The organism is Burkholderia sp. Bp9015 (genome assembly GCF_003853505.1).
Lineage (GTDB): Bacteria > Pseudomonadota > Gammaproteobacteria > Burkholderiales > Burkholderiaceae > Burkholderia.
Genome location: NZ_QTPZ01000029.1, coordinates 1 through 107,537, shown reverse-complemented (window position 1 = coordinate 107,537; position 107,537 = coordinate 1). Strand labels below are relative to the sequence as shown.

The 107,537-nt window shown below is 69.0% G+C and carries 95 protein-coding genes and 2 pseudogenes; 65 read left to right on the top strand and 32 right to left on the bottom strand.

Annotated features, from left to right (window positions below; all coding sequences use genetic code 11):
- Nucleotides 1–202: MarC family protein (locus DIE12_RS27100; protein WP_311768015.1), on the top strand; the 202-nt coding region annotated here is incomplete at its 5' end.
- 323 nt (nt 203–525) lie between these two features.
- Entirely contained in the window at nt 526–1,506 is a 981-nt protein-coding gene (locus tag DIE12_RS27095) for an aldo/keto reductase (RefSeq protein WP_044843310.1), read from the top strand.
- A gap of 43 nt (nt 1,507–1,549) precedes the next feature.
- On the opposite strand, the gene DIE12_RS27090 is transcribed toward DIE12_RS27095, so the two are convergent.
- From DIE12_RS27090 to DIE12_RS27080, 3 genes are all read right to left on the bottom strand, one after another.
- Nucleotides 1,550–2,416, bottom strand: a complete 867-nt coding sequence (locus DIE12_RS27090; protein WP_124522069.1) for a CPBP family intramembrane glutamic endopeptidase — start codon at nt 2,414–2,416, stop codon at nt 1,550–1,552.
- An 82-nt stretch (nt 2,417–2,498) separates the two neighbouring features.
- Nucleotides 2,499–3,155, bottom strand: coding sequence for a VC0807 family protein (locus tag DIE12_RS27085; RefSeq protein WP_124484625.1), 657 nt, complete (start codon nt 3,153–3,155; stop codon nt 2,499–2,501).
- A gap of 213 nt (nt 3,156–3,368) precedes the next feature.
- Nucleotides 3,369–4,433 carry a 2,3-butanediol dehydrogenase gene (locus DIE12_RS27080; protein WP_044843313.1) on the bottom strand — a complete coding sequence of 355 codons (1,065 nt, stop codon included), beginning with the start codon at nt 4,431–4,433 and terminating at the stop codon, nt 3,369–3,371.
- Nucleotides 4,434–4,995: 562 nt separating this feature from the next.
- On the opposite strand from DIE12_RS27080, the gene DIE12_RS27075 reads away from it, so the two are divergent.
- Nucleotides 4,996–5,478, top strand: coding sequence for a DUF3331 domain-containing protein (locus DIE12_RS27075; protein WP_124522067.1), 483 nt, complete (start codon nt 4,996–4,998; stop codon nt 5,476–5,478).
- A 21-nt stretch (nt 5,479–5,499) separates the two neighbouring features.
- On the opposite strand, the gene DIE12_RS27070 is transcribed toward DIE12_RS27075, so the two are convergent.
- Nucleotides 5,500–6,699 (bottom strand): GNAT family N-acetyltransferase, encoded by a 1,200-nt coding sequence (locus DIE12_RS27070; RefSeq protein WP_124522066.1) that lies wholly within the window; start codon nt 6,697–6,699, stop codon nt 5,500–5,502.
- Nucleotides 6,700–6,896: 197 nt separating this feature from the next.
- Here DIE12_RS27070 and DIE12_RS27065 point away from each other — a divergent pair, with 197 nt between their 5' ends.
- Nucleotides 6,897–8,369, top strand: coding sequence for a PLP-dependent aminotransferase family protein (locus tag DIE12_RS27065; protein ID WP_124522064.1), 1,473 nt, complete (start codon nt 6,897–6,899; stop codon nt 8,367–8,369).
- A gap of 75 nt (nt 8,370–8,444) precedes the next feature.
- Here the strand turns inward: DIE12_RS27065 and DIE12_RS27060 are convergent, their stop codons facing one another.
- Complete coding sequence (locus DIE12_RS27060) at nt 8,445–9,698, bottom strand: MFS transporter (RefSeq protein ID WP_124522062.1); 1,254 nt, start codon at nt 9,696–9,698, stop codon at nt 8,445–8,447.
- A gap of 141 nt (nt 9,699–9,839) precedes the next feature.
- Between DIE12_RS27060 and DIE12_RS27055 the strand changes: the two genes are divergently transcribed.
- Together DIE12_RS27055 and DIE12_RS27050 are read left to right on the top strand one after the other, a co-directional pair.
- Nucleotides 9,840–10,715: a LysR family transcriptional regulator gene (locus DIE12_RS27055; RefSeq protein WP_124522060.1), complete on the top strand. Its 876-nt coding sequence runs from the start codon at nt 9,840–9,842 to the stop codon at nt 10,713–10,715.
- 244 nt (nt 10,716–10,959) lie between these two features.
- Nucleotides 10,960–12,552, top strand: a complete 1,593-nt coding sequence (locus DIE12_RS27050; RefSeq protein ID WP_185500364.1) for a trypsin-like peptidase domain-containing protein — start codon at nt 10,960–10,962, stop codon at nt 12,550–12,552.
- 134 nt (nt 12,553–12,686) lie between these two features.
- Here the strand turns inward: DIE12_RS27050 and DIE12_RS27045 are convergent, their stop codons facing one another.
- Nucleotides 12,687–13,655 (bottom strand): helix-turn-helix domain-containing protein, encoded by a 969-nt coding sequence (locus tag DIE12_RS27045; RefSeq protein WP_124522056.1) that lies wholly within the window; start codon nt 13,653–13,655, stop codon nt 12,687–12,689.
- 490 nt (nt 13,656–14,145) lie between these two features.
- On the opposite strand from DIE12_RS27045, the gene DIE12_RS27040 reads away from it, so the two are divergent.
- Together DIE12_RS27040 and DIE12_RS27035 are read left to right on the top strand one after the other, a co-directional pair.
- On the top strand, nt 14,146–15,231 hold the full coding sequence (locus tag DIE12_RS27040; RefSeq protein ID WP_260426907.1) for a helix-turn-helix domain-containing protein: 1,086 nt from the start codon (nt 14,146–14,148) through the stop codon (nt 15,229–15,231).
- Nucleotides 15,232–15,411: 180 nt separating this feature from the next.
- Nucleotides 15,412–16,014, top strand: coding sequence for a J domain-containing protein (locus DIE12_RS27035; protein WP_124522052.1), 603 nt, complete (start codon nt 15,412–15,414; stop codon nt 16,012–16,014).
- Between the two features lie 183 nt (nt 16,015–16,197).
- Here the strand turns inward: DIE12_RS27035 and DIE12_RS27030 are convergent, their stop codons facing one another.
- Nucleotides 16,198–16,431, bottom strand: coding sequence for a hypothetical protein (locus DIE12_RS27030; protein ID WP_011549124.1), 234 nt, complete (start codon nt 16,429–16,431; stop codon nt 16,198–16,200).
- Nucleotides 16,432–16,755: 324 nt separating this feature from the next.
- On the opposite strand from DIE12_RS27030, the pseudogene DIE12_RS27025 reads away from it, so the two are divergent.
- Nucleotides 16,756–17,064: pseudogene (locus tag DIE12_RS27025) on the top strand (MFS transporter); the annotation flags it as partial.
- Nucleotides 17,065–17,252: 188 nt separating this feature from the next.
- On the opposite strand, the gene DIE12_RS27020 reads toward DIE12_RS27025, so the two are convergent.
- The 6 genes from DIE12_RS27020 to cobA all read right to left on the bottom strand — a co-directional run bounded on the left by DIE12_RS27020 (nt 17,253) and on the right by cobA (nt 22,523).
- Nucleotides 17,253–17,951, bottom strand: a complete 699-nt coding sequence (locus tag DIE12_RS27020; protein WP_124522050.1) for a fumarylacetoacetate hydrolase family protein — start codon at nt 17,949–17,951, stop codon at nt 17,253–17,255.
- Between the two features lie 129 nt (nt 17,952–18,080).
- Nucleotides 18,081–19,022 carry a helix-turn-helix transcriptional regulator gene (locus DIE12_RS27015; protein WP_044843331.1) on the bottom strand — a complete coding sequence of 314 codons (942 nt, stop codon included), beginning with the start codon at nt 19,020–19,022 and terminating at the stop codon, nt 18,081–18,083.
- 203 nt (nt 19,023–19,225) lie between these two features.
- Nucleotides 19,226–19,825, bottom strand: coding sequence for a uracil-DNA glycosylase family protein (locus DIE12_RS27010; protein ID WP_124484636.1), 600 nt, complete (start codon nt 19,823–19,825; stop codon nt 19,226–19,228).
- A gap of 119 nt (nt 19,826–19,944) precedes the next feature.
- Nucleotides 19,945–20,988 (bottom strand): CmpA/NrtA family ABC transporter substrate-binding protein, encoded by a 1,044-nt coding sequence (locus DIE12_RS27005; protein WP_124522048.1) that lies wholly within the window; start codon nt 20,986–20,988, stop codon nt 19,945–19,947.
- 5 nt (nt 20,989–20,993) lie between these two features.
- Nucleotides 20,994–21,590 carry an ANTAR domain-containing response regulator gene (locus DIE12_RS27000; RefSeq protein ID WP_124522046.1) on the bottom strand — a complete coding sequence of 199 codons (597 nt, stop codon included), beginning with the start codon at nt 21,588–21,590 and terminating at the stop codon, nt 20,994–20,996.
- Between the two features lie 171 nt (nt 21,591–21,761).
- Nucleotides 21,762–22,523, bottom strand: coding sequence for a uroporphyrinogen-III C-methyltransferase (gene cobA / locus DIE12_RS26995; RefSeq protein ID WP_124522044.1), 762 nt, complete (start codon nt 22,521–22,523; stop codon nt 21,762–21,764).
- Nucleotides 22,524–23,226: 703 nt separating this feature from the next.
- Here cobA and DIE12_RS26985 point away from each other — a divergent pair.
- Genes DIE12_RS26985 through DIE12_RS26970 form a run of 4 tightly spaced genes read left to right on the top strand, consistent with a single transcriptional unit; the run spans nt 23,227 to nt 31,737 of the window.
- Complete coding sequence (locus DIE12_RS26985) at nt 23,227–24,552, top strand: MFS transporter (RefSeq protein WP_124522042.1); 1,326 nt, start codon at nt 23,227–23,229, stop codon at nt 24,550–24,552.
- 21 nt (nt 24,553–24,573) lie between these two features.
- A complete protein-coding gene (nirB, locus tag DIE12_RS26980; protein WP_124522040.1) occupies nt 24,574–27,147 on the top strand; it encodes a nitrite reductase large subunit NirB in 2,574 nt (857 codons plus the stop codon).
- Nucleotides 27,148–27,185: 38 nt separating this feature from the next.
- Nucleotides 27,186–27,533, top strand: a complete 348-nt coding sequence (gene nirD, locus DIE12_RS26975) for a nitrite reductase small subunit NirD (protein ID WP_124484642.1) — start codon at nt 27,186–27,188, stop codon at nt 27,531–27,533.
- 16 nt (nt 27,534–27,549) lie between these two features.
- Complete coding sequence (locus DIE12_RS26970) at nt 27,550–31,737, top strand: bifunctional nitrate reductase/sulfite reductase flavoprotein subunit alpha (RefSeq protein ID WP_124522038.1); 4,188 nt, start codon at nt 27,550–27,552, stop codon at nt 31,735–31,737.
- Between the two features lie 175 nt (nt 31,738–31,912).
- On the opposite strand, the gene DIE12_RS26965 is transcribed toward DIE12_RS26970, so the two are convergent.
- On the bottom strand, nt 31,913–32,689 hold the full coding sequence (locus DIE12_RS26965) for an SDR family oxidoreductase (RefSeq protein ID WP_124484644.1): 777 nt from the start codon (nt 32,687–32,689) through the stop codon (nt 31,913–31,915).
- A gap of 4 nt (nt 32,690–32,693) precedes the next feature.
- Nucleotides 32,694–33,134, bottom strand: coding sequence for a heme-binding protein (locus tag DIE12_RS26960; protein ID WP_124522036.1), 441 nt, complete (start codon nt 33,132–33,134; stop codon nt 32,694–32,696).
- A 97-nt stretch (nt 33,135–33,231) separates the two neighbouring features.
- On the opposite strand from DIE12_RS26960, the gene DIE12_RS26955 reads away from it, so the two are divergent.
- From DIE12_RS26955 to DIE12_RS26945, 3 genes are all read left to right on the top strand, one after another.
- Entirely contained in the window at nt 33,232–34,170 is a 939-nt protein-coding gene (locus DIE12_RS26955) for a LysR family transcriptional regulator (protein ID WP_124522105.1), read from the top strand.
- A 374-nt stretch (nt 34,171–34,544) separates the two neighbouring features.
- On the top strand, nt 34,545–37,139 hold the full coding sequence (gene mprF, locus DIE12_RS26950) for a bifunctional lysylphosphatidylglycerol flippase/synthetase MprF (RefSeq protein WP_124522035.1): 2,595 nt from the start codon (nt 34,545–34,547) through the stop codon (nt 37,137–37,139).
- A complete protein-coding gene (locus DIE12_RS26945) occupies nt 37,136–38,413 on the top strand; it encodes a virulence factor family protein (protein WP_124522033.1) in 1,278 nt (425 codons plus the stop codon). The genes mprF and DIE12_RS26945 overlap by 4 nt, the downstream gene beginning before the upstream one ends.
- 73 nt (nt 38,414–38,486) lie before the next feature.
- Here the strand turns inward: DIE12_RS26945 and DIE12_RS26940 are convergent, their stop codons facing one another.
- The 4 genes from DIE12_RS26940 to DIE12_RS26925 all read right to left on the bottom strand — a co-directional run bounded on the left by DIE12_RS26940 (nt 38,487) and on the right by DIE12_RS26925 (nt 42,925).
- The gene (locus tag DIE12_RS26940; protein ID WP_124522031.1) at nt 38,487–38,951 is read right to left on the bottom strand and encodes a DUF934 domain-containing protein; all 465 of its coding nucleotides are present in this window, start codon (nt 38,949–38,951) and stop codon (nt 38,487–38,489) included.
- Nucleotides 38,948–40,741, bottom strand: a complete 1,794-nt coding sequence (locus tag DIE12_RS26935) for a nitrite/sulfite reductase (RefSeq protein WP_124522029.1) — start codon at nt 40,739–40,741, stop codon at nt 38,948–38,950. The genes DIE12_RS26940 and DIE12_RS26935 overlap by 4 nt, the downstream gene beginning before the upstream one ends.
- A gap of 247 nt (nt 40,742–40,988) precedes the next feature.
- Nucleotides 40,989–41,390, bottom strand: a complete 402-nt coding sequence (locus DIE12_RS26930; RefSeq protein WP_124522027.1) for a hypothetical protein — start codon at nt 41,388–41,390, stop codon at nt 40,989–40,991.
- 101 nt (nt 41,391–41,491) lie between these two features.
- Entirely contained in the window at nt 41,492–42,925 is a 1,434-nt protein-coding gene (locus DIE12_RS26925) for a PLP-dependent aminotransferase family protein (RefSeq protein WP_044845719.1), read from the bottom strand.
- A gap of 536 nt (nt 42,926–43,461) precedes the next feature.
- Here DIE12_RS26925 and DIE12_RS26920 point away from each other — a divergent pair.
- Nucleotides 43,462–44,583, top strand: a complete 1,122-nt coding sequence (locus tag DIE12_RS26920) for an extracellular solute-binding protein (protein WP_044845699.1) — start codon at nt 43,462–43,464, stop codon at nt 44,581–44,583.
- Complete coding sequence (locus DIE12_RS26915; RefSeq protein ID WP_124551381.1) at nt 44,580–46,355, top strand: sensor domain-containing diguanylate cyclase; 1,776 nt, start codon at nt 44,580–44,582, stop codon at nt 46,353–46,355. Before DIE12_RS26920 ends, DIE12_RS26915 begins: the two co-directional genes overlap by 4 nt.
- A gap of 100 nt (nt 46,356–46,455) precedes the next feature.
- Here the strand turns inward: DIE12_RS26915 and DIE12_RS26910 are convergent, their stop codons facing one another.
- Nucleotides 46,456–46,755 (bottom strand): DUF4148 domain-containing protein, encoded by a 300-nt coding sequence (locus tag DIE12_RS26910; RefSeq protein ID WP_124522025.1) that lies wholly within the window; start codon nt 46,753–46,755, stop codon nt 46,456–46,458.
- Between the two features lie 273 nt (nt 46,756–47,028).
- Complete coding sequence (locus DIE12_RS26905; RefSeq protein WP_006760082.1) at nt 47,029–47,289, bottom strand: hypothetical protein; 261 nt, start codon at nt 47,287–47,289, stop codon at nt 47,029–47,031.
- Nucleotides 47,290–47,554: 265 nt separating this feature from the next.
- Here DIE12_RS26905 and DIE12_RS26900 point away from each other — a divergent pair, with 265 nt between their 5' ends.
- Together DIE12_RS26900 and DIE12_RS26895 are read left to right on the top strand one after the other, a co-directional pair.
- Entirely contained in the window at nt 47,555–48,451 is an 897-nt protein-coding gene (locus DIE12_RS26900) for a LysR family transcriptional regulator (RefSeq protein WP_124522023.1), read from the top strand.
- Between the two features lie 136 nt (nt 48,452–48,587).
- Nucleotides 48,588–49,220 (top strand): LysE family translocator, encoded by a 633-nt coding sequence (locus DIE12_RS26895; protein ID WP_124522021.1) that lies wholly within the window; start codon nt 48,588–48,590, stop codon nt 49,218–49,220.
- A gap of 204 nt (nt 49,221–49,424) precedes the next feature.
- On the opposite strand, the gene DIE12_RS26890 is transcribed toward DIE12_RS26895, so the two are convergent.
- A complete protein-coding gene (locus DIE12_RS26890) occupies nt 49,425–51,110 on the bottom strand; it encodes a metallophosphoesterase family protein (RefSeq protein WP_124522019.1) in 1,686 nt (561 codons plus the stop codon).
- Nucleotides 51,111–51,415: 305 nt separating this feature from the next.
- Between DIE12_RS26890 and DIE12_RS26885 the strand changes: the two genes are divergently transcribed.
- The 8 genes from DIE12_RS26885 (at nt 51,416) to DIE12_RS26850 (ending at nt 57,641) form a co-directional block, all read left to right on the top strand.
- Complete coding sequence (locus DIE12_RS26885; protein WP_124522017.1) at nt 51,416–51,715, top strand: YXWGXW repeat-containing protein; 300 nt, start codon at nt 51,416–51,418, stop codon at nt 51,713–51,715.
- Nucleotides 51,716–51,932: 217 nt separating this feature from the next.
- Complete coding sequence (locus tag DIE12_RS26880; RefSeq protein ID WP_082088561.1) at nt 51,933–52,697, top strand: RNA polymerase sigma factor; 765 nt, start codon at nt 51,933–51,935, stop codon at nt 52,695–52,697.
- Nucleotides 52,694–53,113 carry a hypothetical protein gene (locus DIE12_RS26875; RefSeq protein ID WP_124522015.1) on the top strand — a complete coding sequence of 140 codons (420 nt, stop codon included), beginning with the start codon at nt 52,694–52,696 and terminating at the stop codon, nt 53,111–53,113. The genes DIE12_RS26880 and DIE12_RS26875 overlap by 4 nt, the downstream gene beginning before the upstream one ends.
- The gene (locus DIE12_RS26870; RefSeq protein WP_124522013.1) at nt 53,110–53,613 is read left to right on the top strand and encodes a periplasmic heavy metal sensor; all 504 of its coding nucleotides are present in this window, start codon (nt 53,110–53,112) and stop codon (nt 53,611–53,613) included. The genes DIE12_RS26875 and DIE12_RS26870 overlap by 4 nt, the downstream gene beginning before the upstream one ends.
- A 75-nt stretch (nt 53,614–53,688) precedes the next feature.
- Nucleotides 53,689–54,534, top strand: coding sequence for a GNAT family N-acetyltransferase (locus tag DIE12_RS26865; RefSeq protein ID WP_124522011.1), 846 nt, complete (start codon nt 53,689–53,691; stop codon nt 54,532–54,534).
- A gap of 229 nt (nt 54,535–54,763) precedes the next feature.
- Nucleotides 54,764–56,158: a DUF1800 family protein gene (locus DIE12_RS26860; RefSeq protein ID WP_124522009.1), complete on the top strand. Its 1,395-nt coding sequence runs from the start codon at nt 54,764–54,766 to the stop codon at nt 56,156–56,158.
- Nucleotides 56,159–56,160: 2 nt separating this feature from the next.
- Complete coding sequence (locus DIE12_RS26855; protein ID WP_124522007.1) at nt 56,161–57,324, top strand: DUF1501 domain-containing protein; 1,164 nt, start codon at nt 56,161–56,163, stop codon at nt 57,322–57,324.
- Between the two features lie 98 nt (nt 57,325–57,422).
- The gene (locus DIE12_RS26850) at nt 57,423–57,641 is read left to right on the top strand and encodes a YXWGXW repeat-containing protein (protein WP_124522006.1); all 219 of its coding nucleotides are present in this window, start codon (nt 57,423–57,425) and stop codon (nt 57,639–57,641) included.
- A 21-nt stretch (nt 57,642–57,662) separates the two neighbouring features.
- On the opposite strand, the gene DIE12_RS26845 is transcribed toward DIE12_RS26850, so the two are convergent.
- Nucleotides 57,663–58,856: a tyrosine-type recombinase/integrase gene (locus DIE12_RS26845; RefSeq protein WP_124522004.1), complete on the bottom strand. Its 1,194-nt coding sequence runs from the start codon at nt 58,854–58,856 to the stop codon at nt 57,663–57,665.
- A 227-nt stretch (nt 58,857–59,083) separates the two neighbouring features.
- The gene (locus tag DIE12_RS26840) at nt 59,084–60,259 is read right to left on the bottom strand and encodes a helix-turn-helix transcriptional regulator (protein WP_044845685.1); all 1,176 of its coding nucleotides are present in this window, start codon (nt 60,257–60,259) and stop codon (nt 59,084–59,086) included.
- Nucleotides 60,260–60,499: 240 nt separating this feature from the next.
- Here DIE12_RS26840 and DIE12_RS26835 point away from each other — a divergent pair, with 240 nt between their 5' ends.
- Nucleotides 60,500–60,880, top strand: coding sequence for a DUF4377 domain-containing protein (locus DIE12_RS26835; protein WP_124522002.1), 381 nt, complete (start codon nt 60,500–60,502; stop codon nt 60,878–60,880).
- Nucleotides 60,881–60,905: 25 nt separating this feature from the next.
- Here DIE12_RS26835 and DIE12_RS26830 read toward each other — a convergent pair whose 3' ends face one another.
- The gene (locus DIE12_RS26830; RefSeq protein ID WP_124484669.1) at nt 60,906–62,294 is read right to left on the bottom strand and encodes a DHA2 family efflux MFS transporter permease subunit; all 1,389 of its coding nucleotides are present in this window, start codon (nt 62,292–62,294) and stop codon (nt 60,906–60,908) included.
- Between the two features lie 399 nt (nt 62,295–62,693).
- A complete protein-coding gene (locus DIE12_RS26820) occupies nt 62,694–63,044 on the bottom strand; it encodes a VOC family protein (RefSeq protein WP_124484670.1) in 351 nt (116 codons plus the stop codon).
- Between the two features lie 260 nt (nt 63,045–63,304).
- On the opposite strand from DIE12_RS26820, the gene DIE12_RS26815 reads away from it, so the two are divergent.
- From DIE12_RS26815 to DIE12_RS26650, 33 genes are all read left to right on the top strand, one after another.
- Nucleotides 63,305–64,444, top strand: coding sequence for an LLM class flavin-dependent oxidoreductase (locus DIE12_RS26815; RefSeq protein ID WP_044845714.1), 1,140 nt, complete (start codon nt 63,305–63,307; stop codon nt 64,442–64,444).
- A gap of 176 nt (nt 64,445–64,620) precedes the next feature.
- On the top strand, nt 64,621–65,814 hold the full coding sequence (locus DIE12_RS26805; RefSeq protein WP_124522000.1) for an acyl-CoA dehydrogenase family protein: 1,194 nt from the start codon (nt 64,621–64,623) through the stop codon (nt 65,812–65,814).
- A 10-nt stretch (nt 65,815–65,824) separates the two neighbouring features.
- The gene (locus DIE12_RS26800) at nt 65,825–67,585 is read left to right on the top strand and encodes an FAD-dependent oxidoreductase (protein ID WP_124521998.1); all 1,761 of its coding nucleotides are present in this window, start codon (nt 65,825–65,827) and stop codon (nt 67,583–67,585) included.
- Nucleotides 67,582–68,100 carry a flavin reductase family protein gene (locus DIE12_RS26795; RefSeq protein ID WP_044845681.1) on the top strand — a complete coding sequence of 173 codons (519 nt, stop codon included), beginning with the start codon at nt 67,582–67,584 and terminating at the stop codon, nt 68,098–68,100. The genes DIE12_RS26800 and DIE12_RS26795 overlap by 4 nt, the downstream gene beginning before the upstream one ends.
- A 51-nt stretch (nt 68,101–68,151) precedes the next feature.
- Nucleotides 68,152–68,367 (top strand): hypothetical protein, encoded by a 216-nt coding sequence (locus DIE12_RS26790; RefSeq protein ID WP_124492192.1) that lies wholly within the window; start codon nt 68,152–68,154, stop codon nt 68,365–68,367.
- 10 nt (nt 68,368–68,377) lie between these two features.
- A complete protein-coding gene (locus tag DIE12_RS26785; RefSeq protein WP_124484674.1) occupies nt 68,378–69,445 on the top strand; it encodes a ferredoxin--NADP reductase in 1,068 nt (355 codons plus the stop codon).
- Nucleotides 69,446–69,491: 46 nt separating this feature from the next.
- A complete protein-coding gene (locus DIE12_RS26780; protein WP_124521996.1) occupies nt 69,492–71,078 on the top strand; it encodes a FadD3 family acyl-CoA ligase in 1,587 nt (528 codons plus the stop codon).
- Nucleotides 71,079–71,115: 37 nt separating this feature from the next.
- Complete coding sequence (locus DIE12_RS26775; RefSeq protein ID WP_124521994.1) at nt 71,116–71,889, top strand: SDR family NAD(P)-dependent oxidoreductase; 774 nt, start codon at nt 71,116–71,118, stop codon at nt 71,887–71,889.
- 809 nt (nt 71,890–72,698) lie between these two features.
- Nucleotides 72,699–73,352, top strand: coding sequence for a hypothetical protein (locus DIE12_RS26770; RefSeq protein WP_124521992.1), 654 nt, complete (start codon nt 72,699–72,701; stop codon nt 73,350–73,352).
- Between the two features lie 86 nt (nt 73,353–73,438).
- On the top strand, nt 73,439–73,630 hold the full coding sequence (locus DIE12_RS26765; protein WP_260426906.1) for a hypothetical protein: 192 nt from the start codon (nt 73,439–73,441) through the stop codon (nt 73,628–73,630).
- 253 nt (nt 73,631–73,883) lie between these two features.
- A complete protein-coding gene (locus DIE12_RS26760; protein WP_014899176.1) occupies nt 73,884–74,120 on the top strand; it encodes a FitA-like ribbon-helix-helix domain-containing protein in 237 nt (78 codons plus the stop codon).
- Entirely contained in the window at nt 74,107–74,523 is a 417-nt protein-coding gene (locus DIE12_RS26755) for a type II toxin-antitoxin system VapC family toxin (RefSeq protein WP_185500362.1), read from the top strand. The genes DIE12_RS26760 and DIE12_RS26755 overlap by 14 nt, the downstream gene beginning before the upstream one ends.
- 249 nt (nt 74,524–74,772) lie before the next feature.
- Nucleotides 74,773–75,669, top strand: a complete 897-nt coding sequence (locus DIE12_RS26750) for a VOC family protein (RefSeq protein ID WP_124521990.1) — start codon at nt 74,773–74,775, stop codon at nt 75,667–75,669.
- Between the two features lie 9 nt (nt 75,670–75,678).
- Nucleotides 75,679–76,572, top strand: coding sequence for a CoA transferase subunit A (locus DIE12_RS26745; protein ID WP_124521988.1), 894 nt, complete (start codon nt 75,679–75,681; stop codon nt 76,570–76,572).
- A gap of 10 nt (nt 76,573–76,582) precedes the next feature.
- On the top strand, nt 76,583–77,380 hold the full coding sequence (locus DIE12_RS26740) for a CoA-transferase subunit beta (protein WP_124521986.1): 798 nt from the start codon (nt 76,583–76,585) through the stop codon (nt 77,378–77,380).
- Nucleotides 77,381–77,388: 8 nt separating this feature from the next.
- Complete coding sequence (locus DIE12_RS26735) at nt 77,389–78,315, top strand: enoyl-CoA hydratase (RefSeq protein WP_044845673.1); 927 nt, start codon at nt 77,389–77,391, stop codon at nt 78,313–78,315.
- Entirely contained in the window at nt 78,312–79,400 is a 1,089-nt protein-coding gene (locus DIE12_RS26730) for a nitronate monooxygenase family protein (protein WP_124521984.1), read from the top strand. The genes DIE12_RS26735 and DIE12_RS26730 overlap by 4 nt, the downstream gene beginning before the upstream one ends.
- A gap of 25 nt (nt 79,401–79,425) precedes the next feature.
- Nucleotides 79,426–80,235, top strand: a complete 810-nt coding sequence (locus DIE12_RS26725) for an enoyl-CoA hydratase family protein (RefSeq protein WP_124521982.1) — start codon at nt 79,426–79,428, stop codon at nt 80,233–80,235.
- Nucleotides 80,232–81,401 carry an acyl-CoA dehydrogenase family protein gene (locus tag DIE12_RS26720; RefSeq protein ID WP_124521980.1) on the top strand — a complete coding sequence of 390 codons (1,170 nt, stop codon included), beginning with the start codon at nt 80,232–80,234 and terminating at the stop codon, nt 81,399–81,401. Before DIE12_RS26725 ends, DIE12_RS26720 begins: the two co-directional genes overlap by 4 nt.
- A 35-nt stretch (nt 81,402–81,436) precedes the next feature.
- The gene (locus DIE12_RS26715; RefSeq protein WP_124521978.1) at nt 81,437–82,507 is read left to right on the top strand and encodes an acyl-CoA dehydrogenase family protein; all 1,071 of its coding nucleotides are present in this window, start codon (nt 81,437–81,439) and stop codon (nt 82,505–82,507) included.
- Nucleotides 82,504–83,655, top strand: coding sequence for an acetyl-CoA C-acetyltransferase (locus DIE12_RS26710; RefSeq protein ID WP_124521976.1), 1,152 nt, complete (start codon nt 82,504–82,506; stop codon nt 83,653–83,655). Before DIE12_RS26715 ends, DIE12_RS26710 begins: the two co-directional genes overlap by 4 nt.
- 41 nt (nt 83,656–83,696) lie before the next feature.
- Nucleotides 83,697–84,575: an SDR family oxidoreductase gene (locus tag DIE12_RS26705; protein ID WP_044845667.1), complete on the top strand. Its 879-nt coding sequence runs from the start codon at nt 83,697–83,699 to the stop codon at nt 84,573–84,575.
- Between the two features lie 2 nt (nt 84,576–84,577).
- Entirely contained in the window at nt 84,578–85,819 is a 1,242-nt protein-coding gene (locus DIE12_RS26700; protein WP_124521974.1) for an acyl-CoA dehydrogenase family protein, read from the top strand.
- The gene (locus DIE12_RS26695; protein ID WP_124521972.1) at nt 85,816–87,015 is read left to right on the top strand and encodes an acyl-CoA dehydrogenase family protein; all 1,200 of its coding nucleotides are present in this window, start codon (nt 85,816–85,818) and stop codon (nt 87,013–87,015) included. Before DIE12_RS26700 ends, DIE12_RS26695 begins: the two co-directional genes overlap by 4 nt.
- A complete protein-coding gene (locus DIE12_RS26690; protein ID WP_044845664.1) occupies nt 87,012–87,812 on the top strand; it encodes an SDR family oxidoreductase in 801 nt (266 codons plus the stop codon). The genes DIE12_RS26695 and DIE12_RS26690 overlap by 4 nt, the downstream gene beginning before the upstream one ends.
- A complete protein-coding gene (locus DIE12_RS26685) occupies nt 87,812–88,297 on the top strand; it encodes a MaoC family dehydratase (RefSeq protein WP_124522103.1) in 486 nt (161 codons plus the stop codon). Before DIE12_RS26690 ends, DIE12_RS26685 begins: the two co-directional genes overlap by 1 nt.
- Nucleotides 88,298–88,319: 22 nt before the next feature.
- On the top strand, nt 88,320–89,525 hold the full coding sequence (locus DIE12_RS26680) for an acetyl-CoA C-acyltransferase (protein ID WP_124521970.1): 1,206 nt from the start codon (nt 88,320–88,322) through the stop codon (nt 89,523–89,525).
- 168 nt (nt 89,526–89,693) lie between these two features.
- A complete protein-coding gene (locus DIE12_RS26675) occupies nt 89,694–90,653 on the top strand; it encodes a sialidase (RefSeq protein ID WP_124521968.1) in 960 nt (319 codons plus the stop codon).
- Between the two features lie 78 nt (nt 90,654–90,731).
- On the top strand, nt 90,732–93,209 hold the full coding sequence (locus tag DIE12_RS26670; protein ID WP_124521966.1) for an RND family transporter: 2,478 nt from the start codon (nt 90,732–90,734) through the stop codon (nt 93,207–93,209).
- 77 nt (nt 93,210–93,286) lie between these two features.
- Nucleotides 93,287–94,366 (top strand): Rieske 2Fe-2S domain-containing protein, encoded by a 1,080-nt coding sequence (locus DIE12_RS26665; protein WP_124521964.1) that lies wholly within the window; start codon nt 93,287–93,289, stop codon nt 94,364–94,366.
- Nucleotides 94,367–94,672: 306 nt separating this feature from the next.
- A complete protein-coding gene (locus DIE12_RS26660; protein ID WP_006751843.1) occupies nt 94,673–94,876 on the top strand; it encodes a cold-shock protein in 204 nt (67 codons plus the stop codon).
- A gap of 463 nt (nt 94,877–95,339) precedes the next feature.
- Complete coding sequence (gene infA / locus DIE12_RS26655; RefSeq protein ID WP_011355053.1) at nt 95,340–95,603, top strand: translation initiation factor IF-1; 264 nt, start codon at nt 95,340–95,342, stop codon at nt 95,601–95,603.
- 692 nt (nt 95,604–96,295) lie between these two features.
- A complete protein-coding gene (locus tag DIE12_RS26650) occupies nt 96,296–98,368 on the top strand; it encodes a Na/Pi cotransporter family protein (RefSeq protein WP_124521962.1) in 2,073 nt (690 codons plus the stop codon).
- Nucleotides 98,369–98,536: 168 nt separating this feature from the next.
- On the opposite strand, the gene dmpG is transcribed toward DIE12_RS26650, so the two are convergent.
- From dmpG to DIE12_RS26620, 6 genes are all read right to left on the bottom strand, one after another.
- Complete coding sequence (dmpG, locus tag DIE12_RS26645; protein WP_059539660.1) at nt 98,537–99,568, bottom strand: 4-hydroxy-2-oxovalerate aldolase; 1,032 nt, start codon at nt 99,566–99,568, stop codon at nt 98,537–98,539.
- A gap of 16 nt (nt 99,569–99,584) precedes the next feature.
- Nucleotides 99,585–100,484, bottom strand: coding sequence for an acetaldehyde dehydrogenase (acetylating) (locus DIE12_RS26640; RefSeq protein WP_124521960.1), 900 nt, complete (start codon nt 100,482–100,484; stop codon nt 99,585–99,587).
- 19 nt (nt 100,485–100,503) lie between these two features.
- Nucleotides 100,504–101,286 carry a 2-oxopent-4-enoate hydratase gene (gene dmpE, locus DIE12_RS26635; protein WP_124521959.1) on the bottom strand — a complete coding sequence of 261 codons (783 nt, stop codon included), beginning with the start codon at nt 101,284–101,286 and terminating at the stop codon, nt 100,504–100,506.
- Between the two features lie 83 nt (nt 101,287–101,369).
- Complete coding sequence (locus DIE12_RS26630; RefSeq protein ID WP_124484696.1) at nt 101,370–102,752, bottom strand: DUF1329 domain-containing protein; 1,383 nt, start codon at nt 102,750–102,752, stop codon at nt 101,370–101,372.
- Between the two features lie 41 nt (nt 102,753–102,793).
- Complete coding sequence (locus DIE12_RS26625) at nt 102,794–104,359, bottom strand: DUF1302 domain-containing protein (RefSeq protein WP_124484697.1); 1,566 nt, start codon at nt 104,357–104,359, stop codon at nt 102,794–102,796.
- 151 nt (nt 104,360–104,510) lie between these two features.
- Nucleotides 104,511–105,290 carry an SDR family oxidoreductase gene (locus DIE12_RS26620; RefSeq protein ID WP_124521958.1) on the bottom strand — a complete coding sequence of 260 codons (780 nt, stop codon included), beginning with the start codon at nt 105,288–105,290 and terminating at the stop codon, nt 104,511–104,513.
- Nucleotides 105,291–105,429: 139 nt separating this feature from the next.
- Between DIE12_RS26620 and DIE12_RS26615 the strand changes: the two genes are divergently transcribed.
- The 3 genes and pseudogenes from DIE12_RS26615 to DIE12_RS26605 form a co-directional block, all read left to right on the top strand.
- Complete coding sequence (locus tag DIE12_RS26615) at nt 105,430–106,266, top strand: alpha/beta fold hydrolase (protein WP_124484699.1); 837 nt, start codon at nt 105,430–105,432, stop codon at nt 106,264–106,266.
- Nucleotides 106,267–106,328: 62 nt separating this feature from the next.
- Nucleotides 106,329–107,117 carry an SDR family NAD(P)-dependent oxidoreductase gene (locus tag DIE12_RS26610; protein WP_044844631.1) on the top strand — a complete coding sequence of 263 codons (789 nt, stop codon included), beginning with the start codon at nt 106,329–106,331 and terminating at the stop codon, nt 107,115–107,117.
- 38 nt (nt 107,118–107,155) lie between these two features.
- A pseudogene (locus tag DIE12_RS26605) lies at nt 107,156–107,537 on the top strand (electron transfer flavoprotein subunit beta/FixA family protein); the annotation flags it as partial.

The window sequence follows — 107,537 nt, the reverse complement described above, 5'->3', positions numbered from 1 at the left end:
GTCGATCTCGGTGTCGGCGCTCGTCGCGGTCGTGATCTGGCTGACCTACAGCCGTGCCGCGCTGCTCTCCCGCTATCTCGGCACCGAAGGCACCAAGGTCGCGAAGCGCGTGTCGGCATTCCTGCTGCTGTGCATCGGCGTGCAGATCATGCTGACCGGCTTCTCCGAATTCCTGCAGCCGCTCGCCGACCAGATCAAGTAAGCCGTTCGTCGTTCGCGAGTAATCCGTTCGTTCGTCGACGCGGCAACCGGCGCGGCGCCACGCCGCGCATTCTGATCATGGATGCGGCGTGGCGCGTTGGTGTGCGCCGTCGAAGCCTTGCTCGAGTGGGATTGGGCTGCGGTTCCGGCGCGTCGGCGTTCCTGGGCGACCCGGCCGCAGCAGGCCGTCGCGTCGACTACGCGTTCGCGCGCTGCGCGATACCATGCGACGTCTGGCCGATGCTGCGCACGGCGTTCGTGCCCGGTGCACCGAGCCGGTGCCGCGCATCCGGCCGCAACCCCACTTCAATGACGAGGCGAGCGATGGAATACGTGAAATTCGGGTCGACCGGGATGGACGTGTCGAAGCTGGTGCTGGGCTGCATGACGTTCGGCGAGCCGTCGCGCGGCACCCACCCTTGGACGCTGCCGGAAGCGGAAAGCCGCCCGATCATCCAGCGGGCGATCGAGGCCGGCATCAACTTCTTCGATACCGCGAACATGTATTCGGACGGCACGTCCGAGGAGATCGTCGGCCGTGCGTTGCGCGACTTCGCGAAGCGCGACGACGTCGTGATCGCGACCAAGGTGTTCTACCGGATGCGCCCGGGGCCGAACGGCGCGGGCTTGTCGCGCAAGGCGATCATGACCGACATCGACCAGAGCCTGAAGCGGCTCGGCACCGACTACGTCGACCTGTACCAGATCCACCGCTGGGACTACGGCACGCCGATCGAGGAGACGCTCGAGGCGCTGCACGACGTCGTGAAGGCCGGCAAGGCGCGCTACATCGGCGCATCGTCGATGTTCGCGTGGCAGTTCGCGAAGGCGCTGTATACGTCGAAGCAGAACGGCTGGACCCGCTTCGTCAGCATGCAGAACCACCTGAACCTGCTGTATCGCGAGGAAGAACGGGAAATGCTGCCGCTGTGCGAGGCCGAAGGCATCGCGGTGATTCCGTGGAGCCCGCTCGCGCGCGGCCGGCTGACGCGCAATTGGGACGAGTCGTCCGGCCGGCAGCAGAGCGACGAGGTCGGTCAGCGGATGTACGACGCGACGGCCGGTGCCGATCGCGCGGTCGTCGAGGCCGTCGCGGCGATCGCCGCCGCGCGCAACGTGCCGCGTGCGCAGGTCGCGCTCGCGTGGGTCGCACACAAGCGCGGCGTCACCGCGCCGATCGTCGGCATCTCGAAGCCGCATCATCTGGACGATGCGCTCGGCGCGCTGCAGCTGAAGCTGACGGACGATGAAATCGCGACGCTCGAAGGCCCTTACGTGCCGCACGCGGTAGCCGGCTTCAACTGAGTTCGACCGCGCGAAACCGGCGGGATGCCGCCGCGTGCGGCGTTCAGCGTGCGGCGGCGAACATCGGATAGGTGAACAGCGCGAAGTGGATCACGTTCAGCCCCGCATGCGCGAGCGCGGATGCGAGCAGTCCGCCGCGCCGCCATGCGAGGCCGTAGCCGATGCCGGCCACCGTGCCGAGCGCGATCCAGGGCCAGCCGCCGGCCGCGTGCGCGGCGCCGAACAGCCCAGCGCCGATCGCGAGCGCGGCCCACGGCCCCCAGCCGAACCGGCCGAGCACGCGCGTGAGCCCGCCTTGCACGTAGCCGCGGAACAGCGCTTCCTCGGCGAGCGTGACGAGCAGCACATTGTTGACGAGCCACATCCAGCCCGACGCCGGCCATTTCGGCGCCCAGCCGACCATGCCGAACGCGAGCGCGCCGGCCAGGCAGGCCGCCGCCGTCGCGACGGCCGCCACGGCGCCGGTGCGCAGCGCGCGTGCCGGCGGGACGTCCGGCGCCACCCACGGCAGCGCCCACAGCAGCCACAGGCCGACGAGCGGCTTGTCGAAATTCAGGTACATCGTGAACGGCACGGCATCCGGCGTGAAACGCGTCGGCTCGATCACGCGCGGATTGTGGAAGCCGGGAAGCAGGTGCAGGCTCAGCGCGATCGCGAGCGCGGCAAACACGACGTGCGCGACGATCCGCAGCGCGAGCGGGCGGCCCGGCGCGACGCCCCAGGCGGCGGCCGCGAGCAGCGCGAGCGGCGCGAGCACGATCGGTTCGAGCTTGCCGAACGCCAGCGCGCCGGCATAGCCGAGCGCGGCAACGGCGATGCTCAGGCCATGCAGCGGGCGCTGCCACGCGAACGCGGCGGCCGCGAACAGTGCGAGCCAGATCGTGGCACACGGGAGAAGCGAGAGAGACATGGGGCGATGCAGGCGGCGAACGAGAGCCGCGCATCATACCCCAGCGGCCGTGACGGCCGCGCCGGGCGGACGGGGCGGGCGCTCAGCGGCCGGCGATCTCGGTGACGCCGTCGCGGGTCGGGATGTCGACGCTGTTGCGCTCGCGCATCCGCCGCCGGTACCAGAAGGTCCACAGCAGCAGCGTGCCGAACACCGTGTAGCCCATGATCGGCGACACGACGAGCACGCGCTCGACGGGCCAGGTGACGACCATCCACAGGCGCAGCAGCATCTCCAGCGTCATGCAGGCGCCCCACACGAAGGTCATCAGGCGCAGCATCTGGCGCAGCCCCGGCTGCTCGGCCCAGACCGTCTCGAAACGCGCGGCGCCGCCGGCCATCTCGCGGGCCACCGTCGCGCGCGCGAGATAGAAGATCAGCGGACGATCGCGGAACAACGACAGCAGGAACACGACGCCGATCGTGCCGGACGCGAGCGATTCGCGCATCAGCAGCGTGCGCGCGCTGCCGCCGAGCGCCATGCCGGCGATCGACAGCGCGATGCCGAGCAGCACGACGGCGGCCACCGCATCGATGCGGCGCGAGCGGATGAATTCGACGACGGACCAGACGATGGGCGGAATCGCCGACGCGTACAGCGCGCCGGTTTCGCCGAAATACGGATGCGCGACCCGGTACGCGACCCAGGGCAGCATCAGGTTGACGAAGAGTTCGAGGATCAGGCCGGCTCGTGGTTTCACGGAAGCGGGCGCGCGGGTGGCGCGCGGGGCGGTGATGTCGCTTCGAGTATATCGAAGTCCGACCCCGCGCGCCGCACCGGCGCGGTTGTGCACGCACCGAAAACGGGCGGAAACATGCGGTGGCCCGGGGCGGGGCCGCGCCCGGGATGCCCCGGGACCGTTCGGTGCCGCGTCCGGCCGCCGCGCGGCCGTCATCGTCCGGTCAACGGTTCGTCAGGCGGCCGCGGGCTGGACGATGATCTTCACGTTCCGGTCCTTGTGGTTGACCAGCTCCTCGAAGCCGTGCGTGACGATGTCGCCGAGCGTGATCCGGCCGGTGATCAGCGGCTGCACGTCGATGCGGCCGTCCGCGATGAAGCGGATCACGTCCGCGAATTCGCCGTTGTACGCGAGCGAGCCGATCACTTCCTTCTCGGTCGACACGATGTCGAAGAAGTTGAACGACGTCGGCTCCTCGAAGATGCCGACCATCACCGACTTGCCGGCCTTGCGGATCACGTCGATCGCGAGCTGCGCGGTGGCCGTGTGCCCGATGCACTCGAACGACACGTCGGCGCCGTAGCCGCCCGTCAGCGCCTTGACTTCCGCGACCGCGTCGGACGCCTTCGGATCGATCACGACCGTCGCGCCGACCTCCAGCGCCTTCTGCTTGCGCGCGGCCGACATTTCCAGCGCGATCACGCGTCCGGCGCCCGCGGCCTTCGCGCACATGATCGTGCACAGGCCGATCGTGCCGGCACCGACCACGACGACGGTCTGGCCGACGATGTTGCCGGCCTTCTTCACCGCATGCAGCCCGACCGCGAGCGGCTCGATCAGCGCGCCGGCCTCCGTCGGGAAGTTGTCGGGCAGCTTGTACAGCAGCTCGGCCGGCACGTTCACGAATTCGGCGAACGCGCCGTTGTTCATCAGCCCGGTGAACGCGAGGTTCTCGCAGATGTTGTACAGCCCGTGCCGGCAATACCAGCAGGTGCCGCAATGCTGGCAGGCGTCGGCCGTCACGCGCTCGCCGACCGCGAAGCCCGTCACGCCCGCGCCGAGCGCCGCGATCTCGCCGCTGAACTCGTGGCCGAGGATGCACTGGCCCTTCAGGCCCGTCAGCGGATGCGGTGCGTCGACGGGAATGAACACGGGCCCGGCGACGTACTCGTGCAGGTCGGAGCCGCAGATCCCGCACCAGTGCACGCGGATCTGGACCCAGCCGGCCGGCGGATGCGCCGGAACGGGAACCTCTTCGACGCGGATGTCGTGGCGGCCATGCCAGACGGCGGCCTTCATGCTGGGAGCGGTGTTCGATGCCGGTGTACTCACGTTGCTGTCTCCGTCAGGTTGTCGTCGGACGCGCGACCCAGGGGGCCGGTTCGTCCGTCGCGCGATTGCGCGAGCGACCGACATGCAGGAACGGGGCCAGCTCGAATCGGCGCTCGGGTGGCGAAGGCGCCGGGCGGGCCGTGTGCGATGCAGCAGGCCGCGCTGCATCGACGTCAGCCGGGGCCGGGCGAGTCAAACGCGAAATTTGCTGCGATTGCGACGGGACGCGGCGGGTGAGACGCCGGGACATTCGTCTCAGCCGTTTGAGACGAAACGCGAGACGCGCGGTTCGGTCGTGGGCGTCGTAGCCGCGGTCGTTGCGGTCCATTGGCGATCAGCGAAACGCATCGTTGCGCATGTTTCCCCTTTACTTGAAGTTAACTTCAATTTGTATCATCTGCGGCAATGTCCGATCGCCATGCGTGCATGGCGGTTGCACCGGAGGCGGGGTGCATGACCGAATCGGTCGTTGCTGCCGTGCGAAGGGCCGAGCGCGGCTCGTCTCAATCTTCACGGAATGTCGTCAAGCATGCCAAACGTTATCGAATGCCTGATCTGCGAGTATGTGTCGTACCACATGCTGGTAGCCGAAGAGCGGGACGCGATGCCGTTACCGGCAGACGTCGGGATGGCGCGGCCACAGGAGCGTGCCGATCGCGCGCCGACTCCGGAGCCTGTCGCACCTGGCGTTTCACCGTTGCGGCCGCAACTGTTCGTGTCGGTTCTGGAAGCGGGCGACGACGGCTTGCTGGTGCGCTGGAGCGAAAGCGGGCGCTGCCATTACGGCGAGCAACGCTGGCGCTTGCGCGTCGCGTTGCAGGCGGGCCGCTGCGCGATCTCCGGGCAGGCGATCGAGCCGGGCGAACCGGTGTACCGGCCGGTGCGGCGGCCGGTGCCGGTCAACGGCGACGAGATGATCCACCCCGCGTCGGTGCCGCCTGCGGCTGGCGCCGCGTGTCGCGCGGCACCAGGCCGCGGCGAGGCGACGGATCCGGTCGATACCCCGGGCTGAGCGACCGGTTGCACTCTCGCGTTACTTGAGATCCTTCCGGTACTGGATGAACCCCGCGTTGTTCGCGAGCTTGTCGTACAGCGCGCGGGCGGTCGTGTTGGTTTCGTGCGTGAGCCAGTACACGCGGCTTGCGCCGGCTTCGCGGGCCCGCTCGTACACGGCTTCGATCAGTGCGCCGCCCGCGCCTTGCCCGCGGGCGTCCGCCGCCGTGAACAGGTCCTGCAGATAGCAGTACGGCCCTTCGGTCCAGCACGAGCGGTGATAGATCGCGTGCACGATGCCGACCAGCGTACCCGACGCGTCGAAGGCGCCGAGCGCGAACATCGGTTCGGCGGGATCCATCAGGCGCGCCCATGTCGTCGCGAACACGGCGTCGCTCAGCGCGGTCTCGTAGAAAGTCTGGTAGCCCTGCCACAGCGGGCGCCACGCGGCTTCGTCGGAGGCCACGAGCGGCCGGACCGTGACGCGCGTCGCGTCGTTCGCGCGGCCGGCCGCGTCGCGCGCACGCGCCCGCGCGTGGCGGATCGCGACGAGCGTCTCGCGCTGCGTACCGCTGGCGTCGAAGTTCTCCGGCGCGAGCCAGGCTTCGAACGCGGCGCGCACGTCCGGCCATTCGCCGTCAACGATCGAGAACCATGCCGTGTCGCGGTTGCGGCCCTTGTAGATGATCGCCTGCCGGAACGTGCCTTCGTAACGGAAGCCGAGCCGCGCGGCCGCCTTGCGCGACGGTTCGTTGAGGTCGTCGCACTTCCATTCGTAGCGCCGGTAGCCGAGCGTGTCGAACGCGTACTTCATCAGCAGGTACTGCGCTTCGGTCGAAATCGGCGTGCGCTTCAGTAGCGGCGAGAAGGTGACGGAACCGACCTCGATCACGCCGTTGGCCGGGTCGATGCGCATCAGCGCGAGCGTGCCGACGGCGCGGTTCGTCGCGCGGTCGATCACCGTGTAGTGCAGCGGATCGGCGCTGGCCGCCGCGCCGCGCGCGTAGTCGCGGTAGCTCGACTCGTCGGCGTACGGCCCGTGCGCGAGATAGGTCCAGTCGCTGCCGTCCGGCGCCTGCGCGTACGCGGCGTACAGGTCGGCGGCATGGCGGTCGGCGTCGAGCGGTTCGAGGCGGCAGTAGCGGCCCTCGAGCACGATGCGTTCCGGGCGAGGGCGCGCGGACCAGTCGGGAACGGGGTGGCCGATGGGCTGCTGGAAGTCGTTGGTGAGCGTGGACAAGGTCGATCTCGCTTCGGTTGGCGGCCGGCGACATGCCGGCATGCAGACGATCGTAGTCCCGGCGAGGTACCATGAGAAGCGCCAGACGACAGCAAATTTATGGTGCCACGAAGGTGCCACGAACGCGCCGCGCCGGTGCCATGCCGGCGCCGCGATCGGCGCGCCATGCACCGAGACTTCCACGCCGCGATATCCCGATGACGACTGCCTTTCCTTCCGGCGACGCACCGCTGTTGCCGCTCGACGCGCCGCTCGCGCGCACGGCCGGCGCGCCTTCGTTGCAGCGGCAACTGCTGCGCCGCGTGCGCGACGCGATTCTCGGCGGTGCGATGCCGGCCGGAACGCGGCTGCCCGGCACGCGCGCGCTGGCCGAGACGCTCGGCGTGTCGCGCAACACGACGGCGGCCGTCTACGAGCAACTCGTCGCCGAAGGCTTCCTGCAATCCGATCGCCGCGGAACGCGCGTGGTCGGCCTGTCGCGGCCGGCCACGCCGCGCCGGCGGGTCGCACCGCCGGCCGTCGCGCAGCGGCTCGGCCGGATCCGCCCGAGCCTGATCGGCGCCGGCGAGTCGGAAGGCTTCCGGCCGGGCGTGCCCGCGCTGTCGCATTTCCCGGTGGATGCATGGCGGCATGCGATCGACCGCGCGCTGCGCCGCGCCGGCCGCGACCTGCTCGCGTATGGCGACCCGCTCGGCGAACGCGCGCTGCGCGAGTCGATCGCGCGCCACCTGGCCGTGACGCGCGGCGTGCGCTGCGATCCGGAGCAGATCGTGATCACCGAAGGCGCGCAGGGCGCGATCGCGCTGTGCGCGCAGTTGCTGACGAACCCCGGCGACACGGTCTGGGTCGAGGAGCCCGGCTATCGCGGTGCGCGCACCGCGATGCAGGCGGCCGATCTCGACGTCGTGCCGATGCCGGTCGACGCGGAGGGGCTGCGCGCGGCCGACACGGACTGGCGCGAACGGACGCCCCGGCTCGTCTACACCACGCCGTCGAACCAGTTCCCGACCGGCGCGGTGCTGTCGATCTCGCGCCGGCTCGCGCTCATCGACGCCGCACGCCGGCATCGCGCGTGGATCATCGAGGACGATTACGACAGCGAGTTTCGGCATACCGGCGAGCCGATCGGCGCGTTGCACGGGCTCGCGGCCGATTCGCCGGTCGTCTATCTCGGCTCGTTCAGCAAGACGATGTTTCCGGCCTTGCGGATCGGCTTTCTCGTGTTGCCCGACGCGCTGCTCGCCGCAGTGCGGCCAGCGTTGCCGGAGATGCTGCGCGGCGGCACGCGCCACGTGCAGCTCGCGCTCGCCGATTTCATCGAGACGGGGGAGTACGGGCGCCATCTCGGGCGGATGCGACGGCTGTATCGCGACCGGCGGCGCTCGCTGCTCGCCGCGCTGGACGACGCGTTCACCGTGCCGCATCAGGTCGAGGGCGGGCCGTGCGGGCTGCATCTGGCGTTGCGGCTGCCGGCCCGTTATCGCGACCGCGCGATCGTCGAAGCGGCGCGCGCGCACGGGATCGGGCCGTTCCCGCTGTCGGGGTTCTCGATCCACGCGACGTCGCTGGCAAACGGGCTCGTGCTCGGGTTCGGCAATACGTCGGCCGATGCGTTCGCGCCGATGCTGCGGACGCTGTCGACGATCGCGCATCGGGTCGCGGGCGAGTGAGGCGCAGTCGCATCGCCGCGAATTCACCGCAAATCCGCCGCCAATCACCGGGAGGCGCAGCGGGCGAGCCGGTGCTTACCGCACGCGTTCCGCGCGCATGATCCGGTGCGCCGCCGCCAGGCCGAGCACGAGCAGCACCGCGACATACGCGACGACGGCGCTCCACGCCCCGTGTTGCCAGAACGAGCCGCCGACCGAGCCCAGCACGCTCGACCCGAGATAATAGGCCAGCAGGTAGAGCGACGCGGCGTGCCCCTTCGCGGAACCGCCGAGATGCCCGACCCAGCCGCTCGCGACCGCATGGGCGACGAAGAAGCCGATCGTGATCAGCACGATCCCGACGATGATCGCGACGAGCGAATGCGACAGCGTCAGCGCGAGGCCGGCCGCGAACACGAGCATGCCGCTGACGAGGACGGGCGCGCGCCCGAGACGATCGGCGAGCGCACCGGCGCTCGACGAAGACACCATCCCGAACAGATAGGCGCCGAAGATCAGCCCGCAGGCGGTCGCGCTCAGGTTGAACGGTGCGGCCGTCAGCCGGAATCCGGCGTAGTTGTAGACGGTCACGAACGCGCCCATCACGAGGAAGCCGATCGCGAACACGAACGGCAGCCGCGCGTGATGCAGCTGCGCGTTCCACAGCCGCAGATGGTGACGCAGCGTCAGGTCGGTGCGCTTCACGAAGCGTCGCGACTGCGGCAGCAGCATCACGAACGCGACCGCCGCGACGAGGTCGACCACGCCGATCGTCAGCATCGCGGTGCGCCACGAGAAATACTCTTCGAGCGCGCTCATCCCGATCCGCCCGATCATGCCGCCGAACGCGGTGCCGCCGACGTAAAGTCCCATCGCCAGGCCCAGCCCGTCGGCGGCGATTTCCTCGGCGAGATAGGCCATCGCCACCGCCGGAACGCCGCCGAGCGCGAACCCTTCGAGCGCGCGCCAGAGCAGCAGCAGGTTCCAGTTCGGCGAAATCGCGGCGAGCAGGTTGAACAGCGCGGCCAGCGTCATCGACGCGAACATCAGCCCGCGTCGTCCGACGCGTTCGGACAGCGCGCCGGCGCACAGGATGGAGACCGCCAGCAGCCCGGTCGACAGCGACAGGGACAGCGAGCTCGACGCCGCGCCGATGTTGAACTCGCGTGCGAACGCGGGCAGCAGCGGCTGCACGCAGTACAGCAGCGAGAAGGTGGAAAAGCCGGCGAGGAACAGCGCCAGCGCGATGCGCTTGTAGGCTGCCGAGCGCGGCGACACGCCGATAGGCAGCGCATCCGGCGCGGCGTTCGCGGCGCGATTCGTGGCGGGTGACATTGCGGGAGTGGACATGACAGGTGCCCGATGGGTCAGGGAATGCCCGAATTCTTGCGCACGCTCATGTATATGTCCAATATATGAAATGAACCGTAGCGATACGTTTTTCGACTGGCTCGAACGCCGCCTCCATCTACCCCGGGATCACGTCAACGCATGGAACTTCGGCATCTCCGATACTTTCTGGCCGTGGCGGCCACATCCAACTTCACGAAGGCCGCGGAAACGCTCGGCATGGGTCAGCCGCCGCTCAGCCAGCAGATCAAGGCGCTCGAGAACGAACTCGGCGTGGCGTTGTTCAAGCGGACCGCACGCGGCGCCGAACTGACCGTGGCCGGAGAGGTGTTCGCGGAAGAGGCACGGCGCGTGCTCGCCGACGCGGAGCGCGCGGCGCGGGCGGCAAGACGGGCGGCGCGCGGGGAGATCGGGCAGTTGCGGGTCGGGTTCACCGGGACGGCGGCCTTCAATTCGAAAGTAGCGGACCTGATTCGCCGCTTTCGCGAAGCGTTTCCCGATACGGATCTGACGTTGCAGGAGGCGACCTCCGGCGTGCTGCTCGACGCGCTGGCGGCCGGGCGGCTCGACGTCGCGATCGTTCGTCCGGAACGCCGCATCGCGGACACGCTGCAGGCAGCGGACTGGGACGAGGAGCCGATGTTCGTCGCGATGCCGGTCGCGCATCGGCTCGCGCAGCGGCGTCGGATCGATCTGGCGGAGCTGGCCGACGAGGCGTTCGTGCAGGTGCCGCGCGAAGCGGGCAGCGCGCTGTTCGACGACATCGTCGCCGCGTGCAATGCCGCCGGCTTCCAGCCGCGCATGGCGCAGCCCGCGCCGCAAATCGCTTCGGCGGTGACGCTCGTCGCGGCCGGGCTCGGCGTGTCGATCGTGCCGAAGGCGATCACGCAGGTGCAGGTCGCGGGCGTCGTGTATCGGCAGGTCGCGGGCAACGGGCTGCGCGCGAGGCTCGCGATTGCGTCGCGGCGCGACGATCCGTCGGCGGTGGTGCGCAATTTTCTGGCGCTGGCCTGGTAGCGCGGGACGCATTGCGTCGCGCCTCGCCGCCGCGTCGGGGGAATGTTCCGATTGACGAACCGCGAACTTTGTCCGGAACGAACGCTGTCGCGGTTCCGCCGCTGCCCGACCACCCGGCATGCGGGTTTCGATTCGTATGTTCCGGAGGTGGCGTGGACTATAAATGGAGGGGTGTACCGGTGCTTGTCGGGCGTCCGCGCGTCTCGCGCGGGTCGGCGTCGCGACTGCCCGGGGGAGGTGCACCGTGGTTCGCCAGACGCTTGCTCGCGCCGTGCTTCGCACCGCGTTGATCGGGGGCGTGTTCGCCCTGGTTTTGGCGGCGCCGCCGGCCGCTGCCGGGACCATCGCGCCGCTCGCCACGCCACCGGTGATGAAGAACAGGCCCGCCGCACGGTCTTACTCGATGCCGGTCGACTTCTCGGCGATCGTCGATCGCTACGGCCCGACGATCGTGACCGTCATGACCGCGGCGACCGACCAGCAGGCCGGCGGACCGTCCTTCGTGTACCTCGATCCCGACGATCCGCTTGCCGCGTTCTTCCGCCGCGGCGCGCCGCTGCCGCCCGCGCAAGGCGCGCAGGCGCCTGCGCCTGATACGTCGCCGCGCGCGATCGCGGGCATCGGTTCGGGCTTCATCGTCGGCGCCGACGGGGTGATCCTGACTTCCGCGCATGTCGTCGCCGACGCGACCGATGTGACGGTGCGACTGGCCGATCGTCGAGAGTTGAAGGCGACGGTGGTGACCGTCGATCCGCAGAGCGACGTCGCCGTGCTGCACATCGACGCGACAAAGCTGCCGGTCGTGCATATCGGCGATTCGTCGCGGGTGCGTGCCGGCGAACCGGTGATGACGATCGGCGCGCCGGACGGCTCGGGCAACACGGTCACGGCCGGCATCGTCAGCGCGACGTCGCATGCGCTGCCGGACGGCAGCGCGTTTCCGTTCTTCCAGACCGATATCGCGGTGAACCCCGACAACTCGGGCGGCCCCGTGTTCAATCGCGCGGGCGACGTGATCGGCATCGCGGTGCAGGTCTATACGGATGCCGACCGTTATGCGAGCACGACGTTCGCGATTCCGATCGCACTCGCCATCAAGGTGCGTGCGCAGGTGCAGGCGCAGATGCGGGCCAATGCTCAGGCGCAGCGTGCGTCGTCCGGCAATGCGCTGGGTGTCGACGTGCAGGATGTCGGCGTCGGGCTGGCCGCGGCGTTCGGCCTGCCGCGTCCGGCGGGCGCGCTCGTCAACGGCGTCGATGCCGGCTCGCCCGCCGCCGCGGCCGGCGTGAAGCCCGGTGACGTGATCGTGAAGTTCGGCGGCAAGCCGATCGGACGGTCGGCCGAGCTGAACGACCTGGCCGCCGCGTTGCCGCCCGGCGGAAAGGCGCCGCTGCGGCTGATCCGCAACCGCACGCCGATGATGCTGACGGTCACGGGAGCGGGAGCGGGAGCTGGGGCCGGCGACGCGATCGACACCGCGGCCGCGACGGGCAGCAGTGCGGGCAGTGCGGGCACGGTCGGCACGGCCGGTGCCGCCGGCGTGGCGATGGCCGCCGCGCGGCCGGCAGACTCCGGCGATCGGCTCGGGCTGACGATGCATCCGCTGAGCGACGCCGAACGGCGTTCGACCGGGCTCGCGGTCGGGATGATGGTGGATGCGGTGCACGGGCCGGCCGCGAACGCGGGCATCCGGCCCGGCGACGTCGTGCTCGAACTCAACGACACGCTGCTCGAAACGCCGGACGACGTGCAGGCGCTCGAAGCGAAAGGCGGCGTGATCGCCGTGCTGATTCAGCGCGAGAACGCACGCAAGTTCGTGTCGGTGCGGGCGCGGTAGGGTGTCGACGGGGGCGCGGGGAAGAGCGGCGGCGCTCCGTCGATTCGTCATGTGGACGACGCAGCGCATCCGACGGCTTGACCGAAAACGGCGAACAGGTTGCGACGCGCTTCATCGGCCGATGTACGTTGCACTCACGCCATGCCGGTGGTCGCATCGTTACGCATGCGATATTCAGTCGGCGTTGTCGACAGGTATTTCCGGAACAGCCGCGCCAGTTGGGCGCCACTGTTGATGCCACAGCGACGCGCGACCTTGTCGACCGGCAAGCTCGATTCCACCAGCATCCTGCAGCTCATGTTCAAGCGCGCGCGCTGCAGGTAGTCGGATGGCGTCATGCCGATCTCGCTCTTGAACCTTCTCAGGAAGTTGCGCGCGCTCATGGCCGCGACTTGCGCCGCAGCATCGATCGAGACGGGCCGGTCGACGTTCGCCTCCAGCCAGCGCGCGGATGCCGTGATCTGCTCGCTCACACGTGGCGCGTTGCTCGCCGCAACGAACGCATCCGACGGTGCAGGCGCCGGCATCGCCAGAGACCCGGACACTTGCCGCGCGAGCTCGCCGCCCAAATCGTCTTCGACCACGCGCAACGCAATGCGAATGGCATCAGGCTCGCCGCCCGGCGATCTGGCGGCCTGCATGTCGGGCGTGTCGTTGGCGGCACGAAATCCGCTCGGAAGACCTGCCGCATCCAGGAGAAGCTTTCCGTCTGCGATCGGATGAACGGTTTCGCATAGCGGATGCTGGCGGCGCAGCCAATCGATCAGCCGCTTGTCGCGACAGGCCGGATCAGCAGCCGCTCCGCCTGCGACGAACATGATCTGCTTGCCTTCCACGCGCCGCCGCGAATCGATGCTTTCCGTCCAGACGAAGACCGATGAAGAGGCGGCAATTCTGCCGCCAGCAGCGGACACCAGCGATACGTCATAGCGCGCCTCGCCGGACGGACGAGCTGTGGTCAGCGCACTTGCTTTATGAAAAATCTCGATGATCGCCGCGACGTCGTGCAGTGCAAATCCGTTGGACAGCACAATGTCGACTCGCGTCGGCGCCCCTGCGGTGGGCATCCGCGAGCGAGATAGGGTGGAGTGCTCCGATTCCATCGGTGATTCCCCAAGGATGTTGTTGACCGGCAGCGGCCCGCTTCGGGCTCTGCAACTCGAAGCCGTTGACGCATGCCTTACAGGCGGCCTTCGACAACTATCGCGTGGCCGGATTCGACAGCCTGTGGCCGCCTGAAACAGGCAAGCACCCGCGGACATGCGGCCCCGAGAATTCTAGAAAGGGCGGTCGGGTCGGCTTGACACTCCGTCTCAAAAAAACGGAACTTCTATCGGATGCGCTGGGCCCGGTCGAATTGCCGGAAGCACGAGCGATCAGGCTCGCCTTCGCGCAGGTGGTGAAATCGCGATTCGCAAACGATTGCGTGATGCTGAATAAGCGGGAGGGGACGCGCCGTGTGCTACGGCAAAGCACGTACTGGTATGCTTCCCATGCTGCACTAGCGCGTTCCGGGCGAGCGATTGGATCGATATGGCGTTCAGGAGTGCTGGGCAGATCAAAGCCGGACGAAAATCAGCGAAGAGCGCCGCATTGAACGACGACCCACTACACACTGCGATACCGCCAGGCCGCCTGTTGTTGCCGCCGGAGCGGCCGGTGCTCGCGCCCGGCATCGTGCACAGCAGTTTCAGCGTTCAAGGCGACGCCCGTCGAAGCTTGCTGGCCTGGCAAGAGCGCATGAGTCCCGTCTACGACATATTGCCTTCGTCGAAGCAAGCCGAGGATACGTTCGATGCATCGATGTCCCGTTACACGATCGACAATCTGAGCATCTTCGACTTTCGCACGGGGCCGAACCTGGCCGTGCGATCGTTGGGTCGGGTTTCGACCGAGAGCGTGCGGGATGTGTCGTTCAGCATATACCTTGAAGGATCGCCGGGGCAGTTCCTGGGCGGCAAACCACGGTCCGACGCGCCGCACGTGCCGCACGTGCCAAGTATCCTCGCCCTGGACATGGATCAGCCGTGCACGGTCCGGAGTTTTCATAGCCGGATACTTCTCCTGTTTGTGCCACGCGCACTGGTGGAAAAGTCATTCCCTGATGCGGCGTCGCTGCATGGCCGCTGGATTCACGCTACCGATCCTCTGACGCGCATGCTGATCGAGCATCTGGTGGCGCTCAATAAAACCATCGTCGGACTGAGCAAGGACGAAGCGCATCGGTCCTTGCTCACGGCGGTAGAGTTGATCGTTGCGGCCTTCTGCCGCCAGGCGGGTCTTGCCGGCAATGCCCGCGCGGCGGTCCGCGCTGCTGTATACGGGCAAGTGCGGCGGCACGTCGAGGCAAATCTGCATGATCCGAATTTGTCGCCCGACAGCGTGTTGGCGTCGCTTAATCTCTCACGCGCCAGCGTGTACCGAATATTCGAGCATGAAGGGGGCTTGGCCGCTTATATCCGCAACCGCAGGCTGCGAATGGCGGCCGATGAACTGGTGCGCTTTCCCCATGTGGAGGTACAGGACGTTGCCTCGGGGTTGGGCTTCAATGATGCATCAAGCTTTACTCGTGCATTCCGTCGAGCCTTCGACATCTCGCCGCGAGATTTGCACGAGTACGCACCGTTGTTCCAGCATGGAGATACAAAACGGGAGCGCTTCACGAAGAGGCAGGGTTGAACGGATTGGCTCGTCGACTACGACGAACCTGGGTGGCAGCCGTGTTTCGATAGCCGCTCGAAAGCGGCGCCCCTGACCTGCACTCAGGGTGTCCAGAACCTGGTGAATTCTCGACCCGACGGATGGGCGCCGCGGCGACATGCTACGATCAACGCGATCCGACTTTCATCCGGACGCACCATGACGACAATGTATGAATTGCTCGGTGTGTGCGAGAACGCCACCGACGAGGAAATCAAGCGCGGCTACCGAAAAGCAGCGATGAAAGCGCATCCTGACCGCAATGTCGGGTGCGAAGCGGACGCGCATGCGCGATTTCAGGAGATCAAGGAGGCATACGCGATTCTCTCGGACCCGAAGCTGCGCCGCGTCTATGACACCGTTTACGCAGAGGAAATGCGCCGTCACGCACGGCTTCGCGAAGAAGAGGAACGCCTGAAGGCAGAGCGCGAAGCGGAATATGCGCGGTTCGTGGCATTGGCGATGCGCTTCGCCGAGCAAGGGCACAACCGCGACGTCGTGTTCGGTGTTCTGCTCGGCCGTGATTGCGATGTTCAACTCGCCGAGCGCATTGCCGGCAGTGTGGTCGAGCTGCATGCGTCGCGCCAGCCGGGCGCATCGCGGGACGGGCAGCGTGATGAGCAGATGCCGCAAGGCGACGAGAGGGCGACACAGGAGGCATCGGAGCAGGCACCAAAGAGCGACGCACGAAGGAGTGACGAACACGCGCATACGGATTTTTTCAGCGCTCTGTGGCACGGCGTGTTCGGGCTGCGCCCGTGAGTCCTGGTGGGGGACCGGTTTTGCGAACGCGGAACTTGGCCGCGGTCGGTGGCATCTTCGGGGGAGGTTCTTCGATCGACTGCTTTATGAATTGACGGCTAGTTGGGCAGTGTTCGGCCACAAACGGCCGTTCGACACAGCTTTTTAGATCGTCGACAATCGGTGCAGATAAGGGCGTGGTCTTTAGCGGTTACCGTCGATCAGATCGTTCAGCAGCGCATCGAACGCGGCCTGTGCGTCTTCAAGTTCCTGCAGGGCGGCATCAAAGGTTTGCAGCGCGAACGGCGAGGGCTCGCCGCTGCCTTGCGGCGGAAATTGCTTCTGCATCGAGGCGAACGTACTCTGCACGCGCAGCGTGGCGGCCACCATGCGCTCCATCGCCTGGGTTTCTTCGGCTCGGGCCTGTTCCGGATTCATTCCTCTCTCCTTGGATGGTTTTCTTGAAGACCAGATCGTACACGCTGTGTCCGTTCTTGCCGCCCTTGGCAGAACGATTCCGTTGAGGGTTCCAACGGCACGCTGCGGGAGAAGCAATTTAATCGGGCATGATTCCGCAGTCGCGCCGAGGCCAAGATACTCATCGAGCGTGGCTACAAAATCCCGCTGCAGGTCACAACGATTGGCCGCTTTGGATAAATCCGAAGGGCCGTTCAGGGTCGACAACCGACCTCCCCGGAAATCCACGAAGAACGTCTTTTGCATTGCGCACGTCCACGCGACGCGTGCGGGGTGGGCACCCGCTTGCATCCAAACCTGCCGATCGCTTCCGAGCCGGCTGCACCGCGACACGCAACGCTGATCCTGCTGTGCGCGTTCTCGGTGCTGCCGTTGAGCCTGTTCCTGCCGTCGCTGCCGGCGATCGCGCGCGACCTGCGCGCCGACTATGCGCTCGTCGCGCTGTCGCTAGGCGGCTACGCGGCGGTCGCCGTGTCGCTCGAGTTCGTGATGGGGCCGCTCTCGGACCGGTCCGGGCGGCGACCGATCATGCTGACGCGCCTCGGCATCTTCACGCTCGGGTCGCTGGGCTGTGCGATGGCGACCAGTCCACGGCGATCGCGCTGGCGGCCGCGGTGTGCGTACGAATCTTCGACGCCCGCGAACGGCGCGCGTGATCGACGCGACAGGACCGGCATGCCGATCCGGCGCGATGCGATCGCTGCCCGGATCGACAAGGAGCGATACGACCCGACCCGACAGCCGTCCGACCGACTGCGCGTCGCATGCGCCCGCACGATGCCTTACGGCTTCGCCCCCATCGTGAACTCGAACGTCGCGACGCCGTCGACGCCACCCGTCACGCGGTCGCCCGGCTGCAGCGCGCCGACGCCGGCCGGCGTGCCGGTGAAGATCAGGTCGCCGGCCTTCAGCTCGACCGAGCGCGACACGTACGAGATCACGTCCGGCACGGCCCAGATCATGTCGGCGAGATCGCCTTGCTGGCGCGTTTCGCCATTGACCGCGAGCCAGATCCGGCCGCTTGCCGGATGGCCGGTCGCGGTCGCAGCGCGCAGCGCGGTCACGGGGCCCGACGCATCGAAGCCCTTCGCCCAGTCCCACGGCCGGCTCAGCTTCTTCGCTTCGGCCTGCAGGTCGCGGCGCGTGAGGTCGACGCCGACGCCGTAGCCCCACACGTGCGACAGCGCATCGGCCGGGTCGATCGACCGGCCGTCCTTGCCGATCGCGACGACCAGCTCGATTTCATGATGGAGGTCGTTTGTCAGCGGCGGATACGGGACGGTGCCAGCGGCCGGGACGATCGCGTCGGCCGGCTTCGTGAAGAAGAACGGCGGCTCACGGTCGGGATCGGCGCCCATTTCGCGTGCGTGGTCGGCGTAGTTGCGGCCGACGCAGAACACGCGGCGCACCGGAAAGCGCGCGGACGACTGTTCGACTTCGACGGAAGGACGCTCGGAAGCGTCGATGACGTATGCGGACATCGGATGACCTCGTTCGATGAATAGACGGATGCCGTTGCCCGCGCAATGCGCCGCGGGCCGGCATGCATGGAACGATACCCGACGCATGCGCGCCGGGATGCGACGCAACTGCGCTTTAACCGGACAAATCTACGCGTCGCCGGCCGTCGGCGCTGCGTCGGCGTCCGGCAGCGCGGCGTTGGCATCCCGGTACGCCTTCGGCGACACGCCGACCCGCGCGCGGAAGCGCCGCGCGAAATACCCTTCGTCGCGGAAGCCGACCGAGCGCGCGATGTCGGCGATGCGCCGGCTCGTATGCGCGAGCAGCGACTGCGCGAGCGCGATCCGGCGCTCGGTCACGAGATCGGTGAAGGTGCTGCCGGTTTCCTTGCGCACCAGGTGCGCGAGGTAGTTCGGCGACAGGAATGCGGCCTCGGCGGTGGCCGCGAGCGTCAGGTCCTCGCGGGTCAGGTTCGCGCGCACGTGGCGCAGCACGCGCGCGAGGGCGTCGCGCCGGCCCGCGCGCTGGGCGCCACGCTGCGCGAGCTTGTCGAGCGCGCCCGCGTACTGCGTGCAGACGAGGCCGATCAGCTGCAGCAGGTAGCCGCGCAGCAACGTGGTCGAGCCGAAGGTGCGCACGCGGTCGGCATCGAGCATGCACAGCGCGAGGCGCCGCGCCTCGTCGAACGCGTCGCCGGTCAGGATGAAGTCGAGATGTTCCTGGAAGCGGAACGGCGTCAGCTCCGGAAAGCGCTGCGCGGGGACATCCTCGAGATCGAGCGGATCGACGTCGAGATCGGCGCGCAGGAACGCCTGGCTGAAGTTGATGACGATGAAGTGCGCGCCTTCCGGATGCGGAATCAGGTGTTCTCGGTGCGGCAGCACGAACGCGAGCGCGCCGCGCGGAAACGGCCGCGTGACGCCGCCGATCCGCTGCTCGGTGTCGCCGCCGAGGTTGAACTGGATCTGGAAATACGCGTGCCGGTGCGGCTCGGTGATCGCCTGGCGCGACGCCTGGTCGCGGATGTAGAAATCGAGCCGGTCGCTGCGTTCGGGCATCCCGTACAGGCGCGGCGGGGCGGTGGAGGGCATGAAGGATTCTGCTGTTGGTGACGCGGTTGAGCCGCGATGGTACAGCGAACCGGGCGCGGCCGGAATCCGCGGGCCGATCCGCGCAGGCCGGACGGGCGGGGACACGCTCCATCCGGCCCGGCGACACCGCAATCAGGCGGCCGAACAAAGTCGATGTCGTTCCGGTTCGTCGCGACAGGGAGCAGGGGCGCGCCCGGTTTCGGTCAGCCAGCGATCAGCGGTGCGACGCGCCGCCGCAGTTCCGGCACGACCTCGGCATCGAACCACGGATGGTGCTTGAACCACGCCTGGTTGCGCGGCGACGGATGCGGCAGCGGCAGCACGTCGGGGCCGTAGTCGCGCCACGCGTGCACGGTGTCGGTCAGCGTCGCCTGGCGCGTGTCGCGCAGGAAATGCCGCTGCGCGTACTGGCCGATCAGCAGCGTCAGCCGGATCGACGGCAATTCGGCGAGCAGCCGGTCGATCCACAGTGGCGCGCATTCAGGACGCGGCGGGTTGTCGCCGCTCGCGCCGCGGCCTGGGTAGCAGAATCCCATCGGCACGATCGCGAAGCGGGTCTCGTCGTAGAACGTGTCGGCGTCGACACCGAGCCAGTCGCGCAGCCGCTTGCCGCTGGCATCGTCCCACGGGATGCCGCTCGCATGGACGCGGGCGCCGGGCGCCTGCCCGACGATCAGGATGCGGGCGTCGCGATGGGCGCGCACGACGGGGCGCGGGCCGAGCGGCAGGTCGGCTTCGCAGGCGCGGCACGCGCGGATTTCGGTGAGCAGCACGTCGAGCGGTGTGCGCGTTCGTTTCGGCATCGATTCTGAACGGGGACGGACTGGCGGCGCGGCGAGCCGGAGCGGACCGGCGCATCGGGTCAGGCATTCCGCGGGGCGCGGCATGGTGCTGCGCGGCGGCCCCGGCATCCGTGCCGGGATCACCTGTCCGCCGCACCGCCTTCGGCGACCGCAGCATCATACAACGCCGTCTGCGCGATCGCCGCGGCGATGGCCGCGTCGTCGTGCGTGCCGTCGAGCATGCCCCAGCGGCGGTATTGCAACAGGAACCACCGGCCTTCCTGGGGATCCGGCCGGTTCACGGCGCCGCCGTCGTGGAAGCGGATCGGCAGCGGCGGCTGCGCGAACGGCCCCGGGCCGTAGTCGCCGAGCAGGCGCGGCGCGATCAGCCGGGCCGGTACGCCGAGCGCATCGGGCGACGCGAGCCAGCCGGCCGCGTCGCGACGGTGCGCGGCGCTGTCGAGCCACGCGCACGCATCGACGAGCGTGCGGATCAGCGCGCGCGCGGTGGCCGGATACAGCGCGACGAAATCGCGCCGGGCCGCGAGCACCTTCTCCGGATGATCGGGCCAGATCTCGCTGGTGACGGCGACGGTCCGGCCCGCGCCGCACGCTTCGGCCACCGCGTGCCACGGCTCGCCCGCGCAGAAGCCGTCGAGTTCGCCGCTCGCGAGCGCCGCGACCATCTCGGGCGGCGGAATCACGACGCTGCGCACGTCGCGCAACGGATCGATGCCGTGCGACGCGAGCCAGTGGTTCAGCCACATCGCATGCGTGCCGGTCGGGAAGGTCTGCGCGAGCAGCGGCTTGCGTCCGAGCGTCGCGAGCGCCGCGCGGACGTCGCCGCTGGCGCGGTAGGCGTCGGCGAGGCCGCGGGCGAACGTGATCGCCTGGCCGTTGCGGTTCAGCACCATCAGCGCGGCCATGTCGGCCTGCGGGCCGCCGATGCCGAGCTGCAGCCCGCACACGAGCCCGTACAGCGCGTGCGCGGCGTCGAGTTCGCCGCTCAGCAGCTTGTCGCGCACGGCGGCCCAGGACGGCTGGCGGCTCAGTTCCAGCGTCAGGCCGTGGCGCGCGCCGAGATTCAGCTGCTGCGCGACGATCAGCGGGGCCGCGTCGCTCAGCGCGACGAACCCGAGACGAAGATGCGCGCGTTCCGGCGCGGCGGGAGGCGAAGGGTTCATGGCATTCATGACGGTTGGGACGCATCGAGCAGTTGCCGCGCGACGTCGACGATGCGCAGGCCCTGGTCCATCGCGCGCTTGCGCAGCAACGCATACGCATCGTGCTCGGACAGCCTGCGCTGATCCATCAGCAGGCGCTTCGCGCGATCGATCAGCTTGCGTTCGGCGAGCTCGCGCTCGACGTCGGCGAGCCGGCGGCGCAGCGCATCGTCGTGCGAGAAGCGCGCAAGCGCGACTTCGAGGATCGGCGCGAGGCGCTCGGCCGACAGCCCTTCGACGAGATACGCGCTGACGCCGGCGCCGACCGCCGCGTGAATCAGCGCCTGGTCGGCATCGTGGCTGAACATCAGCACGGGGCGCGGCGCGGTCGCGTGCATCACGGCCAGTTGCTCGAGCGTGTCGCGCGACGGCGAATCGGTATCGATGATCACGACGTCGGGGCGCTGCTCCTCGACGGCCGCGGGCAGGCGCGCGGGCGTCGCGACGTCGTTGAGCATCTCGTAGCCGAGGCGCGCGAGCGCGTCGCCGAGTTCGCCGATCGGCTTGTCGGTGTCGGTGACGAGCAGCACGCGCAGGCGTGCGGGCGGGACGGACGAACTCATGACGCGAACGGGGACGGACCGGCTTCGGTGCAAGGGTTGAACGGGGGTTGCGGGGTGCGGGCGGAAGTCGATGTGCGCGGAACCTCGCGCATGCATCCCCGGCAGCCGGCGTGAACGCGGCCGCGGTGAGCGGAACGGGCGTGCGGACGGTGCCGCGTGACGTGACCCATGCTACGCCGCCCGCGACAGGAGCGCCTCGCCGGCGACATCGGTGCACCGCACGGCGGTTTCGCCGATCGCCGCGCCGACCAGCATCACGGCCGGGCTGCCGAGCCCGGCCGCCGCGACGCCGCGCGCGAGGCCGCCGAGCGTGCCTGCCCAGCGGCGCTCGTGCGGCGTGCCGGCCCACTGCACGGCGGCGGCCGGCGTCGACGCGGGCAAGGCGGCGAGCAGGCCCGCCGCGATGCTGTCGACGCGGCTCATGCCCATGTAGATCGCGAGCGTGGTGCCGGTCGCCGCGAGCGCCGCCCAGTCGGGTTCGCCGTGGTCCTGGCGGTGTGCGGTGACGAACGTGACGCCCTGGCAGTGCTCGCGGTGCGTGAGCGAGATGCCGAGGCTCGCGGCGGCCGCGAAGCCCGACGAGATGCCGTTGACGATGTCGACGGGAATCGCGGCGGCGCGCAGCGTCGCGAGTTCCTCGCCGGCGCGGCCGAACAGCAGCGCGTCGCCGCCCTTGACGCGCACGACGTGCGCGCCGCGCAGCGCGCAGCGGCGCATCAGTTTCTCGATGAACGCCTGCGGCGTGGAGCGGCAGCCGCCGCGCTTGCCGACGCGGATCACGCGCGCGTGCGGCGCGAGTTCGACGATGCCGGGCGCGACGAGATCGTCGAGCAGCAGCACGTCGGCGGCCGCCAGCGCCTTCACGGCCTTCAGTGTGAGGAGATCGGGATCGCCGGGCCCGGCGCCCAGCAGCGTGACTTTTCCAGTCGTCATGTCGTGTTCCAGTGCCGCGTGCGTGCGGCGATCGATAACGCATTGTTGCTTGCGGCGGCGGCGGGCGGTCGACGCGATCGCGACATCCGGCCGTGCCGGGCACGGGGGGACGTCGTTGTCCTGATCTGTTGCGCCCGCCTGCAACGGCGGGCCCGACTTGCGGGGACTGCCCACCGGCGCCGTTGCCGGTGTGGTCCGGAATCAGCAATATCCGGGCCAACCTGCTCGAACCGGGCGGCGAGCGCGGCAACAGACGTGGCGACAAATGCGGCAATAAGTGCGGCGATACACACGGCGCGACCGCCACGACGGACGCCGGCCCGCATGCGGCCGCGGGGCCGCGGCGCACGCGATGCCGCATCGGCGTGCATCGCGGCCCCGTCCACGCGCACCGCGATGTCGCACGGCGACAGTGCTGCAGCGCACCGTATCTGTGCCTCGCTGCATCCCGACGCATCATGCGCGGCGTCGTGCAGCGACGCGTGCAACGGCCGGCGAGCCTTGTGCGGCGGGGCTGCAGGTGCGATTCGGGCCGATATGGCACGGCGTTTGCGTAAGCTGGCTCGGGCGGGTCAATGGCGATTCGTCCGCAGTACCGATTACCGACGCGCCCGGAAACGGGCTTCATGGGCAACGGCGTCCTACACATCGGGTCTCGACGAGACCGGGTGTGCAGGACGCCGTTTTTCGTTTGGCGGATGACATGACCGACAAAGCTACCCGTATCGATCTCTTCAGCTTCCGCACCGCGCCGATGCGCGCGTTCCACATGACGTGGATGGCGTTCTTCGTATGCTTCTTCGCGTGGTTCGCATGCGCGCCGCTGATGCCGCTGATTGCACGCGAGTTCCATCTCACCGCGGCACAGGTCGCGAACATCAACATCGCCGCGGTGGCCGCGACGATCGCCGTGCGGCTGCTGGTCGGCCCGATGTGCGACCGCTTCGGCCCGCGCCGCGTGTATGTCGGGCTGCTCGCGCTCGGCGCGATTCCGGTGTTCGCGGTGTCGTTCTCGCACGACTATGTGACGTTCCTGATCTGCCGGCTCGGCATCGGCGCGATCGGCGCGGGCTTCGTGATCACGCAGTACCACACGTCGGTGATGTTCGCGCCGAACGTGGTCGGCACCGCGAACGCGACCACCGCCGGCTGGGGCAACGCGGGCGCGGGCGCGACGCAGGCGATGATGCCGCTGCTCGTAGCGGCCGGCCTGATGCTCGGCTTCGGCGACGACGCGTCGTGGCGCATCGCGCTCGTCGTGCCGGGCGTCGCGATGCTCGCGATGGCCTGGGCGTACTGGCGCTTCACGCAAGACTGCCCGCAAGGCGACTTCGTCGCGCTGCGCAAGCAGGGCGTGACGGTCGACAGCGGCAAGAAGGGCGGCTGGGCGAGCTTCTTCGCCGCGTGCGGCAACTATCGTGTGTGGATGCTGTTCGTCACGTACGGCGCGTGCTTCGGCGTCGAGGTGTTCATCCACAACATCGCCGCGCTGTACTACGTCGATCACTTCAAGCTGTCGCTGAAGGACGCGGGCTTCGCGGTCGGGATGTTCGGGCTGCTCGCGCTGTTCGCCCGCGCGCTCGGCGGCTGGCTGTCCGACAAGATCGCCGCGCGCCGCAGCCTCGACGTGCGCGCGACGCTGCTGTGCGCGCTGATCGTCGGCGAAGGGCTCGGGCTGGTCTGGTTCTCGCATGCGCAGGGCATCGGCATGGCGCTCGTCGCGATGCTGACCTTCGGCCTCTTCACGCACATGGCTTGCGGCGCGACCTATGCGCTGGTGCCGTTCATCGACCGCAAGGCGCTCGGCGGCGTCGCGGGGATCGTCGGCGCGGGCGGCAACGTCGGCGCGGTGGCCGCGGCGTTCCTGCTGAAGGGCGTCGGCGACGTGCAGCACACGCTGAGCCTGCTCGGGCTCGCCGTCACCGCGACCGCGCTGTGCGCGATGGCCGTGCGCTTCAGCGAGGAACACAAGGCACGCGAGGCCGAGCTGCGTGACCGCGCGCTCGCCGCCGCCGGCGCCGCGAACTGATCGACCGAAGGAAACGTCATCATGAAACTCATCGTCATCGGCCACGGGATGGTCGGCCACAAGCTCCTCGAATGCGTCGCCGCGCAAGCCGGCGCGGCGGGCGCGCTGCAGGTCACGGTGCTCGGCGAGGAACCGCGTCCGGCGTACGACCGCGTGCACCTGTCGGAATTCTTCGCGGGCAAGTCGGCCGACGACCTGTCGCTCGTCGAACCCGGCTTCTTCGAGCGTCATCCGCAGTTCGACCTGCGGCTGAACGCCCGGGTCGCATCGATCGACCGTGCCGCGCACACGGTCACGCTCGCGTCCGGCGAAACGCTCGCGTACGACAAGCTGGTGCTCGCGACGGGCTCGCGTCCGTTCGTGCCGCCGGTGCCGGGGCGCGATCGCGCGGGCTGCTTCGTGTACCGGACGATCGAGGATCTCGAAGCGATGCAGGCGTGCGGCACGCACGCGAAGCGTGGCGTGGTGATCGGCGGCGGGCTGCTCGGCCTCGAATGCGCGAAGGCGCTGCGCGACATGGGGCTCGACACGCACGTCGTCGAATTCGCGCCGCGGCTGATGGCGGTGCAGGTCGACGACGGCGGCGGCCGGATGCTGCGCGCGAAGATCGAGGCGCTCGGCGTGACCGTGCATACGGGCAAGAACACGCTCGAAATCGTCGACGGCGAAGAAGGCACGCACCGGATGGCGTTCGCCGACGGTTCGCATCTCGATGCCGACATGATCGTGTTCTCGGCCGGCATCCGCGCACGCGACGAACTGGCGCGTGCGTGCGGCCTCGAAATCGGCCCGCGCGGCGGCGTCGCGATCGACGACGCGTGCCGCACGAGCGACGCCGACATCTACGCGATCGGCGAATGCGCGGCCTGGAACGGGATGGTGTACGGGCTCGTCGCACCGGGCTACGACATGGCGCGCGTGGTCGCGAAGCAGCTCGGCGGTGCCCCGGAAGAAGCGGCCGACGCCGCATTCGCCGGCGCCGACATGAGCACCAAGCTGAAGCTGATGGGCGTCGACGTCGCGAGCATCGGCGACGCGCACGGCGCGACGGCCGGCAGCCGCACCTACCAGTACGCGGACGAGCGCCGCCAGGTCTACAAGAAGCTGGTGGTATCGGACTGCGGCAAGTTCCTGCACGGCGCGGTGATGGTTGGCGACGCGACCGAATACGGCACGCTGCTGCAGATGATGCTGAACCGCATCGAGCTGCCCGAGTCGCCGGAATTCCTGATCCTGCCGTCGTCGGACGGCGCGGCGAAGCCCGCGATCGGCGTCGACGCATTGCCGGACGGCGCGCAGATCTGCTCGTGCAACAACGTGTCGAAGTCGCAGATCTGCGCGGCGGTGGCCGACGGCGCGACGAGCCTGGGCGCACTGAAGTCGTGCACGGGCGCGGGCACGTCGTGCGGCGGCTGCGTGCCGCTCGTCACGCAGATCATGAAGGCCGAGATGAAGAAGCAGGGCCTCGCGGTCAACAACCATCTGTGCGAGCACTTCCCGTATTCGCGCCAGGAGCTGTTCCACCTGATCCGCGTCGAGCGCATCACGACCTTCGACGCACTGCTCGCGAAGCACGGCCACGGGCTCGGCTGCGACGTGTGCAAGCCGGCGGTGGCGGGCATCCTCGCGTCGTGCTTCAACGAGTTCGTGCTGAAGAAGGAGCATGCGGGGCTGCAGGATTCGAACGACTACTACCTCGCGAACATCCAGCGCGACGGCACGTACTCGGTCGTGCCGCGCATGCCGGGCGGCGAGGTGACGCCGGAAGGGCTGATCGCGGTGGGCCAGGTCGCGAAGAAGTACGGGCTCTATACGAAGATCACCGGCGGCCAGCGCGTCGACCTGTTCGGCGCGCGCGTCGAGCAGCTGCCGTCGATCTGGGAGGAACTGATCGCGGCCGGCTTCGAATCGGGGCATGCGTACGGCAAGGCGCTTCGTACCGTGAAGTCGTGCGTCGGCTCGACGTGGTGCCGCTACGGCGTCGACGATTCGGTCGGCCTCGCGATCGACCTCGAGAACCGCTACAAGGGCCTGCGCGCGCCGCACAAGATCAAGTTCGGCGTATCGGGCTGCACGCGCGAGTGCGCGGAAGCGCAAGGCAAGGACGTCGGGATCATCGCGACCGAGAAGGGCTGGAACCTGTACGTGTGCGGCAACGGCGGGATGAAGCCGCGCCACGCGGAACTGCTCGCGTCCGACCTCGACCGCGCCACGCTGATCCGCTACATCGACCGCTTCCTGATGTTCTACGTGCGCACCGCCGACCGGCTGCAGCGCACCAGCGTGTGGCGCGACAACCTCGAAGGCGGGCTCGACTACCTGACCGACGTCGTCGTGCACGACAAGCTCGGGATCGCGGCCGAACTCGAGGCCGACATGCAGCACGTGGTCGACACCTACGAATGCGAATGGAAGAAGGCCGTCACAGACCCGGACACGCGCAAGCGCTTCCGCCACTTCGTGAACAGCGACGCGCCGGACACGACCATCGCATTCGTCGAGACGCGCGGCCAGATCCGGCCTGCCACGCCGGCCGAGCGCGCGGGCGGCAGGCCCGTTGCGATTCCCGTCGTCGCCGAACCCGCCACCGTGTGACTTCGACCGACACCAGCGTCTTTTCCAAGGAGCCCATCATGAACGATCGTCATCCCCTGTCCTGGACCCGCGTGTGCCCGCTCGACGACATCGTGCCGAACACCGGCGTGTGCGCGCTCGTCAACGGCGAGCAGGTCGCGGTTTTTCACGTCGCGCATGCCGAAGCAGGCGGCGTGTTCGCGATCGACAACGTCGACCCGGTGTCGCAGGCGGCGGTGATGTCGCGCGGGCTGATCGGCAGCCTCGGCGAGCGCGTGGTGGTTGCGTCGCCGCTGTACAAGCAGCATTTCGACCTGCGGACCGGCGAATGCCTCGAAGCGCCCGAGCAGTCGGTGAACGCGTATCCGTCGCGGGTCGAGGACGGCTTCGTATGGATCGCCGCCTGAACGCCCCGGAGCACGCATGAGCGCCACCCCCGTCAAGAGCGTGTGCCCGTACTGCGGCGTCGGCTGCGGGATGGTGCTGCACGTCGAGGATGACGAAGTCGTCAAGGTATCGGGCGACTCCGACCATCCGGCCAACTTCGGACGGCTGTGCACGAAGGGTTCGTCGGCGCATGTCGCGCTGCGCCGCTCGGGGCGGCTCGACCGCGCGTTCGTGCGGCGCGCGCGCGAGGACGACCTCGTGCCGCTGCCGGCCCGCGACGCGATCGCCGAGACCGCGCGGCGGCTGCGCGCGGTGCTCGACGCGCACGGGCCCGACGCGCTGTCGTTCTACGTGTCGGGGCAGATGTCGATCGAGGCGCAATACCTCGTGAACAAGCTCGCGAAGGGCTTCGTCGGCACCAACAACATCGAGTCGAACTCGCGCCTGTGCATGGCGAGCGCGGGCACCGGCTACAAGCAGTCGCTCGGCGCGGACGGCCCGCCCGGCTCGTACCAGGACTTCGATCGCGCGAACCTGTTCTTCGTGATCGGCGCGAACATGGCCGACTGCCACCCGATCCTGTTCCTGCGGATGATGGATCGCGTGAAGGCCGGCGCGAAGCTGATCGTCGTCGATCCGCGCCGCACCGGCACCGCCGACAAGGCCGACCTGTTCCTGCAGATCCGGCCGGGCACCGATCTCGCGCTGACGAACGGATTGCTGCACCTGCTGCATGCGAACGGCCGCATCGATGCCGCGTTCATCGATGCGTACACCGAAGGCTGGGACGCGATGCCCGCGTTCCTCGCCGACTACACGCCCGAACGCGTCGCCGAAATCACTGGCCTCGCCGAAGCCGACATCCGCACGGCCGCGCAATGGATCGGCGACGCGCAGGAATGGATGAGCTGCTGGACGATGGGTCTCAACCAGAGCACGCACGGCGTGTGGAACACCAACGCGATCTGCAACCTGCATCTCGCGACGGGCACGATCTGCCGGCCTGGCAGCGGGCCGTTCTCGCTGACCGGCCAGCCGAACGCGATGGGCGGGCGCGAGATGGGCTACATGGGGCCCGGGCTGCCGGGCCAGCGCTCGGTGCTGTCCGACGACGACCGGCGCTTCGTCGAACACCTGTGGCGCGTGCCGGCCGGCACGCTGCGCAAGGACGCCGGCCGCGGCACCGTCGACCTGTTCGAACGGATGGCGGCCGGCGACATCAAGGCGTGCTGGATCGTCTGCACGAATCCGGTCGCGACCGTGCCGAACCGGCAGAACGTGATCGCCGGGCTGCAGGCCGCGGAGCTCGTGATCGCGCAGGACGCATTCCTCGACACCGAGACCAACCGCTACGCGGACATCCTGCTGCCCGGCGCGCTGTGGGCCGAGGGCGACGGCGTGATGATCAACTCCGAACGCAACATGACGCTGATGCGCGCCGCGGTTGCGCCGCCCGGCGACGCGCTGCCGGACTGGCGCATCGTCGCGGAAGTCGCGCGCGAGATGGGTTTCGGCGATGCGTTCGACTATGCGTCGGCGGCCGACGTGTTCGACGAGATCGTGCGCTTTTCGAATCCGGCGACCGGCTACGACCTGCGCGGCGCGAGCCATGCGGCGCTGCGCGAGGGCCCGGTGCAATGGCCGGTCGCGCCGGGCACCGCGCGCGAGCGGCACCCGGTCCGCTACCTGAACGACGGCGTGAGCCAGACGCCGCGCGCGGCAGCCGACGGCGGCGCTGCGCCGCGCCTCGCGTTCCCGACGCCGTCGGGCAAGGCGCGCTTTTTCGCTCGGCCGCACGTCGATCCGGCCGAGCTGCCGGACGATACGTTCCCGATCGTGCTGAACACCGGCCGGCTGCAGCATCAATGGCACACGATGACGAAGACGGGCAAGGTCGCGATGCTGAACAAGCTCAATCCGCGCCCGTTCGTCGAACTGCATCCGGACGACGCGAGCGCGCTCGGCATCGCCATGCAGGACAGCGTCGAGATTCGCTCGGCGCGCGGCCGCGCCGTGCTGCCGGCCGTCGTGACCGAGCGCGTGCAGCGCGGCAACTGCTTCGCGCCGATGCACTGGAACGACGTGTACGGCGACGACCTGTGCATCAACGCGGTGACGAACGACGCGATCGATCCGGAATCGCAGCAACCCGAACTGAAGTATTGCGCGGTCGCGCTCGCGCGCGTCGACACGGACGCGTTCGCGTCCGCCGCCGACGACACGGCGCGACCCGATGCCGCCGCCGGCGACGCGCGGCCCGTGCCGGCGGCGGTGCAGATCACGGCTTCACAGGAATCCGACATGGCAGACCTCGACACTTTCGCGGCCGCGCTCGGCGTGGCCGATCTCGCGCCGCCGCCGCTCACCGACGCGGAGCGCCTGTACGTGGCCGGCCTCGTCAGCGGGCTGAAGGCGAGCGCCGGCCGGCGCGACGGCGGCGTGCCGGTGCTGCCGGCCGGCGCGCCGCTCACGCCGCCGGTGCGGTTCTGGCTCGACGGGATGCTGGCGGGGCTGTTCAGCCGCGCGATGCCGGCCCACACCGCGCAAGGCGCTGTGCCCGCACTGCCGACCGAGGCCGCCGCGCCGGGCGGCGTGCGGATCGTGCGCACGCGCCCGAAGGTCGTGCTGCTGTGGGCGTCGCAGACCGGCAACATCGAATCGCTGACCGAGGACTACGCGACGCAGCTGATGAACGCCGGCTTCGAGATCCGCACCGCGTGCATGTCCGACTATCCGGTCGCGTCGCTGGCCGGCGCGCAATACGTGCTGCTGATGACGAGCACGTTCGGCGACGGCGACGCGCCCGACAACGGCAGCGAGTTCTGGGACGCGCTGCGGGCCGGCAGCGCCGCGCGCCTCGACGGCGTGCACTTCGCGGTACTCGCGTTCGGCGATCGCAACTACGACCAGTTCTGCGGGCACGGCCGCCGGCTCGATGCGAGGCTCGCTGAACTCGGCGCGGCGCGCCTGTGCGCGCGCGTCGATTGCGACGTCGAGTTCCAGCGCGATGCCGACCAGTGGCTCGAGCGCGTGGTCGCCCGGATCAAGGAGGCGGATGCGGCGCTGCATGCGGTGCCGACCGCCGGGATGAGCGCGTCGGGGCTGCTGCCGACCAAGGCGCATCCGGCGCCGTCGAAGCTCGTCGCGAACCTGCGGCTCAACCGGCCGGGCGCCGCGAAGGACACGCGCTACGTGTCGCTGTCGACCGAAGGCGCGAACCTCGAATACGAAACCGGCGACGCGCTCGGCGTGTGGCCGACCAACTGCCCGGAGCTGGTCGACGAGCTGCTGTCGGTCACCGCGCTGAAGGCCGACGCCCCCGTGTCGGTCGCGGGCGTCGGCGACATGCGGCTCGGCGATGCGCTGGCGCGCCACTTCGACATCACGCGCCCGCATCCCGACACGCTCGCGTTCATCGCGTCGCGTAGCGCGAACGGCGCGCTGAAGGCGCTGCTCGGCGACGATCGCAAGGCCGACCTGAAGCAATGGTTGTGGGGGCAACAGCTCGCGGACGTGCTGCACGAATTCCCGGTCGAGCTGTCGGGCGCGGAGCTGGTCGGGATGCTGAAGCGGCTGCAGCCGCGCCTGTATTCGATCGCGTCGAGCCCGAGCGCGCACCCGGGCGAGATTCACCTGACGGTGTCGGCCGTGCGTTATCACAATGGCCGCCGCGCGCGCAAAGGCGTCGCGTCGACGTTCCTCGCCGATCGCGCGGACGACGGCCGCGTGCCGGTGTTCGTGCAGAAGTCCGCGCATTTCCGGCCGCCGGTGAACGGCGACGTGCCGGTCGTGATGGTCGGGCCCGGCACCGGCGTCGCGCCGTTCCGCGGCTTCCTGCACGAGCGGCAGGCGCGCGGCGCGCGCGGCCGCAACTGGCTGTTCTTCGGCGAGCAGCATGCGCAGACCGACTTCTACTACGGCGACGAACTGAGCGCGATGCGCGACAGCGGCTTCCTGACGCGGCTCGATCTCGCGTTCTCGCGCGACCAGGCCGACAAGATCTACGTGCAGGACCGGATGCGCGAGCAGGGCGCCGAGCTGTACAAGTGGCTGGAGGAAGGCGCGCACTTCTACGTGTGCGGCGACGCCGCGCGGATGGCCAAGGACGTCGATACCGCGCTGAAGGCGGTCGTCGCCGAGCACGGCGGGATGTCGGACGAAGCCGCGAACGACTACGTCGCGAAGCTCTCGAAGGCGCGGCGCTACATGCGGGACGTGTACTGAGCGCGCTCGGCGCGGCTCGACGCGGCCCGCCCGGTTGCGGGCCCGGCTTCGGCGACGCATTGACCCGCGACGGTTCGCGCCGTCGGGAAGGTCATCGACGGCGAACGTCGTACGCGACAGGCCGGGCGGCGGGCAGGGCGTTCCTGCGTGACCCGCCTGCCGACGCCGGCCTGCGTCACTGCTGCCGGTCCCACGCGCGCGCCTGCTCGGCGCGCACGAACGCTTCCGACGACTGCGGCAGCAGGTTGCGGAATGCGCCGCCGTCGTTTTCGATCACGTCGACCATCTTCGCGATCATTTCCTCCGGATCGTGCTGCTCGAGCGGGAAGGTCAGCCGCTCGGGCGTCACGGTGTGAACGGCCGGATCGCGCCAGCGCCGTGGCGTTTCCATCATGCGGTCGTTGAAGCCGGTGCTGTACGGGCCCGGGTTCACGACCGCGACACGGATGCCGTGCGGCGCCAGCTCCGCGTGCATCGCCTCGGCGACCGATTCGACCGCGTGCTTCGACGCGCAATAGGCGCCCGTGAACGGCCCCGTGATCAACCCCGCGATCGACGACACGAACACGATCTTGCCGTGCCCGCGCGCGAGCATGCCGCGGGCGATCTGCTGCGTGAGTTCGAGCGGCCCGAACAGGTTGACGTCGAACAGCTCGCGCACGATCTCGACCGGCAGGTCGACCAGCGCGCCGGCTTCGCCGACGCCCGCGTTGTTCACGAGCACGTCGACTTCGAATTCGGCCGCGCGGGCGCGGTCGTAGGCCGAAGTCACGTCGAGCTTCACCGCGCGCAGTGCGGTGCCGCGCTGCGCGGCGGCGTCCGTCAGCGCGTCGATCTCGGCGGTCGTGCGGACGCCGGCCGTGACCGCGTGACCGTGTTGTGCGAGCCGCAGCGCGACTTCGCGGCCGAAGCCGCTGCCCGCGCCGGTGATGAGGATGCGTTTCTGTGCCATGTGCTTACCTCGAGGTGGGAAAGGTTGCGTGAAAGCGATCGCGGCAATGCCGCGCGATCGCGTCGTCCTGCTCGACGCTGCCGCCCGATATGCCGATCGCGCCGACGCAGCGCCCGTCGCCGTCGACGAGCGGCTCGCCGCCGCCGAACGTGACGAGCCCGCCGTGGCTGTGCTCGATCCCGCGCAGCGGGCCGTCGCCGGACATCGCGCCGAGCGCGGCGGTCGATGCGCGGAAGCGGATCGCCGTCAGCGCCTTGCGTTGCGCGAGGTAGATCGCACCGAGAAAGCAATCGTCGGTGCGGATGAATGCGAGCAGGTTCGCGCCGGCGTCGACGATCGCGATCGACACACCGGCGACCTGCAGCGACGCGGCCTGCGCGAGCGCGGCTTCGATCGTCTGCCGGACGGCTGCGAGCGGCAGGGCGGGGCTGTGATGCGGATTCATTCGATGCTCCGGTGGAAGACGACGGGGCCAGTGTAGGTAGTTCTTGTATATGGGAGAATCGGCATTCCACTCGAAGGAGTTTCAAGTTTTTTTAATGATGAGCAGACGCGATCCGATGGCCGGGCTGCACGTGTTCATGACGGTCGCGACGGCCGGCAACTTCACGCGTGCTGCCGCCGCGCTCGGCCTGACGCCGGCTGCCGTCAGCCTTGCGATCGGCCAGCTCGAAGGCGAACTGAACGTGAAGCTGTTCAACCGCAGCACGCGCGGCGTGAGCCTGACCGAAGCCGGCCAGCATTACCGGCAGCAGACGGAGCCTGCGTACCGGCAGGTCATGCAGGCGCGCGACGCGCTGAAGGAGGTGCGCAGCGAGCCGGGCGGGCTGCTGCGCGTCACGGCGCTGCCGCTCGCGCGTTCGCTCGTGATCGCGCCGATACTGGCCGCGTTCCGCGCGCGCTATCCGAGGGTCCGGCTCGAAATCCGCTACGAGAACGAGCTGGTCGATATCGCGAAGGAGGGTTTCGACGCGGGGATTCGTCTTGCCGACCGGCTGCAGCCCGGCATGATCGGTGTGCGGATCGCACCCGCGCTGACCTGCGCGCTGGTCGCATCACCCGGCTATCTGGCGCGGCACGGCACGCCCGCGTCGATCGCCGAGCTGGCGCGCCATGCGTGCATCCGGTTCCGGTTCTCCGAGAGCGGGCGCCTGCACAAGTGGCTGCTGCGCGACGGGCGTCACGACGTCGATCTCGACCCGGAAGGCGTGCTCGTGACGAACGACGCGGATGCGGTGATCGATGCCGCGCGCGAGGGCGTCGGCATCGCGTTCGCGTTCATGCGCGAGCGCATCGACGCGGACCTGCGCGACGGCACGCTCGTCGAGGTGCTGCCGGGCGCGTGCCGGACGCTGCCGCCGATGTGGCTCTATTACGTGAATCGCAAGCACGTGCCGGCGAAGCTGCGCGCATTCATCGACATACTGCGGGAGCGGGCCGGCGCCGACTGGCACGATGACGGCGCGACAAAGGGCCGGTGAGGCGGGCACGGGAATCCGTCCCCATTCCCCGAATCCCGCGCCGGTCGCGGGTTTGCTCTCGCGGGCTCGGTCGGGCCGGGAGAATTTCTCCCAAAAGCGTCGCAAGTCATTCATTCGATGAAAAATTCCCGGCGGTTCCCGGTATGATGCGCACCTTGCGCATGAATTTGACGCGTCGTTGATGCGACCGCCGCGCCCGAACCGCTCAGTACGGGATCGAAAGATTCTGTAATATAAAATCCGTATACTCGTAATTTCTGATTCAGGCGCCGCCTGGCTTCGTCCCAGGCCGACCGCCCACGCAGAACAACCAGATTCGTCGCCGCGAGGCCACCCTGCGCCGCGACAAGCTACGCACCACCACTGAACACTCTATGTCTTCCCGCCACCCTGGCCAGCCCGGCCGTGCCGCGGCAGCGATCGCCCGTGTCGCGACGCTGATCCGCAATGAGCGCGTGCTGTCGCCGCTGCTCGCGCTCGGCATCGGCCTGCTGCTGATCGTGGTGTTCCAGCACCTGTCCGAATCCGTCGACTACCGCTCGGTGATCCGCCAACTGCGCCACCTGTCCGTGGGCGAGTGGGGCGCGTCGCTGGCCGCGACGGCCCTCAGCTATCTCGCGCTCGTCGCCCGCGATGCGGTCGGCCTGCGCTACGTCGCCGCGAAAGTGCCGCGCGCCGCGCTGTGGATCGGCGCGATCGCCGGCTCCGCGCTCGGCAATGCAACCGGCTTCGGCGCGCTGACGGGCGGCGCCGTGCGCGCGCGCGTGTACGGCGTGTCGGGCGTCACCCCCGCGCAGATCGGCCGGATGACCGTCTTCACCAGCGGCACGCTCGCACTCGCACTGGTGCTGATGACGGCGGTCGGCATGGTCTGCGTGCCGCAGACGCTCGCCGCGATGCTGCATGTCGCGCCCGGCGTGCTGACGTGGAGCGGCGCCGCGCTGCTCGTGGTGCTGGCCGTCATGACGATGCTGTGCGGCAGCACCGCGCGCCCGGTCGTCACGCGCTTCAAATGGCTCGCGTTCGACGTGCCGGCGCGGCGCGACCTCGTCGCCCAGGTCGTTTATGCGGTGCTCGACGTCGTGGCCGCGGGCCTGACGCTGTGGGTGCTGCTGCCGGCCGCTCCAGTCGGCTTGCCGACTTTCATCACCGTGTACGCGGCCGCGCTGCTGCTCGGGATGATCGGCCATACGCCGGGCGGGATCGGCGTGTTCGAGGCCGCGATGGTCTTCACGCTGGGCCGCGAAGTGCCGGCGCACGCGATGGTCGCCGCGCTGATCGCCTATCGCGCGATCTACTTCGGCGTGCCGCTCGTGCTGTCGGCCGGCCTGCTGGCCGGGTTCGAGGGCCGCGCGCTGCGCCGCCGGCTCGTGACGCGGCAGGCCGCGCGCGTGTCGCAGCTGGCGCCGCTGTTCCTGAGCCTCGTGACCTTCGCGGTCGGCGGGATGCTGGTGATCTCGAGCGCGACGCCCGCGTTCTGGCACCGGATCGCGATCCTGCGCAACATCGTGCCGCTGTGGGTGCTCGAAGGCTCGCAGGTGATCTGCAGCGTGCTGGGCGTCGCGTTGCTGTTCGTCGCGCGCGGGCTGTTGCGCCGGCTCGACGGCGCATGGTGGATGACTTTCGCGCTGACGCTCGCGAGCCTCGCGCTGTCGCTGGCCAAGGGCCTCGCGTTCGTCGAGGCCGGCGTGCTCGGCACGCTGCTGGTGCTGCTGCTCGTCAGCCGCCGCCGCTTCAACCGGCATTCGTCGCTGCTCGCCGAGCGCTTTACGGTGAGCTGGTTCGTGTCGGTGACGATGGTGCTCGTGCTCGCCGTGTGGGTGCTGTGCTTCGCGTTCCGCGACGTGCCTTACACGCGCGATCTGTGGTCGCATTTCGCGTTCGACGAGCGCGCGCCGCGGGCACTGCGCGCGACGCTGGCGGCCGGCGTGTTCGTCGCGATGTTCGCGCTGTGGCAACTGCTGCGGCCGGCGCCCGGGCGTTTCGTGAAGCCCGCCGAGCAGGACCTGATCGATGCGGAGCAGATCATCCGCGCGCAGGAGTGCAGCGATGCGGGCCTCGCGCTGATGGGCGACAAGTCGTTCCTGTTCTCCGAATCGCGCCGCGCGTTCCTGATGTATGCGAAGAACGGCCGCACGTGGGCCGCGCTGCACGATCCGGTCGGCCCGCGCGAGGAATGGCCGGCGCTGATCGGCAAGTTCATCGCGCTGGCGCACGCGCACAGCGGCCGCGCGGCGTTCTACCAGGTGCGCGCGAACGCGCTGCCGCTGTATCTCGACGCGGGGCTCACGCTGATGAAGCTCGGCGAGGAAGCGCATATCGCGCTCGACCGCTTCGACCTGAAGGGTTCGAACCGGTCGCACCTGCGCTATGCGCTGCGCCGCGGCGACAAGGACGCGCTGACGGTCGAGGTGATCGCGCCGCGCGACGTGCCGGCCGCGCTGCCGTCGCTGCGCGACATCTCCGACGGCTGGCTCGACAGCCGCGACGCGCGCGAGAAGAGCTTCTCGGTGGCTGCGTTCCACGACGGCTATCTCGCGACGCAGTCGGTGATGCTCGTGCGCCAGGCCGACAAGCCGATCGCGTTCGTCACGTTCATGACGACCGACCTCAACACCGAGGCGACGGTCGGCGTGATGCGTCATCTGCCGGACGCGTCGCCGTATGCGATGGAGTATCTGTTTACGCAGCTCGCGCTGCATCTGAAGGAAGCGGGGTTCCGCAAGCTGAGCCTGGGCATCGCTCCGTTCTCGGGGATGGGGGCGGCGAAGATGCCGTCGCCGTGGCACCGGTTCGGGCTGATGGTCTGGCGCTTCGGCGGCCGCTTCTACAACTTCCGCGGCTTGCGTGCATTCAAGAGCAAGTTCGAGCCGCACTGGGAGCCGCGCTATCTCGCGGCCTCGGGCTCGGTCGGCGTGTTCGTCACGCTCGCGGATCTGTCCCTGCTGGCTGGAGGTCGGCGTTCATGATGTTGAAGAAGGGTATCGCGCGGGCGGCAGTCGCCTGCGCGGGAATGATGCTGGCCGGCGCGGCGTTCGCGGCGCAGGCCGCGGCGCAACCGGAAACCGTGTCGGGCGGCCGCTACGGCCCCGTGACCGTGACGAAGCCGGGCGGCCCGCTGCGCGGCTTCGTCGTCCTGTTTTCGCGCGGGCGGGGCTGGGGCGCCGCGGACCAGCAGGCGGCCGACGCACTCGCTAAAGCGGGCGCGATGACGGTCGGGGTGGATTCGGAGCGCTATGCGGCGAACCTCGCCGCGAAGCAGGAAACCTGTCACCACCTCGACGGCGATGCCGAAGCGGTCAGCCACCAGCTCGAACGCCTCGCGCAATCGGCGCGTTACTACACGCCGATCGTCGCGGGCGTGGGCCAGGGCGGCGCGATCGCGAAGCAGATCCTGTCGATGGCGCCGGAGAACACGATCGCCGGTGTCGCTTCGGTCGCGCCGGCGGCGAAGCTCGATGCGCGCTTCAAGCCGTGCCCGCCCGATCCGACGATCGTGCGCCGCGCGATGCCGGGCTTCGTCGAAACGGCCGCGGCCGGCGACACCGCGAAGCTCGTGTCGCTCGTCACGTCGCACTTGCACGACACCAGCAGCACCGACGAGCTCGACGTGTCGGACCTGCCGCTCGTCGAGCTGCCGGCCAAGGGCGGCAGCGACCGCCTCGCGATCGTGATCTCGGGCGACGGCGGCTGGCGCGATCTCGACAAGACGATCGCCGAGGCGCTGCAGCGCGACGGCGTGGCGGTGGTCGGCATCGACAGCCTGCGCTACTTCTGGAGCGAGAAGCCGCCTGCGCAGGTGAGCCGCGACCTGGCGCGCGTGATGCGCACCTACATGGCGCGCTGGCATGCGAACCGCGTGGCGTTGGTCGGCTACTCGTTCGGCGCGGACGTGATGCCGTTCGCGTACAACCGGCTGCCGGCCGACCTGCGTGACAAGGTGGCGGTGATGTCGCTGCTCGGCTTCGCGCCGGCGGCGGATTTCCAGATCCGCGTGACGGGCTGGCTCGGGATGCCGGCGAGCGACAAGGCGATGAAGGTCGCGCCGGAAATCGCGAAGGTGCCGCCGCAGCTCGTGCAATGCTTCTACGGCGCGGAAGAGAAGGACACGATGTGTCCGGCGCTCGCGAACACCGGTGCCGACGTGATCAAGACGGGCGGCGACCACCACTTCGGCCACGACTACATCGCGCTCGAGAAGAAGATCCTTGGTGCGTTCGGCAAGCCGGTGGCGGCGCGCTGAACGCCGGCGCCCGCTGAGTGGCGGGCGCGGCGCTTGCGGTTCATCGGACGGGCGGCCTGCGGGCCGCCCGTTTTCATTTCCCGGCTTGCGTCTCGACTTGCGGCGCCGCGTCCTGCCGCGGCGCCGCCGTTCTCGCATCGCGCTGATAGAAGCCGGGAAACCGGTCGAGCTGCCGGCGCGCGGCGGCCAGATCGGCATCGGCGCCGAGCACTGCGCTCGAAAACCCCGTGCGCTCCATCAACAGCAACTGATCGACCAGCACGTCGCCGGTCGCCCGCACGTCGCCGGCGAAACCGAAGCGCTTGCGCAGCAGATACGCCTGGCTGTATGCGCGGCCGTCGGTGAAGGACGGGAAGTGCAGGTCGATGCGCGCGGCCTGCGCGATGCGAGCGGCGAGCGGCCGCAGTTCCTCGTCGTTGCCGATCGTCAGGATCGTGCGGGTCGCGGTGTCCGGCGCATTCGTATCGTCGGCGTGTTCGGCCGGCGTCAGCAGCCGGATGCGTACGTTCGTGCTGGCGTGTGCGTCGGTCGGTGTCATGCGTGCTTCGCCTGGTGACGGGCGTCGTTGGCCGCGGCCTTGAAGGGCTCGGCGCCGATGCGGCGCACCGTGTCGATGAATCGTTCGCTGCGGCCGTCGGCGTCGAGCCGCGCGTCGAGATAGACATTCACGAGCGCGTCGACGACATCGACGATCTCGTCCGCCGAGAACGACGGGCCGATCACCTTGCCCGGCCGAGCGGGGCCGCTCGCGCTCGAGCCGTCCGAACCGCCGAGCGTCAGCTGGTACCACTCGGCGCCGTCCTTGTCGACGCCGAGGATGCCGATGTGCCCGCTGTGATGATGGCCGCAGGAGTTGATGCAGCCGCTGATGTGCAGGTCGATGTCGCCGACGTCGTGCAGCATGTCGAGATCCTGGAACCGCTCGGCGATCGCATCGGCGATCGGGATCGAGCGCGCGTTCGCGAGCGCGCAGAAATCGCCGCCCGGGCACGCGATCATGTCGGTCAGGAGTCCGACGTTTGCGCTGGCAAGGCCGATCGCGCGCGCATGCTCCCACAGCAGGAACAGGTCGTCGACGTGCACCCACGGCAGCACCACGTTCTGAGTATGCGTGACGCGTGCCTCGCCGGCCGAGAAGCGCTCGGCGAGTTCGGCGAGCGCGTCGAGCTGCTCGGGCGACGCGTCGCCGGGCGCCTGCAGGCGGCGCTTGAACGACAGCGTGACGATGCGCAGCGCCGGGTCGCGATGCGCTGCGACATTGCGCGCGAGCCAGCGCGCGAAGGCCGGATGGCGGCTGGCATGCGCGGCCATGCGCGCTTCGATGTCGTGCGGGTCGTGCGGGTCGAGCGTGCGGCGCGCGAGGCGCGGCGGCACGAACGATGCGGCGATGCGGTCGAACTCGGCCTGCGGGATCGTGTGCGGGCCGCCGTCATGCTCGACGATCTGGCGGAATTCTTCCTCGACGTCGTCGATATAGCGCTGTCCCTCGCTCTTCACGAGGATCTTGATGCGCGCCTTGTACTTGTTGTCGCGCCGCCCGTAGCGGTTGTACACGCGGACGATCGCCTCGATGTAGTTCATCACCTGCTGCCACGGCAGGAACGCGCGCAGCAGCGTCGCGATCAGCGGCGTGCGGCCCATGCCACCGCCGGCGCTCACGCGAAAGCCGAGTTCGCCCGCGTCGTTGCGCACGAGTTTCAGCCCGACGTCGTGCCAGTCGGTCGCCGCACGGTCCTCGGCCGCGCCGGTGATCGCGATCTTGAACTTGCGCGGCAGGAACGCGAATTCCGGATGCAGCGTCGTCCACTGGCGCATCACCTCGGCGAACGGGCGCGGATCGGCGATCTCGTCCGGCGCGACGCCCGCGCGCTCGTCGCATGAAATGTTGCGGATGCAATTGCCGCTCGTCTGGATCCCGTGCATGTCGACGGTCGCGAGCAGGTCCATCACGTCGGCCGCCTTCGCGAGCGGAATCCAGTTGAACTGCACGTTGGTGCGGGTCGTGAAGTGCGCGTTGCGGGTCGGCAGGCGCAGCGTGCCGAGCTGCGCCTGCGCGTCGTACGCGGCGCGGTAGGTGGCGTCGTCGGGCACGTCGTAGTCGCGTGCGATACGGGCGAGCACGCGCAGCTGCCCGCTCGACAGTTCGCCGTACGGCACGGCCACGCGCAGCATCGGCGCATGGCGCTGCACGTACCAGCCGTTCTGCAGGCGCAACGGCCGGAACGCATCCTCGCTCAACGTGCCGTGCTGCCAGCGTTCGAGCTGGTCGCGGAACTGGGCGGCGCGGCTGTGCACGAGCGCCCGGTCGAAATCGGTATATCGGTACATGACGTGATACGCGAGAGGAGCGGCGGCGCAGGGGCGCGCGCCGCTCGGGAGGGGACGTTGCGACGGGTGTCGGGCAACAGGGACAGCGTAGGGAACGCGGGGCGGCGGGACAAGCAGCAGATCGGAGCGGAAACGGCGCAGCAGATCGGAGCGGAAACGGCGCAGATCGAAATGGAAAGGACGCAGCAGATCGGCGGAGCGCGCCGTTGTGTGCCGGGGCATGCATTGCGCATGCCCCGCGTCGGGTTCAGGCTTGCGCCGGTGCGTCGACGATCAACGCCGGATCGAGCGCGCGGATGCGCTGGTCGATGAAGTAGCCGCCGCCTTCCTGATAGCGCAGATAAAGCCGGCCGCACGATACGCAGCGGCTGACGTTGCAGCGGTTGTACGGAAAGTGGCGCGGTGCGATCGGCGCGTCGTCCGACGCATAGCGCGTGCCGGCCGGATGATATTCGTCGTAGGTCGGCTCGGTCTCGCCGGGCGGCGCAAGCGTGGCCACTTCGGTCAGTTGCGTGTCCTGCAGCGACAGCGGCAGGGTCGTCCAGCCGGCGAGCGAGGTTCTCGTGCACGTGCACGGCTGCGTAACGTGTGCCGCTTCGGCCGCCAGTTTCAGCAACGCGTCGTGATCGAGGTAGGGCAGTTGGCTCATGGGCAATCGTGAAGGAGCGGCGGGACCAGCAATGTAACCCGCGCGCGGCTTCGCTGCATGGACGTGATGCGCGCGGCGCGCAGCGTGCGCACGAGGCGCGATCAGCCCGACTTGCGTACCGCCGGCCCGGCGACCAGCTCGCCGAGCACGCGGATCGCGCGCTCGATGTCGCGGCTCCACGGATGGCCGAAGTTCACGCGCACGCAGCGCTCGAAGCCGTGCGCGGCCGAGAACAGCGGCCCCGGTGCGAAGCTGATGCCGCGCGCGATCGCCTGGCGGTGCAGTTCCATCGCGTCGATCGCGTCGGGAAACGACAGCCACAGGAAATACCCGCCGTCCGGCCGCACCCACTCGACGCCGGGCGGCAGCCAGCGCCGCAGCGCGTCGTCCATGCGCGCGAGCTGCGCCTGCAGGGTGCCGCGCAGCTTGCGCAGGTGACGATCGTAGCCGCCGTGCTCCAGATAGTTCGCGATGCCGGCCTGCGCGGGAATGCTCGCCGACAGCGTGGTCATCAGCTTGAGCCGCTGCACCTTCTCCGCGAACCGGCCGGCGGCGGCCCAGCCGATCCGGTAGCCGGGCGCGAGCGTCTTCGAGAACGAACTGCAATGCATCACGAGGCCGTGCCGGTCGAATGCGCGCGCGGGCAGCGGGTAGTCGGGGCCGAAATGCAGCTCGCCGTATACGTCGTCCTCGATCAGCGGCACCTCGCGTGCGGCCAGCAGCTCGACGAGCGCGCGCTTCTTGTCGAGCGACAGCGTGACACCGGTCGGATTCTGGAAATTGGTCATGAACCAGCACGCGCGGATGTCGTGCCGGTCGAGCGCGTTCGCGAGCGCATCGAGATCGAGGCCCGTGCGTGGATCGACGGGAATCTCGACCGCGCGCAGGTCGAGCCGCTCGATCGCCTGCAGCGCCGCATAGAAGCCGGGAGACTCGACCGCGACGACGTCGCCGGGCCGCGTGACGGCCATCAGGCACAGGTTCAGCGCTTCGAGCGCACCGTTGGTGACGACGATCTCGTCGACGGGTTGCGCGACACCGGTTGCCAGATAGCGCCGCGCGATCTGCTGGCGCAGCGCCTCGCTGCCGGGCGGCAGGTCGACGACCGTGCTCCACGGGCTGACGAGCCGCGTCGCCTGCGCGAGCGATTTCGCGAGGCGCGGCAGCGGAAACAGCTGCGGCGCGGGAAATGCGGAGCCGAGCGGCACGATGCCGGGCTGCGTCGCGGCGTCGAGCACCGAGAACACGAGGTCGCTGATGTCGACCTTGCGCGTGGCGCCGGCACGGCTCGCGCGGCGTTTCGCGGGCGGGTTCGCCGCCGGGCCTGCGCCCGGCGCGACGTAATAGCCGGAACGCTCGCGTGCGCGGATCAGCCCCCACTGTTCGAGCAGGTAGTACGCGCGAAACACCGTCGACTGGCTCACGCCATGCTGCGCGATGATCTGCCGCAGCGACGGCAGGCGCGTGCCGACCGCGAGGTTGCCGTTGCGGATTTCGTCGGCGATCGTCTGGGCGAGGGTTTCGTAGCGTTTCATCGGCGCGGGCGGAGCATGCTTGGTGCCGCTCGCGCGGGGCCGATGCGGCGCCGCGCCGGCGGGCGCGCGTCATTGTCCGACGAGCGGCCCGAAAAGGAAAGCGCGACGGCCGCGGCCGGTCGCGCTGTCGTGGCGATGCCGATGCGTGCGCATCCGTCGCGCGTGATCGCGGCGTTCATGCCTGCGTGGCGCGGATGCGCATGCGATGGCTCGACGCGCATGCAGGCGGAGGTGGTGACACGACGCGATGGATGACGCGCGTCGCCGAACGCTCCGAACGCATACGCAGTACATACCGCGTGGCGCCGTGGCTGCAAGCGGAGTTGGCACACGTCGCGTCTTGCCTTTCACCTGATGATTCTCCGTTCGAGTGGCCGGGTTCGAGCGCGTGCAGCGACGTGCGATCGAACGCGTACGCGGATGACGCGCTCCGAATAGGCGGATGCAGTGCGCGTGCGGCTTGTTCCAATTGCGCGGCGATATTTTTTGTGGTCTTGTTGCACGATCAAGCATCGACTCGAAAAAAGGACAGTCGAATGCATACGGGGAATTCGGACGAGGACCGATTGATCAGGGGAATCGGCGCGCGCCGTGCGCGCCGCGCCGCGTGCCGGTGGCTTGTCGTCCTGACGCTGGGCTGGCAGGGCCTGCCTGCCTGCGCCGCTTCCCCCGAGACCGTCGGCGACAACGTACTGCGTGTCCTTGCGTGGCCCGGCTACGCGGACAACGATGTCGTCAATGCATTCGAGACGCACTTTCATGTGCACGTCGAAGTAACCTTCGTCGATTCCGACGAAGCGTTGTGGACACGGATGCACAGCGCGTCGCCGCCGCCGTACGACGTGCTTGCGGCCAACACGGCCGAGATCCAGCGCTATGCGAGCGACGGCCTGCTCACGCCGATCGACCTGTCGCAGATCCCCAACCGCCGGCGGCAACTGCCGAATTTCCAGCAGCTCGCGACGATCGGCGGACTCGTGCGCAACGGCTCGACCTATGCGATTCCGTTCACGTATTCGTCGATGGGACTGATCTACGATCGCAAGCAGGTGCCGGTCGCGCCGCGCTCGATGCTGGAACTCTGGAATCCGCGTTACCGCGGCAAGGTGCTCGACTTCAACAGCGCGCCGCATAATTTTTCGTTCACCGCGCTCGCGCTCGGCTATCCCGACCCGTTTCGCCTGTCGCCCGCGCAAACGCTTGCCGTCGCGCACAAGCTGGTCGAACTGCGGCGCAACCTGCTCACGTATTACACGCTTCCGGACGAGGCGACCACGCTGTTCGTCCAGCATCGCGCGGCGCTGATGTTCGGCAACTATGGCACGCAACAGGTCGAACAGCTGCGTCGCGCCGGTGCGGATGTCGGCTACGTGATTCCGGACGAAGGCGCGCTCGCGTGGCTCGACTGCTGGGGCGTCACGCGCGGCGCGGAGCATCGCGAACTGGCGTTCGCGTGGATCAACTACATGCTCGAACCGGCGATCGGCGTGCTGCTGACCGAACGCCAGGGGCTCGCGAATACGCTCCAACCGCCACCCGGTCTCGAGGCCGGCCACCAGCACCTCGTCTGGATCCAGCCGGTCGAGGACATCGCGCGGCGTGAGTCGCTATGGAGCCGCATCGTGTCGGGCGACCGGCCGGAGCGGTTCGAAAAATGATCAGGCTCGGGCTCACGTGGAAGCTGTCGATGCTGTTCGCGTGCATCGGCGTGATCGCGTCCGGCACGACCGGCTACTACACCTACCGCGCGAACCGGACGATGCTCGTGCAGGAAGCGCAGCACAGCCTGCTGATGTCGACGCACTTGCTCGGACAGCGCTTCACGACCGCGCTGTCCGACGTGGCCGACGATGTGCTCGTGCTCGCGCAATTGCCGGCGTCGGCGTCCGTCGCGAGCGGGGAAGGCGCCGATCGCGCGCCGCGCACGCGGCTCGAACAGGTGTATTACAGCTTCATGAAAAATCACCCCGAGTACCTGCAGATCCGGCTGATCGCGCGCGGGGATTTCGGGCTCGAGCGGATCCGCGTCGATCGCGACGCGCACGGCATCGTCGTGTTGCCGGAGAGTGCATTCCAGGAAAAAGGGCAGTTTCCTTACGTATTCGATACGCTTGCGACGGCGCCCGGTCATATCTACCTGTCGCCGATCGCGATCAATCACGAGACCGGCTCGCATGCGGCCGAAGGGCTGCCGATCCTGCGCGTGGGCACGCCGGTGGTCGACGAAGGCGGCCGGGTCGTCGGCGCGCTGGTCGTCGACGTCGAGCTGACGCGCATGTTCGACCGGCTTGAACGCGATCTGCCGCCAGACTACGTGGTGTATCTCGCGAACAAATGGGGCGATTTCCTCGTGCACCCCGATCCGTCGCAGATCTTCGGCTTCGATCGCGGGCACCGCGTGCTGATGCAGGACAGCTTCCCCGACACGCGGCTGCTGTTCGTCGGGGCGCGCACGAACGTGGCGCTCAACGGTCTCACGCAGCCCGACGCCGCACCGGGCCAGATGTTCGCGTTCGTGCGCACGCCGTTCGGCAACAACGTGGGCAACCGCTTCGTGGTGCTCGGCATGGCGCGTCCGCTCACGGACGTGCTGGCGCCGGCCGGGATGCTCGGCGAGCGGATCATCCGGATGGTGCTCTTGATGAGCGTGGCGGCGGTGATTCTCGCGATCCTGTTTGCGAGCGCGATCACGCGGCCGTTGCAGATGCTCGCGCGCGCGGCGACCCACGTGTTCGACGATCCGGCCGCCGAACGGTTGCCGGTCGCGCGGGCCGACGAGATCGGCGTGCTGGCGCGCTGTTTCGACAGCATGCGCGTCGAGATTCGTACGCAGGTCGCGATGCTGCGCGCGAAGCAGCTGGAACTCGCGCACCTCGCCGGTCACGACCCGCTGACCGGCTTGCCGAACCGCCTGTTGTTCATGGAGCATCTCGATGCCGCGATCCGGCATGCGGCCGCGGTGCGCGAGGGGCTGGCGGTGATGTTCGTCGATCTCGATCGCTTCAAGCAGATCAACGACCAGCACGGGCACGCCGCCGGCGATCGCACGCTCGTCGCGGTCGCGAAACGGCTGAGCCTCGCGCTGCGCAGCGGCGACATGGCCGCGCGGCTCGGCGGCGACGAATTCATCGTGCTGATTTCGGACGTGCGATCGCCCGCGGTGATCGGCGATATCGCGTCGCGTATCCAGATCGTGATGGCCGAGGAACTGGAATTCGGCGACCGGCACCTGGCCGTGGGCGCGAGCATCGGCGTGAGTGAATATCCGGCGGATGGCGCGTCGGCCGAGGAACTGCTGGTCAAGGCCGACGCGGCGATGTACGCGGCGAAGGCGTCCGCGCAGTGCGCGTGCGTGCGTTACCAGGAACTGCTCGGCGGCGGTATCGCCACCGACGACGGCGGCCGCGTGGCGGCGGAGGGCAGCCGCTGACGGCGGACCGGCCCGGCGCGCGGCAAAAACGCGGCGAGCCCGTCACGGGACGGGCTCGCTGGATCCGGGCGGACCGCGCGCGATGCGCGCGGCGGCGGACTTAGTGGCCGAAGTAGACCGAGTCGCGCGTGTTGCGCACCTTGACCGCCGGTGCGCCGCCCTGGACGACCGGGGCCGGCTGCGCGCCGTAGCCGCTGTTGTCGGCAGCGTGTGCGCGCGCTTGCGCGGCCTGGATGTCGGCCGGGTAGTACGGGCTCGACTGGCTCGGCTTGTAGCCGGCATTTTCGAGCTGAACCAGTTCGTTGCGGACTTGAGCGCGGGTCACGGTGCTTTGTGCGAAAGCGCCGAACGAAGCGGACAGGGCGACAGCGGCGACGACTGCGGAAACGAGCGATTTCATGATGACCTCCGATGTTCTATTGGGTTCGCCGGCGACACCATGTCGTAAGCGATTGATTACATCGTAGGCGTCGGTGGATTCAGGGTAAACGTGGATTCCGGCGAAAGATCATTGTCGGTGAGGCAACAATTCCAACATAAGTTCGATCCGTCCCCGTTCCGCGTTGCGGGAATTGCAAACTGACGGCGGACGGGTGGCGAGACATCGCGCACGGGCGAACGCCCGGTGGCGGGGCACCGGCAGGTGCGGCGGCTGGCGGGGGGCGTTGGCGGATCAGACGCCGTCGGCGTCGTCGATTTCCTTGCGCTCGCGGCGTTCCTCGTTGCCGCGGCGCGCCCGCAGGCGCTGGCGCGACAGGACCGCGATCACCTGCTGGGTGGGCGCGCCGGACGGCAGCTCGTTGCGGATGCGATCGGGCACCATCGGCAGGCCCGCGCGCTGCCGGCGCAGTGCCTTCGCGATTGCCCGGCGGCATTCGTCCCCGTGGCAATCCCATTCATCGCGGATTCTCTGGCAATAACGGCATTGTTCCATCGGGACAGTCTAACGCGTCTTGGCGATCGGAGCTGAAGGCGCGACGGACGGGGCTTGGACGGGCGCGGGCGCCGGCGCAATCGCGCGCGTGTCCGGCGACGGCGTTCGACATGATTCGAGGCTGAATCTTGCCCGAGCGCGGCGCGGGGCATCGGGCGAGGTCACGCGATGGCGCGCAATCGAAGCGCATGACACCGGATCAATCAAATTCATGATGCGTCGCTCTATCATGTGAAAAATACATGCATCGCAACAAGGAGGCGAGATGACGCTTGCGCAGTTGCAGGCCCTGGCTGCCGTGGTCGAACTCGGCTCGCTGACGGCCGCGGCCGACCGACTCAGCCGCAGTCAATCCGCGATCAGCCACGCGTTGACCGAACTGGAGGACATCACCGAGGTCAAGCTGCTGTTGCGCGACCGCCAGCCGGTCGTCCTGACCGCTGCCGGCGAACGCCTGTGGCCGTACGTGCAGAACGTCGTCCGGGAAGCGCAGACGCTGCGCCAGCAGTTCGGCCTGGCGCGCGGCAAGCTCGAGGGTCGGCTGGTGGTGGCGTCGCTGCCGAGCGTCTCGCTCGCGTTCGTCGTACCCGCGCTCGAAGCGTTGAAGGCGGCGCATGAGGGCGTGACGGCCGTGCTGCTCGAAGGCACGGACGCGGAAGTCGAAGGGTGGCTCGACGACGGCACCGCCGACATCGGCGTGGTCGCCGGCACGAAGACTTTCGCGAACAACCTGCCGTTGCTCGACGAGGATTTCGTCGCGGTGGCGGCGAACGGCATGTTCGACGGGCGCGAGAGCGTGTCGGCGAAACGGTTGGCCACGATGCCGTTCATTTTTTCGAAGGCGGGGTGCGGGCCGGTCATCGCGGATTACTTCGCGCGCAACGGTGCATCGCTTCGCGCCGCGTTCAACGTGGTCGAGATGCGGACCATTCTGTCGATGGCGGAGGCGGGAATGGGCGTGTCGATCGTCCCGCGCATCACGCTCACCTATACCCGGTTCGGCGGCCGGGTGCTGGCGTTGTCGCCCAGGCTGCATCGTTCCGTGCGGCTGGCGTGGAACGCGAGCGGCAACGCGGTCGCCGACGCATTCGTTAAACTGGTCGACGCGCAACGCGCGAAGGCGGAAAAGGCGATGCAGGCACGCGCGAAAAAGGGCAAGTAGCTGGCCGGCGGACCGACGCGATGGCGGGGTGAAGCGCGCTCATGCATGACTTGCAGTTTATTCATGCCGACAGACGCCGACATGCAATACATTGCTGGACACTCGCCCCGACTTCATCGCGCCGAAGGAGACTGCCGTGCCGGCCTTGCCCACCCTGATTGCTTTCGGACTCGTATCGCTCGGCATGGCCCTGACGCCCGGCCCGAACATGCTTTACCTGATCTCCCGCTCGATCTGCCAGGGCCGCCGTGCGGGGCTGGTGTCGCTCGGCGGCGTCGCGCTGGGGTTCGTGTTCTACATGTTCTGCGCGGCATTCGGCATTACTGCGCTGGTGCTGACCGTGCCGTACGCGTATGACGCGCTGCGTCTGTCCGGCGCGCTGTACCTGTCGTATCTCGCGTGGCAGGCGCTCAAGCCGGGCGGCCGCTCCGCGTTCCAGGTGCGGCAACTGCCGCACGACAGCGGCGCACGGCTCTTCACGATGGGCTTCGTCACCAACCTCGCGAACCCGAAGATCGCTGTGATGTACCTGTCGCTGCTGCCGCAGCTCATTGCGCCCGGGCACGGCAGCGTGCTCGCGCAATCGCTGGCACTGGGCTGCGTGCAGATCGCGGTCAGTGTCTGCGTGAATGCGCTGATCGCGAGCATGGCCGGCTCGATCGCGGGGTTTCTCGCCGGTCGGCCCGTCTGGGCGCGGGTGCAGCGCGGGTTGATGGGCACCGTGCTGGCCGGACTGGCCGTGCGTATCGCGCTGGAATCGCGAAGCTAGGGGCACGGTGGCGGCAACGCGGCTTGCGGTGGAAACCGGCGTGCCGATGCGCATGCAAGGTGCGGCGGTCGAATGGACGCAGCCGCTCCGCATGGCGCAGCCGTCACGTATTCGCCGTATCCATCAGCGCGTCGCGCGCGCCGTCCCGCACGCGCCAGCCCCGGCCGCCCGCCGCGCGATCATGCGTTGCGGGCGGCCGTCGCATCAGCGCTCGCGGCGCTTCTTGCTCAGCTCGATCGTCTCGAACAGCTCGTACTGTGCGCTCGGGTGCTGATCCGCGCCCGGCGCATGGTAGTAGCGCATCGTGATCGTCGTGTGGCCGCCCGGCTTGCCCGGATCGTGGTCGAACACGGCGATCCCGTAGCCGGTGCCCGTATCGCGGCGCGCGGACCAGATCGCATCCTCCAGCGCATCGGCCGGCTTGCGCACGAACGTGTTCGGCGCGGCGCCCGGCACCGGCCGGTTCGGCTTCGTGAAGACCTTGGCCTGCGCGAAGCCGGTCGCCGGGTTCTCGCCGTATACGTCGAGCGGCGCACTGGTGCCGCCGCCGCCGAGGATCAGGTGGATCGTGCCGTGGCTCGTGTCGAAGGTCGTGCGCTCGGGATCGGTCGACCCGACCGGACGCGGCTGCAGCGTCTCGACGACTTCGCCGGTCGATGCATCGACGCCCGCGCGGTGATTGCAGCCGCGCACCGGGTAGCTGCGCTCGTAATCGTGATCGTGACCGCACAGCACGAGGTCGACGCCGTAACGGTCGTACAGCGGCAGCCACGCCTCGCGGATGCCCTTGTCCGAGCCGTTGCCCGTCTTTGACGAACTCAGCGCGTCCTGGTGCATCTGCACGACGATCCAGTCGATGTCGTCATCGTGCGACGCTTGACGCAGCGTGTGCTCGAGCCAGCGCGTCTGCACGCCGTCGCTGTAGCCGCGCACGTAGAACGACGTGCCCGGTTCGATCGGCGCGCGGCCGGTGCTCGCGGCCGGCACCAGCGGAGCGGGGCCGCCGACGAACGCGGCCGCATCCTGGTACACGACGTCGTCGGCGTCGAGCGAGATGAACAGCACCGAGCTCACGCGGAAGCTGTACCAGCGGCCCGGAAAGCGCGTGCCGTTCTCCGGCAGCGTGTAGCGCGCGAGGTACGAGTCGAGCCCCTGCGGGCCGTTGTTGAATTCGATCTCGTGATTGCCCGGGCACGGCATCCACGGGCGGTTCGCGGCCGACGTCTGGTTGTTGTTGCCGAAGTCGCGCCACACCTCCGGCTGATGCGCGGGGTTCAGGTTCGCGTAGCAGAGGTCGCCGTTCAGCAGGTGGAACAGCGGCTGGAACTGCTCGACGGCCTGCACCGCGAAGCGGCTTTGCGGCGACGACAGCACCCATGCGCCGTTCGGCGTCGCGAGGTCGCCGTAGCTCGTGAAGCGGAACGGTGCGCGCCCGCGCGGCGCGGTCGTGAAGGTCGCGGCAAACGGCTGCGCGGCGTTGCTGTCGTTGTCGGCCGTCAGTTCGTAGCGGTAGCGCGTGTTCGGCTTCAGGCCGTGCACGCGTGCGTGGTAGGTGAACACCGTTTCGCCGTTCAGGCCGTCGGTGTAAAGGCGCTGCACGCCGTGCACGGTGCGTGCCGGTTCGCCGTCGGCGACGATCCGCGCCCGCGGATTGACGGCCGGCGCAAGCGATGCCCACGAGATCGCGACTTCCGACGCCGGGTCGCTGCCCCATGTCAGGTGCACCTGTTCGGGGGTGCCGTCCGGGTTCGACCCGGCGGCACGGGCGGCCGCGAGCCCGCCCGCGGCGGTGGCGAGGCCGGAGACGCCGGCCAGTTTCAGGAAGCCGCGACGCGATACGGAAGCGGCCGGCTCGTTCGACTCGGCGGGGAAGTTGTCCTGGTTCGACATGATCGTATTTTCGTTGAGTGACACGCGAAATGCGGAACCGCCCGGCCGTGCGCGAGCGCGTCCGGGGCGTGGGCCGGAAACGAGCGGGATCCCGGTGACACGCATTGTCGAAGCGCAGTTTTGCCGGGTTGTGACAGACGGTCGTCCACGCCCGGGCCCGATGCGTCGCCGGATGAGCGCGGCGTCGCCGGTGCGGCGGAAATTTATTTGCGCGCGTCGCGACGGATTTTTCCGCATGCGTCGTTTAACGAACGAACGGCCACTTCCGGCCATCACGTTCGCTACACGATGCTTCGGAGTCTTGCATGAAACTTTCCATTTCATTACGGTTTGCCGCGGGTTGCGTGGCCGCGCTGGCGACCTCCGCCACATTCGCGCAGGCCGTCATCGTCGCGCCGGTCGCGCCGCCGCCGCCGCGCGTCGAAGTGATGCCGGCACCGCGCGCGGGCTACGTGTGGGATCAGGGCCACTGGCACTGGCGGCAGGGCCGCTACGTGTGGATCCCCGGGCACTGGCAAGCGGTGCGCGCCGGCTATCGCTGGGTGCCCGGGCACTGGGCCGCGCGCGGCCCGAACTGGCGCTGGGTGCCGGGTCACTGGGCGTGACGCGCCGGGTGCCGCGCGGCGCGCAGCGCCGGTGCGGCGGGACTTCCACACAACTTCATCCGTCGAGCCATGCCTTTTCGAACCATCGTGATCCTGACAGCCGCGGCCGTCGTGCTGGCCGGCTGTGTCGTGGTGCCGGCGCGTCCGGTGTATTACCGGCCCGCGCCGGTCGTCGTATATTGATCGCGCCGGCCGGCTGGCGATCGACAGGATCGATATGCCGTTCGAACCGGATGTCGACGAAACCGGCCGGGCGGATGCCGGACACGGCGCGCGACGCGCCGTGGACGCGCCGGCATGGCGCCGTGCGGCGCCGGCCCGACGCATGCAAGGAGAGCACGACGATGAGCTTCAGCCGGACGGCGGGCACGCTCGCCGGCAGCATGCGGCGGGCGCGCCGCGCATGGCGGAGCAGCCCGCGTTGAGCGACGCCGATCCGGACGCGGAACTCGTCGCGCGGGTCGGCGCACGCGACACGTCGGCCGTGCGCGTGCTCGTCGCACGCAAGCTGCCGCGCCTGCTTGCGCTCGCGACGCGCATGCTCGGCGACCGGACCGAAGCCGAAGACGTTGCGCAGGAAACCTTCCTGCGGATCTGGCATCACGCGCCGCGCTGGCGGGATGGCGAAGCGCGCTTCGACACGTGGCTGCATCGCGTGGTGCTGAACCTGTGCTACGACCGGATGCGCGGGCGGCGCGAGGAGCCGGTCGACACGCTGCCCGACGTGCCCGACCCGCAACCCGAGCCGGCCGCGCACGCGGAGTTGCGCGCGCGCGATGCGCGCGTGCGCGAGGCGCTCGCCGCATTGCCGCCCAGGCAGCGGGAAGCGCTCGTGCTCCAGTACTATCAGGACATGTCGAACGTTGAAGCGGCCAACCTGATGGGCATCACCGTCGATGCGCTGGAAAGCCTGCTCGCGCGCGCGAGGCGCAACCTGCGCGCGCAACTGGCCGGCGACCCACCTAGCGAGGACAAGCGATGACACCCGAACGATTCCGTACCATCGTCGCCGCGTACGGCTCGGATGCGCGGCGCTGGCCGCGCGACGAACGCGCGGCGGCCGAAGCGTGGGCGCAAGCGCATCCGCGCGACGCGCTCGAGGCGCTCGACGATGCCGCCGAGCTCGACGCCTGGCTCGTGCAGGATACGGTCGAGCCGCCCGCGCCGGCGCTCGTCGAACGCATCGTCGCGTCGGCGCCCGCGCCGCAGCGTGCGCGGCGCCGGGGCACGGTGTGGTGGTCGGGCGCGGCGTTCGCGGGCGTCGGGCTCGCCGGCGCGCTGGCGGGCGCGGTGGCCGTGTCGATGCTGATGCTCGGCAGCGCGCCGATCGCGCAACACGAACCGGGCTACCTGACGACGACGTTCGGCGGCCCGGGCATCGACGGAGGCGACGAATGAGCGAACGCGGCTGGAAATTCATGCTCGTCGGGTCGGTCGTGTTGAACGTGTTCATGCTCGGCGCGATCGGCGGCGGCGCGTATCAGTGGTTTTCGACGCATCGTGGCCTGGATGGGGCCGGGATCCCCGGACAGCGCACGGCGTTGCGGTTCGCCGCGGACGAATTGTCCGACGCGCGTCAGCAAGCGTTTGCGGCGGCGCTGAAGGCGGCGCGCAAGGAAGGTCGGGATTTCGCGCGGGAAGGGCGTGACGGGCGGATCACGGTGCTGGATCTGCTGGCGGCGCCGCAGCTCGATCGTGCGGCGATCGACGCGGCGCTCGATCGGACGCGGGCGGCCGATAGTGCATTGCGGGGGCAGGTCGAGCGCAGCGTCGTCGATTTCGCGGCGACGCTGACGCCGGATGAGCGCGCGAAATTCGTCGACGGGTTGCGGCGCAGCGGGAACTGGCGGCTGCCCGCGAGGTTTCAGAGGAAGCGCGACGCGGCGGGGAGCCAGTAACTGGCGTGGCGTGACGACGCGTCATGCTCGCGAATCGGTTGGCGGCGATCTCGAGTGCCGCGACGGAGGCGAATCATGGATCGAAGCGAAGACTTGATCGTGCGCACCATGTCGGCCGACGAGGTGGCCATGTCGGTCGAATGGGCGGCAGCCGAAGGGTGGAACCCCGGCCTGCATGATCCGCCGTGTTTCAGGGAAGCGGACCCGGCCGGTTTTTTCGTCGGCGTGTGGCGTGGCGAGCCGGTCGCGTGCCTTGCTGCCGTCGCGTATGACGAACGCTTCGGCTTCATCGGTCTGTACATCGTGAAACCCGGGTTTCGCGGCAAAGGCTTCGGCATGCGAATCTGGCAGCACGGCATGCGTTACCTGGGAGACCGCAATGTCGGTCTCGACGGTGTCGTGGCACAACAGGCGAACTACCGGAAGTCGGGGTTCCGGCTCGCGTATCGCAACATCCGCTATCAGGGGCGCGTCGACGGCATCGGATGCGCGCACGCGGCCGCGGCGGCCGAGGTCCCGTTCGAGCAGTTGCTGGCGTACGACCGCCAGTGTTTTCCTGCGCCGCGCGCGCGTTTCGTCTCCGCGTGGCTCGCGCAGCCGGATGCCGTTGCGCTCGCAACGATCGACGCGGGTCGCATCACCGGATACGGCGTCGTGCGCCGCTGCAACGCCGGCTGCAAGATCGGCCCACTGTTCGCCGATGACGCCGGCGTCGCCACGGGGCTGTTTCGCGCGCTGGCGGCGCGCATGCCCGGCGAGATGATCGTGCTCGACGTGCCGGAAACGAATCCCGCGGCCGTCGCGCTGGCGGAACGGCACGGCATGTCGAGCGTGTTCGAAACCGCGCGGATGTATACGAAGGAAGCGCCGGCGATCGCGATCGACCGCGTGTTCGGCGTGACGTCGTTCGAGCTGGGGTGACGGTCACGAACAGGCTCGGACGATTGCCGTCCGGCAGCTCGTGATGGAGGGAACACCGGTGCTGTGGAAATCTGACGATCGGGCGCGGCACGCGCGCAGCTCGCCGCTGCTTGAAAGCCGACCGCAAGCTATACATCCCCGCGCCGAACCCGAAATATTTCGCTCATCCCGCGACGGATTTCCCGCCACCCTCCGTTAAACACGGGTACGCATCGCGAGAGCCCCCGTCATGGACCACCCGAACGACATCTCACCGGCCGCCATCGCGCTGAACCGCTTCGGCCTCGGCGCGCGGGCCGACGACGCGCCGCCTGCCGATCCGAAGGCCGCGCTGGTCGCCCAGCTCGATCGTTACGACCCGAGGCCGGCCGCATGGGCCGGCGAACCGGACGCGATCACGCTCGCCACGCGCTTCGCGACGACCCGCAACACGATGACGAGCGACGACGCGGCGGCCAGGCGCGCAACCGCGCAGTCGATCCGTCGCGACGGCTACGACGCCTATCGCAGCGCCGTCGCCGCGCGCTTGAACAACGCGCTCGCCACGTCCACGCCGTTCGTCGAGCGTCTCGTGCATTTCTGGGCGAACCATTTCGCGGTGTCGGTCGACAAGGGGCAGGTCGCCGCATACGCGGGCGCCTTCGAGCGCGATGCGATCCGCCCGCACGTGCTCGGCCGCTTCGAGGACATGCTCGTCGCGGTCGAGCAGCATCCGGCGATGCAGCTGTTCCTCGACCAGGCGCGCTCGGTCGGCCCCGACAGTCCGGCCGCGCTGCGCGCCGACGCGCGCAATCCGGCGGCACGGCGCGGCCTCAACGAGAACCTCGCGCGCGAAATCATGGAGCTGCACACGCTCGGGGTACGCACCGGCTACACGCAAACGGACGTGACGGAATTCGCGCGTGCGCTGACCGGCTGGAGCATCGCCGGCGGACGCGGGCCGCAGCCCGGCGATGTGGCGCCCGGCGCGTTCGTGTTCCGCCCGAAACTGCACGAACCGGGCGCGCGCACGGTGATGAGCCGCACCTACGATCAGCCGGGCGACGCGCAAGCGCGCGCGATCCTGGGCGATCTTGCGCGTTCGCCGGCGACGGGCCGGCATGTCGCGTTCCAGCTCGCCCGTCATTTCGTCGCCGACGATCCGCCGCCCGCGCTCACCGACCGGCTCGCCCGTGCATTCGATACGAGCGGCGGCGATTTGCCGACCGTTTATCGCGCGCTGGTCGATGCGCCGGACGCATGGTCGCCGGTCAATCGCAAGTTCAAGACGCCGTGGGAGTGGGCCGTGTCGTCGCTGCGCGGGCTCGGCTGGCGCGATACCGGCGACCTGAAGGCCGCGCCGCTGCTCGCGCAGCTCGGCCAGCCGGTATGGCGGCCCGGGTCGCCGGCCGGCTACGACGACGTTGCCGCGAGCTGGGCCGCGCCCGACGCGCTGGTGCGCCGCGTCGAGATCGCGCAGCGGTTTGCCGCACGCACGGGCGACCGGCTCGACCCGCGCACGCTCGGCAAGACGCTGCTGGCCGGCTCGCTGAGCGCACCGACGGCGACGGCACTCTCGCGTGCCGAGAGCGCGACCACGTCGCTTGCACTGCTGCTCGTGTCGCCCGATTTTCAACGGAGATGAACATGGCCCGATCCCTTACCCGTCGACATTTCCTGAGCATCGCCGCCGCCGGTGCGGGCGCGATCCTCGTCGCGCCGCGCATCGTGTTCGCGAACGTCGAAACCGACCGGCGCTTCGTGTTCGTGATCCAGCGCGGCGCGGCCGACGGGCTGAACATCGTCGTCCCGTATGCGGAACCCGCGTATGCGTCGTTGCGCGGCCCGCTGGCGATCGACGCGTCGACGGCGACCCGCATCGACGGCACGTTCGCGCTGCATCCGTCGCTCGTGCGGACCGCGCAGATGGTTCGCGACAGAGAGGCGCTGTTCGTCCACGCGATCGCGTCGCCGTATCGCGACCGCTCGCATTTCGACGGCGAGAACGTGCTCGAGACGGGCGGGCGCGCGCCGTACCAGGTGAAGGACGGCTGGCTGAACCGGCTCGCCGCGATGTTGCCGGCGACGCGGGACAACGCGATCGCGTTCGCGCCGACGGTGCCGCTCGCGTTGCGCGGCAGCGTGCAGGCCGCGTCGTATGCGGCGTCCGGGTTGCCGGCCGCACCGGACGACCTGCTCGCGCGCGTGTCGGCGCTGTACGAGGCCGACGCGCAGCTCGGGCCGCTGTGGCAATCGGCGATGGCCGCGCGCGGTCTCGCCGGCGACGCGCATGCGCGCCAGGATCCGGCGGGCGTCGGCAAGCTCGCGGCGACGTTTCTCGCGCGCGACGACGGCCCGCGGATCGCGATGATCGAGACGGCCGGCTGGGACACGCACAGCGCGCAGAACGCGCGGCTCGCGAATCAGTTGAAGGCGCTCGACACGATGCTCGCCGCGTTGCGCGACGGTCTCGGGCCCGTGTGGCAGCGGACCACGGTGCTCGTCGCGACCGAGTTCGGCCGCACGGCCGCCGCGAACGGCACGGGCGGCACCGATCACGGGCAGGCGTCGGTCGCGATGCTGGCGGGCGGGGCGGTCGCGGGCGGACGCGTGATCGCCGACTGGCCGGGCCTGCGGCCGGGCGACCTGTACGAAGGGCGCGACCTGAAGCCGACCGCGTCGCTCGACGCGCTGATCGCGGGCGCGGCCGCCGAAAGCCTGCGGCTCGATCCCGCTCATACCGCGTCGACGCTGTTCGCGGAAAGCGGCGCGACGCGGCCGATGACGGGCCTCGTTCGCGGAACCGCGTGACGCGCGGAGTGATGCGCAGCGCGATGCACGACTCGATGCACGGCGTACGCGGGTTCGCCTCCGCCGACCGATCGATTGCACAACAGGGAGAATCGACGATGAAGATCCGATCCGTATCGCTTGCCGTATGGGTGGCGACGAGCGCGGCGCTGCTGTCCGCGTGCGTGGTCGAACCCGCGCGGCCGCCGCAGCCGGCGCCGGTCGCCGAAGTGATGCCGCCGCCGCCCGCGCCCGGTTATCGCTGGGCGAAAGGTCATTACCGCTGGGCCGGCAACCACTGGGCGTGGGTGTCCGGGCACTGGGCCGCCGTGTATTGAAGCAGGGGGCCGGCGCGCCGTTCACCAGCCGATCCGGTGCTTCTCCTCGGTTTCGCTGTGTCGCCAGTCGTCGTCCGCGTGCAGATACTGGCTCGTCGTCGTCAGCGATACGTGACCGAGGTTGTCGCGCACGAGCCGCAGGTCGACGCGGCCGTCCGCCATGTGCGAACCCGCGCTGTGGCGCAGCCAGTGGGCCGATGCCTGTTCGAGCACGCGCGCCTGTTGTTCGCCTGCATCCCCTTGCGCACGCAACCGGTCGGCCGCGAACCGGAACACCTGCTTCACGATCCGGTGCAGCGCCGCGCGCGTGAGCGGCTTGCGCGTGCGACCGGCGGGCAGCACGAGCGGCGTGGTTTCGCCGTCGGCCGGCAGCGCGGGCAGGCCATGCGCGCGCCGGTAGCGCGCGAGCTCGGCCATCATCTCGGCGGTGGCCGGCACGAGGCGCTGGCGGCCGCCTTTGCCGGTCACGTCGAGCCACCAGCGATCGCGCCCGTTCGCATCGCGCCGTGCAAAGAATTGCCCCATCGTCGTGTCGGCCGCCTCGGTGATGCGCAGCCCGCCGAGATACATCAGCGTGAACACCCAGCGCGCGCGATCCGCATGGAAGGCGGCACGCGCATCGTCGCGCGGCATCGCGGCGATCGCATCCTTGACCGCCTGCCACAGCGGCGGCCCGAGATGGCGCGTGACGCGCGGCGCGGGCCGCCGTTGCCGCTGCCGCGACAGCGCGAGCGGATTGCCTGCCAGATAGCCGGCCTGCACGAGCCACGAGAACATCACGTTCAGGATCACCATCGCCTGCCGCTGGCTGGCCGCCGACAGCGGCCCGTAGAACGGCCGCCAGCGCGGGTCGCCGCGCGGATGCTTGCGGCCGCCGTTCGCGCACCACACGTCGGCGGGCGCGGGCGCGAGCAGGAACTGCCGGTACACGACGAGATCCTCGTGCGTGAGCGACGACAGCGGCTTGCCGCACGCGATCACGGCCCACAGCAGCAGGCGCTCGGCCTCCTTGCGGTAGTTCTGGAACGTGGTGGGCGTATCGACGAAGCGTGCGAGCCATGCGCGCACGGCGTCGAGATCATGGGTCGCGGCGATCTGCGGATGCGCGCTCGTCGAGCGATTGGTGCCAGCGCGTCCGTCGAGCGCGGCCGGCACGGTCAGCGCGTCGATCGGCTGCGGCCGCAGCGCGGTGTCGGACGGAACGGGTGAGGTCATGCGAACAGGGGGCGCGGCTCGCCCGTGGCCGGGCGGGCGCACGCGCCGCGACGAAGCGTACGAGGAAACGCCGATGGTAATACACGATCACGACTTGGCGAAGCGCAACGGGTTTACGGCTGGCGCTCATACCGTCCGCATCGGCCGTTTCGGTGCAGACCGCTTCCTGCTTTCCGGCGTCGGGAGCAACCCGTCCACGAATCCGGCTTCCCGGCCGGTCGAACACCTCACCCCAGCGACAACACGCTGTTCAGCAACGTCCGCACGAGCGTCGCCTGTCGCGTGACACCCGTCTTGGAAAAGATCGCCCGCAGGTGCGAGCGCGCGGTGTTCTTGCTGATGTCGAGTTCGTCGGCCGCTTCCTCGAGCGTCGATCCGTTGACGAGCGCGAGCGCCAGCGCGGTCTCGGCCGGCGTGAGATCGAACAGCTTGCGCACGATGTCGTGAGACGCCTGCGACTTGCGCTCCGCATCGCGGATGAAGATCGCGCACGCGGGCCGGCGCGGATTGTCCTCCGACCATTCGCTGAGCGGGACCGTGCGGATCAGCACGCCGAGCGGCGGCTTGCCGGACGGGCGCGGCACGGCAATCGCCTGCGCGACCGACGGCGCTCCGCCCGCGCGCTCCGCGAGCACCTGGCGGATGAGCTTTTGCAGCTTGCGGTCCTCCAGCGGATACGATGCCTCGAGCGCACCGGCGCGCACGCGCAGGCCGTCGCATTCGGCGAAGATCTCGTCCGCGACGGAATTGGTCTTCATGATCGTGCCGCGCTCGTCGAGGATCGCGGTCGCGACGAGCATGCGGTCGATCGCGCTCGCATACAGCGTGCGCTCCGATTCGACCATCCCGAACTTCGCATGCAGCCGCACCGCGCGCTTCAGGTGCGGCAGCAGCGCATTGCAGACGGCCTTGTCGGTCGCCGAGAACGCGCGGCCGTGATGCGAGCGGCACACGCGGAAGCGGCATTCGATCCCGTCGGGCGTGCGCAGGTCGGCGCCCATCAGGTAGCCGACGTCGAACGGCTCGAGAAACTCGCGATACATCGCGCTGCTGCGCCACACGCCGACGCCGAGCAGCTCGTCGACGGTGACGACGCGATCGCTCGGCAGGTTCACGAACGGATCGAGCGCGTAATAGTAGTTGTTGTACGACGCGACGCCGGTCAGCGGCGCGCTCGCCGCGGACGCATTGATCATCAGCCCCGCGTGGCCGCTGGCGGGCCAGCGCAGGATCATCGTCACGTAGTTCGCGTCCAGGTGCACGCGGATCTGTTCGAGCGCGCCGCCCCACGGCACGTCTTCCAGCGGGCCTTCGTAGATTGTCGCGAGCAGCGCGTCGTACTGCTCGAGCGTCAGTTTCGATTGGGCAAGGCACGGGGGAAGGGCCGGGGGCGCCGTGGTCATCGGGTTGTCTCCTGTTGCCGCCGCGGGTCGCGGTGCGCCGGGCGTGCGGGTGCGTGCATGCGCGAATGCGGACCGCCGGCGGCGGCGCGCGGTTGCCTGCACCGGAATACGGTAACGTGCCCGTGCAGACGTGACATCCCACGAATGAGGGTGGCGGCGCGCGCGCTGTAAGCCATTTGTGAACTTTGCCGGCGCAGCATTCGTCTAATCGGCCCGCCAACGCTTCCTGAGGACCATCAGATGATTCGCAAGATGAGAACGCTGCTCGGCGCGGCCGTGATCGCCGGCAGCACGTTACTCGCCGGATGCCAGACTGGCGCGGCCGCGCCGGATGCACGCGCGGACCGCCCGGCCGACGGCCGGCCCGTGACCCGGACCGTTTATGTCGCGCCGCAGGCGGCCCGCTGCACGGGCGTCGCGCCGATGGACTGCCTGCAGGTGCGCAGCAGTCCGGCCGAGCCGTGGAGCCTGTGGTACGCGGGCATCGAGGGCTTTGCGTACCAGCCCGGCTATCAATATGTGCTGGAAGTCGATGAATACCGCGTCGCGCAGCCGCCGGCCGACGGTTCGTCGATCCGCTGGGTGCTCAAGCGGGTCGTCGAGCGCCGCCCGGTGAACTGACGGCCGCGCCTGCCCGCGGCGGCGCTTACGCGGACGGCCGCGGCGCGACCGGCCGTGGCGGCGCGGCGGTATCGATCCGCCGGAACACGACGGACGACAGCAGCGTGACCGCGCCCATGCAGACGAACGACAGCATGAAGCCGTTCGCCATCGAGCCCCAATGCGCGGCGAACAGGTTCACGAGCCCGCCGCCGATCGATACGCCGAGCCCCATCGCCAGCATCTGCATCATCGTGAACAGGCTGTTGCCGCTGCCGGCGTCGGCGTGCGACAGGCCCTTGAGCGTCACGGCGTTCATCGCGGCGAACTGCATCGAGTTCGCGGCGCCGAACACGACCAGCAACGCCATCTCCAGCACCGGCGCGGGCCGGGCCGACACCAGCGCGAACCCGGCGATCGCGCCACCGACGATCCCCGTGTTCACGACCAGGAACGTCGCATAACCGAAGCGTTTCGCGAGGGGCGCGATCCAGCGTTTCGCGATCACGCCGGCGATCGCGGCCGGCAGCAGCATCATCCCCGACTGCAGCGGCGTATAGCCGAGCTGCACCTGCATCAGCAGCGGCAGCATGAAAGGCACCGAGCTCGTGCCGATCCGGCACAGCAGGTTGCCGAGCAGCCCCGCGCCGAAGTTCGGCTCGCGGAACAGCCCGAGCCGGAACAGCGGCTGCGCGCGCCGCCGCGCATGGGGCAGGTACGCGAGCGCGCTTGCCACGCCGAGCACGGCCAGCCCGATCGCCCAGCCGGCGCGGTGCGCGCGCATCGGCGGATCGATCGCTAGCGACAACGCGATCATCGCGACCGACAGCAGCGCGCAGCCGATAAAGTCGAACGGCGGCGGCTGCATCGCCTGGTCGTGCGGCAGGAAGCGCTGCACCGCGATGAAGCCGACCATGCCGACCGGCACGTTGACGATGAACACCCAGTGCCAGGAAATCGCCTGCGTGAGCCAGCCGCCGAGCGTCGGCCCGACGATCGGGCCGAGTTGCGCGGCGATCGACACGAACGCGATCGCCGCGACGTACCGCTCGCCCGGCACGCGGCGCAGCACGGCGAGCCGCCCGATCGGCAGCAGCATCGAGCCGCCGATGCCCTGCACGGCGCGCGCGACGACGAGCTGGCCGAGCGTGTGCGACGCCGCGCAGCCGATCGATGCGAGCGAGAACACCAGGATGGCGAGCGAGAACACGCGGCGCGTGCCGAAGCGGTCGGCGAGCCAGCCGGACGCCGGCGTGAGCATCGCCATCGTCAGCGTATAGACGACCACGACCGGCTGCATCGCGAGCGGCGACGCATGCAGGCTTTGTGCGATCGACGGCAGCGCGGTGTTGACGATCGTGGTGTCGAGCGACTGCATGAAGAACGCGGCGGCGACGATCCACAGCAGCGCGGAGTGTGAGGGTTCGCGGGACATGACGAAACGGGAAGTGCGGCGACCGGCGCGGCGGCGACGCGACGGGCGGCGCGGCCCGCCAACAGCGGGCGCGCGCCGGCGCACGGCCGGTCTACGAGCACTCGATGGTACCGATTCCGGTGGTCATCGGGAAGATGCATCGATGCGCTGAACGGCGACCGGCCGCCCGCGCTGCCCGACGTCGAATGCATCGCGCGCGCCGCGAAGCGGCTCGGCCAGCCGGCCGGCACGCTGCTCGAGCTACCGGAAACCAGCGACCTGCGCGCGCCCGGCGCGGTCGATCAAGGCGCGTAGCGCACGTTGTTATCGGACAGCGACGCGTCGCGCGGCATCCGGCCGGGTCCCCGCCGGCCGGTCCGCGCGCCACGCACCACGCACCACGCACCACGCACCGCCGTGTCATGCCGCGCGTTTCTGCGAAAGCACCAGCAGCGCGCCGTTCCTGTCCTCCAGCACCGCGCGGTATTCGTGCGGGCCGGCCTGCACCGGCACGCGCACCGACGCACCGGCTTTCACGACCCGCGCCATCGCCGCGTAAAGGTCGTCATCCTCATCGACCCGCAGCGTGAGCGCCGCGCGCTCGACGATCTGCTCGTCGCCGGCGACCAGCGCGATCGTCAGCGGGCCGCCGTCGAGCGCGCAATAGCGGTCGCCGTCGCGGAACTTCACGTTCAGGCCCAGTCCGTCGACGAACAGCGGCAGCGCCGTGTCGATGTCGTCGACCGGGTACAGCAGCATCGATACCTTCATTCCCTCTCTCCCTTGTCGTGATGTGCCCGGCGCGCACCGCACCGTCGTTCGATGCTAGCGCGCGGTGCCGGCCGCGACGCAGTCCGATCGGACGACGGTGAAACCCCTCTGTCCCCGCATGCGTGCCGTTACTCCAAACAGACGATGCCCGGGCGGGCCCGCGCGCCGACACTCCCATCCGTGGACCGTCGCTATTCGTCCGTATCGTGCGGGCGGCCTGCGCGACCCCGACTCGTCCAACATACATGGAGACGCACGCAATGAAGTTTTCCCTCATCTACGAAGCCCAGACCACCGACGCATCGCGCGAGGGCGACCACCGGGTGTTCAAGGAGACGGTCGAACAGGCGCTGCTGGCCGAGCAGGTCGGTTTCGACACGATCTGGTGCGTGGAGCACACGTCGCTGACCAACTATGCGCACATGAGCGCGCCGGAAACCTTCCTTGCGTACCTGGCCGGCCGCACGACGCGCATCGGCCTCGGTCACGGCGTCGTGTGCCTGCCGCCGGCGATGAACCATCCGATCAAGGTCGCCGAGCGCGTCGCGCTGCTCGACATCCTGTCGGGCGGCCGCGTGCATTTCGGCGTCGGCAAGGGCGGCAGCCAGCAGGAAGCGGGCGCGTTCGGCTACGACCTCAACGAACTGCAGCCGATGATCGACGAGTCGATGTACCTGGTGCCGAAGATGTTCGTGCAGGACGAGATCGAGCACGACGGCAAGTACATCAAGATTCCGAAGCGTCCGATCCATCCGAAGCCGTTCCAGGATCCGCATCCGCCGATGTACCTCGCCTGCACGAACACCGACGCGCTGCTGCGCGCCGGCCAGCGCGGTATGGGCGCGCTGGTGCTCGGCTTCGGCGGGCCCGATGAGGTCGCGAAGAAGAACGCGATCTATCGCGAAGCGTGGGCGAACCGCAAGCCGGAAGACCAGGTCGGCTTCCGCCCGACCCAGCACCTCGCGGCGCTGTGCCCGACGGTCGTGATGGCCGACGGCCAGAAGGCCCGCAAGATCGGCATCCGTGGCCAGCGCTACTTCATGGAATCGCTCGCGTACTGGTACACGGGCGGCGAGCGTCCGGACCCGGCGAAGTGGGGCGACGACCTCGTGCAGGCCGATACCGGCGAGATGGTGATCCGCTCGCGCTTCGCGTCGGAGGAAGTCGTCGTGAACTTCGCCGATCCGGCGCTCGCGATGATGAACCCGAACCATGCGTACGGCACGGTGGACGACTGCATCGGCTACGTGGGCCGCCTGCAGGAAGCGGGCGTCGACGAAGTGCTGTTCCTGTGCCAGATGGGCACGGTGCCGCACGACGCGCAGATGGAGACGATCCGCAACATCGGCGAGCACGTGATCCCGTTCTTCAACAAGGAACAGGAGCGCGCCTGCGCATAAGGCGAGGCGTGTCGCGCCACGTCGCGCCCGTCGTCCCTTCGGACGATGCGGCGCGGCCGCGCGAAGCCGACCATCGTCGGCAGGGACCCTCGCTCGCGGCGCCGCCCGCGACGAATCACTTAAAGAGAGACCGGGGTGGGCGCCGCCGCGCGCGCTCCGTATCACAGGAGACATTCGTGCATCGCGACAACGATTCGAACGCATTGGCCGCCACGCTGATCGCCCGGGCCGAGGCGCTCGCGCCGACGCTGGCCGGCCGCGCCGCGCAGGCGGAAGCGCAGGGCCGCATCCCGGCCGAGACGATCGCCGACATGCAGGCCGCCGGCTTCTTCAAGGTGCTGCAACCGAAACGCTACGGCGGCTACGAGCTCGATCCGCAAACCTTCTTCGACATCCAGATGGCGCTCGCGCGCGGCTGCATGTCGACGGCATGGGTGTACGGCGTCGTCGGCGTGCACAACTGGCAGCTCGCGCTGTTCGACGAGCGCGCGCAGCAGGACGTGTGGGGCAAGGATTCCGCGACGCTGATCGCGTCGACCTACATGCCGGTCGGCCGCGTGACGCCGGTCGAAGGCGGCTTCCGGCTGTCCGGCCACTGGAAGTTCTCGAGCGGCAGCGAGCTGTGCGAATGGGTGTTCCTCGGCGCGCTGGTGCCGCCGGCCGAGGCCGGCCAGCCGCCGGAATACCGCACCTTCCTGCTGCCGAAATCCGACTACCGGATCCAGCAGGACTGGGACGTGCTCGGCCTGCGCGCGACCGGCAGCCACGACATCGTCGTCGACGACGTGTTCGTGCCCGCGTACCGCACGCACAAGGCGATCGACGGAATGATGGGCACGAGCCCGGGCCTGGCCGTCAACGACGCGCCGCTGTTCAGGCTGCCGTTCGCGCAGATCTTCGTGCGCGCGGTGTGCACGTCGTGCATCGGCGCGCTGCAGGGCGCGCTCGACGATTTCACCGGCTATGCGGCCACGCGCGTGTCGGCCAACAGCGGCACGAAGACGACCGACGATCCGGGCGCGCAGAACGCGTGCGCGAACGCGGCCGTCGCGATCGATGAGATGAAGGTGCTGCTCAAGCGCAATTTCGCGGAACTGATGGCGTCGGTGACGGGCGGCCCGGCCGTGTCGATCGAGCGACGCGTGCATTTCCGCTACCAGTCCGCGCAGGTCGCCGAGCGTTGCGCGCAGGCCGCGAACGCGCTGCTGCGCTATGCGGGCGGCAACGGCATCTATCACCGCAATCCGCTGGTGCGCCGCTTCCTCGACTTGCACGCGGCCCGCGCGCACTACGCGAACAACGTGGACCGCTTCGGCCAGAACCTCGGCGCCGTGATGCTCGGCCGCGAGAACACGGACTACTTCATCTGACGAGGCGGCGATGAACGACACGCAAGCGCAGCAATACGTGTTCGACGTCGTGGTCGTCGGCTCGGGCGCGGGCGCGCTGCTCGCGGCGTGCCGCGCGGCCGACCGCGGGCTGTCCGTCGTCGTGATCGAGAAGACGGCGCTGTACGGCGGCACGTCGGCGGTCTCGGGCGGCGGCATCTGGGTGCCGTGCAATCACCATATCGCGGAACTCGGCGCGACCGACACGCGCGAGGCTGCGAGCCGCTATCTCGACGCGTGCACGGCCGGCGCATCGTCGCGCGAGCGGCTCGACGCGTATCTCGACCAGGCGCCCGAGATGCTGCGCTACCTCGAAACGAAGACGCCGGTGCGCTACCAGGCGCTGCCGAAGTACGCGGACTATTTCCAGAAGCTGCCGGGCGCGATGCCGGGCTATCGCGCGCTCGATCCGCTGCCGTTCGACGGCGGGCTGCTCGGCGACGAACTCGACCGGCTGCGTCCGCCGTCGCCCGGCACGCTGATCGGCGGCCGCGTCGCCGTGACGTCGAAGGAGGCGCACACGCTGTTCTCGCGCGGGCCGGGCTTCATGAGGCTCGCGATCGCGCAGTTCGGCCGCTACTGGCTCGATTTCGGCGTGCGCCGCCGCACGCGGCGCGACCGGCGCCTGACGCTCGGCAACGCGTTGATCGGCGGGCTGCGCCGCGCGCTGCTCGAGCGCAACGTGCCCGTGTGGCTCGACACGCCGATGCGCGACCTGCTCGACGTCGACGGCCGCGTGACGGGCGTGCGCGCGCAGCGCTTCGGGCAGCCGGTGACGATCGCCGCGCGGCGCGGCGTGATCCTCGGCGCGGGCGGCTTCGAGCGCAACCAGCCGATGCGCGAACGCTACCTGCCGCAACCGACGCAGATGCAATGGAGCGCGACGCCGCCGGCCAACACCGGCGACGCGATCGCCGAAGGCCACCGGCTCGGCGGCGCGCTTGCGCTGATGGAACACGTATGGGGCGCGCCTACGGTCGGCGTCGCGGGCGAGGAGAAGCAACGCGCGCTGTTCGTCGAGCGCAACCTGCCCGGCTGCGTGATCGTCAACGGTCTCGGCAAGCGCTTCGTCAACGAAGCCGCGCCGTATTCGGAATTCGTGCCGGCGATGTATCGCGACCATGCGCGCACCGGCGCGTGCGTGCCGGCGTGGATGGTGTTCGACGCGCGCTTTCGCCGCAAGTATCCGTGCGGGCCGATCATGCCGGCGTCGATGATGCCCGATTCCCGCATTCCGGACGCGTTTCGCGGCGTGCTCGTGAAAGCCGACACGATCGATGCGCTCGCCGTGCGGATCGGCGTCGATGCGGCCGGGCTGCACGACACGCTGCGCGACATGGCGCGTTACGCGGCAACCGGTATCGACGAAGCGTTCGGCAAGGGCGACAACCTGTTCGACACGTACTACGGCGATCCGAAGAACCGGCCGAATCCGTGCCTCGGGCCGGTCGACGAGGCGCCGTTCTACGCGGTGCGGATCGACGCAGGCGACATCGGCACGAAGGGCGGGCTCGTCACCGACGCGCAGGCGCGCGTGCTGCGCGCCGACGGCGCGCCGATCGACGGCCTCTATGCAATCGGCAACACCAGTGCATCGGTGATGGGCGCGAGCTACCCCGGCGCGGGCTCGACGCTTGGTCCGGCGATGACCTTCGGGTTCATCGCCGCCGACCACCTGGCCGCGCAAGCGGCCGACGCCGGCGGCCGGTCAGCCCGGCCGTCCACGACAGAACTTGACGGAGTCCAACCATGAGCGATCTCACCACCCATCCGCTGCGCACCGACATGCTGCTCGCGATGCGCCGCCTCGCGCGCTCCGTCACGGTCATCAGCAGCGCGCACGACGGCCGGCGCTACTCGATGTCCGCGACGGCGGTCGATTCGCTGTCGACCGATCCGCCGTCGCTGCTGATCTGCATCAACCGCAATGCGTCGCTGTATCCGCCGCTCGATGCGGGGGCACCGTTCTGCGTGAACGTGCTGTCGGCACGGCATGAAGGCATCGCGATCGATTGCAGCGGCCGTCTGAAGGGCGAGGCGCGCTTCACGACCGGCGAGTGGCACACGTCGCCGCTGGGTGTGCCGTATCTGCACGATTCGCAGGCGAGCCTCGTGTGCGAGCAGGACGGCCGCTTCGAATACGGCACGCATACGGTGTTCATCGGGCGCATTCGCGAGGTGCTGATGAGCGGTGACGTCGATCCGCTCGTCTATCTCGACGGTGCGTACACGACGCCCGGCGCGCCCGCGGCCCGCGCGGCCGCGTGACGGCGGTGCGCGTTTTTCCGCATCGGAACGAGACGATCCATGACACGCAGATTGAACCGCAATATCGAGAATGGTGCGGACACAACGATCGTGCACGAGTTCGTGCAGTTGATCGGCGCGGCGGAAACGCAGGTGCTGAACGCGTTCGCCGGTGTTGCGCCAGCGCCAGCGCTGGCGCTGGCGTCGAACGACGCGCGGTGCCGTGCGGGAGAAGCCGGCTGGCATACGGCTTCGGCGGGTGCGGCCGGCGCGGCTCGCACTGCATGAGGAGCCGGCGATGAGCGATCCCCGTTTTCACCGGCTGACCGTGGCCGACGTCATCGCCGAAAGCGACGACGCGTGCTCGTTCGTGTTCGACGTGCCCGCCGCGTTGCGCGATGCGTTCGCGTATCGGCCCGGCCAGTTCCTGACGCTGAACGTGCCATGCACGGACTCGACCGTCGCGCGCTGCTACTCGCTGTCGAGCGCGCCGGGCATCGACGCGGCGCCGAAGATCACCGTCAAGCGCGTGCGCGACGGCCGTGCGTCGAACTGGCTGTGCGACCGCATTCGCGCGGGCGATGCGCTCGACGTGCTGCCGCCGGCCGGCGTCTTCACGCCGCGCACGCTCGACGGCGACCTGCTGCTGTTCGCGGGCGGCAGCGGCATCACGCCGGTGCTGTCGATCCTGAAATCGGCGCTGGTGCACGGCCGCGGGATGCTGACGCTGATCTATGCGAACCGCGACGAGCGCGCGGTGATTTTCCGCGACGAACTGCGGCAGCTCGCGCACCGCCACCCGGGCCGCCTGCGCGTGATCCACTGGCTCGACAGCGTGCAGGGCGTGCCGCTGCAGCGGCATTTCGAGGAACTCGCGCGGCCGTTCAGTCAGCAGGAGACGTTCATCTGCGGGCCGGCGCTGTTCATGGAGAACGCGCTCGCCGCGATGCTCGGCCTCGGGCTGCCGCGTGCGCGCGTGCATGTCGAGCGCTTCGCGTCGCTGCCCGATGCGCCGGCGCAGGCCGATCCGGCGGCATCGACCGCAACGGCGGCGGCGTCCGGCGACGACGATCGCGACGGCGACGGTGAAGGCGCGGCGATCGAGACGGTGCTCGACGGCGAGGCGTTCGCGTTCGACAGCGCGCCCGGCGAAACGCTGCTCGACGCGATGCTGCGCGCCGGCCTGCCTGCGCCGAATTCCTGCCGGATGGGGCAGTGCGGCGCGTGCATGTGCCGCGTCGAACGCGGCGCGGTGACGCTCGACAGCAACCACGTGCTCGACGACGACGAGATCGCGGCGGGCTGGACGCTCGCCTGCTGCGCGCGGCCCGCGAGCGACGCGCTGCGCGTGGTGTTCCCCGATTGAGCCGCGACGTGTCGATGGCACCGACGGCAACCCTGTTTCGACGCATATGACGATGGACAACGAAATCCTCACCACGCCCGCGCTGATCGCGCGGGCTGCCGCGCGCCACGGCGCGCATCCGGCGATCGAGTCGGAGCACGGCCGGCTGACCTACGCGGAACTCGATGCGGCGCGTCTCGAGGCGGCGCGCGCGCTGCTCGCGAGCGGCATCGACGCCGGCGATCGGATCGCCGTATGGGCGCCGAACCTGCCGCAATGGATCGTCGCGGCGCTGGCGATCCACACCGTCGGCGCGATCCTCGTGCCGGTCAACACGCGGATGAAGGGCATGGAGGTGGGCGGCATCCTGCACGACGGCGGCGCGCGGCTGCTGTTCTGCTGCGGCACCTTCCTCGGCGAATCCTATCCGGCGCTGCTCGCGCCGCACCGGCCCGCGACGCTCGAACGCGTCGTCGTGTTCGACGGCGAGCCGCCGTCCGGCGCGCACGATGAAACCTGGGATGCATTCCTCGCGCGCGGCGCGGCGGTGCCGCTCGCCGCCGTGCGCGAGCGGGAGGCGCAGGTGACGCCGGATACCGTGATGGACCTGATGTTCACGTCCGGCACGACGGGCCGCCCGAAGGGCGTGATGACCGCGCACGGGCAGAACCTGCGCGCCGCGCAGGCGTGGGCGACGATCGCCGGCGTGCGCCGGGACGACCGCTACCTGATCGTCAATCCGTTCTTCCATACGTTCGGCTACAAGGCCGGCTGGCTCGCCGCGCTGTCGAGCGGCGCGACCGTGCTGCCGCATCTCGTGTTCCAGCCGGCCGACGTCTTGCGCCGCATCGCCGACGAACGCGTGTCGGTGCTGCCCGGCCCGCCGACGCTGTACTACGCGCTGCTCGATGCGCCCGATCGCGCGACGCGCGACCTGTCGTCGCTGCGGATCGCGGTGACGGGTGCGGCCGCGATCGCGCCGAGCCTGATCGAGCGGATGCGCGCCGAGCTCGGCTTCGAGACCGTGCTGACCGGCTACGGACTGACCGAATCGTGCGGGTTCGCGACGCTGTGCCGCCACGGCGACGACGCGGAGACGGTCGCCTGTACGTCGGGCCGCCCGATGCCGGGTGTCGAGTTGCGCATCGCGGGGCCGGACGGCGCGGCGCTCGGGCCGGACGAGACCGGCGAGATCTGGGTGCGCGGCTACAACGTGATGCGCGGCTACTTCAACCAGCCGGATGCGACGCGCGAAGCCGTCGACGCCGACGGCTGGCTGCATACCGGCGACCTCGGCTGTGTCGACGCGAACGGCAACCTGAAGATCACCGACCGGATCAAGGACATGTTCATCGTCGGCGGCTTCAACTGCTATCCGGCCGAGATCGAGCGGCTGCTGGCCGCGCATCCGGCGATCGCGCAGGTCGCGCTGGTCGGCGTGCCCGATACGCGGCTCGGCGAGGTCGGGCATGCGTATGTCGTGTTGCGTCCCGGCGCGCACATCGATGCCGACGCACTGAACGACTGGGCGCGCAGCAACATGGCGAACTACAAGGTGCCGCGGCATTTCACGTTCGTCGAACAACTGCCGACGAGCGCGGCCGGCAAGGTGCTGAAGTACCGGCTGCGCGCGGGCACCGAAGCGGCGGCCTGAACGCCGGCGCACGGCACGAAATCAACGGGACGAACGGATGAACGACAACGGATTTCCGCAGGGCGCGGTACTCGTGTTCGGCGGCAGCGGCGGAATCGGGCAGGGCGTCGCGCTCGAATTCGCGCGCGCCGGCGTGCCGGTCGCGCTCGGTTACCGCAGCAAGGCCGAGGTGGCCGAGCGCGTCGCGCGCGAGGTGTGCGCCGCAGGCGTCGCGGCCACCACGCATTGCGCGGACGTGACCGCTCCCGCGCAGATCGATGCCGCGCTCGCGGCCGCGATCGGCGCGCACGGCCGCGTGCACACGATCGTGTGGGCGGCCGGCCCGTTCGTGAACCAGCGTCGCATCGGCGACATGACGCACGACGACTGGCGCCGTGCGATCGAGGTCGAGACGGTCGGCTTCTTCAATGCGGCGAAGGCCGCGTTGCCGCATTTCCGTGCGTCGGGCGGCGGGTCGTTCGTCACGCTCGGCTCGGCCGGGCATCTGCGCTGGCCGGATCGCGACGGTTTGTCGGTCGCGCCGAAGGCGGCGAACGAGGCGCTGGTGAAGGGGCTCGCGCGTGAGGAAGGCCGTCACGAGATTCGCGCCAACTCGATCCTGGTCGGCGTGATCGAGGCCGGGATGTTTCCGGTGCTGCTCGAACAGGGGCAGTTCGACCAGGCGTGGATCGACGACACGCAGAAGATGCTCGCGCTCAAGCGCTGGGGGAAGGCGCACGATATCGGGCGTGCGGCGGTGTTCCTCGCGTCGGATCGCGCGAACTACATCACGGGGCAGCAGTTGAACGTCTCGGGCGGGTACGGGTTGTAGCGGATGCGCGGAGCCCGCTCGGGAGAGCGGGCCCGGCAGACGAACGTTCGGTTGCTTTCGGCGCCGAATCCGCCGTATCGATCCCGGATCTTCGCGCCGCAGGCGCCCGGGAGCGACTGCCCGCATGCATGCGTCGAAGCGCATGAACGGCCGTCGCGGCGGCAACTGGTTGCGCGCGCACCGTCCTCGGTATTCACCCTGATCCGCGCTGCGCGCTTCTCGCATCCTGACCACGCGCGACTCGCGCGAGGTCACGTCGATGAAACATTTCCTGCCATGCGTGACGTCACACGTGCTTGCACGCCGTTGCGATGTCGCGCGTGCCGACAGCCGCGCGTGCTTGCCCGGCGCGCGTCGCGGCACCCGATGCATCGCTCCGCTGCATCGGGCACGGTGCTGACGTGCCGAAAACAGATGCGTTCCTGAAACATTTCCGTCGATTCTCCCCCGCATCACCGCGGACGTTTGGCCGCGACGCTTGTCCCGTGCCGGTTCGCGCCGCATGGCACATGCCTTGCGGTTAGGTCGGGGCCGCTCGACACAATCGCGACTGATGGCAACGACAAATCGCGGGAGCGGCACGTAACGACATCGAAATATCGGGGATCGGATCGAGCCGCGGGATAGCGGCCCGTCGTGCCGGACACGCTGCGTCGTATCGGCGGCACGCACGGGCATCGTACGCTCGATCCGTCAAACAGCAAGCTTGCTTGCAAGATGTCGTGCCGGGGGACCCGCCGCGCGTGGCGACGTGCGCTGCACGTGGCGGGTCGGCGCGCCCGGCACATGTCGGGGGGACGCCCGTGAAAATGACAGTGAACCAATGGGCAGCGCTGGCGATGGTAGTCACGGCCGGCGCGCACGCACAGGAAATCTACCTGCAGGGCGGCACGCAGGGCGTCGGCATCGGCGCGGCCGTCAGCTTCAATTCGGTGCTGGGCGCGCACGCGGATTTCAACGCGATCAATCTGACGCATGACTTCACGGTGGCCGGCAACCGCTACCAGGACGACATCAAGTTGCGGCAAGGCGGCCTGTATGCGGACATCTTTCCGTGGCGCGGCAGCGGCTTTCGCGCGACGATCGGATTGCGCTTCAACGACGACGATATCCGCGGCGTGTCGGTGCCCACCGACGGGACCTACGTGTTCGCCGGCAAGCGTTATCCGGCGCTCCCCGGGATGTACGCGGTCGCGGAGGCACGCTATCCGACCGTGATGCCGTATGTCGGGATCGGCTACGGGCACCGGCCGGCGTCGAAGGGGCTCGGTTTCGTCGCCGACCTGGGCGTCGCGTACGGCATCCCGCGCTGCTCGTACACGCTGTCGCCGCAACTCGCCGCCGCGGCCGGACCGCAGAAGAGCCAGATTCTGACCGCCAGCGGCCTCGACGAACTGAACCGCGTGATGTCGCGGTATCGGTGGTACCCGGTGCTGCAGATCGGCATCTCGTACCGGTTCTGAGCGGGACGCGCGTTATGGCACGGCCGCGCTCCGGCCGTTCGACGCTTTCGTGCCGTGGCCGCATCCGCAGACCTTCCCGTTGCCTGTTGCTCGACTGCCGGAACGTCCGGCCGAACCGGCTCGAATCTATCGTCCTGGCACTCACCTGGACCGTGCCGGCCCAGGCGTTCGTCGCAGTCGTTACCGGCACGATGTCGTCGATCGCGTCCGTGATTCTGGTCGCGGTGCTGGTGATGGTCGTGCGGCGCGCGTCGGATTCGACGCCGCGCCGCGCCTGACATCCCGTTCCAGCGCAGACCACCCGTCGGTGAATGGCCATTCGGCCGTCTTTTTTCGTCGCCGCGGCTGGATTACCTTGGATCACAGCAGTTCGACGCGTCGGGCCGACGGCGGAACGTGGGTGGCTTCATGCCGTCCGCTGCCGCCGGCCAACGCCGACACCCGGCTTCCGTCCGATCACGACGATGATAGCAATGCTTGCAATTCACCGCGTTGGCGCTATCATTGATAGCAATCTGGATGGAGGGACTCATGGCAAATCTTCTGGTGCGTAACGTGGATGACAGTATCGTTCAGAGCCTTCGAGAGCAGGCTGCGGCGAACGGCAGGAGTGCCGAGGCCGAACATCGGGCCATTCTGGCCGATGCGCTCGGCCGGCCGAAGCGAAGGACATTCGCGCAAGTGCTGATGAGCATGCCGGACGTCGGCGAAGACGCGGATTTCCAACGTGTTCAGGATTCCGGCGAGGTCAGGCGTGTTTTTGATTGATACGAACGTCATCAGCGAGATCAGGAAGGGCAAGCGAACCAACCGCGGCGTGCGCGGGTTCTTCAGGCAGGCCGAGGCCGACGCGAGCCCGCTTTACCTGTCGATCGTCACGGTGGCCGAACTTCGGCGCGGCGTCGATCTGATCCGCCATCGCGGCGATCATCCGCAGGCGTCGGCGCTCGAGGCATGGATGGCGACGATTCTGTCCGGCTATGCGTCGAATATCCTGCCGGTCGATCTCGAGACCAGCCAGATGTGGGGCCATTTGCGCGTACCCGATCCGGCCCACGCACTCGACAAGCTGATCGCGGCCACCGCGCTGATCAACGATCTCACGGTCGTCACGCGCAATGTCGACGATTTCGCCCGCACCGGCGTCCGGCTGCTGAACCCGTTCGAGTGAGCCGGGTTGCCGCGTCGCGGCAATCCGCCGTCGCTTCCCGCCTTCTTCCGTTGCGCGTTCTCCGTCGCGCATCGCCCGCTTGCAACCCGTATCGCCGGGCTTTAGCGCGCGTCCGATTCCCGTTCCTCTCCCGGCCGGCGTCGTCCTGAAAGACCCGCCCGCTCTCGTCCCAACAGACGATGTGACGCCATCCCCGACCGGCCAGAATCCTTTCACGAACAACGGATTCTGAACCTGGAGGAGGCCGACATGATCGATGTCCGTGCGCTCGGCTACGTCGTCGTCGAGGCGACCCGCGTCGATGCGTGGCGCCGCTACGCGGAAGACGTGCTGGGCATGCAGGTGCTCGACGCGCCCGACGGCGCGCTGTACCTGAAGATGGACGAGCGCGATTTCCGCTACGTGATCGTCCCCGGCGCGACCGACCGCTATTTCGCGTCGGGCTGGGAATTGCCCGACGGCGCCGCATTCGACGCCGCGCTGACGGCACTGCGGCAGGCGGGTGTCGAGGCCGTGCGCGCCACGCGCGACGAAGCCGCGCTGCGCCGCGTGCAGACGATGGCGTGGTGCACCGACCCGTCCGGCAACCGCCACGAGTTGTACTGGGGCGCGCGCTGCGACTTCCGCCGTTTCGTGTCGCCGCTGGGCGTCGCGCGCTTCGTCACCGGCGACATGGGGCTCGGCCACGCGGTGCTGCCCGCGCCGCAGTTCGACGCGACCGACGCGTTCGTGCGCGGCGTGCTCGGCTTCGAGCTGTCCGACATCTACCGCGTGAAGTTCACGCCGGACCCCGCCGAACCCGAGAAGCGCATTCACTTCATGCACTGCCGCAACGCGCGCCATCACAGCCTCGCGCTGTTCGAGATGGCGGTGCCGTCGGGCTGTGTGCACGTGATGGCCGAAGTCGACTCGATGGACGAAGTCGGCCGCGCGCTCGATCGGGTCGCCGCGCACGACGTGAAGATGTCGGCGACGCTCGGCCGCCACTGCAACGACCAGATGATCTCGTTCTACATGAAGACCCCCGGCGGCTTCGATCTCGAATACGGCTTCGGCGGCCTCACGGTCGACTGGTCGAAGCATGCGGTGTTCGAGGCCACGAAGGTGAGCCAGTGGGGCCACGATTTCAGCATCGGATACCGGTAAGCCAGCACGATGACGATGAAACCTCTCGACAAGACGATGTCCGCGCGCGACGTGGTCGCGCAACTCGCCGACGGCATGACGATCGGCATCGGCGGATGGGGGCCGCGGCGCAAGCCGATGGCACTGGTGCGCGAGATCGCGCGCTCGAACCTGAAGGACCTGACGATCGTCGCGTACGGCGGCGCCGACATCGGCCTGCTGTGCGCGGCCGGCAAGGTGCGCAAGGCGGTGTTCGGCTTCGTGTCGCTCGACGTGATTCCGCTCGAGCCGCATTTCCGCCGGGCCCGCGAACAGGGCCGCGTCGACGTGCTGGAACTCGACGAAGGGATGCTGCAGCTCGGCCTGCGCGCGGCCGCCGCGCGCCTGCCGTTCCTGCCGACGCGCGCCGGGCTCGGCACCGCGCTGCTCGATCACGCGCCGCAGCTGCGCACGGTGCAATCGCCGTACGACGACGGCGAAACGCTGCTCGCGATGCCGGCGATCGAACTCGACGTCGCGCTGCTGCATGTGAACGCGGCCGACCGGATGGGCAACACGCGCATCGACGGTCCCGATCCGTTCTTCGATGCGTGGATGGCGCGCGCCGCGCAGCGCTGCTACGTGTCGGCGGAAACGGTCGACGCGTCGCTCGCGAGCGACGACCTCGACGCCGCACGCCGCAACCCGTTCGAGCGCTCGCTCGTCACCGGCGTCGTGCATGCGCCGGGCGGCGCGCACCCGACGTCGTGCGGGCCGGACTACGGCTGGGACCTGCCGCACCTGCGCGCGTACTGCGCGAGCGCGGAAGACGATGCGAAGACGGCGGCTTACCTGCGCGACGTGGTCGGCCAGGACGAACGCCAGTATCTCGAAGGCGTCGGCGGGCTGTCGCACGTGACGACGCTGCCGTTGCCGATTCTGTAAAGGAGCGCCTGTGAGCGAATCTCTCGACCATTCCCTCGCGGAACTGATGATCGTCGCGTCCGCGCGACTCTGGCGCGACGACGGCGAAGTGCTGGCGACCGGCATCGGCACGGGCCCGCGGCTCGCGGCCGGCCTCGCGCGGCTCGCGTACAACAGCGGGCTGATGCTGACCGACGGCGAAGCGTATCTCGTCGAGGCGCCGATCCCTCTCGGGCCGCGTCCCGACGGCTATCGCGTGCAGGCGAGCGGCTGGATGACCTACGAGCGCGTGTTCGACTGCCTGTGGCACGGCCGCCGTCATGCGCTGGTGATGCCGACGCAGATCGACCGTTTCGGCCAGGCGAACATCTCGTGGCTCGGCGACGACTACACGCGTCCGAAGACGCAGCTGCTCGGCGCGCGCGGCTTCCCCGGCAACTCGACGAACCACGCGAACTCGTTTTTCGTGAGCGGCCACGGCAAGCGCACGTTCGTCGCAGGCGAAGTCGACATGGTGTGCACGGTCGGCTACAACCCGGCGCGCCGGCTGCCTGGCATGAAGACCTTCGTCGACCTGCGCAGCATCGTCACCGACCTGTGCGTGATGGATTTCGGCGGGCCCGACCACGCGATCCGCGTGCGTTCGCTGCATCCGGGCGTGAGCTTCGACGAAGTGCAGGACGCGACCGGCTTCCCGCTGATCGCGGCGCCCGACCTCGGCACGACGGCCGCGCCGAATGCGGAAGACCTGCGCATCGTGCGTGCGCTCGACCCTCACAACCTGCGCGCGACGATCGTGCGCAACAATCCGGCGCCGCGCCGCGGATGAGGTCCGACATGGAAGCGACCCAGATGACGTTCGGCGACGGTGTCGTCGACTACGCGGTCGAGGACGGCATCGCGACGATCACGATGAACCGTCCCGAGTATCACAACGCGCAGAACTCGAAGATGACGTATGCGCTCGACGCGGCGTTCCGGCGCGCGGCGCACGACGACGCGGTGAAGGCGATCGTGCTCGCGGGCGCCGGCAAGCATTTCTCGGCGGGCCACGACATCGGCACGCCGGGCCGCGACATCCACGAGTCGTTCGACCGCGCGTCGCTGTGGTACGACCACGTCGACAAGGAAGGCGGCGAATTCCTCTATGCGCGCGAACAGGAGGTGTACCTCGGGATGTGCCGGCGCTGGCGCGACCTGCCGAAGCCGACCATCGCGATGGTGCAGGGCGCGTGCATCGCGGGCGGGCTGATGCTCGCATGGGTGTGCGACCTGATCGTCGCGTCGGAGGATGCGTTCTTCGCGGATCCGGTCGTGCGGATGGGGATTCCCGGCGTCGAGTATTTCGCGCATGCGTACGAGCTGAACCCGCGCATCGCGAAGGAGTTCCTGTTCCTCGGCGAGCGGATGCCGGCCGAGCGCGCGTACCAGATGGGCATGGTCAACCGCGTGGTGCCGCGCGAGCGGCTGCGCGATGCAACCTACGCGATCGCCGCGAAGATCGCGACGATGCCGCGCCTCGGCCTCACGCTGACCAAGCAGGCGTTGAACCACGTCGAGGAACTGCAGGGCAAGCGCGCGGCGATGGACGCGGCGTTCGCATGGCACCACTTCGCGCATGCGCACAACGAGCTAGTCAGTGGCGACCGCCTCGGCGGCTACGACGCCCGCAAGATGGCCAGCTCGCAGCGCAAGCCGGAACCGGCGGACGACGAAGCGCAGGCCGATGCGGCACCGGCCGCCGTCAACGGAGCCGCCGCATGAGCACGACGTTGCATACGCCGCTGTGCGACCTGCTCGGCTGCCGCTACCCGATCGTGCAGACCGCGATGGGCTGGGTGGCCGACGCGCGGCTAGTCGCGGCGACCGCCAACGCGGGCGGCTTCGGCTTCCTCGCCGGCGCGACGCTCGAACCCGGGCAGGTCGAGGCCGAGATCCTGAAGGTGAAGTCGCTGACCGACAAGCCGTTCGGCATCAATTTCCACATGTTCCAGAAGAACGCCGCACAGGTGGTCGATCTCGCGATCAAGCACCAGCTGCGTGCGGTCAGTTACGGCCGCGGGCCGGACGCGAAGACGATCCGACGCTTCAAGGACGCCGGCATCGTCTGCATGCCGACCGTCGGCGCGCCGAAGCACGCGTCGAAGGCGGTCGAGCTCGGCGCGGACATCGTGACGGTGCAGGGCGCGGAAGGCGGCGGCCACACGGGCTCGGTGCCGACCACGCTGCTGCTGCCGAAGGTGTTCGACGCGGTGCGGGTGCCGGTCGTCGCGGCCGGCGGATTCTTCGACGGCCGCGGGCTGGCGGCCGCGCTCGCGTATGGCGCAGCCGGCATCGCGATGGGCACGCGTTTCCTGATGAGCGCCGAATCGCCGGTGCCGCGCGAAACGCTCGACCGCTACGTCGCGGTCGGCGACCCGGCGCGGATCCGCGTGTCGGACGCGCTCGACGGGCTGCCGCAACGGATGATCGACAACCCGTACCTGCTGAAGCTCGAACGTTTCGGCCCGCTGCGCCGCACGTGGTTCGCGCTGAAGACGGCCGAAGCGTGGCGGCGACAGAACGGGCTGAGCACGGGCGACATGCTCGGCCTCGCGATCAAGGCGCTGCGCTCGCACGACTACACGGCGAGCCAGACGCTGATGGCCGCGAACGCGCCGTTCCTGATCCAGCGCGCGATCGTCGAGGGGCGGCCGGACGAAGGCGTGCTGCCGAGCGGCCAGGCGGCCGCGATGATCGGCGCGATCGAATCGTGCGACGCGCTGATCGCGCGGATCGTCGCGGAAGCCGGCGAGCGGCTCGACGCGCTGGCCGCATTGCGCGGCGCGGCCGCGGCACAGGCTGCGTGAACAACATCACAGGGAGGCTTTGGAGATGACTGCATCCAATCAACCGGGCGGCGCGACGCCGTTCCGGATCGAGCGCGCCGACGGCATCGCCGAACTGGTGATCGCCCATCCGCCCGTGAACGCGCTCGATGCGCAGGGCTGGCATGCGCTCGCGCGCGCGCTCGACGCGCTCGGCGAAGACGACGACGTGCGCGTGATCGTCGTGCGTGGCGAAGGCCGCGGCTTCTGCGCGGGCGTCGACATCAAGGAACTCGCCGCGCATCCGGAGCGGATCGTGTCGGTCAACGCGGGCAACTACGAGACGTTCCGCGCGGTGCACCGCAACCCGAAGCCGGTGATCGCGGCCGTGCACGGTTTCGTGCTCGGTGGCGGGATCGGCATCTGCGGCGCGGCGGACATCGTCGTCGCGGCCGACTGCGCGCGCTTCGGCGTGCCGGAGATCGATCGCGGCGCGATGGGCGGCGGCGCGCATCTGCAACGACTGTTCGGCGTGCAGAAGGTGCGCGCGATGTACTTCACCGGCGACATGATCGACGCAGCCGAGGCGTACCGGCTCGGCGCGGTCGAGCAGGTCGTGACGCGCGACGCGTTGCGCGACGCGGCGCTCGCGATCGCCCGCAAGATCGCAGAGAAGAGCCCGGCGATGGTGCGGCTCGCGAAGGAGGCGCTGAACGGCGTCGAGGACGGCGATCTCGAGGGCAAGTACCGCTGGGAGCAGGGCTTCACGCTGCAGGCGTACATGACGAACGACTCGACGGAGGCGCGCGCCGCATTCGTCGAGAAGCGCGACGCGCGGTTCGACGCGCAGGCAGGCGTCGAGGAGGCACGCGCATGAACCTGACCTATACGCCGCAACAGCAGGCGTTCCGCGCGGAAATCCGCGCATGGCTCGCCGCGCACGTGCCGCGCGAGCGGCTGCCGAGCTTCGATACCGAGGAAGGCTTCGCCGCGCACCGCGAATGGGAGCGCACGCTGCACTCGGGCCGCTGGAGCATGGTCACGTGGCCGCGCGAACTCGGCGGGCGCGGCTGCGACCTGATCGAGTGGCTGATTTTCGAGGAAGAGTACTGGCGCGCCGACGCACCGATGCGCGTGAACCAGAACGGCATCTTCCTGCTCGGCCCGACGCTGATGGATTTCGGCACGGACGCGCAGAAGGCGCGCTTCCTGCCCGCGATGGCGGCCGGCGAGCACGTGTGGGCGCAGGGCTGGTCGGAGCCGAACGCGGGTTCGGACATGGCCGCGATCCGCACGACGGCGATCCGCATCGGCGACGAATACGTGCTCAACGGCCAGAAGATCTGGTCGACCCGCGCGGTGTGGGCCGACTGGCTGTTCGGGCTGTTCCGCAGCGATCCCGAATCGTCGCGTCACCACGGGCTCACGTTCCTGATGGTGCCGCTGTCCGCGCCGGGCATCACGGTGCGTCCGATCCGCCAGCTCAACGGGCAGACGGGCTTCGCGGAAATCTTCTTCGACGACGTGCGCGTGCCGGTCGAGAACCGCCTCGCGGCCGAAGGCGCGGGCTGGCAGGTCGCGATGGCGACGGCCGGCTTCGAGCGCGGGCTGATGCTGCGTTCGCCCGCGCGGTTCCAGCGCACCGCGCAGGCGTTGCGCGACCTGTATCTCGCGCACCGCGACAGCGCGGATCGCGACCCGACGCTGCGCGAACGCGTGGTGTCCGCGTGGATGGACGCGCAGGCGTACGCGCTGTCGACCTATGCGACCGCCAGCCGGCTGCTGAAGGGCGGCCATATCGGCGCGGAATCGAGCACCAACAAGGTGTTCTGGTCGGAGCTGGACCTGCGGATGCACCAGACCGCGCTCGACATTCTCGGCGCGCACGGCGAGGTCGTCCCGCAGACGGCCGCGCAGCACGCGACGCTCGGCAACTGGCTCGACGGCTTCCTGTTCGCGCAGGCCGGCCCGATCTACGCGGGCACCAACGAGATCCAGCGCAACATCGTCGCCGAACGGATGCTCGGCATGCCGCGTGCGTGAGCGCGCCGGCGATTCCCTCACTGAACGGACATCGTATGGATTTCGTATTCGATGAAGACCAGGAAGCGCTCGCGGACAGCGTGAAGCGCCTGCTGATGACCGAGATGACCCCGGAGCTGATCCGCGAGCTGTGGGCCACGCCGACCGGCCGCTCCGACGCGCTGTGGTCGCTGTTCGCGTCGCAGGGGCTGACCGCCGTGTCGGTGCCCGAAGCGCACGGCGGCCTCGGCCTGACCGAAGCGGAATGGGCGCTGCTCGCGCAGGCCTACGGCTATTTCGGCAGCCCGGAGCCGCTGCTCGACACGGCGCTGGTATCGGCCGGCGTGCTCGCGCGGCTGCCCGCCAGCGGCTGGCGCGACGCGCTGCTGCGCGACATCGCCGAAGGGCGCGCGCGTGTCGCGTTCGTGCATCCGGTGAACCCGTATGCGGCCGACGTGCACGTCGCGCAGGCGCTGCTCTGCGAGCACCGCGGCGAGCTGCACCGCGTCGATCCCGCGCAGTGCGCGTGGCGCGCGGTCGACAGCGTCGACCCGTCGCGGCGCCTGTTCACGCTCGACTGGGAACCGTCGGCGGCCACGCGCATCGCGGGCGCCGACGAAGCCGGGCCGCTGCTCGATCGCGCGCTCGACCACGGCGCGTTCGCGGTGGCCGCGCAGTTGCTCGGCCTCACGCAACGCGTGCTCGACGTCGCGATCGACTACAGCGCGCAGCGCAAGCAGTTCGGCAAGGCGATCGGTTCGTACCAGGCGCTCAAGCACCTGCTCGCCGACGTCGCGATCCGCTACGAGTTCGCGCGGCCGGTGGTCGCGCGCGCGGCTCAAGCGATCGCCGACGATCACCCGCAGCGCGCGGTGCTGGTGTCGCACGCGAAGCTTGCGGCGAGCGCCGCCGCGCAGCTGGCCGCGCGCCACACGATGCAGGTTCACGGTGCGATCGGCTACACGTGGGAGCTCGACCTGCAGATCTTCATGAAGCGGATCTGGGCGCTCTCCGGCAGCTGGGGCGACACCGCGTTCCACAAGGCCCGCGTGGCCGACGCGATCCTCGGCGACGCATTGCCGATCGGCCCCGCGCAGACCTTCGACTTCGAGGAAACCAATCAATGAAACAAGCCTATATCGTCGACGCGCTGCGCACGCCGACCGGCCGCCGCAAAGGCGGGCTCGCACACGTGCACGCGGCGGACCTCGGCGGCTTCGTGCTGAAGACGCTCGTCGAACGCAACGCGATTCCGGCCGACGAATACGACGACGTGGTGTTCGGCTGCGTCGACACGATCGGCCCGCTCGCGGGCAACATCGCGCGCACCTGCTGGCTCGCGGCCGGGTTGCCGCTGCAGGTGCCGGGCGTGACGGTCGACCGCCAGTGCGGCTCGTCGCAGCAGGCCGTGCACTTCGCCGCGCAGGCCGTGATGAGCGGTGTGCAGGACGTGGTGGTTGCGGGCGGCGTGCAGACGATGACGCAGATCCCGATCTCGTCCGCGATGACGAGCGCGGTGTCGCTGGGTTTCAACGACCCGTTCTCGGGCAGCACCGGCTGGCGCGCGCGTTTCGGCGACGCGCCGGTATCGCAGTTCGTCGCCGCGCAACGGATCGCCGATCACTGGAACCTGTCGCGCGACGCGATGGAACGCTATGCGCTGGAGAGCCATCGCCGTGCGGTGGCGGCGATCGAGGCCGGCCATTTCAAGCGGGAAGTCGTGCCGCTCGAAGGCGTGCAACACGATGAAACGCCGCGCCCCGACACGTCGCTCGACAAGATGGCGACGCTCGAACCGCTGATGCCGGGCGGCTCGCTGACGGCCGCCGTCGCGAGCCAGACCTGCGATGCGGCCGCGGCGCTCTTGATCGTGTCGGAAGATGCCTTGAAGCGCTACGGCCTCACACCGCGCGCGCGCATTCATCACTTGAGCGTGCTCGGCGACGATCCGCTGTGGATGCTCACCGCGCCGATCCCGGCGACCAAGGTTGCGCTGACGAAGAGCGGGCTCGACTGGGCGCAGATCGACGTCGTCGAGATGAACGAGGCGTTCGCGTCGGTCGCGCAGGCCTGGCTTGCCGACACGCGCTTCCCGCACGAAAAGACCAACCCGAACGGCGGCGGCATCGCGCTCGGCCATCCGCTCGGCGCGACCGGCGCGCGGCTGATGACGACGCTGCTGCATGAACTGGAACGCACCGGCGGACGTTACGGGATGCAGACGATGTGTGAAGGCGGTGGTCTCGCGAACGTCACGATCATCGAGCGCCTGTGAGCGCGTCACTTTCACGATCTCTCGATCCAGGAGGCATCAGCATGGGAATCTGTAACGGACGCACCGTCATCATCACCGGCGCCGGCGGCGGGCTCGGGCGCGAATACGCGCTCGCGTTCGCGGCCGAGGGCGCGGCGGTCGTCGTCAACGACATCCGGCACGAGGCAGCGCAGGCCGTGTGCGACGAGATCGCACGACGCGGCGGCCGCGCGCTCGCGAATTCGGACGACATCACCAGGATCGACACCGCGCAGCGGATCGTCGACGCCGCACGTGAAGCATTCGGCGACGTGCACGTGCTGGTCAACAACGCAGGCATCTGCCGCGACAAGATGTTCACCAGCATGACCGAAACCGACTGGGACGACGTGATGCGCGTACACCTGCGCGGCCACTTCTGCCTGTCGAGCGTGCTGGCGCGTGTATGGCGCGACGCCGCGAAGGCTGGCCATCCGGTCGACGCGCGCATCGTCAACACGAGCTCCGGCGCCGGGTTGCAAGGCTCGATCGGCCAGTCGAACTACGGCGCGGCGAAGGCCGGCATCGCGGCGCTCACGCTGATGCAGGCGGTCGAACTGCAGCGCTACGGCGTGCGCGTGAACGCGCTCGCGCCGGCCGCGCGCACGTCGATGACCGAAGGCGTGTTCGCCGACATGATGAAGAAGCCCGAGGACGGCGGCTTCGACTATTTCGATCCGGCCAACGTCGCGCCGCTCGTCGTGTGGCTCGGCAGCGCGCTGTCGGCCGACGTGACGGGCCAGGTGTTCGAGGTCGCGGGCGGGATGATCGCGGTGGCCGAAGGCTGGCGCACCGGCCCGAGCGTCGACCGCGGCGCGCGCTGGGCGCCGGCCGAGGTCGGCCCGGCGGTCGCGCGGCTGCTGGCCGATGCGCGGCCCGCGCAGCGCGTGTACGGGAGCTGACGATGGATCTGGCGCTCACCGACGAACAGGCGATGATCCGCGACGCTGCAGCCGACGTGCTCGCCGAGCGCAGCGCATCGGCCGACGTGCGCCGCGCGATCGAGCAAGCGGCCGGCCGCGACGACGCGCTGTGGGCCGCGCTCGCGGGCGAACTCGGCTGGAACGCGCTGGCGCTGCCGGAGGCGGCGGGCGGGATGGGGCTCGGCGCGGTCGAACAGACGCTGTTGATGGAGCAGCTTGGGCGGCGCGTCGCGTGCGTGCCGTATTTTTCGACCGCGTGCCTGGCGGCCACCGCGCTGGCCGGCTGCGATACGCCGGGCGCGACCGGCTGGCTCGCGAAGCTGGCCGAAGGCGCGTGCAGCGCGACGCTGGCATTGCCGCTCGAGCTTCCGGCCGGCGCGGGTCAACTGCCGGTCGTCGCGGAAGAAGCGGCGGGCGGTTACGCGCTGTCCGGAACGATCGAGCAGGTGATCGACGGTGCGCGCGCCGACCTGCTGATGATCCCGGCACGGATCGCGAACGAAGGGCAGGCGATCGGGGTGTTCGCGATCGACGTCGCGACGGTGTCGGGCCTGTGCGTCACGCCGCTCGACACGCTCGACGCGACGCGGCCGATCGCGCGTGTCGTGCTCGACGAGGCCCGCGTGAGCCGCGACGCGTTGTTCGCGAGCGGCGCCGCTGCCGCGAAGTTGCTCGAACGCACCGCATGGTTCGCAGCGCTCGCGCTGGCCGCCGAACAACTCGGTGGCGCACAGCAATGCCTCGATCTCACGCTCGACTACACCGGCCAGCGCGTGCAGTTCGGCCGCGCGATCGCATCGTTCCAGGCGGTCAAGCACCGCTGCGCGCAGATGATGGTGCTGATCGAATCCGCGCGCTCGGCCGTGCTCGGCGCCGCCCACGCGTGGGACGCGGAAGCCGGCAGCGGCACGCCCGGCGCTGCGCTGCGCGCCGACGTCGCGGCCGCGAAAGCCGCCGCCAACGATGCGTATGCGTTCTGCGCACAGGAGGCGATCCAGCTGCACGGCGGCGTCGGCTTCACGTGGGAATACGACCCGCATCTCTATTTCAAGCGCGCGCAGGCGTCGGGCGCGCAGTTCGGCAGCACGCCGCAACTGCTCGAATGGATCGCCTGCCAGGCGATCGACGGCGGCGCGTCGCGGCACGACGCGGTGCTCGCGTCGTCGCCGTCGGCTTCGATCGCCACGCGTTCGTCCGCCGCGCGCACCGGAGCCCTCCAATGAACAGCGAAACGCGCGAACAGCAATTGCGGCACGAAGTCGCCGACTGGGTGCAGTCGCACCTGACCGGCGAATTCGCGTGCCTGAAGTACCGCGGCGGCCCCGGCGACGAGGAAGCGTTTCCCGAACTGCGCAAGGCGTGGGAACGGGAACTCGCGCAGGGCGGCTGGACCGGCCTCGGCTGGCCGACCGACGCGGGCGGCCGCGGCTTTTCGGTCGCCGAGCAGGTGATCTTCCACGAGGAATACGCGCGCGCCGGCGGCCCCGGGCGGATGGGGCACATCGGCGAAGGGCTGCTCGGCCCGACGCTCGTCGCGTGCGGCACCGACGACCAGCGCGCGCGTTTCCTGCCCGGAATTCTCGCCGGCACGCAGTTCTGGTGCCAGGGTTACTCGGAGCCGGGCGCGGGTTCGGACCTCGCGAACGTGCGCACACGCGCCGAGCAGGACGCCGACGGTACCTGGCGCGTGCACGGCCAGAAGGTGTGGACGTCGCTCGCGCACGACTCCGACTGGATCTTCGTGCTCGCGCGCACCGATCCGGCGTCGAAGGGCAACAAGGGGCTGTCGTTCCTGCTGATGCCGCTCGACCAGCCGGGCATCGAGATTCGCCCGATCAAACAGCTCAACGGCGGCGCCGAATTCAACGAAGTGTTCTTCGACGGTGCGCGCGCGCAAGCATGCGATCTCGTCGGCGCGCCGGGCGACGGCTGGCGGATCGCGATGACGCTGCTCGGCTTCGAGCGCGGCATGTCGACGCTCGGCCAGCAGATGCAGTTCGTCCGCGAACTCGACTGGGTGATCGACGCCGCGCGCGAATCGGGCGCCGATCGCGACCCGGTGCTGCGCCAGCGGATCGGCCGCGCGTGGGCCGGCCTGCGCGTGATGCGCTACAACGCGCTGCGGATGCTGTCGGGCGCGGACGACGCGAACGGCGCCACCGCGCCGCTGCGCCGCGAGGCGCTGATCTACAAGTATTTCTGGTCGAACTGGCACCGCGACCTCGGCCAGCTCGCGATGGATGCGCTTGGGTCCCGCGCGAACGTGATCGATCCGGCCGACGAGAAGCTCACCCATCTGCAGCGCGTGTTCCTGTTCTCCCGTGCGGACACGATCTACGCCGGCACCAACGAAATCCAGTTGAACATCATGGCCGAGCGCGGGCTCGGCATGCCCAGGGAACCGCGAGGAAACGCATGACCGAACCCCAGATCCAGAAAGCGCCGGCGTACGTGCCGGGCCACCAGCTGCTCGCCGGCAAATCGGTGCTGATCACGGCCGCCGCCGGCGCCGGCATTGGCTTCGCGGCGGCGCGCCGCTGCGCGGAGGAAGGCTGTCGCGCGCTGTTCATCTCCGACATCCACGAGAAACGCCTCGAACAGGCCGTGGAGACGCTGCGCGCCGAAACGGGGCTGCAGCAGATCTACGGCCGCCTGTGCAACGTCGCGGTCGAGGACGACGTGCAGGCGCTCGTCGCGGAAGCCCAGGACAAGCTCGACGGCGTCGACGTACTGATCAACAACGCCGGGCTCGGCGGCGCGAAACGCATCGTCGAAATGGACGATGCCGAATGGTCGCGGGTGATCGACATTAGCCTGACCGGGACGTTCCGGATGACGCGCGCGATGCTGCCGCACATGCAGGCCCGCGGCCGCGGCGCGATCGTCAACAACGCATCGGTGCTCGGCTGGCGTGCGCAGGCGGAACAGGCGCACTACGCGGCGGCGAAGGCGGGCGTGATGGCGCTCACACGCTGCGCGGCGCTCGAGGCGTCGCCTTACGGGGTGCGCATCAACGCGGTCGCGCCGAGCATCGCGATGCACGATTTTCTGAAGAAGTCGGCCCCGGCCGACCTGCTGAATCAACTGGCGTCGCGCGAAGCCTTCGGGCGCGCCGCCGAAGTCTGGGAGGTCGCGAACGTGATGGTGTTCCTTGCAAGCGATTACGCATCGTACATGACGGGCGAAGTGCTGTCGGTCAGCAGCCAGCACGCATGATGAGCGCGACCCTCGACTCCGTGCGCGCGACGCCCCGCGTGTTCGCGCATCCCGGCGAACTCGCGGCGGCCGTCGGCGACACGCTCGGCGCGAGCGCCTGGCTCGCGATCGACCAGATCCGCATCGACGGCTTCGCCGACGCGACGGGCGACCACCAGTGGGTACACGTCGACCCGGTGCGCGCGAAGGACGGCCCGTTCGGCGCGTGCATCGCGCACGGCTACCTGACGCTGTCGCTCGTCAATTATTTCCTGCCGCAGATCGTGCGCATCGACGGCGCGCGGCTCGGCGTCAACTACGGCTGCGACAAGATCCGCTTCCCGGCGCCGGTGAAGGTCGGCGCGCGCGTGCGCGGCGTCGGCGAGCTGCTGCGCGTCGAGGCGCTCGACGGCGGCGTGCAGGCGTGGGTTCGCGTGACCGTCGAGATCGAAGGCGAGGCCAGGCCCGGCTGCGTCGCCGACACGATCAGCCGCTACTACTTCTAGTTTCGATTCAGAGAGCCAGCTCATGGAAGACGCAGTCATCGTTTCCGTCGCACGCACGCCGATCGGCAAGGCGTTTCGCGGCATGTTCAACGACACCGAGGCGCCCGCGCTGGGCGGCCACGTCGTGCGCGCGGCGCTCGAACGCGCGGGCGTTGCGCCGGCCGACGTCGACGACGTGCTGATCGGCTGCGCCGCGCAGCAGGGCACGCAGGGCTACAACATCGGCCGCCTGTCGGCCGCGGCGGCCGGCTTGCCGGCGTCGGTGCCCGGCATGTCGATCGACCGCATGTGCTCGTCGGGCCTGATGTCGATCGCGAGTGCCGCGCGCAGCATCGGCGCGGGCGACGCGCGGATCGTCGTCGCGGGCGGCGTCGAATCGATCTCGCTCACGCAGAACAAGCACAAGAACGGCTACCGCGCGCGTTCGCAGGCCGTGCTCGACCATCAGCCGGCCGCGTACATGGCGATGATGGAAACGGCCGAGATCGTGTCGCGCCGTTACGGCATCTCGCGTGCCGCGCAGGACGAATTCGCGCTGCAGAGCCACCAGCGCACGGCCGACGCGCAGGCGGCCGGCCGCTTCGACGCGGAAATCGCGCCGCTCGACGTGCGGCGCGCGCTGTTCGACAAGGAAGGCAATCCGACCGGCCACGAAGCCGTCCACGCGGCGCGCGACGAGGGCGTGCGCGCCGACACGACGGCCGAACGGCTCGCGGGGCTCAAGCCGTCGTGGAGAGGCGGCAAGGTCGTCGAGCAGGGCGAGTTCGTGACGGCCGGCAACGCGTCGCAGCTGTCGGACGGCGCGGCGGCGGTCGTCGTGATGTCGCGGGCCGAGGCGGAGCGTCGCGGACTGACGCCGCTCGGCACGTTCCGCGGGCTGGCCGTGGCCGGCTGCGAGCCGGACGAGATGGGCATCGGCCCGGTGTTCGCGATTCCGAAGCTGCTGGAACGTTTCGGGATGACCGTGCGCGACGTCGGGCTGTGGGAGCTGAACGAGGCGTTCGCGTGCCAGGCGCTGTATTGCCGCGACACGCTCGGCATCCCCGACGAGCGGCTGAACGTCGACGGCGGCGCGATCGCGCTCGGCCACCCGTTCGGGATGTCGGGCACGCGGATGACGATGCACGCGCTGCTCGAAGGCGCGCGCCGCGGCGTGCGGCATGCGGTCGTGACGATGTGCATCGGCGGCGGGATGGGTGCCGCCGCGCTGTTCGAGGTCGGCGCGTAACGACGCTCGAGCAAGGCTAACCGGCAGCCGAGCCGGCAGCCCGGTTCGGCTGCCATCCATTCGGGACCATTCGAGGCCGCGGCAACGACCGACGGCCCGGAGACTTGCAGCGGCAGGGCGAGCGCGTCGGCGCGGGCCCGGGCCGCTCGCAGAGAAGGAGACAAACCGATGAAACGTACTTTGCCAGGACTCGCGATGTCGGCGCTCGTGCTCGGCGCCGCGCTGTTCGCGTTCTCGCCGCGCCCGCTGCCGGCGTTCCCGGTCACCGCGATCCATGCGGACCGCCTGCAGATCAACGGGCTCGCCCGCGCCGGCACGCGCATCGTCGCGGTCGGCGAGCGCGGCGTGATCCTGTTGAGCGACGATGCGGGCGGCCGCTGGCGGCCGGCGTCGGTCACGCCGGACCAGGGATCGACGCTCACGCAGGTGAGCTTCGTCACGCCGACGCTCGGCATCGCGGTCGGCCATGACGGCCGGATCCTGCGCAGCCACGACGCGGGCGTGCACTGGCGCGAAGTTCATGGCGACAACGCGCATTCCGATCCGCTGCTGTCCGTGTGGGGAACCGCGAACGGCCCGCTGTTCGCGGCCGGCAGTTTCGGCCAGCTGCTGCGCTCGGACGATGCCGGGCTCACGTGGCAGCCGCTCAAGACACCGGCGGGCGACCGCCACCTGAACGCGGTCGTCGGCGACGGCCACGGCGACCTGCTGATCGCCGGCGAGAGCGGCACGCTGCTGCGCTCGACCGACAACGGCGCGAGCTGGGACAAGGTGCCGTCGCCGTACCAAGGCTCGCTGTTCGGCGCGCTGATGCTCGCGAACGGCGACTGGGTCGCGTACGGCATGCGCGGCAATGTGTTGCGCAGCACCGATCGCGGCGCGACCTGGACGCACGTCGACAGCCACGTGCCGGTGTCGTATTTCGGCGCGACCCAGCTTGCCGACGGCGAACTCGTGCTGGTCGGGCAGGGCGGCGCGATCGTCGGGTCGCGCGACGGCGGCCTGACCTTCGACGTGCGCAAGCTCGGCGGCGTGCAGAGCCTCGCGGCCGTGCTCGACATGGGCCGCGGCGCGCTGCTGCTCGGGGGCGAGGCCGGCGTCGCGCCGCTCGCTGCGTCGCCGTCCTGATGCGCGGCGGCGGTCGCGTTGCCGCGCCGCCCGCATCGTCCGCATCGCCTGTTTCGTCCGTTCCGACACGAGAAATCCATGAACGACCTGTCACGCTCCACCGAAGCCGTTCCCGCGTCGCGCCTCGCCGCGTTCGTCGAGCGCTGCGCCGATACCATCATCCGGCAGCGCCGGCTGCTGATGCTGCTGTGCGTCGCGGTGACGCTCGCGCTCGGCCTGTCCGCGACGCGCCTGAAGCTCGATCCGGGCTTCAACAAGATGATCCCGATGCAGCACCCGTACATGCAGGTGTTCGAGCGCTACGCGGGCGCGTTCCCCGGCGCGAACACGATCCTCGTCAGCCTGCGCTGGAAGGGCGACGGCGACATCTACAACCAGACGTTCATGGACGCGCTGCGCCACGCGACCGACGACGTGTTCTTCATCCCCGGCGTGAACCGCTCGCGCGTGTTCTCGCTGTTTACGCCGAACGTCCACTACACCGAGGTGACGGAAGCCGGTTTTCGCGGCGACGTGGTCGTGCCCGGCCAGTTCTCGAGCGCGAATCCGGACGACCTCGCGAAGGTGCGCCGCAACGTCGCCCGCTCCGGGCAGATCGGCCGCCTGGTCGGCAACGACCTGAAGTCGGCGCTGATCCGCGCGGAGTTGCGCGAGACCGATCCGGCCACCGGCAAGCGGCTCGACTACAGCGCGGTCGCGCGCCAGCTCGAGGAAATCCGCGCGCGCTACGCGAAGCAGGGCATCGACGTGAACATCATCGGCTTCGCGAAGCTGGTGGGTGACGTCGAGGCCGGGATCGCCGGCGTGATGGCGTTCTTCGCGCTCGCGTTCCTCGTGACGGCCGCGCTGCTGTTCGCCTATACGCGCTCGCTGAAGACGACCGTGCTCGCACTCGTCGTCGCGCTGCTGCCGGTCGTCTGGCTGCTCGGCGCGCTGCCGCTGCTCGGGCTCGGCATCGATCCGATGTCGATCCTCGTGCCGTTCCTGATCTTCTCGATCGGCGTGTCGCACGCGGTGCAGATGACCAATGCGTGGAAGCAGGCGCTGGTGCGCGGCGCATCGTCGGCGGAGGCCGCGCGCGACGCGTTCCGCAAGCTGTTCGTGCCGGGCACGGTCGCGCTGCTGACCAACGCGCTCGGCTTCATGGTGATCATGCGGATCAGGATCGACATCGTGCGCGAGCTCGGCATCACCGCGTGCCTCGGCGTGCTGCTGATGATCGTCACCAACAAGGTGTTCCTGCCGATCCTGCTGTCGTACACGCGCCTCGAACGCGGCACGCTCGCGCGGGCGCAGCGCACCGCGGCGGCCGGCGGAAGCCCGATGTGGTCGCGCTTCGCGCTGTTCGCGCGCCCGGCGCCCGCGCTCGGCGTGTTCGCCGTCGCGCTCGCGCTGCTCGCGTACGGCACGCTCGAGTCGCGCAGGCTCGAGATCGGCGACATCGGCACCGGCGCGCCGGAGCTGCGCGCGAACTCGCGCTACAACGTCGACAACGCGGCGATCACGCACCAGTACAACATCGGCGTCGACGTGCTGTCGGTGATCGTCGAGACGACCGGTTTCGACGACGCCTGCCTGCATTACCCGGTGATGAGCGCGATCGAGAAGTTCGAGATGAACATGCGCGGCGTGGCGGGCGTGCAGTCGGTGACGAGCGTCGCGTCGCAGGGCAAGGTGTTCATCGCCGCGTTCAACGAAGGCAATCCGCGCTGGGCCGCGTTGCCGCGTTCCAGCGATGGGCTCACGCAGGGTTCCAACGCGTTCGACCCCGACAACGGGATGAACACCGCGAACTGCAAGGCGATCCAGGTGCTGATCTACACGAAGAACCACGAAGGCACGACCATCGCGCACATCGTCGACGAGATCAAGCGCTACGCGGCCGAGAACCCGACGCCGAACGTCGCGTTCCGGCTCGCGGGCGGCAACGTCGGCGTGATGGCCGCGACCAACGAGGCGGTCGGCGACGCGGAGGTCGCGATGCTGCTGTCGATCTTCGGTGCGATCGCGCTGCTGTGCGCGGTCACGTTCCGCTCGTGGCGCGCGGTGCTGTGCATCATCGTGCCGCTCACGCTGGTGTCGATCCTGTGCAACGCGGTGATGGCGCGACTAGGCATCGGGCTGAAGGTCGCGACGCTGCCGGTGATCACGCTCGGTGTCGGCGTAGGCGTCGACTACGGGATCTACCTGTACGAACGCCTGCAGCACGACCTGCGCCACGGCGCGACGCTGCCCGACGCATTCGCCGACGCGATGCGCCAGCGCGGCACCGCGGCGCTGTTCACGGCCGTCACGATGTTCATCGGCGTCGGCACGTGGGCGTTCTCCGCGCTGAAGTTCCAGGTCGACATGGGCGTGCTGCTCGCGTTCATGTTCCTCGTGAACCTGTTCGGCGCGGTGTTCTTGCTGCCCGCGCTGGCCGCGTGGCTCGGCGTCGAGCGTGCCGAGCGCCGCGTGTCGCAACAGCCGCAGCCGTCCGCGTCGTCTGCGTCGTCTGCGTCGGCACCAGCGCGCGAACCGACGCGCGCGCTCGAACCCGGCAATCCGGCGCGCTGAACGACGCAATCCCCGAACCCCCATTACCCCGGTGCGCGGCGGGCCGCCGCGCGTCCCCCAAAGAGGAGTCAACCCACATGTCCGCACGCCCTTACAAGATCGAAGCCCAGCCGCTCGCGCAGCGCTATGCGCGCGGCTGGCACTGCCTCGGCCTCGCCCGCGACTACAAGGACGGCAAGCCGCACACGCTGAACATCTTCGGTCGCAAACTCGCCGCGTTCGCCGATTCGACCGGCAGTATCAACATCGTCGACGCATACTGCCCGCACATGGGCGCCGACCTGAGCCTCGGCACGGTCGAAGGCGACAACCTCGTCTGCCCGTTCCACGGCTGGGCATGGAACGGCGCAGGGCAGTGCGCGTCGATTCCGTATTGCAAGCGGATTCCGCCGAAGGCGCGCATCGGCGCGTGGCCGACCTGCGAGGAAAACAACCTGCTGTTCGTGTGGAACGACCCGGAAGGCAATGCGCCGCCGCCGGAAGTCGCGATTCCGAGGCTCGACGTGTGCTTCTCCGACGAATGGTCGGACTGGGTCGTCGACAAGATGGTGATCAACGCGAACTGCCGCGAGCTGGTCGACAACATCTCGGACGTCGCGCACTTCGCGACCGTGCACCATGCGCCGATCGACTATTTCGCGAACCTGTTCGAGGATCACAAGGCGACGCAGCTGATGGTCGGCCGCAGCGAGAAGCTCGGCGGCGACAGCCTGACCGCGCTGTCGACGTATTTCGGGCCGGCCGTGCACATCACGCAGATGACGGGGCAGAGCGGCGGACAGCCGATCCATTCGGTGCTGCTGAACTGCCACGTGCCGATCGACATGAACAGTTTCGAGCTGCGCTACGGCGTGATCGTGAAGAAGGTGGCCGGCCTGAGCGACGCGCAGAACCTGGAGATCGCGAACGCTTACGTGAAGGAAGCGCAGCGCGCGTTCTACGAGGACGTCGACATCTGGCACAGCAAGACGCGCATCGACAACCCGCTGCTGTGCGAAGGCGACGGGCCGCTGTACCAGATGCGCGACTGGTATGCGCAGTTCTACCTGGACGCGGCCGACGTGCGGCCGTCGAGCGTCGCGCGCAAGTCGTTCGAGATGAAGATCCGCGACGGCGAGACGCCGCCGGCGCTGCATCACGTGTTCGAACCGCAGTAACGCAATAGCGCAGTCACGGCGCGGCGTGGCGAGTGGCGGGAAAAATGGGGGGCGTATCGCTACGCCTCCCGATTGCCGCAAACGCCCGCCGGACAAGGCGGCGCGTGCTGCCGCGCGCACGCGTCGCATCGAAAGGACTTGACGGATCGGCTTGCACCGCGTAGTGTCCGAGACCGAAGTCTTCAAGAAGCTCGATTGCTCATCATTGGCCGCACGGCGTGCGGCAGTCGTTGGTCTCTCCCTCTTTGATTCTTTCTGTGCCCGTCACGGGCGCATGTTCATTTCATTCGTATTAAGGAAGTATTTGTGGATACCGGTACCGTCAAGTGGTTCAACGAAACCAAGGGCTTTGGTTTCATCTCCCCGGACAACGGCGGCGACGATCTGTTCGCCCATTTCTCTGAAATCCGCGGCACGGGTTTCAAGACCCTGGCCGAAGGCCAGAAGGTCAGCTACGAAGTGAAGCGCGGCCCGAAGGGTCTGCAAGCGTCGAACATCACGCCGCAGTAAGCCGTATCGGCACCGGTCGCCAAGCGGCGGCCGCTGCCGGACGGATCTCGCGCGGAGGCCGGCCCGAGCCGGCGTCCAGCGCGTTCCGACGCACACGACCGATGCATCGCGGCATTCACGATGCATCGGTCGTGTGCTTCCCTCATCCATCGCACGTCCGTACGACGTGCGATCCAACGCCCTCGCGACGCGTTCGCCGTGTCGCCAGCGGCCCATGCTGCAACCCGAGTAGACCGTCGCCATGCCGCACGCGGCGCGGTCCCGACTTTGCGCGGTGCTGATCGCATCGCCGCCACTGACCGCCCGACCGCCGCAACGCGCCGGGCTCCGATTGCAAGGCGGGCCCGTCGCCCGTCTGAAAGCGTTGATCCCCGGCATCCTGCCGGCCGCCGTCCCGTTGCCGGGCACGGCGCCGGTGAGTTCGCCGCGGCCGCGGTCATTCACCTTGTCTGGAGGAATTGGTTTGGCAAAAGAAGAACTGCTGGAACTGGACGGAATCGTCGACGAAGTGCTGCCGGACAGCAAATACCGTGTCACGCTGGAAAACGGCGTCGTGGTCGGCGCGTATGCGTCGGGCCGCATGCGCAAGAACCACATCCGCATTCTCGCGGGTGACCGTGTGACGCTGGAACTGTCGGTGTACGACCTGACGAAGGGGCGCATCAACTTCCGCCACAAGGACGCGAATTCGCCGCGTCCGCCGCGCACCGGGCAACCGCGTCGCTAAGCAGTAGCGATCGGGCGGCGCAACGCTGTACCGATCGAAACCCGTCCGGCCCGGTCATGCGGCCGGGCACACCGGATGGACGGCGCAGGTCGCGCCGTTCGCCGGTCTGGTTCGCGGATTCGACGTCGGCGAGCCATCTCCGACGAGCGCCGGCCCAAAGCGCGCGCTCCGCTCCCATCCAGTTGTACGCATCCACGTATCGCACCGCGCGTTTCAATATCGAAACATGCCGACGTGTCGGCACAGCGGCGTGCTCGGCCCGCTCGTGATGGTGACGCCACCACGTGGTCGCCGGGCGCGCGTGTTGGCGGCAATCAACATGGGCCGATGCATGAGAGACGCAGGCCTGTATCAACGCTGCAACACATCCATTCGCCCAACGGGCCCATTTCCGTATTTTTCGGTTTCAACACGCCTTGCGCACCCGACCCGCATTGGTGGCACGCCACTTGCAGCGGGGATGTGGCTGCGGGCGCGTGATTTCATGGAAACCGCCGTGGGCGACCGTAACGTGGCGCACGGCGTCTTCGGGGGAAGGCTCGTCGCGTGATCTACGGTTCGGTCGTGCGTTTCTCCGTCGCGACAAGACGTATTCGAGTTCGCCTTTCCTCGCCGGCCGGCGACGGGCGTGATCGAACTTCACGACGGGAAACGTTACAAGAACAACCGGTCGGCGTCTGGGGCCCAGAGTCATGACATTCACGTTCACGCTGGTCGATCTCGCCGGCTCGATTGCGCTGGTGCTGCTCGGGACGCAGATGCTTCAGACCGGCATGCAGCGCGCGTTCGGCGCTGGCCTGCGGTCGCTGCTGGAACGGGCGCTTTTCGGGCGACTCCCTGCCTTCTTCGGCGGCATGGGCGTAACAGCGGTGCTGCAGAGCAGTACGACGACCGCGGTCATGACGAGCGAGCTCGCCGCGCAGGGGCGCGTTGGCCTTGTCCCGGCACTGGCCGTCGTGCTCGGCGCGAACGTGGGTACGACGTTGCTCGTGCAGGTGCTTTCGTTCGAAGTCGGCGCCGTGTCGCCCGCCCTGATCCTCGTTGGCGTACTGATGTTCCGCAAGGTATCGAACACTTGCGCTCATGAACTGGGGCGCACGCTCATCGGCCTGGGCCTGTTGCTGCTCGCACTGCATCATCTGCAGGAGTTGATGACGGACTACGAGGATGCGCCGAATCTTCGGATGCTGCTGAGCGACGCTTCCACGATACCGCTGATCGACGTCCTGCTGGCGGCCGGCCTGGCCTGGGCCGCCGATTCGAACGTCGCGATCGTGCTCCTGATCATGTCGCTGTGCGCGCAAAACGTCATTCCCCCCGATACGGCTTTCGCACTGGTGCTGGGTGCCAACCTGGGCGCGGCCATTCGCCCGGTGCTGGAGGAGACCGCGACACACGATCCTGCCTCCCGATGCGTGCCGGTCGGCATGCTGCTCATTCTGTCGGCCGGCGTGGTGATTGCGCTTGTCGCACTGACGCCGATCGGTTGCGTCATGGTCAGGATCGAACCGGACAATGGGCGGGTGGTGGCCGATTTCCATACGCTGTTCAACCTGTCGCTGGCCGGCCTGTTCCTGCCGCTGCTGGTCCCGTACGCCGACCTGCTGACCCGACTGCTTCCTTCGCTCGTGAAGGTCTCGGCCGCGTCCCGATCGCAGTACGCCGATCCGCTCGCGGAACAGGCGCCCGGGATCACGCTCGCCATGGAGGCCCGTGATGTGCTTCCCGTCGTCGACACGCGATACGGGATACGTTCACGAGCCCGTGCCGCATCGATCGCCCGTGCCGGAGCGTCGGTCACGGAAGTTCATACCCACGACGACGTTCTCGACAATGTCAGGATTGCGCCCCGGACACCGCTGACGCGCCCCGATGCCGGACAACTTGCCGGCTACGAGGGACGGCACCGGCATGCAGGAGAGGACCGGCTACAGGAGGACGCGCGGCATTGCATCGAAATCGGGAAATGCGCCGGCCATACGATCGAGCACCTTGGCGCCGACGGCAACGTGCAGACGTACTACCCGGCGAAGTCGCTGTGGCTCACCCTGCAGGACATCCAGGTCGTCAGGCGACTGGAGCCCGCCGGAGGGACAACGCATTCGACGCTTTCGACCTATGTCCAGGGGACGGCGAGTCTGGACGACTGCTGTCTGTCGATCATGGGTGACGTGCGGAACAGCACGCGCACGATACACATCACCTTCGCGGCTCGCGAGATCGGCCAGCCTGAACGGCACGGCCTTCGCGAATTGCAGGACGAACTGGGCATCACCCATTCGGACGATCCGCTTGGCACGGCACGGCTCGGCTACAACGAGTCCGATGACGAGATGCAGGAACCGGCTCAGTGGTGGGCATGGTGCGACGTGCCGGCGAGCAGCATGCAGGCACTTGCCGACGGTGTCGAGGCGGGACAGGTCACAGCCGTCAAGGCCGGGCTGTGCCTGCGGGACGTCTATACGTCGATCCCGCCCGGTGCCGTGCTGGCGGGGGGATTGCGCGTGTTCCTGAGGCCCGGCGAGGATGACAACGCATTGAAGGCGGCGCCGATCGCCAGCGGATACGTCGTGTATCTCGCCATCGATCTCCCGAAGGTCAGCCTGCCGGGAGATGGCCGGACAGCGCGGATGCCGCTGCGCACGGACGACGGGAATCCCGTCGTGGCGCTGACGGAGAGGCTCGACAAGGTGTTCACCGGCTTGAAGTGGCTCGCTGCGCTGGTCGCGATCCTGGTTGTCGTGCTTCTGAGCAAGGGGCGGTGACAACCAGGAAGCCGGGGGCTGCCGATCGCGTTGCGGCCGATTCGGCTACCGGCTCCGAATCACTGCATCAAGCGTGCGCAATGCTCGAGCGGCCGCGTCTCGCAGGAAATCTTCGACGAACGGCTCGCATCATGCCGATTGCCGCGCGTGTTGTACGCTGACCGCCGTTCAGGCCGCCACCGCCCGTGCCCGCGCCATCGTCAGCGCCGCATCCTCGATCATGTCCTCCTGCCCGCCGACGAGCCGCTGCCGGCCGAGTTCGACGAGGATGTCGCGCGCCGGAATCCCGTACTTCGCTTCCGCGCGCTTCGCGAACAGCAGGAACGACGAGTAGACGCCCGCGTAACCGAGCGTCAGCGCATCGCGGTCGAGGCGGATCGGCGCGTCCATGATCGGCACGACGAGATCCTCGGCGACGTCGGAAATCGCGAACACGTCGACGCCGGTCTCGATCCCCATCCGGTCGCACACCGCGACGAACACTTCCATCGGCGTATTGCCGGCGCCGGCACCGAGGCCGGCGGCAGCCGCGTCGATCCGGTTCGCGCCGGCGGCGACCGCCGCGACCGAGTTCGCGACGCCCATCGCGAGGTTGTGGTGGCCATGGAAGCCGAGTTCCGTCTCCGGCTTCAGCGCGGCGCGCACCTGGCCGATCCGCGCGGTCACGTCGTCGGGCAGCATGTGGCCGGCCGAATCGGTGATGTAGATGCAGTTCGCGCCGTACGACTCCATCAGCTTCGCCTGCACGACGAGCTGCTCGGGCGACGACATGTGCGCCATCATCAGGAATCCGACGGTATCGAGGCCGAGCGTGCGCGCGAGGCCGATATGCTGTTCCGACACGTCGGCTTCGGTGCAGTGCGTCGCGACGCGGATCGTGCCGACGCCGAGCTCGTGCGCCATGCGCAGGTGCTCGACGGTGCCGATGCCGGGCAGCAGCAGCGCCGACACCTTCGCCTGCTTCAGCTCCGGAATCACGGCGCTCAGGTACGCCTCGTCGGTATGCGCGGGAAAACCGTAGTTAACCGAAGCGCCGCCGAGCCCGTCGCCGTGCGTGACCTCGATCAGCGGCACGCCGGCCGCATCGAGTCCGCGCGCGATGTTGCGCATCTGGTCGAGCGTGATCTGGTGACGCTTCGGGTGCATCCCGTCGCGCAACGACATGTCGTGGACGGTGATCTTCTTGCCTGCAAGTGACATCGTGTGACTCCTCGACTCAAGCGGTGGCGGCCGTCGCGGCCAGCATCTGTTCGGCGAAACGCTCGGCCGTGGCGGCCGCGGCGGCGGTCATGATGTCGAGATTGCCCGCGTATTTCGGCAGGTAATCGCCGAGCCCCTCGACTTCCATGAACACCGACACGCGGTTGCCGTCGAACACCGGGCCGTTCTTCAGCGTGTAGCCGGGCACGTAGCGCTGCACTTCCTTGACCATCGCATGCACCGACGCGGTGATCGCGTCGACGTCGGGCGGGCCGTCGGTCAGGCAGTGGATCGTGTCGCGCATGATCAGCGGCGGCTCGGCCGGGTTGATCACGATGATCGCCTTGCCCTTGCGGGCGCCGCCGACCTGTTCGATCGCGCCGGACGTCGTGCGCGTGAATTCGTCGATGTTCTTGCGCGTGCCGGGGCCGACCGAGCGCGACGATACCGTCGCGACGATCTCGCCGTACGCGACCGGCTGCACGCGCGACACCGCGTACACCATCGGGATCGTCGCCTGGCCGCCGCAGGTCACCATGTTCACGTTCACCTGCGCGCTGCCGAGATGCGCGTCGAGGCTGACCGGCGGCACGCAGTACGGCCCGATCGCGGCTGGCGTCAGGTCGATCATCTTCACGCCGAGCGCGGTGAGCTTGTCGGAGTTGTCGCGGTGCACGTAGGCCGACGTCGCGTCGAACGCGATGCGGATCTCGTCGTCGGCGACGTGCGGCAGCAGCCCGTCGACACCTTTGTCGGTGGTCTTCAGCCCGAATTCGCGGGCCCGCGCGAGGCCGTCGGACGCCGGGTCGACGCCGACCATCCACACCGGATCGAGCACCGGCGAGCGGCGCAGCTTGTAAAGCAGGTCGGTGCCGATGTTGCCGGGCCCGATCAGTGCGCATTTGATTTTCTTCATCAGGATCCTTCCTCTTCCTTTAGATAAAGCGGACGTCGCAACCGCCGATGCCGGAGATGTGCATCGACAGCGCGTCGCCGGCCGTGACCGGAATCAGTTTTGCGAGCGAGCCGGACAGCACGATCTCGCCGGCGAGCAGCGGCACGTCGTATTCGGCGAGCGTGTTCGCGAGCCACGCGACCGCGTCGGCGGGATGGCCGAGCGCCGCATCGCCGCGGCCTTGCGCGACGATCTCGCCGTTCTTCTCGATGGTCATCTCGCACGCGGCGAGATCGAGCGTGCGCGGATCGACGCGCGCATCGCCGAGCACGTATACGCCGCACGACGCGTTGTCGGCGACGGTGTCCTCGATGCGGATCGCCCAGTCGCGAATGCGCGAATCGACGATCTCGAAGCAGGGCGCAACCGCGGCCGTCGCGGCGATCACGTCGGTGCGGTCGATGCCGGGGCCGCGCAGGTCGCGCGCGAGGATGAACGCGATCTCGCCTTCGGCGCGCGGCGCGATCAGCGACTCGGTGGCGATCGCCTCGCCGGCCACGTAGTGCATGCCGGACAGCAGGATGCCGAAATCGGGCTGGCGCACGTTCAGCATGTCCTGCACGGCCTGGCTCGTCACGCCGATCTTCTTGCCGACCACCGATTCGCCGCATTCGACGCGGCGTTCGATGAAGCGTTGCTGGATCCGGTACGCATCGTCGAGGGACAGCCGGCGCGGCCGCCTCGACAGCGGCGCGACCGGCGCGCGGGAGTGCCACGCGGCATACAGCTCGTCGCCGAGCGTCGCATGCAAGCGGTTGGACATGGTAGGGCCCTCGAATGGAAAAGGCCGCCGTCCCGGGCGGCGTCGGGCGCCGGAGCGAGGCTCCGGCGCGGGCGGCGATTTGCTTAGTTACCCGAACTGCGGATCGCGTCCGGCGAGAAGTACGCTTCGCTGAACTGCGGGCTGCTGTCGAGCTTCGGCATCGGCCCTTCGTTGGTCAGGCGGTCGGCCATGTAGGCGCCGGAGATCAGGTCGTGGAAGAACACGACACCCGGGTAGAACGTCTTCGCGTCATATGCGTACAGCGTCGTCGCGACGTTGGTGCGCCACAGCTGGCCGCGTGCGTCGTAGTTGTCGGCGAGCAGCGTCATCCACGAATCCTCGTCGATGTACAGCACGCGCTTCGCGTACTGGTGACGATAGCCGCTCTTCAGCGTCGCCTGCAGCACCCACACGCGATGCAGTTCGTAACGGATGTACGAAGGGTTTTCATGTCCCTTGGTCAGCAGGTCCGCATACTTGACCGAGCTGTCCATCGCCTTGTAGTTGTCGTACGGCACGTAGACTTCGCGCTTGCCGACGATCTTCCAGTCGTAGCGGTCGCCGGGGCCGTTGTACAGGCGGTCGTCGTCGACGGTGCGGAAGCCGCCGGGGCCCTGCGGCTGGTCATATCCGTACTCCGGCGCCTGGCGCACGCGCCGCGTGCCCGGGTTGTACATCCACGTGCGCGACGAGTTGTCCGCGCCGGCCTTGTCCCAGTTCGTGAAGCCGACGATCAGCGAGCCGCGGTCGGACAGCGGCAGCTCCGTCGCGTTGCGATAGAACGTGCGGTTGTTCAGGTCGCTCTTCACGTCGTACTTGCCGACGTTGCGCGGCGAGTAGATGTCGTAGCGCACCTTGCCCCACGCGATGTTGCCGTCGGAGTACACGACCGCCTGGTCGTAGGTTGCCTGCTCGGTGCCGATCGCCGACGAGAAGCGCTGGTTCCACAGCAGCTCGGCGGCCGTCTTCGGGATCGGGTACGGCACCTGCGGCGGCGCGTTGGTCAGCCCGTTCGCGTCGGACGTCATCGTCGAATCGGGCGCATACGTGCGGATGTCCTTGTAGACGGAATCCGCGTAGCGGAAGTCGCGGTGGCTCGGGTAGACGTTGATCTTGAACGTGGCCGGATAGCGCTTGAACATCGCCTTCTGGCCGTCGGTCAGGTGCTCCGCGTACTGCGCCATGTTCTCGGCGGTGATCGTCGCGACCGGCTTCTCGTTCGCGAACGGATCGGGGTAGCGGCTGCCGCGCTTGTACTGCACGTCGGGTGGCGTGCCGAGCCACTTGCCCGACCACTCCGGCACGCTGTTGTCCTTGCTCGCGGCGCGCACCGCGCCCATCGGCGTGAGCGGGCCGTCGAGCGCCTTCAGGTCGTCCGGCGTGACCTTCGGGAACGAGGCCGTCGCGACGAGCGCGCACGCGGCCATCACCGATGCGCGCAGGAGGGGGAGACGAGTTCGTTTCATGACAAATCCTCTTCTTGCTGAGTGACGAGCGGCCGGGCCGCTCAGAAGTGGTAGGTCGCCGTGGCGAGCACGTAGTCGCGATCCGCCAGCGGACGCGTGACCGGGTTGGGCGAGCCGAGGAACTTGGCGTAGACGAGCGCCAGCTGCAGGTTGCTCAGGCGCGTGAACGTCACGCCGGCGGTCACGCGGTGATCGCCCTGGCCCGTCAGCGAGCCGAGCGCGCCGGCGAGCGGCGACGTGCCGGTCAGGTCGTGCGAGTAGGTCAGCGGCACGTCGAGATCCCAGCCGTTGAACACGTTCTTGTAGCTGAGCGTCCACGCGATCTCCATCGCGAGCGCGTTGCGCGAGTTGGCGAGCGTGGTCGAGCCGTCGAGCGCGGAGATGCCGCCGGCATGCACGTACGTCAGTTCGCCGACCAGCGACTGCGAGTTTGCGAGGAAGCTCGGCCCGATCGAGTAGATGCCCGACAGGTTGGTCTGCAGCACGTTCGCGCGGGTCGACTGCGGGCCGGTCGGCGTGTTGACGAGCACGGCCGCGCCCTGGCGGTACGACACTTCGCCCGCGACGTTCACCGGGCCGACCTGCGTCGAGAAGCTCGCGCCGGTCAGCTTGATGTTGCTGAAATATTTCTGCTGGTACTGGAGCGTCGGGAAGTACGTCGTGACGACGCTCGGGTTCATGTCGTTGTAATGCAGGTGGTACACGCCGAGCTCGGTGTCGCCCAGCACGCGCACGCGTGCGCCGATACCCCACTGGTTGCGGGCGCTCGGCTTGTCGTCGGCCCCGCGCGGAATGATCATCCCGCCCGGGCCGATGATGAACTGCGCGCCCGGGCCGACCACGTCCGAATAGCTCCAGTACGTGCCGGGCGCGGTCAGGCGGTTCTGCTGGAACGAGAACTGGTAGTAGCCGAGCAGGCTGAAGTTCGGCGTGATCTGCCACTGCGTCGAGATCTGCGGCACCGGCAGCAGGATGTCCTTCACCTGAGCGCCCGCGACATAGGACTTGGTGGCATCGGCCGGGCCTTGCGCGCCCGCGATGTTCGGGAAGAACAGGCTTTCGCCCCACGCGACCACCTGGTCGCCGACCTTCACGTTCAGGCTCGTCGGGCCGATCTTGAAGGTGTTGTAGGCGTAGGCGGCGAGCAGCGTCGTGTGGCCGCCCGACCAGTAGCGGGCGTCGCCGGTGAAGTTGTTGTACTGGCCCGTGTGGTTGACCGTGCCGGGCGCGTCGTTGTAGTTCGGGTGGCGGTACGCCTGATCATAGAACGTGCTCGCGCGGACGAACACGCCCCAGTCGTCGTGCTTCAGGTTCACTTCGCCGAGCAGGCTGACCTGGTTCTCGATCAGCTTGTTCTTCGCGAAGTTGCGGTCGCCGTCGTCGCCGTTGATGTTCGCGGGCGTCAGCAGATTGCCGCTCGGCGCACGCGTGCGCATGCCGAGGCCGTAACTCAGCGTGAACGTGTAGTCCAGCGTCGTGTCGGCGCCAAGCTCGATCGTGCTGCCGGCGTGCGCGTCGGGAACGACGCAAGTCAGCAGCGCGGCGGCCAGCGTCGACAGCGCGGCGGTGGCCCGCTTGTCGGTACGGCGCGAAATCCGTTGATGCATGGTGTCTCCTCTGGGGGTATCGACGACGGTCGACTGTGGTTGTCGTGAGAGGCAGAGTAGGGAGATCGCGATAGCAGGGAATCGTCAAAATGAACTAGATGACTTCCCTAGGACTGGAAACGATCGGCGCACGCCTCTGGCGGCGCGTGCGTCAGCGCGCTTGCATCTGCGCTGCGGCCAGGAACGCGGGCCGTTCGCCCCCGCCGTCGAGTCGCAGGTTCGCGCCCGACGTGTACGACGCGTCGGGCGACGCGAGGAACAGGCACGCCGACGCGACGTCGTCGGGTGTCGCGAGCCGTGCGGCCGGAATCGTCGCGCGGATCGCATCGAGCGCCGCATCGTCGCCGTAGTGGCCTTCGGTCGCGGATTCGGTTTGCACGAGGCTCGGGCTGATCGCACACACGCGCACGCGCGGCGCCCACTCGACCGCGAGCGACGTGACCGCGTTGACGAGCCCCGCCTTCGCGGCGCCGTACGCGGCGGTGCCGGGCGACGGCCGCGACGCGCTGACGCTCGCGATGAACAGCATCACACCGCCGTGCGGTTGCGGCTGCATGATCGCGTTCACGCGCTGCGCGAGTTGCAGCGGCGCGATCAGGTTCAGCCGCACGATCGATTCGGTGAAGCGCGGCGATGCGTCGGCCGCGAGCACGAACGGCGAGCCGCCCGCGTTGTTGACGAGCACGTCGAGGCCGCCGGTTGCGGCGCGGGCCGTCGCGAGCATCGCGTCGACCTGCTCGATGTCGCGCAGGTCGGCCGCGATGAAGGTGGCCGTGCGTCCGCCGGCGGACGGCGGCGTGTCGGGCGCGCTGCGCCCGCACACGAACACGCGCGCGCCCGCCGCGAGAAACCGCTCGGCGATGCGCCGCCCGATGCCCTTGGTGCCGCCCGTCACGAGCACCGTCTTGCTGCTGTAGTCGAATCCGTTCATCGTCTGCCTCCGTTTCGGTGGCCCGATGATAGGAACAAGCGCGCGCGGCTTCGTAGTCTGAAAGGATGATGCCGGGCGGCGCCGGCGGCGTAATCATCGTGGCAGGCATCCATCGACCGACGAAGGAGACAAACCCGCGATGACGACCCCCACGACGCCGCCGGCCGGCATCTTCACCGACGTACCGGGCGGCTTGCGCCTGCATCATTTCGAGGCGGGCGCAGGCCGCCCGGTGGTGTTCATCCACGGCAGCGGCCCGGGCGCGAGTGGTTTCAGCAACTTCAAGCACAACTACCCCGCGTTCGCGGCGGCCGGCCACCGCGCGATCGTCGTCGACCTGCCGGGCTACGGGCAGTCGTCGAAGCCGTCCGACGTCGCCTACACGCTCGATTTCTTCGTCGGCGCGCTGCACGCGCAGCTGGCCGCGCTCGGCATCGGGCCGGCCGTGCTGCTCGGCAACTCGCTCGGCGGCGCGATCGCGCTGAAATACGCGCTCGATTACCCGGACGAAGTCGACGGGCTGATCATGATGGCGCCGGGCGGCGTCGAGGATCGCGACACCTATTTCCGGATGGAAGGGATCCAGCGGATGGTGAAGCTCTTCACCAATCGCCAGATGAATGACGACACGATGCGCGAGCTGCTGACGCTGCTGGTGCACGATCCGGCGATCGTCACCGACGCGCTCGTCGCCGAGCGGATGAAGGTGTGCGTCGAGCAGCCGACCGAAGTGTTGTCGACGATGAGCGTGCCGAACCTGACGGGTGCGCTCGCCGACCTGCGCTGCCCGGTGCTCGGTTTCTGGGGCACGGACGACCGCTTCAATCCGGTCGGCGGCGCGCTGACGTTCCTCGAGCGTTGCCGCGACGCGCGCTTCGTGCTGCTGAACCGTTGCGGCCACTGGGTCATGGTGGAGCATGCGGCCTATTTCAATCGGGAATGCATCGATTTCCTGGCTGCGCCGACGGCGCGATGATGCGCGATGGTTTTGATGGCCGGCCCGTTCGTGACCGGTTCGCCTAAATACAAGGAGACACAATGAAACTCATCGAAGACCTGTTCGACCTGCGCGGCAAGGTGGCCGCGATCACCGGCGGCGCGCGCGGCATCGGCGCGGAAACGGCGCGCACGCTGGCCGCGGCCGGCGCGAGCGTCGCGATCCTCGACGTGCTGTCGCAGCCCGCGGAAGCGCTCGTCGAGGAGATCCGCGCGCAGGGCGGCCAGGCCGCGTTCTGGTCGCTCGACGTCACGCAGGAGGCCGACGTCGAGCGCGTGTTCGGCGAGATCGTCGCGCGCTTCGGGCGCCTCGACGTGCTCGTGAACAACGCGGGCATCGAAGGGCACAACGTGCCGACGCACGAACTCACGCTCGCACAGTGGCAGCGCGTGCAGGACGTGAACGTCAACGGCGTGTTCCTGTGCACGCGCGCGGCGATTCCGCGCTTGGAAGCGGCCGGCGGCGGCTCGATCGTGAACCTGTCGTCGATGTACGGGATCGTCGGCGGCCCCGACGTGCCCGCGTATCACGCGTCGAAGGCCGCGGTGCGGATGATGGCGAAGGTCGATGCGATGCTGTATGCGGCGAAGAACATTCGTGCGAACTCCGTGCATCCGGGCTACATCCGCACGCCGATGCTCGAGGACGCGTTCCGCCAGATGGGCCAGGATCCCGACAACGTGTTCGGCTATCTGCAGACCCACGTGCCGATGGCGAAGATCGGCAGCCCGCGCGACATCGCGGCCGGCATCCTGTATCTCGTGTCGCCGGCCGGGCGCTACGTGACGGGCGCGGAGCTGGTGATCGACGGCGGATACACCGCGCGCTGATACGCCGCGGCGGTCGAAACAAGAGAGGAGGCAGGCAGTTGAAAGCGCTCGTGGCAGTGAAGCGCGTGGTCGACGCGAACGTGAAGGTCGGCGTGAAGTCCGACCGCACCGGCGTCGACATCGCGAACGTGAAGATGTCGATGAACCCGTTCGATGAAATCGCGGTGGAAGAGGCCGTGCGGCTGAAGGAGGCCGGCGTCGTGACGGAGGTGGTGGCCGTGTCGGTCGGTGTCGCGCAGGCGCAGGAAACGCTGCGCACGGCGCTCGCGATCGGCGCGGATCGCGCGATCCTCGTCGAAGCTGGCGACGCGGTCGAGCCGCTCGGTGTCGCGAAGATCCTGAGGGCGCTGGTCGACAAGGAACAGCCGCAACTGGTGATCCTCGGCAAGCAGGCGATCGACGACGATTCGAACCAGACGG

What these genes read in the sequence shown, in the direction of transcription:
- DIE12_RS27095 (WP_044843310.1), top strand. Translation starts at nt 526, where the DNA reads ATGGAATACGTGAAATTCGGGTCGACCGGGATGGACGTGTCGAAGCTG.
- DIE12_RS27090 (WP_124522069.1), bottom strand. Translation starts at nt 2,416, where the DNA reads ATGTCTCTCTCGCTTCTCCCGTGTGCCACGATCTGGCTCGCACTGTTC.
- DIE12_RS27080 (WP_044843313.1), bottom strand. Translation starts at nt 4,433, where the DNA reads ATGAAGGCCGCCGTCTGGCATGGCCGCCACGACATCCGCGTCGAAGAG.
- DIE12_RS27075 (WP_124522067.1), top strand. Translation starts at nt 4,996, where the DNA reads ATGCCAAACGTTATCGAATGCCTGATCTGCGAGTATGTGTCGTACCAC.
- DIE12_RS27065 (WP_124522064.1), top strand. Translation starts at nt 6,897, where the DNA reads ATGACGACTGCCTTTCCTTCCGGCGACGCACCGCTGTTGCCGCTCGAC.
- DIE12_RS27060 (WP_124522062.1), bottom strand. Translation starts at nt 9,698, where the DNA reads ATGTCCACTCCCGCAATGTCACCCGCCACGAATCGCGCCGCGAACGCC.
- DIE12_RS27055 (WP_124522060.1), top strand. Translation starts at nt 9,840, where the DNA reads ATGGAACTTCGGCATCTCCGATACTTTCTGGCCGTGGCGGCCACATCC.
- DIE12_RS27045 (WP_124522056.1), bottom strand. Translation starts at nt 13,655, where the DNA reads ATGGAATCGGAGCACTCCACCCTATCTCGCTCGCGGATGCCCACCGCA.
- DIE12_RS27035 (WP_124522052.1), top strand. Translation starts at nt 15,412, where the DNA reads ATGACGACAATGTATGAATTGCTCGGTGTGTGCGAGAACGCCACCGAC.
- DIE12_RS27030 (WP_011549124.1), bottom strand. Translation starts at nt 16,431, where the DNA reads ATGAATCCGGAACAGGCCCGAGCCGAAGAAACCCAGGCGATGGAGCGC.
- DIE12_RS27020 (WP_124522050.1), bottom strand. Translation starts at nt 17,951, where the DNA reads ATGTCCGCATACGTCATCGACGCTTCCGAGCGTCCTTCCGTCGAAGTC.
- DIE12_RS27015 (WP_044843331.1), bottom strand. Translation starts at nt 19,022, where the DNA reads ATGCCCTCCACCGCCCCGCCGCGCCTGTACGGGATGCCCGAACGCAGC.
- DIE12_RS27010 (WP_124484636.1), bottom strand. Translation starts at nt 19,825, where the DNA reads ATGCCGAAACGAACGCGCACACCGCTCGACGTGCTGCTCACCGAAATC.
- DIE12_RS27005 (WP_124522048.1), bottom strand. Translation starts at nt 20,988, where the DNA reads ATGAACCCTTCGCCTCCCGCCGCGCCGGAACGCGCGCATCTTCGTCTC.
- DIE12_RS27000 (WP_124522046.1), bottom strand. Translation starts at nt 21,590, where the DNA reads ATGAGTTCGTCCGTCCCGCCCGCACGCCTGCGCGTGCTGCTCGTCACC.
- cobA (WP_124522044.1), bottom strand. Translation starts at nt 22,523, where the DNA reads ATGACGACTGGAAAAGTCACGCTGCTGGGCGCCGGGCCCGGCGATCCC.
- DIE12_RS26985 (WP_124522042.1), top strand. Translation starts at nt 23,227, where the DNA reads ATGACCGACAAAGCTACCCGTATCGATCTCTTCAGCTTCCGCACCGCG.
- nirB (WP_124522040.1), top strand. Translation starts at nt 24,574, where the DNA reads ATGAAACTCATCGTCATCGGCCACGGGATGGTCGGCCACAAGCTCCTC.
- nirD (WP_124484642.1), top strand. Translation starts at nt 27,186, where the DNA reads ATGAACGATCGTCATCCCCTGTCCTGGACCCGCGTGTGCCCGCTCGAC.
- DIE12_RS26970 (WP_124522038.1), top strand. Translation starts at nt 27,550, where the DNA reads ATGAGCGCCACCCCCGTCAAGAGCGTGTGCCCGTACTGCGGCGTCGGC.
- DIE12_RS26965 (WP_124484644.1), bottom strand. Translation starts at nt 32,689, where the DNA reads ATGGCACAGAAACGCATCCTCATCACCGGCGCGGGCAGCGGCTTCGGC.
- DIE12_RS26960 (WP_124522036.1), bottom strand. Translation starts at nt 33,134, where the DNA reads ATGAATCCGCATCACAGCCCCGCCCTGCCGCTCGCAGCCGTCCGGCAG.
- DIE12_RS26955 (WP_124522105.1), top strand. Translation starts at nt 33,232, where the DNA reads ATGAGCAGACGCGATCCGATGGCCGGGCTGCACGTGTTCATGACGGTC.
- mprF (WP_124522035.1), top strand. Translation starts at nt 34,545, where the DNA reads ATGTCTTCCCGCCACCCTGGCCAGCCCGGCCGTGCCGCGGCAGCGATC.
- DIE12_RS26945 (WP_124522033.1), top strand. Translation starts at nt 37,136, where the DNA reads ATGATGTTGAAGAAGGGTATCGCGCGGGCGGCAGTCGCCTGCGCGGGA.
- DIE12_RS26940 (WP_124522031.1), bottom strand. Translation starts at nt 38,951, where the DNA reads ATGACACCGACCGACGCACACGCCAGCACGAACGTACGCATCCGGCTG.
- DIE12_RS26935 (WP_124522029.1), bottom strand. Translation starts at nt 40,741, where the DNA reads ATGTACCGATATACCGATTTCGACCGGGCGCTCGTGCACAGCCGCGCC.
- DIE12_RS26930 (WP_124522027.1), bottom strand. Translation starts at nt 41,390, where the DNA reads ATGAGCCAACTGCCCTACCTCGATCACGACGCGTTGCTGAAACTGGCG.
- DIE12_RS26925 (WP_044845719.1), bottom strand. Translation starts at nt 42,925, where the DNA reads ATGAAACGCTACGAAACCCTCGCCCAGACGATCGCCGACGAAATCCGC.
- DIE12_RS26920 (WP_044845699.1), top strand. Translation starts at nt 43,462, where the DNA reads ATGCATACGGGGAATTCGGACGAGGACCGATTGATCAGGGGAATCGGC.
- DIE12_RS26915 (WP_124551381.1), top strand. Translation starts at nt 44,580, where the DNA reads ATGATCAGGCTCGGGCTCACGTGGAAGCTGTCGATGCTGTTCGCGTGC.
- DIE12_RS26910 (WP_124522025.1), bottom strand. Translation starts at nt 46,755, where the DNA reads ATGAAATCGCTCGTTTCCGCAGTCGTCGCCGCTGTCGCCCTGTCCGCT.
- DIE12_RS26905 (WP_006760082.1), bottom strand. Translation starts at nt 47,289, where the DNA reads ATGGAACAATGCCGTTATTGCCAGAGAATCCGCGATGAATGGGATTGC.
- DIE12_RS26900 (WP_124522023.1), top strand. Translation starts at nt 47,555, where the DNA reads ATGACGCTTGCGCAGTTGCAGGCCCTGGCTGCCGTGGTCGAACTCGGC.
- DIE12_RS26890 (WP_124522019.1), bottom strand. Translation starts at nt 51,110, where the DNA reads ATGTCGAACCAGGACAACTTCCCCGCCGAGTCGAACGAGCCGGCCGCT.
- DIE12_RS26885 (WP_124522017.1), top strand. Translation starts at nt 51,416, where the DNA reads ATGAAACTTTCCATTTCATTACGGTTTGCCGCGGGTTGCGTGGCCGCG.
- DIE12_RS26880 (WP_082088561.1), top strand. Translation starts at nt 51,933, where the DNA reads ATGCCGTTCGAACCGGATGTCGACGAAACCGGCCGGGCGGATGCCGGA.
- DIE12_RS26875 (WP_124522015.1), top strand. Translation starts at nt 52,694, where the DNA reads ATGACACCCGAACGATTCCGTACCATCGTCGCCGCGTACGGCTCGGAT.
- DIE12_RS26870 (WP_124522013.1), top strand. Translation starts at nt 53,110, where the DNA reads ATGAGCGAACGCGGCTGGAAATTCATGCTCGTCGGGTCGGTCGTGTTG.
- DIE12_RS26865 (WP_124522011.1), top strand. Translation starts at nt 53,689, where the DNA reads ATGGATCGAAGCGAAGACTTGATCGTGCGCACCATGTCGGCCGACGAG.
- DIE12_RS26860 (WP_124522009.1), top strand. Translation starts at nt 54,764, where the DNA reads ATGGACCACCCGAACGACATCTCACCGGCCGCCATCGCGCTGAACCGC.
- DIE12_RS26855 (WP_124522007.1), top strand. Translation starts at nt 56,161, where the DNA reads ATGGCCCGATCCCTTACCCGTCGACATTTCCTGAGCATCGCCGCCGCC.
- DIE12_RS26850 (WP_124522006.1), top strand. Translation starts at nt 57,423, where the DNA reads ATGAAGATCCGATCCGTATCGCTTGCCGTATGGGTGGCGACGAGCGCG.
- DIE12_RS26845 (WP_124522004.1), bottom strand. Translation starts at nt 58,856, where the DNA reads ATGACCTCACCCGTTCCGTCCGACACCGCGCTGCGGCCGCAGCCGATC.
- DIE12_RS26840 (WP_044845685.1), bottom strand. Translation starts at nt 60,259, where the DNA reads ATGACCACGGCGCCCCCGGCCCTTCCCCCGTGCCTTGCCCAATCGAAA.
- DIE12_RS26835 (WP_124522002.1), top strand. Translation starts at nt 60,500, where the DNA reads ATGATTCGCAAGATGAGAACGCTGCTCGGCGCGGCCGTGATCGCCGGC.
- DIE12_RS26830 (WP_124484669.1), bottom strand. Translation starts at nt 62,294, where the DNA reads ATGTCCCGCGAACCCTCACACTCCGCGCTGCTGTGGATCGTCGCCGCC.
- DIE12_RS26820 (WP_124484670.1), bottom strand. Translation starts at nt 63,044, where the DNA reads ATGAAGGTATCGATGCTGCTGTACCCGGTCGACGACATCGACACGGCG.
- DIE12_RS26815 (WP_044845714.1), top strand. Translation starts at nt 63,305, where the DNA reads ATGAAGTTTTCCCTCATCTACGAAGCCCAGACCACCGACGCATCGCGC.
- DIE12_RS26800 (WP_124521998.1), top strand. Translation starts at nt 65,825, where the DNA reads ATGAACGACACGCAAGCGCAGCAATACGTGTTCGACGTCGTGGTCGTC.
- DIE12_RS26795 (WP_044845681.1), top strand. Translation starts at nt 67,582, where the DNA reads ATGAGCGATCTCACCACCCATCCGCTGCGCACCGACATGCTGCTCGCG.
- DIE12_RS26785 (WP_124484674.1), top strand. Translation starts at nt 68,378, where the DNA reads ATGAGCGATCCCCGTTTTCACCGGCTGACCGTGGCCGACGTCATCGCC.
- DIE12_RS26780 (WP_124521996.1), top strand. Translation starts at nt 69,492, where the DNA reads ATGACGATGGACAACGAAATCCTCACCACGCCCGCGCTGATCGCGCGG.
- DIE12_RS26775 (WP_124521994.1), top strand. Translation starts at nt 71,116, where the DNA reads ATGAACGACAACGGATTTCCGCAGGGCGCGGTACTCGTGTTCGGCGGC.
- DIE12_RS26770 (WP_124521992.1), top strand. Translation starts at nt 72,699, where the DNA reads ATGACAGTGAACCAATGGGCAGCGCTGGCGATGGTAGTCACGGCCGGC.
- DIE12_RS26760 (WP_014899176.1), top strand. Translation starts at nt 73,884, where the DNA reads ATGGCAAATCTTCTGGTGCGTAACGTGGATGACAGTATCGTTCAGAGC.
- DIE12_RS26750 (WP_124521990.1), top strand. Translation starts at nt 74,773, where the DNA reads ATGATCGATGTCCGTGCGCTCGGCTACGTCGTCGTCGAGGCGACCCGC.
- DIE12_RS26745 (WP_124521988.1), top strand. Translation starts at nt 75,679, where the DNA reads ATGACGATGAAACCTCTCGACAAGACGATGTCCGCGCGCGACGTGGTC.
- DIE12_RS26735 (WP_044845673.1), top strand. Translation starts at nt 77,389, where the DNA reads ATGGAAGCGACCCAGATGACGTTCGGCGACGGTGTCGTCGACTACGCG.
- DIE12_RS26730 (WP_124521984.1), top strand. Translation starts at nt 78,312, where the DNA reads ATGAGCACGACGTTGCATACGCCGCTGTGCGACCTGCTCGGCTGCCGC.
- DIE12_RS26725 (WP_124521982.1), top strand. Translation starts at nt 79,426, where the DNA reads ATGACTGCATCCAATCAACCGGGCGGCGCGACGCCGTTCCGGATCGAG.
- DIE12_RS26720 (WP_124521980.1), top strand. Translation starts at nt 80,232, where the DNA reads ATGAACCTGACCTATACGCCGCAACAGCAGGCGTTCCGCGCGGAAATC.
- DIE12_RS26715 (WP_124521978.1), top strand. Translation starts at nt 81,437, where the DNA reads ATGGATTTCGTATTCGATGAAGACCAGGAAGCGCTCGCGGACAGCGTG.
- DIE12_RS26710 (WP_124521976.1), top strand. Translation starts at nt 82,504, where the DNA reads ATGAAACAAGCCTATATCGTCGACGCGCTGCGCACGCCGACCGGCCGC.
- DIE12_RS26705 (WP_044845667.1), top strand. Translation starts at nt 83,697, where the DNA reads ATGGGAATCTGTAACGGACGCACCGTCATCATCACCGGCGCCGGCGGC.
- DIE12_RS26700 (WP_124521974.1), top strand. Translation starts at nt 84,578, where the DNA reads ATGGATCTGGCGCTCACCGACGAACAGGCGATGATCCGCGACGCTGCA.
- DIE12_RS26695 (WP_124521972.1), top strand. Translation starts at nt 85,816, where the DNA reads ATGAACAGCGAAACGCGCGAACAGCAATTGCGGCACGAAGTCGCCGAC.
- DIE12_RS26690 (WP_044845664.1), top strand. Translation starts at nt 87,012, where the DNA reads ATGACCGAACCCCAGATCCAGAAAGCGCCGGCGTACGTGCCGGGCCAC.
- DIE12_RS26685 (WP_124522103.1), top strand. Translation starts at nt 87,812, where the DNA reads ATGAGCGCGACCCTCGACTCCGTGCGCGCGACGCCCCGCGTGTTCGCG.
- DIE12_RS26680 (WP_124521970.1), top strand. Translation starts at nt 88,320, where the DNA reads ATGGAAGACGCAGTCATCGTTTCCGTCGCACGCACGCCGATCGGCAAG.
- DIE12_RS26675 (WP_124521968.1), top strand. Translation starts at nt 89,694, where the DNA reads ATGAAACGTACTTTGCCAGGACTCGCGATGTCGGCGCTCGTGCTCGGC.
- DIE12_RS26670 (WP_124521966.1), top strand. Translation starts at nt 90,732, where the DNA reads ATGAACGACCTGTCACGCTCCACCGAAGCCGTTCCCGCGTCGCGCCTC.
- DIE12_RS26665 (WP_124521964.1), top strand. Translation starts at nt 93,287, where the DNA reads ATGTCCGCACGCCCTTACAAGATCGAAGCCCAGCCGCTCGCGCAGCGC.
- DIE12_RS26650 (WP_124521962.1), top strand. Translation starts at nt 96,296, where the DNA reads ATGACATTCACGTTCACGCTGGTCGATCTCGCCGGCTCGATTGCGCTG.
- dmpG (WP_059539660.1), bottom strand. Translation starts at nt 99,568, where the DNA reads ATGTCACTTGCAGGCAAGAAGATCACCGTCCACGACATGTCGTTGCGC.
- DIE12_RS26640 (WP_124521960.1), bottom strand. Translation starts at nt 100,484, where the DNA reads ATGAAGAAAATCAAATGCGCACTGATCGGGCCCGGCAACATCGGCACC.
- dmpE (WP_124521959.1), bottom strand. Translation starts at nt 101,286, where the DNA reads ATGTCCAACCGCTTGCATGCGACGCTCGGCGACGAGCTGTATGCCGCG.
- DIE12_RS26630 (WP_124484696.1), bottom strand. Translation starts at nt 102,752, where the DNA reads ATGAAACGAACTCGTCTCCCCCTCCTGCGCGCATCGGTGATGGCCGCG.
- DIE12_RS26625 (WP_124484697.1), bottom strand. Translation starts at nt 104,359, where the DNA reads ATGCATCAACGGATTTCGCGCCGTACCGACAAGCGGGCCACCGCCGCG.
- DIE12_RS26620 (WP_124521958.1), bottom strand. Translation starts at nt 105,290, where the DNA reads ATGAACGGATTCGACTACAGCAGCAAGACGGTGCTCGTGACGGGCGGC.
- DIE12_RS26615 (WP_124484699.1), top strand. Translation starts at nt 105,430, where the DNA reads ATGACGACCCCCACGACGCCGCCGGCCGGCATCTTCACCGACGTACCG.
- DIE12_RS26610 (WP_044844631.1), top strand. Translation starts at nt 106,329, where the DNA reads ATGAAACTCATCGAAGACCTGTTCGACCTGCGCGGCAAGGTGGCCGCG.